Origin of the sequence: Aminobacterium mobile DSM 12262 (assembly GCF_000526395.1) — a bacterium.
In the GTDB taxonomy this organism is placed as follows: domain Bacteria; phylum Synergistota; class Synergistia; order Synergistales; family Aminobacteriaceae; genus Aminobacterium; species Aminobacterium mobile.
This window is the reverse complement of the sequence record NZ_JAFZ01000002.1, coordinates 2501-117843: the sequence shown is the minus strand read 5'-3', so window position 1 is coordinate 117843 and position 115343 is coordinate 2501. Positions and strand designations below refer to the sequence as shown.

Genomic DNA, 115343 nt, shown 5'->3' with positions numbered 1-115343 from the left:
ATGTAGCGTTGCCTGTTGTTTCCCCCCTTCTTATAGAGAAAAATTATGATCCGGCCCTGAGCAGCGAGGATTTAGAGGCTCTTGGCGGAGATGCACATAAATTGACTGTTATGGTTGTCGTTACTGTCCCTCCAGCAGCTCCGTGGGATATGACTGCGAACCTGCGTGCACCTATTGTTGTTAACCACGAAGAGCGCATGGCAAAACAGGTAATTTCGGGTAATGAAGCCTACGAGGTGAGAACGCCAGTGTTGCCTCAGAGCGTTCGGGATTTAATGAGGAAACAGGCTGTAGGGGGCGAGTCCTGATGCTCGTTCTCAGCCGAAAAGTTGGCGAAGCTCTTGTGATTGGCGATGCCATAGAAATATCTATTCTCGAAGTACGTGGCGACACTGTGCGTATTGGAATAGAAGCGCCTCGGAACGTGAGAGTCTGGAGAAAAGAGATCTGGATTGAGACGGCTCGGGAAAATATAAAGGCGGCAGCGCCCATGAGTATAGGAAAAGAAACAGAAGAGCTCCTTCGTAAAACATTGCGAGAGAGCAACAAGGATAACAAAAAATGCTAATGAGATCCCTTACGCCTAATTTCGAACTTTGGCAGCGAAACCTAAGGGCCTTGGAAAAAAGCAATCCTCAGGCTGCGGAATTGTTGTTGGGCTACTCAGAAGATGAAAAATACAGTACTTTTTCTCTGAACATAAATGAGCAATATGCAGAGCTCCGCGATACTGAAGGCATAACGCGTTTCCTGGAACTTCGAGGCAAATCTTTTCTTGAGATAGATGGAGGCCGAAAAGAAGACATTAACCTGTATGTAGGTTTTGGCCTGGGGTACAGTTTTGCCCATACAATAACTCAGGAGCGCATGAATCGGGCTGTAATAGTGGAAACCGACCCGGCCCTTCTTTACTGGTGTATGCATATTCATGAAATGGAAGGACTTTTGGCGAGCCCCGGTATTTCATGGGTGGTTGGGAAAACATCTATAGACCGAGAGAACCAGTGGCGGCAGGTATTCCAGAGGCATGGTGGTCTGTTGAATCAGGCCCCTTGTGTTTTTGTTCATAATACGAAAAATAGTAACAACCGTATTGATGAGGTTCGGGAAATTATCAGAGAGTTTAAAACAGCTTTAGGGGGAGAAATACAATCACAGTTTATTGATGCTGAACGGGCCTATCGTGAGATGGCCCATAATATTGTTAATGGCTGCACTGTACGGCATCGAGGCATGGTTCCCCTGACGCGTTTGAAGGAACTCTGGCATAGCAAACCGGCTATTATCGTGTCGGCAGGACCCTCCTTGGACAAACAGATTCCCCTTCTTAAAGAAGCCCAACATTTTGCGGTGATTATAGCCAATGACGTTATAGCGCAAGGACTTTTTGAGGCGGGTGTTATCCCCCACGCTATTGTGGCTCTCGATTCATCTCGAATTATCTACGAACGCATGAAGCCTATTATACGTGACTTTAGGGAAGAGGCTTCTCACGCCGTATTTGTAGCTGGAACCAAAGTTCACCCAGCTCTTGTGGCCACTTGGCCAGGGTCAGTATCCCTTACAAATTGTGATGCGTTGGGGTCGTACCTGGCTGGGGTCATGAAAATGCCAGATATACGAAGCGGTTTATGTGTCAGCCATTTGTGTTTTCACCTTGCTGAAGCCTTACAGCCCAGTGAAATTGTTTTTATAGGACAAGATTTGGCTTATGGACCAGATGGGCAGACTCATGCTTCGTCATTTGGGCATCATGAGTATGGCCAGAAAGGGTTCGCTGCTATTCAAAGCTGGGATAAAAGTACTACAGTAGAAACCAATGACCATTGGTATTCGTTTCTCGTCTATTTTGAGCGTTGTATAGCTTCTACGCAAACTCCTGTTTATAACTGTACAGAAGGGGGAGCCTGGATTGAAGGGGCAATACACCTTTCTTTTGCACAACGTATAGAGAATTGGAAAGAAAAGCATCTTGCCGTATCTTATGAAAAAAGTGAAGAAGAGACTCTTGAAAGTGGTGTAGATAGGGACCGGGCCGTATGTGTGGCTGAAGAAATTGAAATGTTACAGCACCGGTGCGCTGATCTTTTAGAAGAAATTCAGAGCATGTACCGTCAAGGGTTGAATTTGTCTTTAAAAAATCTACACCCTACATCTGTAACTCTTTTCCATCGGTGGCAACTTTTATGGTATGACGCACAAAAGGTGTCTGTCGGCTTGCAGTCTATTATGGTATTTTCCAAATCTGGTGAATTTTGGAATAGGCCGTTCCCAGATACGTGGAAACATAAGGATTTTACCTCTTTCTGGGCCCATGTCTACGAAGACGTAGCGGCAGTGGCTGCGTATCTTGAAAGAACACATTACTTATGGGTTGAGTTAGCTCTCAGCGAAGAAGAAGGGGATGCCCTTTCTTCTCGCGCTTTATGGCGTGAAATAAAAAAAGGCGAAGACGAGTGGTGGGAACCGTGGATTGAATCTTGTCTTGACGGTAATAAGCCTCTTATTGTGGGGCGACTTCTTTTAACGAGCTATCTCGCTGGCCTAGATAAGGATCTCAATATATTCATCGAATGGGTTTCGGCACACTTCCCCGGTTTTTTAGGTGAATGGTGTATGGCATGGAAGAAACTTATAGAGGGAGAGCTTAATGGATATATTGAAATAGCCCGGCTTATTTTTGCGGTGCGCCATAACGCATATCAGGTAACAGAGGCAGAGATTGACGGAGCTATGTCTTTAATGGCTCTTCTTCCTGCCCTTTTGCGAAGTTTTGCAGTGTATATAGAGCAGAAAAAGGGAGGGGAGAGTGCTTTTAACTCTCTTCTTGCCACACTTCTTGATGGCGAAGCCTCTTTCTGGGAAGGGGATCAAGAAACCTTTAATAGGGCTTGTTGTTGTATTTTAGACGCGCCAGAAAATGAACCATTCCACCAGTTTTTTAAGAAATCAGCTGGAGGAAATTGGGCAGCCTGGACTGCAGAACGCTTCTTATCGGGGCTATCAAAAGAGAGACAGGAAAAATATGCGCAAAAAATATCATTTTTTTGGGGTGTCTCCCTTAAGAAGGCAGAAGAAGCTGTCGATATATAAATGTGTGGTAAAGAAAACGTGAGGAGGTGGAAACGACATCTAAAGAAGAATATGGCTTTACAAATGGAATAATGGAATTTTCAAGGAAGAATTTTAATAACCCTCAAGGAGGAGGAAATAATAATGCGAGTGTATCATAATATTCCTGCACTTTTCGCTTACAATTCTGTAAGCCAGACAAATGGTTCCCTTCAGAAATCCATTAACAAACTTTCCACAGGTCTTCGTATTAACAGTGCTGCTGATGATGCGGCTGGACTTGCCATCAGTGAAAAAATGCGCGCTCAGTATAAGGGATTGGATCAGGCAGTGAACAACGCACAAGACGGCATTTCCATGATCCAGACTGCTGAAGGAGCTTTGAACGAAACTCATTCTATTCTTCAGAGAATGCGTGAACTGAGCGTACAAGGTGCAAACGATACTCTGACCTCTCAGGATCGTCAGTACATTCAGCTTGAAGTGGATCAGCTTCGAGATGAAATTGACCGTATTTCCGGAACAACCCAGTTCAACAAAAAGAAGCTTCTTGATGGTTCAGCTTCTGTGCTCTGGTCTACAGATCAGCTTGAGACCAAAGTTTTTGTACGTGGCGGACTTCGCACAATCGACCAGTATGGTCAGAAGATCGTAGCTGAAGGCAACTACAAGCTTTCTGTTGAAGCCAAGGCAGGACAGGCTCAAGTGCAAAAGAGCGATATCTTCAAGGTAAAGCATGACGATGTTATCGCTGATGTTTCTGGCAAAGAAGCTCTTGGTATTAAAACTCTTTCTGGAGAAGGACTTGTCCATGCGAGCGCCAATGCTACTTCTGTGAAGATAAATGCAACTTTAACAGGGGCTACCACAACTAACGTGACCTTGAGCTATAGCTTTGGTGCGCAAAATAATGTCCCCTCTGGCTTTACGAGCTTTCTTGCAACTGCTGCAAAGACAATGTTCACTGGAAATACAGTGAATGGCTCGGTTTTGTGGGAAGTAAAAGCCATTAATGGAGATAAGGTAACATTTAACATTAAAGTGCAGACTATGGGTTCTACTGCTGGTAAGGTAATGCAGAGTGCGGAAAAAGACATTACTATTGATTTCGCTGCTGCAGATACTGAAACTGCTTTAGCTGCCACTTCTGCTGCGGGGCTTGCCTTTAAAGCTTTGACTGGTGGGAATGTCACAAGCACTATGATTACTGATGTCAAAGTAGGAGAGCAGTTTATAATTAATGTGGGACGTCAGGCAGCTGCTGCTTCAGAGGATGGGCTTAAATTTACAGTGACACCGGATAATGGTAAAGCACAGACCATGCAGTTCTATTTTGCTGATGATGCAATAAACGATACGCAGAAAGAATTGAAGTTCTGGGCTTTTGATGAGGATGGCACGGCTCAACTTTCTACTTACAAGTTTGGCATGGGAACACTAGCAGCTGGTGAAGCTACTTTCCGACAGCTTGACGCTGGAGATGAAGCCTACGCAGATGTGAGCCTTCGAGACCTCGACAAGTTCTGGGATGCTTCTTCTGGGCGTTTCCTTATCGACGATCCTCAAACTATTAAGCTCATTCAGGGAGACGGTAAAGATGCCAGTATTACTCTCTATAGTCAGGATACCCTTGGAGATCTGGCCTTAAAGCTTAACAACGCCATTTCTTCTGGCTTAGACCAAATAAAAGTATTGGATGCAGCAAATCGTGACGATAATAAAGCGAATTTCGCTAACTTTGTAGAGAAGGATACGGACAATACTCCCTATTCTGTGCGAGGAACCTTGGTTATTTCCAGCGCTATTACAGGAAAGGCTGGAAACTTGAACTTCATTGGCGATGAGGATGTAGTAAAAGCTCTGAGCCTGAATGAAGTTCAGAAGGCTACAGAAAACACATTCAATGTAAGAGTTACTAATGCCCATACTGGTACGAACGTGAATCAGGTAGAGGTAACTGGTAATCAGCTTGTAGGAGTTGTACATTCCAATATAGACGTTGAAATTGATGCAATGGCTGGTCTTGAAGCGAAGTGGGATGATGCGGCTAAGAAATGGACTGTTTCTGCTACTGCTCAGGCCTATGATACTACTGTTCACCTTGCGGATAACACAACGGTATTCCAGATCGGTGCCAACGAGAAGGAAGATATGGGAGTCTACATTGGTGATATGAGTGCTCGTTCTCTTGGACTCAATAAGGTTCTTGTAACCGATAGGGAGGCTGCGACTCGGTCTATCACGGTTATCGATAGCGCTATAGATCGTGTGTCCAGCCAGAGAGCGAACCTTGGTGCATACCAGAATCGTTTGGAGCATACTATCAATAACCTGACTACTGCCAGTACGAACCTGACCGCTGCTGAAAGCCGTATTCGTGACCTTGATATGGCCAAAGAGATGATGACCTTTACGAAGCTCAACATCCTTATGCAGGCTGGTAACTCCATGCTTGCTCAGGCTAACCAGTTGCCGAACGCTGTTATGCAGCTGCTTCGGTAGGTAAAAAAAGAGAGATATATCGTGTCGTAAGAGGGGCTTAAAGCCCCTCTTTTTATAAAAGAGGAATGGAGGAACTATAGTGGATATTTCATTTAAACAAGGGATCGCCTCCAGTCCTGTTGGTATGTCGCTCTCTCCTTTGCCTATTCAGCAGGTTGGGGTTAGTCGGGGTGCGAGTAATTCATCTCGCAAAGAGCTTCCTCTTGTGCAAAATAAGGAAGAACTAAAGAATGTGCTTTCCCAAGCGGAGGAAATAGTTCGGATTTTTGATCGTAATTTGAAGTTCAAATATGTGGAAGAAGCCGATCTTTTTCAGGTTGAGGTAATTGACACTGTGAAAGATCAGGTAGTACGGAAAATTCCACCCGATGAAGTCGTGAATCTTGTAAAACACGTACAAGATTTGCTTGGGATGATGTTAGATGTGAAAGCATAAATGCTCAAGCCGGCTTCAAAGCCGGCTTTTTATTATTTACTGTAAATGGTGTTCTTATACCTCAGGAACAAAATCCCTTAATTAGTTTAGGTTGAATGAGATTAATAGGGAGAGACAATAAATTGAACTATGGGGCGTTTAAGGAAATCAATAGGAAATATAGCAAAGATATAAATATGCAAAATCTTAACAGAGATTTGACTTGGAAGATTAAAAGTGCAGAAAAACATCGAGAACTAGCCTTAAACTACGGGCATAAAGGATGTATAGAAAAATGCCCTATATGTGGCCGGTCTAATCACGTGAAATTTGTAACAATTTATGGTTTCGATTACGAACAATGTCTAAATTGTGGTCATATTTATTTAAGGGATATAATAGGTAAGAAAGAAATGAAACAACTTTATCAAGGAGGTCAGAACAAAAGTCTGCAACATACGGTCTACTTAAGCGAAGAGCTTTTTGAAAAAAGAGTAGAACAAATAGCCTCTCCTAAAGTCGAATGGGTTTCTAGCGAAGTAAAAAAGAAAGGACTTTGGATCGATATAGGTTGTGGAACAGGGGAAATTTTATTCGCAGCTCAAGGTTTAGGATATAAAGTTTTAGGTATAGATGCGGATACAGAAGAAATTGAATTTGCTAGGTGTAAGGGAATCAATATTATATGTGATTATGTGAGTGATTTAAATGCTCATAATTATTTAGTGAATGGCAACATTATTTCTCTTTTCAATATATTAGAACATTTAGAGAATCCTGTTTCTATGTTAGAAAATGTGAGTGCTAACATAATGGAAGGTTCGTATATAGTTATGGAGATTCCAAGACATCCGTCGATCAGTAGCTTTAGTAACCTGATTTTTAATGAAATGGCATGTAGGCATATATACCCTCCTGATCATATCCATATATTTACAGAAAAATCTGCGGAAATTATGCTTAAAAAAGCGAAATTAAAACCAATAAATGTATGGACTTTTGGACAAGACATATCCGATTTTATTATGACTGCTTCGGCAAGTAAAAATATAACAAAAAGTAGTTTTATAGACGATTTAATGAGTGTGGCTCCTGTTTTGCAAAAAAGAGTTGATGAGCTAGGCTTTTCTGATACGATGATTATTATATGTAAAAAATAACCTTATTTATGTGTTTTGGGGTGATAAATGATGCCTTGCTTTAGAATAGGGAAACGCTACATTGGAGAGGGGTATAGCCCTTTAGTGATAGCTGAGGTTGGTATAAACCATGAGGGGAGTTTAAATAAAGCTTTCCAAATGGTGGATGATGCGGCCCTTGTCGGTTGTGAGTGTATAAAGTTTCAGTCTCATATTATAGAAGATGAAATGGTTCCTAGCGCTCAAAATATAATCCCTTCTAATGCAGAAGAGTCTATATGGAACATAATGAAAAGATGCTCTCTTTCAGAGGGAGAAGAGAGAGAATTAAAAAAGTATGTAGAGAGCAAGGGGCTTATTTTTTTAAGTACTCCTTTTTCTCGTGCAGCAGCTCTTCGTTTGGAGCGTTTGGGTGTTGAAGCTTATAAAATAGGGTCGGGAGAATGTAACAATTATCCTTTGGTAGAACTCATCGCTTCCTTTAAAAAACCTGTTATATTAAGTACTGGTATGAATGATATTGCATCAATAATGGTGTCTGTAAATATTTTACGAAAATATCAAGTTCCTTTCGCTCTTTTACACTGTACAAGTATGTACCCTACACCCTATGATAAGGTTCGCCTAGGAGCTTTACACCAGTTAAAAACGGCTTTCCCTGATGCAGTTCTAGGGCTTTCAGATCATTGCAAAACAATTTATCCGTGTTTGGGAGCAGTGGCTCTAGGTGCTTCTATATTAGAGAGACATTTTACTTCTGATAAAGCATGGCCGGGGCCAGATATCCCTATCTCTATGGATCCTAAAGAGCTAGGGGAACTTATATACGGAAGTAAAGCTATTTATAAGGCTCTAGGAGGGACAAAGGATATTCTTCCGGAAGAAAAACCAACTATAGATTTTGCGTATGCCTGTGTTGTTGCAGAAACAGATATAAAGCAGGGAGATATATTAACAGAAACGAATATATGGGTTAAGCGACCAGGGACGGGAGAAATTCCGGCAAGTGAATATTGTTCCATTTTAGGGCGTAAGGCGAAAAGTAATATTTTTGCAGGGAATCAGATACGATGGGAGGATCTATTGTAGTGGTTCAAAAGAAAGTGATTCTCTTTATTTCGGGAACAAGGGCAGATTATGGCAAGTTAAAACCTTTGATTCGTGGCGTTAAGCAAACGTCTTCCCTTGAATGCAAGGTTTTTGTTACGGGGATGCATACGTTGGCTAGATATGGCTATACCGTTAACGAATTTGAAAAAGATGGCTTATCTGAACATATTCACGTATTTATGAATCAGATATATGGAGAGCCTATGGATCTGGTTTTGTCTAATACAGTTGCTGGCTTATCTAGGTATGTTCACGAAGTGACGCCGGATATGATTGTTGTACATGGGGATAGAGTGGAAGCCTTGTCGGGGGCGATTGTTGGTTCATTGAATAATATTTTAGTTGCTCATATAGAGGGTGGAGAAATATCGGGAACAATTGATGAAACCATACGTCATTCCATAACTAAACTTGCCCATCTTCACTTTGTGGCTAATAATCAGTCAGCGCAAAGGTTAGTGCAGATGGGGGAACTTAAAAATTCTATTTATGTTATAGGTTCCCCTGATATCGATATAATGCTTTCTGAGAATTTGCCTTCTATAAAAGAGGCGAAACAACGTTATGACGTTCCTTTTGACAAATATGGGATTTTTATGTTTCACCCAGTTACAACAGAGCTTTCTTCTTTGAGAGAACAAATAGAAGAAATTTGTTTGGGAATAGATGAAAGTGGAAGGCAATTTATAGCTATATATCCTAACAATGATCCTGGCTGCGATATTATATTGGAAGCATATAAAACATTACAAAAATCTTCACGATTTCGTTTTTTTCCATCTCTTCGTTTTGAATTTTTTCTTACTTTTCTTAAAAATGCTGATTTCATAATAGGAAATTCCAGCTCGGGTATTCATGAAGCTCCAGTTTATGGAATTCCAACTATAAATATAGGTTCTCGTCAGAACGGTAGAACCAGTCTCCCTTCAGTCCTAAATACTCCTCCCCAGAGAACAGCCATTATTGATGCAATACATAAGGCTATTAACATGAAAGAGAGCGAAATAGCATCCTCTTTCCAATTTGGCGACGGAAAAAGCACAGAGCGTTTTTTGTCTGTCCTTCTTGGAAAACATGTTTGGGAGAGATCTCGTCAAAAACAGTTTCAGGATTTATTTTTAAGAAAAGAGGATGGTTATCTGTGAGATGTATTGCTATTATTCCAGCCAGAGGAGGGAGCAAGGGAATACGAAGAAAAAATATGCGTATTCTCGGCGGGCAACCTCTTTTAGGATGGACAATCCAGGCAGCATTGCAATCTAAATGTATTGATTATTGTTGGTTAACGACAGAAGATCTAGAAATTGCTGAATATGGACGTTCTTTAGGTATACAAGTAATATCCAGACCAGTGGATCTTGCTAGAGATGACACGCCTACAGCTCCAGTAGTTCTTCATGCCCTTGACGCTATGGGGATACATAGTTGTGGGAAGGAAGAGATAGTGTTGCTTCAACCGACATCTCCTTTAAGAAATTCTTTACAAATAGATGAGTGTATCAGATCTGCAAGAGAAGAACATTTCAATTGTGCTGTGAGCCTTGCAGAGGTTAATCATACACCTTATAAAATGTTTGTGGAGGAAGGTGGAAAGCTAACTCCGCTGATGGGGCAAGAGTATTTTGAAATGCCAAGACAAAATTTACCTAAGACATGGAGAATAAATGGAGCAATATATTATATCCATTCAGATGTTTTTTTAAAAAAACAGCGTTTCATCAATTTCCCTTTTTACCCCTATTTTATGGACGAGGAATCGAGTGTGGATATAGATAGCGAATCGGATCTTCTTTATGCAGAGTATCTTCTTAAAAAGAAACTGTAAAATTGGGCATGAGATATAGTTATGTTTTTATGGAATCAGTATTTCCCACCTAGACTTATAATTGTTTCAACGTTACAATTCCTGAAAGTGAGTAACTTTTCCGTTTTGGGGGAGGTCTTTGAATGATAGCGTCAAGAAGGTTGGTTTTTATTGTTTCTCTGGCTCTTTTAGCGATGTTTCTGCTCGCTGGCGCAGCTATGGCTGAGGAAAAAATAGGGGTTATTGATTCTCAGAAAATCGTGTTTCAGCACCCTAAGTTTGAAGGGGTAACCCAGCAGTTGAAGACCATTAGCCAGACCAAAGAAAACGAAATGAAAGCTGCTGTTGAAAAAGAGTCTGATCAGAACAAAAAGATGGAAATCTATCAAACGAAGCGGCATGAACTGGCTATGGAAGAGCAACGCCTGATGGAGCCTCTTTTCAAGGAAGCACAGATGGCTGTAAGAACTGTAGCTAAAATGAAGGGCATCACCGTGGTGATCGAAAAAAGCGCCGTATATTTCGGTGGCATTGACATCACTGATGATGTTGTTCAAGAACTGAAAAAGAGTGCTGCTACGAAGTAACGCATAGATTAGAGAAACAGATGAAGACCGTTCAGGGTTGTGCCCGTTTTGGCGCAACCCTCTTTTTGTATAGAGAAACGGAGGAAATATATGAAGAGGAAGATTCTTGTAACCGATATTGACGGAACCCTTTCCCATGGAGAAATTGTGCATCCTCATGTTATTGCAGCCTGTGATCGCTTGCGAAATCACGGATGGGAGATCATGGTGGCGACAGGGCGTATTTTAGCCACAGCTATTGACCATATTAAATCCATTGGTGCTTGGCTCCCGGCAGTAGTTTATGATGGAGCCCGGCTTATGGAACCCCTTTCGGGAAAAGTTTTGTGGGAGGCAACCCTCCCCACTGACGTTGTGGAAGAAGTTCTTCACATCGGTTGGCAGGTCCCTCTTGAGATGCAAATATTTACCGATGAATCTGCAATATGCCGTAAAACAGACGAAGAGACTCGAAGATTCCTCACTCGAGCCAATGTTTTAGTAGACGATACTCTGCAAACACCTCATGTAACAGAGCGAGTTTTTCGTATTATATTTTATGGAGACCCCAGAGAAATATTGCGTTTTGAAGAGCATATTGGGGCAGTTCTTGGAGACGTTGTCGATGTAATGCGTTCAGGCGACGACTTCCTTGATGTAGTGCCTATAGGGGTATCTAAAGGAGCAGCTCTTTCTTGGTATCTAGAGCGATTGCCTATTGCTCCAGAAGTTGTTGTAGCGGCTGGAGATCATTGTAATGACCTTGCTCTTTTTGATGAGGCTCATATTCGTGTAGCGCCAGAGGATGCCGTTCCTCAAATTCTTGAACGTGCCCATATCATTATGCCTTCTGTAAAAAAACAGGGATTTGTACATCTGGTCGATTACCTCCTTTCAGGCCGTTGGTCCGATGGCAGAGGAAGCAAACGTGTAGTATTATAAAAATATATAGATATTTAACTTTTACTACTATGAGAAGCAAGGAGGAGCTATAAATGCCAGAGATTCGTCGTTGGGTTCTTGAGCAGATGGAGTATCCTGAAGATTGTAATATTATTCTTGGGCAGAGCCATTTTATAAAAACCGTAGAGGATCTATATGAAGCCCTTATCACTTCGTCCCCTTCACTTCAGTTCGGAATTGCTTTTTGTGAGGCATCAGGTGATTGCCTTATTCGCTGCGATGGTAATGCCGAAGATCTTATAACAATAGCTGTCAATAACGCTAAAAAGCTGAGTTCAGGGCATACTTTTATCATAGTGCTTCGCAACGGATATCCCATTAATATTCTTGACCGCATTAAAAACTGCCAGGAAGTCTGCCGCATTTTTGCAGCGACAGCGAACCCCATTCAGGCTGTTATCTGTGAGTCCGAGCAAGGGCGAGGTGTTGTGGGGGTTATAGACGGATTTATTCCTAAAGGTGTTGAAAAAGAAGAAGACGTAATGGCGCGAAAAAAGCTGTTGCGGGATATTATTGGGTATAAACGGTAAGTAGAAATCGTGAAGGTTTTACGAAAGATCTCATTTGTTGCTTTTGTTGCGGGTGTAATTGTTTGTTTATTAATTGGGCCGAGCTGCGGGGCAGTCTTGTCTCAAGACCAGCAGACAGGCTTAAAGGAAGGGTGGATTTGGATCGTTTCTGTTCTGCCTCCAGCAGGGGGATGGGAGAGCGATGAGGGACAGTCCATCTCTCTTGCCCTCTCCATACTAGAAAAAGAGACGAATGAAAGTGCCCGGGGTCTTGCCGGATACGATGTTTTGTTTGTGAAAGAGTCTCCTCTGGAAGTGGGGAAAACAACTGAACGGTTAGGCGAGTGGAGCAATCGTGTGGCTCTTTTAAGTTTTTCTGGTGATCATGTAGATAAAGAGCTTATCCCCCAAGTGGGAGTGATGGGGCCTCTTTTTCTTTCTGCTTTTGGAGAAGGGGTTTCTCTACGTGATGCGACGGGGAAAGTGTACCCCTACGCTTTTGCCCTCGATTTGCCTCTATCGCACAGAGCAGGGGCTTTGGCTCAATATGGGGAGAAAACTCTTCCCAAAGGGGTGCCTGTAGCACAGTTTGTAGATGGCCTTGACCCTGTTTTATCTCTGTGTGCCGATTTGTATGCAGCTCTTGCCGACCAACATGGGCGCTCAACTTTGGCTTTTTGGAAGAGGGGGGCGGGCGATAATGGATACCAGATGGTATGTCAGGAGGCTACACAGGGAGGGGCGAAAGCTTTTATCCTCTGGCTGGATACTCTATCTGTTACAGATATCTATCGGCAGCGTCATCAAAGAGGAGAGGCTTTTGCTCTCTGGTATGGCGGAGAACCTATTGATAGAGAGCTGTTGAGGTGTACTGGCTTGATAGCGGTAAGCCAGAAAAGACCCTTGGAGGAAGATCCATATTTGGCTGTCCTCGAAAGGAAAATATGGCAGATTACGAGAAAACATATTCCAGATCGCGTGGCAGCGGCGCGGGCCTGGACAAGTGGCATGTGGCTTTTATCAGCCCTTCAGAGGGCTGGGATGTCTTCTCCAGATGTTATAGCTAAAGGGATGACAGATGTAGAAGGCATTACTTTAGGGAAGGAACCTTTGCGTTTTAACTCTTTAACACACCGTCCTGAAGAGCGGCAAGTTGCGATTATGAAAGTAGAAAACAATAGGTTTCAGACAGTAGCTGTGTTGAAAGTTCGAGGTGCAAACGCAGACTAAACAGAGAGGTGGGAGGTTGGGGGGATGAAACTTCGTGAAGTAGTAAGGCACATTCATGGCGAAATATTGTATGGTGAAAATTTGCTCGATACAATAGAGATTGAATATGCTTATGGAGCTGACCTTATGAGCGATGTTTTAGCTTTTGCACGACCTGGATCCTTGCTTCTTACAGGGCTCACAAATGTACAGATTATTCGTACGGCACAAATGCTTGATATTCCAGCGGTAGTATTTGTACGTGGGAAACGACCGCAGGAAGGGGCGGTGAAATTAGCTGCTCAGCTGGAAATGCCTGTAATTTTATGCCATAACAGTATGTTCGAGACGTGTGGAATTCTCTATAGAGAGGGAGTCCTGCCCTGCGATATTCCTGCCAGAGAGGTGTAGGTTTTGATACAGGAGCCGTACATAGAAGAATATACTGTGGCAGGACGGGATTTTATGGCTATAGGCGAAGCTTCTACCCAGTTCAAAGCTACGATGAAAATGTTGGGTATTGCCTCAGATATTATCCGCCGCGCCTCTGTTGTTGCTTATGAAGCAGAAATGAACCTTGTCCTTCATGCAGGTGGGGGGACTATTCGATTAGCTGTGTATACAGATCGTCTTGAAATATGGGCGATCGATACGGGGCCAGGCATTATCGACATAGATCTGGCTATGCAGGAAGGATATTCCACTGCTTCAGATGAGGTGCGAGAGTTGGGCTTTGGCGCGGGGATGGGGCTTCCTAACATTAAACGGCATTCAGATAAGATGAAGATTGACTCTGTGATAGGGAAGGGAACTGTTTTAAGCGCCACTATTTTTTTTCACAAGGGCTAGAGAGAAGGGGGTATTCTCATGGCTGGCGGAGTCAGGGTTCAGGAGGTACGGTGCCGAGGTTGTGCGAATTGCATTAAAACGTGTCCCACTGAAGCGATGCGGGTATTTACCGGCTGTGTCCATATAATTTCAGATCTCTGTATCGATTGTGGTGAGTGTATTCGTAAGTGTCGAGAAAAAGCCATAATTCTCAATGAAGACGAGTGGGAACTTCTCAGATCCCAGAAAAAGCTTGTTCTTATTGCAGATCCTTGCTTCTATGTGCAAATTGGTTCATATGAGTCTCCTTCCCTTGTTAAAGAGGCTTTGGAATCTGATGGAATGGAGGATATTTTAGAGTATGAAGCTTTGGCATTTGATGTAGCGGCATATGCCATTGCCCGCTCTATAGAATCTGAAAAAGTAGAGCGTCTCCCTTTGATTTCTACCTACTGTCCTGCAGTTATACGGTTGATCCAGATCAATTTCCCCGAACTTACCGGTCGTTTGGTGCCTGTAGAATCCCCTTTGGAGTCAAGTGTTGCTTTATGGCGAGATGCTACGGAACGAAAAGATGATATTACCCTCATTGCGCCTTGCCCTGCGAAAATGACTCTTGTTCGAAACCCTGTAGGACGAGAGTTGAGTACTATCGCTTATACTGTGTCGGTTCGACGGGTTGTCCACGACATTCTTGCTGGAAGCCCCAAAGTTTCTGGAGAGGTTCTTCATAAAACAAATGATCGGTGGTTGAAGTGGTCTATAACCGGTGGAGAGTCTTACCACGTGGCATCTTTTTCCCATCGCCCCTTACGCACTGTGGCAGTATCGGGGTTACGAAACACCATGGATCTTTTAACTGAGCTTGAGCTAGGGCGCCTGGGAGGGGTGGATTACGTGGAGTGTCGGGCATGTGATTTAGGGTGTATTGGAGGGGTAGGTACTCATGAGTCCCGGTTCCTTTCACGATTGCGTATAGACGACATGAAGATGGATTGGAGCATTTCTGAGGAAGAAATGGCTCGGATCATCAGTTGGTATGAAAAAGGGATTTGGCAGTTGGAACAGACAATTGAACCTAAACAGAGGCTTCCTCTTTCTAGCGACTTAAGTGAGGCGATGGCAAAGCTCAAAGATATGAATGCTATTTATGCAGAATTGCCCCATATTGATTGTGGCTCATGTGGTCGTCCATCCTGTCGAGCCATGGCTGAAGATATAGTGCGAGGGAAGGGTGAAATGACGGATTGCATTTTTAAGCTTCGTGAACGAATTCTTGACTTGAGTAAAGAGATTTCTAATTTGTCAGGGAGAGTGCCTCATGCTTTTGGCTCGTAAAGGAGGGGTGATTTTGAATACTCAGACTGTAGTAGAGAAACTTAGTCTTGAAGTTGTAGCAAAAGGTAGAGAGGATATAAATGTAGAGGGGGCTATTGCTGGCGATTTATTGAGTTTTGTCATGGCCACAGCAAAAGAAAGATGGGTATGGATCACTGTCCAGACTCATTTGAATATAGCGGCAGTTGCTGTTTTAAAAGATATCCCCTTAATTATCGTAGGCGCAGGACGTCGCCCAGCAGAAGATTTAATAGAGAGGTGCCGCGAGGAACAATTGACTCTGGCATGTTCTCCCTTGCCTGTTTTTGAAATATGCGGGCATTTATATGAAATGGGATTGCGGGCATCTGTATAAGATCTCCATGCCACTTAAACCTTTCCATGTGGATCTCCATATCCACACAGTTCTCTCTCCATGTGGCGAGCTGGAAATGGGTGCTCCAGACATCGTGCTGAAGGCCAGGAGAGAGGGGATAGAGATTATAGCTGTAACAGATCATAATTCTGCTTTGAATGTGCCTGCTGTGCTTAGGGCAGCACAAAGTAATCCTGTGGTTATTCCAGGTATAGAGGTCCAGACAATAGAAGATATTCATATCGTTACCCTCTTTAGAGATTATAAAACGGCGGAAATCTTTCAGAATTGGCTTTGGAAGCGTATGCCTTTTATCCACAATCGCCCCGAGATATTTGGAGATCAATTGGTTATTTCTGAGAAGAACGATATTCTTTACGAAGAGGAGATACTCTTAGTCCAAGGGGTTGGATATTCTGTAGATGAGGTAGCTCTTGAAGCGAAAAGACAGGGTGGCCTTGTTATTTTGGCTCATATTGATCGGCCTTCTTTTTCCTATCCTGCTGTTTTGGGACCAATCCCATCATCCTTTCCTGTCGATGCTCTTGAAATCTCCTGGCGATGTTTCCCTAATGAAGTAGAGGCACTTCAGGCTCAGTATCCGGGAAGGACTTTTTTACGATCCTCCGATTCTCACTGGCTGAAGAGCCTCATAGCAGAGAATGGTTCCGTACTCCTTTTAGCAGAGGCGTCTTTTGATGAAATTGTGTTGGCCCTCGGCAAAAAAAAAGGGCGATGTGTTCTTTCCCCATGGCCTAATTAAGCAGTTTTATGGCGTCTTTTTAGTTCCTCTATTACGTCCCAAAAAGAAACATGGGCAGAAAGCAATCCTACCATGAGGTGGTAGATTAAATCTGCAGCTTCATAGATGACCTCTTCCGTATCTCCAGCGGCAATAGCCAACGCTGTTTCCACCCCTTCTTCTCCTACTTTTTGGGCGGTTCTTTTCTTCCCAGATTGAATGAGTTGAGCTGTATAGCTTTTGGAAGGGTCGTGATGTTGGCGTTCAGTTAAATAAAACCAAAGCTTCTCCAAAAAATGGGCTGTGTATTTATGAGGAGCAGAGCATATTGTATTTTCAAGTAAGGATCGGAAAAAACAAGTTCGTGCCCCTGTATGACATGCAGGACCGGCTGGTTCCACTTCCGCTAGAATCGTATCGCCATCGCAATCGAGACTAAGACCTGCCACTCTCATCGTATTGCCGCTTGTTTCTCCTTTATGCCATAGTTTTTGTCTGGAGCGGCTCCAGAAATACATTTCTCCAGTCTTTTCCGTTTCTTCCAATGCCTGGCGATTGGCATAAGCCAGCATAAGAACTTCTTTGCTGGAACTATTTTGCACTATTACGGGTATAAGCCCTTGATCGTCAAAACATACTTTTGAAAAATCCATTTTTAATCCTCTTTCAGGCGAACTGAGGCATCATGAGCCTGTAGCCATTTTTTTAATTCCGGAATACGCACAGCCCCAAAGTGAAAGATGGAGGCTGCAAGAGCACCATCACATCCGATCTGGAGTCCTTCGAGTATGTGTTCTTTTGTTCCGGCTCCACCTGAAGCTATGATGGGGACAGGAAGATTTTGTGCTGCTGAAGAGAGGAGAGGAATATCGTATCCTTTCATGGTTCCGTCACGATCCATAGACGTAAGTAGTATTTCGCAACACCCCATTTCTACTCCCTGTTTCATCCACTGAAAAGCATTAAGTCCCGTAGGGGTTTGCCCTCCATTTATGAAGACCTCCCAAAATCCTTTTTGGGTCTCTTTAACATCTACCGCAAGTACGACCTTGTCCTCTCCTAGAAGATCAACGCAAAGACAAATAAGCTCTGGATTTTGTACGGCAGCAGTATTGAGAGAAATTTTAGTGGCTCCAAGAGATATGAGTTCTTGGGCAATAAGAGGAGAGCCTATCCCACCTCCTACTGTGAAAGGAATGGATAGGTTGTTGGACACATCTTTCACCCATTCTTTTTGAGTACTGCGACCCTCCTGTGTGGCGGATATATCGAGGAAAACCAATTCATCAGCTTGTTCTTTCTCATAGTGTTGGGCCATTTCAGCAGGATTTCCAGCATCTCTTAGGTTTACAAAGTTGATTCCTTTTACGACGTGTCCGTTTTTTACATCGAGACACGGAATAATGCGTTTTATTGACATAGAGCCACCTCATTTAAAATATCCTTTAGATGTATGATTCCATCATAAAGAGCTCGTCCTACTACAGCTCCTTCTAATCCCATGGCTTTGAGTTCTGCTATATCTACTAGAGAAGCGATACCCCCTGCAGCAATAAAATAGAGGCCTGGAAATTTTTGCTTAAGCTTGATGTAGAGATTTTTGTCTGGACCCTCTGCCGTACCGTCTTTTTGAACAGCTGTTACGAGCATGGTGGTGTAGCCAATGTAATACATATAGTCCAGGAGATGGGCGGGAGAATACTGAAGAGTTGTTGTCCATCCTTTGACTGTCACTTTCCCTCTTTTAATGTCTATAGCTGGAATAATGAGGTCTCCCCAACTTTTGTAGAGCTGCTCTGCTATGTCTTTGTATTGACAAATGAGGCTTCCGACATAGAGGCGACTAGCACCGGCCTGAAAAGCTTCTTTTACGTCTTTGATAGTTCGAAGCCCGCCTCCGTATTGAACAGAAAGTCCTAGTTCCCGCATAGGCTTTATTATGTGTAAATGGGCAGGATGCCCCTCTTGGGCTCCTTCTAGATCTATAATATGAACCCACGATGCTCCAGCTTCTACAAAAGATTTGGCAGCAGTCAGAGGTGAGAGAGGATAATACACCGGTTGGCTAAAATCTCCCTGTCGAAGTCGAACAACCTTGTTTTTGTAAAGATCAATAGCGGGATAAATAATCATGAAAAACCTCTCCAATTTCTATAAAATATATTTGAGTGTCGATCATAATAGTATTCCTTTTGTGGATTGAAGACTGTCTGTAGATGTTACGGCGTCTTTCATTGCCCGCCCTATACCTTTAAAAAGAGCCTCCGTGCCATGATGACTATTATCTACAGCCAACAAACGTCCATGGATTGTCATGCGGCTTTCCCTGCAAAATGCCTTCCAAAATTCAGGAACTAACTCAAGATCAAAATCTCCACATGTGGCTGTAGGGAAAGTTCCATCCCAAAAGAATTGTCCCCGCCCACTAATGTCTACTGCTACAAGAGCAAGGGAGCCATCCATAGGCATAGCGCACCAGCCGTAACGATGTATAGTTTGTCCTTCCAGCTCTTTCAGAAAAGCCCTGCCGAGAAGAATTCCTATATCCTCCGTAAGATGGTGGGCATCTACTTTGAGGTCTCCAGTGGCTTTGATAATAGCCCCAATGTTGCTATGAAAGAGAAAAAGATGGATCATATGACGAAGGAAGCCGCAGGGTATATCTAGAGTCCACGTATCTCCTGGGATAGATATACATAGAGAAACGGATGTTTCTCTGCTTTGCCGCTCTAGTTCAGTGCTCATATGACGTTTCTCCTTTCGGTGTTGTTATGGTCTTAAGAAGAGCCATTGTTTGTTGCCACTTTAAAGAGACACTTTGCCGGCTTGCTATAAGCCGAAGAGAGACGGGCGCTATTTCCTTAAGTACTACTAGTTTATTGGCTATAAGCGTGTCTCCTGTCTGAACAATGTCGAGAATACAGTCGCTCATGCCGAGAGTTGGCGCAAGTTCTATGGATCCGTGAAGGTGAATTATTTCTACCTGGACGCCCATTTCTGAAAAGTAAGAGTCAGCTATATGGGGATATTTTGTAGCAACTTTGAGCCACATTAGCTCTGATGGGTGTCCAGAAAAGAGAACTCTTAATTTTTGAGGTCCGGCTATAACGATCCGACACTGTCCACGCCCTGTGTCTGCTAGTTCTACGTAATCCACAGTACATTCTCTGAGTACATCGCTTCCCGCAAGAGCAATATCAGCAACCCCGTGGCTTACATAAAGAGGAACATCTGAAGGTTTAGACAGTATGTAACGGAAATCCCCTTCTTGAACAACTAATTGACGTCCAGTTTCTCTCAATTTTGCTACTGGGAGCCCCATCTCTTCACAAAAATCTATAGCATTTCTCATGACGCGGCCTGTTGGTAAAGCTATTGTGAGCATGGTATCTCCCCCCTCTTCCATAGTGTAAGGGGCGTTTTTTTGTGTGTTTTCAGGTTCGTTACCTCTTCTGTTGCCAGATTGATCCACCATTCATAGCCTCTTTCTTTAGCTGAATCATAAGATTGCTTCTCATTATTATTCCAGCTTATTTCTCCTCTTATGCCACGTTTGAATATGGCTGAAGCACGCTTTAATGCAGACTCTGGCGGAAGAAGTGCGCTCCATATCATGGCGGAACGGGGCGTTGAGAAATGATGAGATAGAGTGGCTATTTCTTCCAGGTCAACGGCGAAGCCAATTGCTTGGCCCCCTAGCCCATATTCTGCAAGGAGCCCATCATAGCGACCGCCTCCACCTATCAGAGGACCAGATGGGCAGGCATAGATATGAAAGACTGGACCGCTATAATAATGAAGCTCTCGAATTAGACTCAGATCTAATGTAATTCTCTCGGCATATCCAAGATCATCAAGAGTGTGAAATATTTTCCGTAGAGGAGCCAAATGTTGCGACGAACCGATGAGACTGTCTCCTCTATTTAGAATGCCTTCCCCCCCTTTCAGATGGGGAAGATGTTTCAGAATGTTATAGCTATATTCTGGAATGTCATATGTAGAGAGAGCCTTTTCATACGCTACGAGATTCCCCTCCTGAAGGTATGTTGAAAGGCGCTCTGCCACCGTAGCCTTTACGTTGGTCAGAGCGTACTGAAGAAAGGTTACATCGCCAATAACAAGAACACTCTGATCAAGTCCTATCCCGTCGAGCCATTGCAATAAGAGCCAGAGTATCTCTATGTCGGCGCCCTCTCCCTCCCACCCCAAAAGCTCGGCGCCTATCTGGAAGCTTTCTATACGGTTCTCATGCCTTTCGGGTCTCTTAAAAATACGATCAGCATAACAAAGGCGTAAAGGTTGCTGTCCGGGGGCATAGTGAGAAGCGAAATAAGCGACTGCCGCTAAAGTTAAATCGGCTTTTAGGCAGCATGGTTCCCCGTAGGGTGTGTTGAGAGCAATAAGTCGACGACGAAAAGGGAGCGGAAGATGTGGCCAAGCCGATTCCAGAAGTTGTAGAACTGATGGCCAGAAAGGTTCATACCCAAAAGGAGCAAAGAGGTCCATAAAAACTTTTCTGCAGCGATCCATAGAAATAGCTACAGAGCCCCCTACATTGATACAGCCTCGTGGTAGACGATTCATGGACGGTTCCTCCGTAAAGCCATAGACAGACTATGGGCGGCGAGTCCCTCAATATGGGCCAGGTTCATGCCGTCTTCCGCTAAAAGTTCTGCCCCGTTCCTATCAATATGTAGTGAGGTCATGGGGCGTAAGAAGGTACCGGTCCAGAGCCCTCCTGCATAACGGGCCCTGTTGCTGGTTGGGAGAGTATGATTTGTCCCGGCAATATAGTCTCCAAAGGGAACAGGTGTCCAGTTTCCTAGAAAAGCAGCACCATAGGATGTGCATGCCCCTAAAACATTCTCTGGAGTATCTACACAAAGCTGAAGATGTTCGGGGGCGAGTTTATTACATTCGATAATAGCTTCTTTTAAAGAGCATACAGCGATGGTTCCATTTGTTTCCCAAGCCTGTTTTGCAATATTTGCCGTAGGAAGGGTTTCTAATAATTTATTCAATTTTTTAAGTGTTTGTATTGCGATATCTTCATCGGTACAGAGAAGAGTGCTAGTGGCCATAGGATCGTGTTCAGACTGAGCGGCAATATCGGCAGCTAGCCAGAGAGGGTGCGCTGTATTATCAGCAATAATAAGAACCTCACTTGGGCCAGCCAGTCCATCTATTCCTACAATGCCAGATAGAATTCGCTTAGCTTCAGTAACATAGGCATTTCCAGGGCCAACGATCATGTCGACTTTTTTGATAGGGCCTGCTCCTGTAGCCATAGCAGCAACACCATGAGCTCCACCAAGAGCCCATACTTCTTTTATGCCCAGCAAGGCGGCAGTAGCCGCAATTACTGGAGCCAGTTTTCCCTCTTTTGTAGGTGGGGAAAACAAGACCACTTCCTGGACCCCTGCTTCCTGAGCGGGAACAATACCCATAATAGCAGTGCTCGGGAGAGGGTATCGTCCAGCTGGGGTATATATGGCGGCCCGTCGGACTGGCAAAAAACGTAAGCTTGCCGTGACCCCTTTTTCGATTGGGCACAATATGGGTTGGAACATTTCTTTTTGTCGTTTATGAAAAATCCTCACATTTGTGATAGCTCGTTCCAGGGCGCTGCGAATAGAGGAGGGAAGAGAGGATAGGGCCTGGTTCGTTTCTTCTTGGGAGACGTAAAAAGACCCTTTATAATTATCGAAATCGCGGGCATATTCTTTCACAGCAGGCCAACCTTCCTCTTGCACCCGCATAACAATATTTTGTGTAACGTGCTGAAAGGTGTTGTTCCCATCGCAAGAAACTACTTGAGGTTGTTTTATATAGCGCATGTATGCCATCCTTTATCGTGATAAAATGATAATGTGATAATTAATTTGAATGGCATGTTATCATGATCTTCTATATCTGTAAAGTATCGACATGTAAAAAAAATAAGGATACAATTTAGTCACTTCTATGAGAGGGACGATGAAATGGCGAAAAAAGATGGTGGAGCACGATATGTATGTTCCAATTGCGGGAATGTAAGTCTTACATGGGTAGGACGGTGTTCTGCTTGTGGCATGTGGGGAACGTACGTTAAAGAGGAGATGGAGGGGCTAGGGAAGGGGAGTTCTCGTACGTCACCTGCAGCGGCAATGAATATTATTGACGTGCAACCGCCAGCCCGTATTCCTTCAGGAATTTTAGAGCTTGATCGTGTTCTAGGAGGAGGATGGGTGCCAGGAGGGGTGGCGCTTCTTGGCGGACAGCCGGGAATAGGTAAATCTACTTTGCTTTTGCAGGTGTGCGGAGCTATGGCTGACCAGGGGAAACGCGTGCTTTATATCTCAGGGGAGGAATCTGCTTCTCAAGTGGCTCTTAGAGCCAAACGTCTTCATGCTGTGAATAAAAATGTGGATCTTTTTTGTGATAGTGATGTGGAAACGGCTCTTTCCCACATAGAAGACCATCAATTAATAGTACTTGATAGTGTACAGGCCATGAAAGATCCAGAAGAGTCTGGCTGGCCGGGCACACCCTCTCAGGTCCGAACTGTGGCGCAACGGTGCATAGATTGCGCTAAAGGAGTACATGTTCCTTTTGTGATGGTAGGGCATATTACGAAAGAAGGGCGTATTGCCGGTCCTATGTTATTGGAGCATATGGTAGATGTAGTTCTCCTTTTTTCTGGTGATGATGTGTCGGCGTATCGTATGCTTCGAGGAACAAAGAATAGATACGGGAATACCGATGAGCTTGGAATTTTTGAAATGACGGAGCAAGGCCTCGTGGCTGTAGATGACCCCAGCGGGTTGTATTGGAATAAGGCAGATGTTTCTGTGCCTGGAGTAGCGATGACGGTGGTTATGGAAGGATCAGTTCCTTTTGTGGCGGAAATTCAGGGATTGGCGAACGCTACGAGTTTCCCATACCCAAGACGAACGGCGAGGGGCATAGATATTAATAAGGTTCATCTTCTTGTAGCTGTGCTCGAAAGACGAGGTGGTATTCCCAGCAGTTCTTTTGATATATATATGAATGTAACTGGTGGTTTGGTTATAAAGGATCCCGGAGCTGATCTAGCAGTAGCAGTAGCATTGGCATCCTCTGTTTGTGACAGATCATTGCCAGCGGATTGTTGTTTTCTGGGTGAGGTTGGATTGGCAGGTGAAATTCGTCCCGTAGGTCGCATTGGAACAAGGTTGCGAGAGGCTGCGCGACTTGGATTTAAAAGAGCGATAGTAAGCGCACAGCAGAAGGGAGAATATCCTCACGAAATGGATATTTGTGCGGTGAGAACTTTGCGAGATGTTCTGAAGGAGGTTATGCCGTGAGACTCTGGAAGCAGTGGCAGTTGGCAAAGGGAGTTGGAACGTGGCTGCGGGCCTTGTTTTTGTTCGTTTTTATGACCACTGTTTTAAATGCTTCAACTGTCTCTGGCAGTATTGTTGTTATAGCTCCACTGGAAGGAACAGTAGGAATTTCCATGGAATCATATATGGGTCGTATTATGGAAGAATCACTGCAAAGTCAGGCCGAAGCGGTTGTTTTTACTCTTGATACGCCAGGTGGACTTGTCTCATCAATGAGAGCTATGACAGCTTCTCTTCTTGATGCTCCTCTTCCTGTAGTGATATGGGTTTCTCCTAAAGGGGCACGAGCTGCTTCGGCAGGGGCGTTCCTTTTAGAAGCTGCCCATATAGCAGCTATGGCGCCAGGGACTAATGTGGGGGCGGCTCATCCAGTAGTGGCTTCTGGCAAGGATGTTCCCGATGAAGAGATGAAGCGAAAAGTGACAAATGATTTAGCCGCTCATATGAGATCTTTAGCTCAAATGCGGAAGCGAAATTCCTCTATTGCTGAGAAAATGGTGACGGAAAGTCTCTCCTTTACGGCTCAAGAGGCTTTGAAGAGCAATATAATAGATGTCATTGCGAGTGACGAGGAAGAGTTATTACGCTTTATTGATGGACGTCCTGTGGTTGTTCAGGGGAGAGAGCGTTTGCTATCGGTCTCAGGAGCTACTATAGTAAAAATAGACATGACTCCTCGGGAAAAAATGCTTCAGTTCCTTTCTGACCCTAATGTGGCGTATATCCTTTTAACGGCAGGTATTTTTGCTATTGTTATGGAAGTTTTGACTCCGGGAGGATTTGTGTTGGGAACATCTGGAGCTGTAATGGCTCTTATGGGGGCTTATGGCCTTCGAATGCTTCCCTTTAATTGGGCAGGGCTTATTCTGCTACTAGCGGGAGTTATAGTGATTATTCTTGACCTTCTCGTAGGTGGGATCGGTATTTTGAGTTTGTTCGGAATGGCAGCTCTCGTGACGGGAGGGCTAATTCTTTTCCGTGCTCCAGGGGGTGAGCTATTGAATGTATCGCGAAGCGTTATTGTGGGAATGACAGTAGCCATCTCTTTTTTATTCTGTGTTGCCGTAGTATATATTTGGAAATCTATGAGGAGACAGCCCTATTCTGGCCAGGAAGGACTTGTTGGGTATAGGGCGGAAGTTCTTGAAGCATTGGAACCGGATGGATTGGTTAAGTGCCATGGGGAGCTTTGGAAGGCGCGAAGCGAATCTGGGGAAAGACTTTTGCCAGGTACGCCAGTTCGGGTTGTTGAAGTAGAGGGCTTGGTTCTTGTCGTGGCTGTAGAACGGGAAGAATCTGTTCTGAACGAAAGAGAGGGGAGTTAAATATGATGGATGGTCTTTTATATTTCCTTTTTAATCTAGGCAGCTCTTTTGGGTTTATCATTATTCTTCTTTTTTTCTTGGCATCGGCAATTAAGATAGTCCCAGAATTTCAGCGAGTTGTCGTCTTTCGTCTTGGTAGACTAGCGGGGGCAAAAGGGCCAGGTTTGGTTATAGTGATACCATTTGTCGATAAGATTATAAGAGTAGACCTTCGAGTGGTCACTCTTGATGTTCCAGTACAGGAAGTTATTACTCGAGATAATGTTCCTATCAAGGTGAATGCAGTTGTCTACTTCAGGGTTATGGATCCAACTAACTCTGTTATTGAAGTGGAAAATTACATGCTGGCTACGAGTCTTTTGTCTCAGACCACTCTTCGCTCGGTAATTGGTGCTGCGGAACTAGATGAGGTTCTTTCGTCCAGAGAGAAGATCAATAGCGCTCTCCAGAAAATTATTGATGAGAGGACAGATCCGTGGGGAATCAAAGTAAGCGCTGTGGAAGTGAAAGAACTTGAATTGCCTGAGGCCATGAAACGAGCGATGGCGAAACAAGCAGAAGCAGAGCGAGAGCGGCGGTCAAAGATTATTAATGCAGAGGGAGAATTGCAGGCAGCTACAACTTTGAGCGAAGCTGCTCGCCAGATGGAGGTCTCTCCCATAACATTACAACTCCGTTATTTGCAAACATTGAAAGAAATTGCCAGCGAGAGGAATTCTACGACGTTTTTCCCGCTCCCTATGGATTTGATAAAACCGTTCCTTAGACGTGCAAAAGAGGAAGATCCTTCGTAAGAATTTTTGCACATTTTAAGTCTGAGGGATATAATCCCTAAATACGATTTCATGTATTGAGTGCAAGGAGGCAGATGCATGGCTTATGATTTCCATTCTATTGAGCAAAAATGGCAAAAAATATGGGAGGAAGAAGGAACGTTTAACGTAGAAAACGATCCTTCCAAAAAGAAGTTTTATTGTCTTGAGATGTTCCCTTACCCTAGCGGTGCTCTTCATATGGGGCACCTCCGCAATTATTCCATTGGTGATATGATGGCTCGATTCCTATGGAAGAAAGGGTACAATGTTTTACATCCTATGGGGTTTGATGCCTTCGGCCTCCCTGCAGAAAACGCAGCCCTAAAATATGGCCTTCCACCGTATACGTGGACGAAGAACAATATTGAACACATGATCGATCAGTTGAAACGGATGGGCTGCAGCTATGACTGGCGACGATGTGTAGAGACATGCGAACCTGATTATTATCGCTGGACGCAATGGATTTTCCTTCAGTTTTTTAAGAAGGGGTTGGCGTACCGGAAGAAGGCACCGGTAAATTGGTGTAACAAATGTAATACAGTATTGGCGAATGAGCAGGTAGATAGCGAAGGACACTGTTGGCGTTGTAATACGAAAGTCGTGAAGAAAAATCTTGAGCAGTGGTTTTTCCGCATTACAGATTATGCGCAGGAACTTCTTGACGATCTGGACCATCTTCCTGGCTGGCCGGAACGAGTGCGTCTAATGCAGAAAAATTGGATTGGGCGTTCAGAGGGAGCTCGTCTTACTTTCCATGCGAAAGAACTTGACCAGCAAATCGAGACCTTTACTACTCGATTTGACACGATTTTTGGCGTTACGTTCCTGGCGTTGGCTCCTGAACATCCTCTTGTAGAAACTATTATAGAGAAAGCGTCTAATGGATCTGAGATTAGGGCTTTTGTAGACGAGTGTATTAGCCAGAGCGAAATAGACCGAACGGCTGTAGGTGGAGAGAAGAAGGGAATTTTTACAGGTTTCTATGCCACTAATCCGGTAACTGGCAAAGAAGCTCCCTTGTGGATTGCGAACTATATTTTGATGGATTACGGTACGGGAGCAATTATGGGAGTTCCGGCCCATGATCAGCGAGACTTCGAGTTCGCCAGAAAGTATAATATTCCAGTGACAGTCGTTATTCAGCCCTCTGATGGAGAGAAGCTAGACGGGGAAACAATGAAAGAGGCTTTCGAAGAGGACGGATTATCTTTTAACTCTGGCGAGTTTAGTGGCTTGCCTACTCAAGAAGCTATTGTTCGTATGCTCGACTGGGGCGAGGAGAAGAAGTTCTGCAAACGCGAGGTGAACTTCCGTATTCGAGATTGGCTTATCTCCCGTCAACGTTATTGGGGTGCTCCTATTCCTGTGGTGTATTGCGATCATTGTGGAGTTGTTCCTGTGCCGGAAAAAGACCTTCCAGTCTTGCTGCCTACAGATCTGACGGTTAAAGAAGGCGGTCAGTCTCCTTTGGTAGAAGCCGACGAGTGGCGTAATACGGTTTGCCCTATATGCGGAGGCCCTGCTCGTCGTGAGGTAGATACCATGGATACTTTTATATGTTCTTCATGGTATCAGCTTCGTTATACTGACCCATGGAATGATAAGAAACCCTTTTCTCGGGAAGCCGCTGATTATTGGTTGCCAGTGGATCAATATATTGGTGGTATAGAGCATGCCTGTATGCACCTCATCTATTCTCGATTCTTTATGAAGGTTTTTGCCGATCTTGGTTTGTGCACGGCACGGGAACCTTTTACCAACCTTCTTACTCAAGGGATGGTCATTAAAGATGGGGCAAAAATGTCGAAATCCATAGGGAATGTTGTAGATCCTGATGAAATTATTAAAAAATACGGTTCTGATACGGCTCGGCTCTTTATTCTCTTTGCGGCTCCTCCTGGAAATGATCTGGAGTGGTCTGAGCAAGGCGTAGAAGGAAACCACCGATTCCTCAACAGAGTTTGGCGTTATGTAGAAGAAAACCTCGAAGGGTTAAAAAATGCTTCTAAAGAGCCAGTGGCTATGGAGAGTTTAACCCAGCAGGATCGTCGCGATTTCAAAAGGAAAATTCATACGACTATTGCTGGTGTAACGCGAGACATAGAAGAGGAACGACAGTTTAATACAGCTGTTGCTCGGCTCATGGAACTTTTAAATACTACTTCGTCATGTAAACCAGAAGACGCTAAAGATTGGGCTCTTATCAGAGAAGGAGTAGAGGCATTGCTGGTTTGCCTTAACCCTTTCTGCCCTCATATTAGTGAAGAACTCTGGCAGCTTGTCGGCAATGATGTACAGCTGTCCATGCTCCCCTGGCCCCAAGCTGATCCTTCTGCCCTTGTTCTGGATTCAGTCACCATAGTAGTCCAGATAAATGGCAAAGTTCGCCATAGATTAGATTTGCCTGCTGGCCTTTCAAAAGAAGAATTGCAAAACAAGGTTATGGGCGAAGAGGCGGTACGAAGTCGAATAGAGGGAAAGGGCGTAGTGAAGATTATTGTTGTTCCAGATAAGCTTGTTAATGTGGTGGTGAAGGGCTAGTGCCCCATATGGTGATAATTAGCGCCTCTGAGGCTTCTCAGAGGCGCCTTCTTTCCGAAACAATAGAAAGGTATCAAAAAAAAGGATTCATGCTTTCTGGCAGAAAAGAAGGAGGCTTTTGGCAAGATGTCCTAGCCGTAGGACAAAATCAAAGCCTTTTTGTTGATCGACAACTGCTGGTCGTAGAGTCTGCTGAGGATCTGGGTCCCCTCCCTAAAGAAATGATCCCTTTCTTTCAAGGAGATGAGTCATCGACAGTTCTTCTTGTTTACGAAGGGAGCCCTTCTAAATATATTCCTCGAGAGGCTCTTCGATATGCCGCTGTTTTGAAAGCAGATGAAATTCCATTCTGGCCGTCAGCTCGGTTGAACTGGCTTTTGGGGCTTTGTAAGAATGAGGGAATAAAAATAGATCGTGAAGCTGCTTCTTTATTGGTGGAATGGATCGAAGACGGAGAAGAGCTTCGCAGCGAAATAATGAAACTTGGCTTTTTTGCGAAGGGACAGGTTATATCGTCAGAGATTGTCAAAGCTCTTTCTTTCGATGAGGGGCGTAATAGCCTTCTTCGTCTCCTTGATGGATTATGTCAGGGGGATAGAGAAGAGATACTAAAAGCCTTTCCCCACCTGAGAGATAGTATGCCTTTTTTACCTCTAGTGGCAGCCATTTACAACCGATTTCGGCCTGTACTTTATCAAGCCTTTTTCCCATCTTTACCAGAGAAGCAGCTTACGAGCTTTTTGAACATTCGAAATTACGCGTGGAAAATGGCAGCCGAGGCGAAAAAAAATTATTCTAAAGAAGATCTTTCCAGATTTTTGGTGGAACTAATAGCTTTTTCTTACGGGGAAAAAACAGGGTTAGGTAAAGGATGGTTGGGCTTGGAGACGTCCATATTAAGGCTTTTGTCTCAAAAGAGGACCTCTCATAAAAAAAGCTGAGTCTAGGACGTTGATCCCTTACTCAGCTAAAAAACAAAATTTTTATGGGTGGAAGCCTCTTATTCCTGGCTGACTTCAACAACTTCTCCGGCGAGAGTTTTAACCTTGTTGGTTAAAAGCGATTTCCGGCGGGCGCCTGTATTTCGATGCATAACGCCCTTCACTATAGCCTTATCAATAACACTCTGGGCTTCCTGAAGTCGTTTTTCGGCCAGCTCAGTGTCCTGGTCATCAACAGCTTCAAGAACCTTTTTGACTGCGGTTTTGCAGCGGCTTGACCAATAGCGATTGTAAAGCCGGTTCTTTTCGCTGGTTCTCATCCTTTTTTCTGCGGACTTCTTGTTGGGCATTTCCTTCACCTCCTCCCCATAAAACGCACCACATTTTAACACGCTCTTTGATATATTAGCAATAGACTTGTGGTTTCGCCATAGAGAAGAGAGGTTATTCCGATGATTATAGAGAGCCCTATGAATCAGATATTTGCTCCAGGGGGGGTCTTGGAGAAGCATTTTAATAATTATGAATATAGGGAACCGCAATTATTATTAGCCCAAAAAGTCTGGGAAGTATTGGAATCAAGAGAAGAAAGCATTGTAGCGGCAGAGGCTCCTACTGGGGTAGGAAAAACATTTGCACTTCTTATCCCAGCTCTTTTAGCGGCTATCCCTGCTGAGGAGAAGATTTTGGTTCTCACTGCTGGAATTACCTTGCAAGAACAGCTGATTCGAAAAGACCTACCTCGTTTAGGGGAAGTGTTAGGTCTTCATTTTTCTTATGGGCTTCTCAAAGGGAGAAACAATTATGTGTGTCTTCGCCGGGCGTTAGAGATGGAGCATGAAGGGTTCCTTTCTTTCGGAGATAGTGGCGCGGCTTCTATGTACCTTTCCGAGTGGTTACAGAGAACGGAGACTGGCGATCTTTCAGAGCTCAAGCTCCCCTCAGACTCTCCCATTTTCCCCAGGGTATCAGCCCAGATGAGAGGGTGCCTAGGCCATCGATGTCCTTATAGGGAACAGTGTTTTGTCCAAAAGGCTCTTAAAAAGGCCCAAGACTGGAATGTTGTTGTTTCTAATTATCATATGTACTTTGCGTATGTTCTTGGAGTGGGAAAGGCTTTCCCCGTAGATTTCCACATTTTAATCTGTGATGAAGCTCATCGTATGGTAGATGCTGCCCGATCTGTAACTTCTGTAAGCGTTGCTTGGGAAGATCTGGTTCGTTTATTGCGGAGCAAGGGAGCATCGATAGCGGAATCTTATTTACAAACGAGAGAAGAGAATGTAATAACTTTACGAGATCAACTCTCATTAGCCAGAGAGGAGGGGAATCGTCTTTTTGAACTATTGGAAGTATCAACTCCAGATGGCGTGTTAATCCCCTCTAAAAATGACGAGCTTTTTCGTAGTGGGCAACTTGTGGTTTCCCATATAGAAGAGGCTTTGAAAATCTTAGATCAGGTGGACGAATTTAGAGCCGATGAGGGGTTTAACAGAGATGAAGATCAGTTGGCTATAGCTTTAGCTTGGGTAGAAGAGTTGAGGCTTTTTTCTGCTTCTCTTCTTTGGTGCTTGGCTGTTGAGCACTTCCCTGAGTGGGCATACTGGCGTGAAAAACGGACACTCGTAAGTGAGCCGACGGTTTGTTCTGCTAGTGTTTCTGAAGGCCTTCATTCTCAAAACCCGAAAAAAATATTTGCTGTGTCTGCAACGATGACAGTGGGCGGTTCTTTTGAATTCTGGCAGAGAGAAACAGGCATAAAACCAACTGAAACGTGTGTTTTGGATTCTCCTTTCGATTTGCCCCATCAAATGGAAGTTTTAATTGTAGATTTAGGGCTTCGAGTGATTGATGAAGGATATGATGAACGTGTGTGTCGTGTGGTGGGGCATCTTTGTGACGAGAACAGAGGGAGCTCTCTTGTTCTTTTAAGCTCTATGCGTCTCGTCAAAAAAGTAGGGGAGTGGATGAAGCGAGTTAAAAGAGACTACGATGTTTTTGTCCAGAACGATTTGCCTCGTACAGAACTATTGGAACGTTTTAGGGAAGATGTCTCCAGTGTTCTTGTCGGCAGCGTTTCTTTTAGAGAAGGTGTTGATGTTCCGGGAGAAGGGTTAACGCAAGTCATTATCGATCGCATCCCGTTCCCCCATCCCAAAGATCCCATAGTGCAGGCCAGGAACGAATTAGAGGGGAAAAAAGCATTTCTTTCTGTAACTCTTCCTCAAGCTCGTATGCTCCTTCGCCAAGCTATAGGTCGTCTCATTCGTTCCAGTCATGATCGTGGTAGAGCCGTTATTCTCGATGGTCGTGTAATAGATAGGCAGAGCTGGCATATACGTAGAGATTTGCCACCAGTACCTATAAGACGATTATCTGTTAAAACCAATTCTGTTGCTCATGGGAAAACGGTGTGATATAGTATCAAAGCTGATTGATTTTCAGTCTTTTTGCGTCTGTGTGTGACTTTGTTTCTGGGAGGTGTAGTCGTGAATAAAGGTACTTTTCAGCCCCATAATAGACCGCGAAAGAGAAAAATGGGTTTTCTTGCCCGTTCCAGCTCTCCCAGCGGATTGAGAATTCTTCGCAACCGGAGACGCAAGGGGCGTAAACGCCTGACTGTGTAGCTTTGAAACTCGGGTATTCACGCTCTGTGCGACTCAAAAAAGGTTGGGAATATGATCATGTTTTCCGCACCGGCAGTCGCTCCAAAGGCGAGCTGGTGCGGTTGCTGTTTGTTCAGGCGCCAGATAGCTGTACCAGAGTCGGTTTTGCAGTGGGGAAGCGCCAAGGGAAAGCATATGTTCGCAACAGGGGAAGACGTATTTTAAGGGAAGGGGTCCGTCGGCTTCTCCCTTGGATGAAGGGGCCATATTGGTATGTTTTCTCTCTTCGTACAGCAGGGCTTTCTGCAGGAAGCCGAGAAGTATATTATGATATGGCCAAGTTGTTGAAAGGGTTAGGGCTTCTTAACGATGTGTGGCCAGGAGAAAAGTGGGACCTCGAGAAGGATCGAAGTGATAATTGAATGAAAATAGGAACGCAATGTGCTGTAGCGGCGATTCGTTTCTATCAAAAATGTATCTCTCCTATGTTGGGCAAAAATTGCCGATTTTATCCTACTTGTTCTCAATATACTCTTGAGGCCATAGAGAAATATGGGGTATTGACAGGTATACGTCTCGGGGTGATGCGTATTTTAAAATGCGGTCCTTGGCACCCTGGAGGATATGATCCTGTGCCTAATAACCCTAAATTGCATAATTCTGATTGAGGATGGTGAATAGAGTGGGTGCTCTCTGGAAAGCAGCAGGGGATTTTATGCTTCTTATCTTGGAAACACTTCATAATTTGACAGGATCGTGGGGTCTGGCCATTATTTTGCTGACTCTAGCGGTGAGGGTTTTGCTTCACCCTCTAACGCATAAACAGATGGTAAGCATGCAGAAAATGCAGGTGCTGCAACCCCGTATGAAAATGCTGCAAGAGAAATATAAGGATGACAAGGAGACTCTTAACAGAGAGATTATGAATTTGTACAAGGAAAATAAGGTGAATCCTGCTGCTGGATGTTTACCTCTTCTCGTACAACTTCCGATCTTGATCCTTCTTTTCCGGTTGCTTATGAATTACAATTTTGGCAGTGAACCCTTTTTAGGATTTATCAGCCTTGAAGGGTCGGTTTTAACGACCTTGGCAAAGGCGGTATCTCTTCCTGCTGAAACGAAAATTGGAGCCATGACTGTCCTCTCTGGAATCCTTTCAAATCCTGCTGGATTGGTACATGTTTCTGTATATGGCGGCAACCTTCTTCTCCTTGTGGTGGTGGGATTTCTTACGTGGGCTCAGCAACAACTGAGTTCTTCTGGGAATCCGCAAGCGGCAATGATGAGCTGGTTTATGCCTCTTTTCCTGACCTTCATCTGTCTTAGTTTGCCGGGAGGCGTTTTGCTTTATTGGGGGGTTTCTTCTTTTCTGGGAGTTGCTCAACAGTGGTGGATTACCAAAAAAACTGCTGTGGAGTTACAGAATAAGCCCGTACTTCATAAAAATAGGCCCTCTGGAAAAGGAGAAGAGTAGCATATCCTGCGCAGGGTTTTGTGTTGAAGGAGGACTATAAATGACAGAGCAGGACAAAATGGTGTTCGAAGTAAGTTCTGTTGAAGAAGCTAAAAAACAGGCTGCGGCTCGGTTTGGTTTGAACCCTGACGATTTCTTTGTCAAAATTATAGAAGAGGAAAAAAGCTTTTTTGGTTTGCTGGGAAGAAAACTTCGAGTAGAAGTATGGCCAGTAGCTCCTCTTTGTGTGTTGAAAGGGGAAGAGGTGGCCGCGGATCTTTTATCTTTCATGAATTTGTCTGTTACAGTAGAAGGTTCCGAAGAAGGAGTTTTGAATCTTTCTGGAGAAGATGCAGGTATTGTTATTGGCAAATACGGGGAGACATTGAAAGCCATGGAATATCTGCTGAACCTAATGCTTCGTGATGAAAATAGAGAGGGGCGTCTCCATCTAGATAGCGATGGGTACCGTGATAGAAGAGAGGCAAGTCTTCAACGTTTAGCTCTTGCTGCTGCCAGAAAGGCTGTGCGAAGAGGGAAACCTGCCTATCTTGAGCCCATGACGAGTTGGGAGCGACGGATTATCCATTTGGCACTGAAGGATAGAGAAGATGTAACCACTCGATCTGTGGGGGAAGAGCCGTCTCGAAAAGTTATAATTTGCCCTACGCTATCCCAGCGAGGAAAGCGGCGCTATTAAAAGATGCATCAGGTCTTGTTCCATCTTGGTCCTTTTACGGTCTACAGCTATTATATGCTGTGGACCGTTGCTTTATTTGTAGGCTTTTTATGGACATACTCTCGTTCAGTGATTCGCTATGGGTTGCTTCCACATGATGTAATATTTTTATTGTCAGGAGCAGGTTTAGGTATTATAGCGGGAATGAGTGTCAGCATATATCTTAAGCATCCTGGCATTATTTGGGAAAATCCCCTGCGCTTATTTTATTTTGGAGAGGGAGGTCTTTCTTCCTTCCATGCTTTTATAGGAGGAGTTTTGGGCACCCTTATCATTTTATGGGTACGGAAGATCCCATTATGGCGAGTTACAGAGGCTTCTGCTTTGCCTGCTTCCGTAGTTTTTGCTATAGGAAGATGGGGGTGCTTTTTGAACGGATGTTGCGCCGGAGTGGAGACTTCTTTTCCTTGGGGGATACGTTTTCCCATTGACCCAAATCGGCTTCTTCGTCATCCTACAGAGCTTTATTATGCTTTTAGTGCCCTTGCAATACTCTGGATTCTTCAAGAAGTAGAGGGACGAATAGGTGCATTAGAAAGAAAACATCACCAAGCGATTCTTTGGCCTCTTTTTTGCTTTTTATATGGTTGTTCCCGCTTCCTTATCGATCCTTTGCGTATCGATTGGTTTGCCCAAAGGCGTTCATTTTTTATGAGCAGTTCCTTTCTTGTAATCACAGGTGCAGTATGGGGTGTCTTTTCCATTGTTCAAATGCGTCGACCATAGTTTTAGTAGCAGCACCGAGACCAGGAAAGTTCATTATTATGAGATAGGTAAAACCTACGATGCCTTTTCCTTTAATCCTTATACAATAAGAGTGTAATGAACAAGAGATATTTTAGCGGAGGTGAAGTATGGTGAAAAGAACGTGTAATGTGATTGCTTTTATCGCCGTTTTGGCGGTTCTTTTCGGGGTCATGAGCACGACTCCTATATTGGCGCAGGATGTTTTTACGGGGAATCCGGTGGCTAAGATAGCAAAAGAAACGTCTCCAGCAGTAGTGAATATTGACGTGGAAACCATGGTTACTCGGTCAGTAATGCCTTTCCCTGATGACCCTATCTTCAGGCAGTTCTTTGGCGATGAGTTTCAACGATTTTCTCGCACTATTCCAATGAAGGGTCGTGGCTCTGGTTTTGTTGTAACAGAAGAGGGACAGATTTTGACAAATAACCACGTAGTAGAGGGTGCTGATAAAATTACAGTGACTCTTTCGGATGGCCGGACGTTTCCGGCGAAGGTTCTTGGTACAGATCCCACTTTTGATTTGGCTGTCATTAAGATCGAAGCAAAGAAACTTCCTGTATTAAACTTGGGTGATTCTGATCGTTTGGAAGTAGGGGAGTGGGTCGTAGCCATAGGGAACCCCTTTGGACTTGAACACACTGTAACGGTGGGAGTTGTTTCTGCTAAAAACAGAAGTATCCACGCAGGGGATGTTAATTTTGAAGGCTTTTTACAAACTGATGCGGCCATTAACCCTGGGAATAGTGGTGGCCCCCTCATCAATCTTTCTGGGGAAGTAGTGGGCATTAATAGCGCTATTGTCCCGTATGCTCAAGGGATAGGTTTTGCTATTCCTATAAACATGGCGAAGCAGGTTATGAATGACTTGGTAAAATATGGCAAAGTTAAACGAGGATGGTTAGGAGTGTATGTCCAGCCTCTTACTAAGGAATTTGCCTCAGCTTACGGCGTAAAAGAAGAGGAAGGAGCTGTTATTAGCGATGTGGTTCCGGGCTCTCCTGCGGCAAAGGCTGGGCTTCAGCGTGGAGATGTAGTAACAGCTGTAAATGGGAATAAAATTAAAAACCATCAAGATTTTGTCTATAAAATTCGGCAGTCTATGGCTGGAGACAAAGTAGAGATTGACATCGTCAGGAAAAGAGATGTGCAAAAAGTAACGGTGAAGTTGACAGAAGTATCTTCTTCTCCAGATGGGGCAGAGGATACAACTCAGGCTCCTAAGACTTCAGAGCTTTTAAGTACCATCGGTTTGCGGGTGAGTGATGTTACAAGTCAGCTGCGTTCGAAGTATGGACTTAAGAGAGAAGATGGTATTGTTATAGTTGGGGTTGAAGCTGGCTCTTTTGCTATGAGGTCGGGCATTCGAGAGGGAGATATGATTTTAGAAGCTAACGGGCGAAAAATAGTCAAAGTAAGCGACTTGGATAGGGCTGTTGGTGAGAAAGACCGTTCTGTAGTGCTTCTTCTTGCGCGTGATGGACGAACGTTCTTTGTGTCTATGAGTTTTTAGTGAGTTTGTTTTAACTCATAATCAAATAAAATAATACCCGAGAGCTTCTGGGGGAGTTACATCCCAGAAGCTCTCGGGTTGTTTAGTAGGTGTCATAATCGGAAAGTGCGTTACTGTCTAACTTAAAAGCAAGGGTGAACGAAGACCCCTTCCCAATTGTTGATTGTATATCCATTTGAGCTCGATGGAGTTCTGCTATACGTTGTACCAAAGAGAGGCCAAGTCCATAGCCGCCGCCAGTTCGAGCAGTATCGGCACGCCAAAAGAGATCTCGGCACTTTTGAATGGCATATTCATCCATACCTTGTCCTGTATCCCATACCCTCAGATAAGCTTTTTGCTTTTTTATATCGCTCCATGTTTCCACTCCGATGGTTCCTCCTTCGGGAGTGTATTTGCTAGCGTTATCTAAAAGGTTTGAGACGACCCGAGTAAGCAAATCCAGGCTCCCAAAAACTGGAGCAAAAGAAAGCTTCTGCTTCAGGATTTGGTGTCTTGATTTCTTTATGAGAGGAGCCATGTTTTCACAGGCTTCATCGGCGGCCATAAGAAGGTCTATTGGCTCCATCCATTCGGGACCTGCAAATTTTGAGAAACGGGATAGCTCCAAAATGGCCTCGACTATTTGCTGCATATTATCTACATGCATTCGAATTTCTTCAAACTTTTGTTGGTAATAGAGAGGCTCTCTTGGGGTCATAAGGGCTATCTCTATTTTCCCTTTTATAACGGAAAGAGGCGTTCTCAGTTCGTGACTTGTATCGGCAGAAAGCTGCTTAAGCTGAGCCATGGATTCATCATACTGGTTCAGAAGGTCGTTTACATTATTGCGCAGTTCCACTAGCACTGGTTGCTTCCCGAGAAAAGGGATTCGAACATGGTCTTCTTTTTTTCGCTGTTTATGTAAACTGATAGCTACCTTTCGGAGGGGGATCATAAAACGAAGCTCCATATGCCAATAACAAAAAAGAAAAGTAAGAATTACAATTGTTACGGCCCAGAACAAGTGCGCAATGACAATTTTTCCGGCCTTATAGGACCAGATGCCAGCTACAATAGAGACAAAAATAACAAGCATGGCAAAAAGGGACAACCTGACTAACTTCAGATTGCCCCCTCGTCTTGTTATAACATTATAAGAGAATCTCTTCAGTAGTTTGAGTAGTTTGCGAGGTCGCAAAGCTTATCACTGGCGCATTGTTGGCGCCCGTTTAACTGCACTCGGGGCAACTAACTTTATACCCTACTCCTCGTACGGTTACTACAATTGTGTCCAAACCGTATTCGCGAAGCTTGTCTCGCAAATATTTAATATGGACATCCACTACGTTGCTCGTTCCATCATATTCTTTTTGCCAAACTTGAGAAATAATCTTTTCCCTGGTAAAAACCTGATTTTCATGACGCAAAAGAAGATCCAAGATATCGAACTCTCTTCTTCTCAGTGGTAAAACATCATTTTCTACTCGGCATTCCCGAGCAACAGGATCCATTGTGAGAGGTCCACAGTGAAGTAAATGATGTTGTAGGTCTACATTCCGTCTTAACAACGTTCTAACACGTGCAAGTAGCTCGCGGAAATCAAAAGGTTTCACAAGAAAATCATCTGCACCTTTATTGAGGCCTTCCACTTTATCGTCTACGCTGTCTTTGGCTGTCAAAATAATGATAGGTGTAACTGCTCCGTCGGCCCGAAGTCTGTCAAGCACTTCTAGACCGCTAATTCCTGGCAACATAAGATCCAGAATAATACATTCACATTCTGGATTCTTTGCCTTCTCCAGGCCCTCTTCTCCTGTATAAGCTCGCTCCACAGAGTACCCACTCTCTGCAAAGCCTTCGGCGAGAACCTGGACAAGATCCTTATTATCTTCGATAATAAGCAACGACATGTCTATCCCCCCCCCGCTCCTAGATTTTTGCAATTTACGTTAACTCTTTATTATTTAACCATATCTTTAAAACCATGTCGAGTGCAGAATTAGATATTCTATAAAATTCTGTATTTTTGCCGAGGGTATTTTTCTACGGAATGGGCAATTGTCAGAATCTTATCATCGTGATAATATTGCTAAGACCCTTTACTAGGATATACAGGTAGATGTATTTCTTGGTTTCGGGATTTTAGTCTATGAGGTGAGTTATATGTTAGAGAAAGAGCAGAAACAGCAGATCATTGAGGAATTTCGTACACACAGTGCTGATACTGGGTCTCCTGAGGTTCAGGTTGCAATGTTAACCACTCGCATTAGAGAACTGACGGAACACATGAAAAAGCATACGAATGACTTCCATTCAAGACGGGGGCTTCTTAAGATGGTTGGTAAGCGGCGCAAGCTTCTTCGCTATCTGAGAGACAAAGATTTTAACAGATACAAAGAGCTGATTGAGCGACTTGGGCTTCGTCACTAATCGAGTGAAGGTTAGATCTTTTTTCTTAAAAAAGAATGAGAGTTTTGTGCGAGAGCGGCTGTTGGCTCTCGCACTTTTTTTGCTCAATGTGTTATTCTTATCCAGTGAATTTCGAAGAGGTAGAAAATAGAGGAGGAACAACGTATGGAAAAGAAATTTTCAATCGAGATCGGAGGTCAGCTTATGACCTTTGAGATGGGGAAAGTGGCTAAACAAGCGAATGGAGCTGTTGTAGCCCAAGTTGGAGATACGGTAGTTTTAACAACTGCCTGTATCAACGATACCCCGAGAACGGGAATAGATTTTTTCCCATTAGTGGTGGATTTTGAGGAACGTTATTATTCGGCCGGGAAAATTCCAGGTGGGTTTATTAAAAGAGAAGGACGTCCTACTGAAACGGCTATATTGAGTGCTAGAGTTGTGGATAGGTCCATCCGATCCCTCTTTGATGAAAATCTGAGATACGAAGTTCAGGTTGTGGCTACGGTTCTATCTGTAGATCAGTTGAACCCGCCGAGTGTGTTGGCCATTAACGCAGCTTCTGCAGCCCTTATGATTTCTGAGATCCCTTGGGGAGGCCCTATTGGCGCGGTGCGAATCGGGTATATAGATGATCAGCTTGTAGTGAATCCGACAGAAGAAATGATGGCAAATTCTAAACTGGATTTGCTTGTTTCTGGTCATAAAGATGGTATTACAATGGTGGAGGCTGGAGCTAATGAAGTATCGGAAGAACTTCTTGTAGATGCTTTGGATCTGGCCCATGCGGAGATAAAAAAGATAGTGGCGCTGCAGGAAGAGATGTGGAAAGAGATGGGGAAAGAAAAGGTAGAAATACCAGCCCCAGAGGTATTGCCAGAGATAGATCAATGGCTCCATGAATCAATGCAGCAAAGTGTCTATGAAGCGGTGTGTATTCATAAGAAGAAACCCCGGGCAGATAGGATTCAGTCTATTAAAGATACAGCAATAGACCGTTTTGCAGAAGCCTATCCTGAATCTGAAGGGTACATTAGCGCTGCGGTTGATGAGATGGTTAAAAAGACTATGCGAGCCCGTATTCTAGACGAACATGTACGAGTCGATGGTCGAGCAATGAACCAAATTCGTCCCATCACATGTGAAGTGGACGTATTGCCACGGGTACACGGCTCAGCTTTATTTACTCGAGGTGAGACTCAAGCGCTTGTTGTTGCCACTCTTGGTATGATGGGTGTTGATGATCAGATTTTGGACGGCCTTAAACAGGATGAGCCAAATAAACGCTTCATTCTTCACTATAATTTCCCTCCTTACTCTGTTGGTGAAGTTCGCCCCATGAGGGGGCCGGGACGAAGAGAGATTGGTCATGGAGCGTTGGCAGAACGAGCGTTGCGCCCCATGATTCCAGATGAAGTAGATTTCCCTTATGTCGTTAGAATAGTATCTGATATTCTCGAATCCAATGGTTCCAGCTCTCAGGCCTCGATTTGTGGTGGAAGTCTGGCCCTTATGGCAGCCGGAGTTCCAATAAAAAAGCACGTGGCTGGAATAGCTATGGGGCTTATCAAAGAGGGAGAAAAAGTAGAAATCCTTACGGATATTCAAGGTCTGGAAGATCATTATGGAGATATGGATTTTAAAGTTGCTGGAACTCGAGACGGTGTTACTGCCCTGCAAATGGATAATAAGGCTGGAGGTATTACGCGAGATATCCTTAAGAAAGCTTTGAATCAGGCCCAAGAAGGTCGAATGACTATCCTCAATATTATGGGATCGGCCATTTCCCAGCCTACGGAACTTTCTCCGTATGCTCCTCGAATTTACGTTACTCATATTGATCCTGAAAAGATACGAGATGTTATTGGGCCAGGTGGTAAGATGATTCGCAGCATTACGCAAGAATCTGGTGCGAAAATTAATATAGAAGATTCAGGGGAAGTTTATATAGCGAGTACGACCAGCGAAGGGGTAGAAAAAGCTCTTGCTATGATCAGGGGGCTAACGAAGGAGTTAGAGCCAGGAGAGATATATCTCGGGAAGGTAACCAGAATAATGAATTTTGGTGCTTTCGTAGAGTGCCTCCCTGGAAAAGAGGGGCTTTTGCATATAAGCGAGATAAGCCCTCATCGTGTAGGGAAAGTAGAGGATGTCTTCTCTGTGGGGGATGCTGTTCTTGTCATGGTAAAGGAAATAGATGATATGGGACGGACGAATTTGACTCGTAAAAAACTTTTTGACCAAGAAGATCGGGTGGTAAAAGAAGGATTCGCCTCCTCTTTAAACGAAGAAAAAACACGAGAAACTCTTATTGCTTCTCAGGTGGCGGCTGCCGCTGCCACTCGTCCCACAAGCACTGGGCGCCGTACCGGTGGGTATGATCGCAGTGGAAAAGAAAGAGGGGGGCAGGATCGCCGCTCTCAGGGAGGCCCTCGCCGATGAGACGAGTTTCGGTAAAAATTGTCCGGCAAAGTAAGGACATCCCTTTACCGGAATACGGGACCCCTTATTCATCAGGAGTGGATCTTAGGGCTTCAGAAGAGTTGGTGCTACAGCCAGGAGGATGGGGAAGCGTAGGGACTGGACTGTACATAGAGTTACCTGAAGGCTATGAGGCTCAGGTGAGACCTCGTAGTGGTTTAGCTTTACGCTCGGGCGTCACTGTGCTTAATGCTCCAGGCACTATTGATAGCGATTATCGTGGAGAGATACGGGTTATTTTGATTAACCACGGTGAGTCTCCTTACCACGTAAAACCAGGAGATAGAATAGCTCAGATGGTTCTAGCTTCCGTAGTGCAGCTAGAATGGGAAGAAGTTTCCAATCTCTCTCTTTCACAGCGGGGAGAGGGCGGTTTTGGAAGTACTGGAATGAATTGATGCTGGTTGACATTCTGGCGCAGAGGTAGTATAAATCTCGCCAAATAGGCATATCTGAATATCTACGGCAATGAAGGGAAGAGTAGTTTAAGTTCAAGCTGAACAGAGAGGAGAGGTTATAGGCTGAAAGCCTCTTCCAGCGGACTTTTACGAAAACCATCCTGGAGTCGGCATCGAAGCCTTTAAAGGATAAGGTGCAGGGGAGTGCCCCTTATAGCGCAAAGAGGGCCAACTTTTAATAAAAAGTTGGAACTGGAGTGGAACCGCGATCAAGCCCACATCGTCTCCAGAAAGAGCGATGTGGGCTTAATTATTTTCAGCAGGGAGGTATTCAGATGTTTGAATTGAAAGGGCCAGATGCCAAGGAATTGTCTCTGGAAGAAGGAAAGGTTCTAGACGTTTTAAAGAAGTGGGGTGCCCATAAAGGGGCAGTGGCGGCCAAGCTGAATGGTCAGCTTCTAGATCTATCGGCAGATATTCATGAGAGCGGAACGCTTGAAGTTGTTGATGAAAAGAGCGAGGAAGGGTTAGAAATTCTTCGCCACTCAACAGCGCACTTAATGGCACAGGCCTTCCAGACTCTTTATCCTGAGAGTCGTTTTGGGATAGGGCCTTCTATTAAAGATGGCTTTTATTACGATATGGAACTGCCGGAAACTATATCGGAAGAAGATCTTCCAAAAGTAGAAAAGGAGATGCATCGCTTAGCGAAGCGAGCTTTTCCTCTTGAAAGGGTTGAGCTTTCTAAAGAAGAGGCTATAGAGTTTTTTAAGAAGCGCAATGAGATCTATAAGGTAGAGCTTATAGAAGAGATAGATGCTCCTACAGTAAGTCTCTATAAGCAGGGAGATTATGTAGACTTATGTCGTGGCCCTCATATCCCCAATACATCCTGGATAAAACACTTTAAACTTCTTTCAGTGGCAGGGGCATATTGGAGGGGCGACGAGAAAAACATAATGTTAACTCGTGTCTACGGAACTGCGTTTGCTGATGAAGAGTCGTTGGAAGCGTATATTACAAAAATTGAAGAAGCTAAAAACAGGGATCATCGGAAAATAGGGAAGGAACTTGATCTGTTTAGTATTCAGCCTGAAGGGCCTGGCTTTCCCTTTTTCCACCCCAAGGGTATGGTGATTCTCAATAAATTGACGGAATTCTGGCGGCAGGTGCACGAAAGAAACGGATATTGCGAGATCAGAACGCCCCTTATACTTGACCGCAGCCTTTGGATCCGCTCTGGGCACTGGGATCACTATCGAGATAATATGTATTTCACAGAGATTGATGAGATGCCTTTTGCTATTAAACCTATGAATTGTCCTGGTGGAATTCTTATTTATAAAAACCAGATCCGAAGCTATAGGGATCTCCCGTTGCGTATGGCGGAGCTTGGCACAGTACATAGACATGAGCGATCAGGAGTGTTGCATGGGTTAATGAGGGTTCGATGCTTTACCCAAGATGATGCTCATCTTTACTGTACGCCAGATCAAGTTAAAGATGAAATAAAGGGCATTATGAGATTATGTCAGTATATTTACAGAGACGTTTTTGGTTTTAAGTATACAATGGAACTTTCCACCCGGCCGGAGAATTCCATGGGATCAGAGGAACAGTGGCGTGTAGCAGAAGGGGCGTTGCAAGAGGCGCTAGAGGAAACTAATATGGACTATCATATAAACCCTGGAGATGGGGCTTTTTATGGGCCGAAGATAGATTTTCATCTTGAGGATTGTATTGGTCGGACCTGGCAATGTGGAACGATTCAGCTTGACTTCCAGATGCCTGAGAAATTCGACCTATCTTACGTAGGCGCTGATGGAAAAGAGCACCGTCCGGTAATGCTTCATCGGACTATTTTAGGAAGTTTGGAGAGATTCTTTGGCATACTTATAGAACAATATGCCGGCGCTTTCCCCTATTGGTTGGCCCCAGTGCAGGTGAAATTACTTTCTATTTCTGAAGATTTCTTGGGATATGCCAAGGAAGTGCAGGAGCAATTAGCAAATAAAGGTATTCGAGTGGAAGTAGATAGCCGAGATGAGAAGTTAGGAAAGAAAATTCGTGACGCTCAAATGCAGAAGATTCCCTATATGGTAGTCCTTGGGGAAAAGGAGATGTCAAATAGAGAAGTGGCTCCTCGAGAGAGGAGTAAAGGAGATCTCGGTGCCATGTCTATAGAAAAGTTCTTAAATATATTACTTAAAGAGGAGTTTAACCCTCTTGTTTGTAGGTAATTGCTATATTTAGAAGACTGTGATATAGTTCTCTCTATCAAAGTAGAGGCCACCCTCTCACCTGGTGACGCGAATAGCTGTTGCCTGGTTAGACTGTAAAAGATTTGTGTGCGTACAGTATGAGGGCCGGTGGTTTTCCATCGGCCCTTTTTTATATTTATCACGGAGGTGAAAGGTTATAGCCAAGAGAGAAGAAGGGGAACCCCGCGTCAATGAGGAAATTACCGCGAGGGAAGTTCTGCTGATCGATGAAAACGGAGTAAAAATAGGTGTAACTGCTGTAGAAGAAGCTTTACGAATGGCTGAAGAAAGAGGGCTGGACCTTGTAGAGGTTGCTCCTCAGGCTAAAGTGCCTGTATGTCGCATTCTTGACTACGGTAAATATCGTTATCAGCAGCAGAAAAAAGAAAAGGATGCAAGAAAAAAACAAAAGGGCCAGACCTTGAAAGAGATGAAGATGCGCCCGAAAATTGATGAGCACGATTATGATTTTAAGGTTCGGGCTGTGCAGAATTTCTTGAAGAATGGGCATCGAGTAAAGGTCTCTGTCTTCTTCCGTGGTCGTGAGATGGCTTTCCTTGACAAGGGGCGGGAGGTTTTGGAGAGAGTGATTCGCGATTGCGAAGGCTTGGGGAAACATGAAGGTGAACCTCGAATGGAAGGCCGTTATATGAGGATAATGATTACTCCTGCAGGGCCGGTAAAGCCCAAGGAAGGGAGTAATAAACAGCCGAAAAAAGACCAGAACAATCAAAACACCGACAATCCGAACCAGGGTTCTTCCTCTGGAAAAACTGAATAAACGTTGGAGGATTATATTTCTTTATTGGAAGGGGGTATTTATTATGCCTAAATTGAAATCCCATTCTGGTGCGAAAAAAAGATTTACAGCTACAGGTACTGGAAAGTTTGCTTATAGGAAAAATGGAAGAGGGCACCTTTTGACAGGGAAGAGCAGAAGCAGAATTCGTCGTCTTCGTAAGGCTGGATATGTTTCTGATGCGTTGGCTACAGATATGAAACGGCTGCTTCCTTATAGCTAGGGGCAAGATGCATTCATAGATTTTAAAACTTTTAATAGATAGATTGAAAGAGGTGACATGCTATGCCTCGTGTTAAGGGTGGTAGCACAAGCAATAAGAAAAGAAAGAAACTTTTTGCCATTACAAAAGGATATTGGGGCAGAAAGAAAAATGTTTACAGAAGAGCACGAGAAGCTTTCCTTCATTCCCTTTCAAGGGCTTATGATGATCGTAAGATTAAGAAAAGAGAGTTTCGTCGTTTGTGGATTACTCGTATTAATGCTGCGGCACGTGCTCAGGGGATGTCATATAGCACCCTGATGAATGGGCTTAAGAAAGCCGGCATCTCTATCAATAGGAAGATGCTTTCTGAGTTGGCTATTAACGACATGCCAGCCTTTGTAAGATTGGTGGAGCAGGCTAGAGACGCTTTGGGGCTGTAATTTTGAAAACCTATAGTTCTCTCAGAGTAGAGAGGACCATTGTTGGAGGGTTCCTATCGCTAGTCGTGGTAGGAACCTTCCTTATATGGACCCTCAATATGGCGTGGGGGAAGCCTATAGCTTTTGTTGATGCTCTTTTTACGGCGACATCTGCTTTGTGTGTTACTGGGCTTTCTGTTGTGAATACTGGGCAGGACCTTTGTTTAGCCTCTCAGTGGGTTGTTTTGGCTCTGATACAACTTGGGGGGTTAGGGGTTATGACTGCCGCTACAGCTCTTCTTTTGCTGCTGCGGCAAAAGATAGGGATCCGTCAACGGCTCCTTTTTGCTGGAGGATTAGGTTTGGATACTCCCGCCGGAGCAGTTCGCCTTTTGATGAAAATACTTAAAATGACAATTCTCATAGAGGGGCTGTGCTGCATCCCTCTCTTTATTGCTTTTGTTAAAGACTATTCTCCAGTCCGAGCACTGTACCTCGCTATTTTTCACAGTATAAGTGCTTTCTGTAACGCAGGCTTTTCTCTTTTCTCCAACAGTTTGGAGGGGTATGCCAATACGTTTTGGGTTCCGGCGACTATTATGTTTCTTATTGTTTCTGGTGGTGCAGGTTTCCTTGTGTTATCTGGAGTTTGGCGATACACCACTCGGGGTGAAAGTTTAGCTCCTCATTGCCGTTTTGTTTTGGTTGTTACGGCAGGATTGATAACTGTTGGCACGACTCTTTTCCTTATTTCAGACTGGGATGGTGCGTTTCAAGGGCTGTCTCCTATTTTGAAAATTTGGAACGCTCTTTTCCAAAGTATTACTCCTCGTACAGCGGGATTTGATACAATTAATCAAGCGCAATTTTCTTCTTTGGGGTTATTTATAACGTGTTTGCTGATGATTATAGGAGCATCTCCTGGATCTACTGGTGGTGGCATAAAAACGACAACGTTTGGCTTGCTTGTGGTATCCACCTTTACAGAGTTGCGAGGAAAAAAACATGTTGTTCTGTGGAATAGGGCTGTTCCTATGGACAATATACGGCGGGCACTAACGCTTACGGTCCTTTATTTCGGTACAGTTTTGATGAGTTTAATTGCTCTATCTATAACAGAATCAGTTTCTTTCCATACCCTTATTTTTGAAGCTTTTTCCGCTATGGGGACAGTGGGCCTTTCGTTGGGTATCACTTCTTCCCTTTCTTCTATAGGTAAAATGATCCTTGTCTTGTTGATGTTCTGGGGACGGGTTGGTATCCTTACATTCATGTATGGCATAGTGAGTCATGAGACAAGAGATAATGTAAACTATGCTACAACGAATATACCGATAGGCTAGGAGGCTTGTTATGGCCGAAGAGCGAAAAATGATATTAGTAGTTGGTTTGGGGCGTTTTGGATTTTCTCTCTGCGAGAAACTGGCAGCATTGAATCAATATGTTGTAGGTGTTGATGCAAACCCTCTAAAGGTAGAAGAAGTGGCGGATATTATAGATTTAGCAGCTCAGTTGGATGCTACCGATGAAGACGCTCTCATAAAAGTAGGTGCTAAAGAGGCGGATATAGCAGTGATTACTATTGGAGAGAATGTGGAGGCTAGTATTTTGGCTACTACAATTATTAAAGGTTTTAATATCCCTCTCGTTGTAGCACGAGCCCAGACGGCTCTCCATGCAAGGGTGCTTTCCCGTGTTGGAGCCCATAGAGTCATATTCCCCGAGAGAGATATGGGGCAACGGGTAGCGGAACAGTTTGTTCATCCTTGGTTGACGAGTTTTTCTCAACTTCCCGGTGGGGACTATCTTGTGGGTGAAATTACTCCGCTTGCTGAGATGATAGGTAAGACCTTGGCAGAACAAGAATTTAGAAAAAAATATAATGCAATGGTGTTGCTTTTTGATAGGAAGGGGTCAAGATTCCTTCCTTCTGCCGATACAGTTGTTGAAAAGGATGACCGACTTTTGATAGCCGGTAAAAAGAAAGACCTGGATATACTGCTTGAAATTATTCAGGAAGAACGAAAAAGGGAGGGTAATGGGGCGTGAGTGAAATATACGATGACATTCAAAAGTGTAGAAAAGATTTCCTCGACCAGCTTAGACAGGCTCGAACGGCAGATGAGATACAGCAGATAAAGGTTCACTTCCTCGGTAAAAAAGGGAAAGTCACTGCTCTGTTGAAGACTCTTGGTTCGTTGCCTCCCGAGAAAAGGCCAGAAGTAGGACAGCTCGTTAATAAACTTAGAGATGAGTTGGAAGAAAATCTGGAATCGAGTAAGGTCTCTCTGGAAAAACGAGAAGCAGAGATTGCTGAAATGCAAGATCAGATAGATGTAACACTTCCTTCTCGAGGACGTTTATGGGGAAGCTTCCATCCAGTAGTTCAGGTTACTATGGATGTAATTAACATTCTTTCTGGTTTAGGGTTTTCAGTGGCTCTTGGTCCAGAGATAGAAGATGATTTTCATAATTTCGAGGCTCTGAACATTCCTTCTTATCACCCCGCTCGAGATATGCAGGATACGTTTTATTTTGATGACAAACACTTGCTTCGTACCCATACGTCTCCTGTGCAGGTTCGTTCCATGCTGAAATATGGAGCTCCACTGCGGATTATTTGCCCGGGGAAAGTATATCGTCGCGATAGTGACCCGACCCATTCTCCTATGTTCCATCAAGTAGAAGGACTTTTAGTAGACCGCGATGTCTCTATTGCAGACTTGAAAGGATGTCTAGAAGTTCTCATACGTAGTATTTTCGGCAGACCGTTGGCTGCTCGTTACCGGGCAAGTTATTTTCCCTTTACCGAGCCTTCTCTTGAACTAGACATAGAATGTATAGAGTGTTCTGGGAAAAATCCTCATTGTCGAATTTGTAAGGGAACTGGGTGGTTGGAAATTGGCGGACTTGGAATGATTCATCCTAACGTATTGAAAGCTGGCGGAATAGATCCATCAGTTTATAGTGGATTTGCTTGGGGAATGGGGCTTGATCGTATAGCTTTATTGAAGTACAAATTAACGGACCTCCGCGTACTTTTTGAAGGGAATGTTCCCTATCTTCTTTCCGGGAGGAATAAATCATGTTAATGTCCTGGAATTGGTTAAATAGTCTTGTTTCTATTCCTGCTTCATTAAAAGATGTAGCAGAAAAACTTACGGTAACTGGCTGTGAGATAGAAGGTATTACCTATCCCTGTGAAGAATTATCTGGAGTATGGGTTGCGAAAATTATATCCCTTAAACCTCATCCTAATAAAAGCTCTCTTTTTGTAGTTCAGTTGGATTATGGAAAAGGTGGAGCCTATTGTGTAACGGCTGCTACCAATCTTAAGGAGGGAGATTTGATTCCTTATGCTCCTCCGCAGGCAGTACTTGCCGACGGGACAGTGTTGTCTGAGCGAGATTTTGATGGGGTAGTGAGCCAGGGAATGATGCTTTCTGCCGAAGAAATTGGATTACCTGATATTGCTGATGAATTTGGCATTTTACGTTTGCCAGACGATGCTCCTGTAGGCGCAGACCTGAAAAAATATCTTCGATTAGACGATGCGGTCTTAGATGTTTCTGTAACGCCTAATCGAGGAGATTTACTCAGTGCACTTGGTATAGCTAGAGAAATTTATGCTCTTTTCCCCGATGCCGTAGGAAGGAAAAATATGAAAAATCGTCCCGATGAAGGACAACTTTGGCCGATGGATTTTCGTACACCTACTCTTAAAGACGGAGGGTGTCGCCGCTATCTTCTGGGGCTCGCTACAGATGTGAAAATAGGGCCGTCTCCACTGCCTATACGGATCCTTCTCTCTCTCATGGGGATGCGTCCGATTTCGAATGTTGTGGATGCGACTAATTTAGTAATGCTTCTTATGGGGCAACCTCTCCATGCTTTTGATTTAGACCGTTTGCCTGAACGGGAAATAACGGTGCGATCAGCGAAGGACGGAGAGTATATGACAACTCTTGATGGGAAAAAGCGTATGCTTGACTCGTTAGATCTCCTCATTACGAGTAACGGTGCTCCTATCGCTCTTGCTGGAGTCATGGGAGGGGAGAGCGCTGAAATTTGTGATACTACCAAAAACGTGGTTATAGAAAGTGCCAGTTTTGATCCTGTTCGAGTCAGTCGAACGTCTCGCCGCTTAGGGTTGAATAGCGAAGCGTCGTTCCGGTATGCTAGAGGAGTAGATCCAGAGCTTGTCTACCCAGCTATGGCTTGTGTTTTGTCTCTTCTAAAGAAGTGGGGGGCTGCTCATACAGAATGGAATGTGCTGGCGGCAACCAACGATATTCCAGCAAGCAGGGATGTCGCTTTAACGAGAGAGAAACTGCAAAGAATTTTGCTCTGGGATGATTTGGAAGAATCTTCTCGCATTCTTAATCGTTTGGGTTTTATAGAGAAAGAGAAGAAGGATAATATAAGAAAGTTTCAGGTCCCTTCGTATCGGCCTGATGTCTCCATAGAGGAAGATCTTGTGGAGGAAGTAGCTCGAATTCGGGGCTACAATGATATGCCAAGTCGTCTCCCTCGCAATATGAGTAGCCGGGGTGATCGTGGCGCTTTAATGGAACTTCGGTCTCATCTACGACAGATAGCTTTAGCTCGTGGGTATGTGGAAGTCATAACATATAGTTTCCTTCCTCCGTCCTATACCAAGTTTTTCTGTCTTTCAGAAGACGATAGAAGGGCTCATCTTTCTGCGCTCTCTAATCCTTTGAGCACAGAATTATCTGTTATGAGAACTTTTATGATACCTGGGCTCTTAAATGCGCTTGCTTCATCGTTACGTACCGGCTGGAGAGAGGCAGTGCGTATTTTTGAACAAGGACGGGTCTTCTTGCAAGATGCTGAAGCTGAGAGTGGCATAAAAGAAGAAGAACACATTGCCGGCCTCGTTTACCCTGGTCGAGATATAAGAAAAATTCACAAAGATAGTGATTTGGAAGATTTCCTTTCAGTTAAGGGAGATGTGGAGGCCATTATATCTAGTCGGGGGTACGCATGCCGTTTTATTCCTGGAACAGAGCCTTTTGGCCATTGTGGTCAGACGGCTCATGTTCTCGTTAACGGAAACAGAGTGGGATATTTGCTACGTCTTAAGCCTTCTCTGGAAAGAGAGCTCGATTTGGGATCTCCCATCTATGTTTTTGAGTTGGCGTTAGAGCCTCTTTTAACGGAACGCCAGCCTGTTTTTGTTGAAAACCCGCCTTATCCAGCGGTACATCGCGATATTTCTCTTATTGTCTCTCAGGAGAAATTAGCGGGTGATGTGGAGATGGAGATACGCAAGGCGGCAGGGGAACTATTATGGAACCTTCGACTCTTTGATGTTTATGTAGGGAAGGGTATCCCGGAAGGGACACGAAGTTTGGCTTTTTCTTTAGCCTACCGTAATCCAGCTCGTACCCTCAGTGATGAAGAAGTGGATGCTGTACATAATAAAGTTAGAGAAGAAATGGTTGTACAAGGCTATACCCTTCGATAATTTTGCAGAGAGAGGAATGGGGGTTATAGAATGGTAACGCTTAATTCCATAGAACAATTGGCTGGAAAGTTAGCAGAGTTTATTATTAAGCTTAAAGATGAGAATGAGCAGCTGAAAAAAGAAGCATCTCTGCTTCGAAATAAGGTTTCTGAAAAAGAATTAGAGCATATTAGGGAAACGAAAGAATTTCAGCGTAACATAGAATTGCTGGAACGAGAAAAAATGGCTCTTCAAAAAGATAAAGCGCAACTGGACAGTCAGGTCAAGAGCGTTTACGATAAGCTCAACGCTCTTCTTCCAGAAGAGTTGGAATCAGGGCGTAATTCTTAGTGGAGGAGTTGGATCCTTTGTCTATCCCTTTACGGGACGTAACTCTCAAAATAGGGAAACGGCAATATAATCTAAAGACAGCGCTTGATGAAGAAACGTATCGTCGGGTTCTCTCCTTGCTGAATGAAGCTGCCAATACTATAGGAACGGAGGTTGCCCAGGAGCATCTTTTGCTTCTGGTCAGCCTTCATCTTGCTTATTGTCTCGACCGCGTGGGAGTGTCTTTGCAGGAAGTTCTTCGAGAGGCTGAAGGAGACTCGGTTTCGTCATGAGCTTTGCTTTAGGTGTAGACGTCGCTGTTGCCATATTAATAGTGTTCTTTTGTCTTCGCGGGTTGTTTCGAGGTCTTTCAGGAGAGTTTTTTTCTCTTCTCGGGACAGTAGGCGGAGTTGTTTTGGCTTGGCGTTTTGCCCCAAGCGTAGCTACATGGTATCTGACTAAATGGCCTGGAAATCATTCTATAGTAATGATTCTTGCCATGGTGTTGTTTTTTCTTGTAGCAGTAGTGGCTAGTACTGTCCTTTGCCGTATTGTTCAGGCTTTCCTCCGCTGGACGGCCCTTTCTTTTGTGGATCGTATATTAGGCTCTATTGCCGGAGCTTTAAAAGCCATAGTTTTGGTCATGTTTCTCTATGCTATCCTTCTAGCTTTGTCCCCGTTCTTTTCTCTCCAATGGATGGAAAAAAGTATTTCTATGCGAGTTGCTTCTTCTGCTTGGCCGTATATCTATTCATTTTTTGAAGGAAGGAGCAACATGGAATATCATATGCAATATATTACAGGAGGGGAAAAACTCCCACATGAAAGTTCATAAGGACGTATGGCGCCTTCTCGAAATGGATAAGGTCCTTTCAAATTTTGCCTCAAATGTACGAAGTAATTTAGGACTCCAGACTCTAGCTCATTTGGCTCCTAGCGAGAATCTTGAAAATCTTTACCAACGACAAGAGCTCTTACGAGCGTATAGAGATTATGTAGACCGTAACGGGGATTTCCCTTGGACACAAAATGTAGATAGCGTTGAAGATCTTCTCTTATCGGCACGAAAAACGGGGCTTCTTTTGGGGAGAGAGCTTCTTTCCGTTCGTACTCTTTTGCTTCTTGCAGAAAAAATAAAGACAGCTCTTAGTTCTATTAAAGAAGAAGTTCCACCGTTTGGGGTGCTTTTGCGTAAAATTCGTGACTTTTCGCAGGAAATGAAGGCTCTTTCTGTTTTAGATGAGGATGGTAACCTTTTTGATTCAGCCTCACCGGATCTGTCTAGAATTAGGAAGAGTGAAGATTCTGTGCGGCAAACTATCCGCGCCCGCGCTCAGTCGATATTTTCAAACCCTCGGTTTAATTCTATGTTGCAGGAAAAGATTTTATCCTATCGTCAAAACCGCTTTACGGTTCTTGTTCGACAGGAGTTTGCTTCCCGATTCCCTGGAACTATTGTTGATCGTTCAGGATCAGGTAATTCAGTGTACATGGAACCTCGAAGTATGGCGGATCTGAACAGCCGCCTCGTTCTTCTTCTTCGAGACGAAGAAGAAGAGAAGCGAAGAATTCTTAGCGAGATCACAGCCCAGGTTCTTTCACGTGAGCGGGCTATTTTAGATGCAGAGAAGGTTCTTGGCCAAATAGATTTACTTTATGCTGTAACAACTGTTATGGACAAAAAAAAATGGAAGTTACCCTTATTGGCCGAGAAACCTCTTTTTGCTTTCCATTCATTGCTCCACCCCCTTTTAGGCGAGCATGGCGTTCCTCTTTCTATAGAATGCGGTCGGGATTTTCGCATATTAGTAGTTACTGGCCCTAATACAGGTGGGAAAACAGTGACTTTAAAGGCTGTAGGCGTTGGTACTATTCTTGCATGGTGCGGGTTGCCCATACCTGCCGAGGAAGGTTCTTTTGTGGGGAACCTCAATGCCGTATATGCTGATATTGGCGATGAACAGAGTATTGAACAAAACTTATCGACCTTTAGTTCCCATTTAAAAAATATAATCCATATTATCGAGGAAGCTGATAGTCATTCTCTTGTGTTGCTTGATGAGTTGGGGGCTGGGACTGATCCTCAGGAAGGGGCAGCTTTAGGAGTAGCATTACTTGACACAATGCGAGAAAAGAAGTGTGTAACCCTGGCGACGACTCACCACAACCCTATTAAAAGATATGCTTTAACGACGCAATATGTAGAAACGGCTAGTATGGAGTTTGATGCTGAGACTCTCGCTCCCACCTACCGCTTGTTAATGGGTATTCCCGGTCGAAGTAACGCCTTATATATTGCTGAACGGTATGGTATGCCTGTCGATGTCCTTGCGAAAGCTCGATTGGCTCTTAAAGAACAAGAAGTTTCGGTGGAAGATATTATAACAGATCTACAAGAACGAAAAGCTCATTTGGACACCGAACAGAAACAGATAGAGAAAGCCCGACAGGAGCTTGCGGTACGACGGGAAAAATTTCAGGAAAAAGAAGCTTGTTTTGAGCGACAGAAGGAACAAATTCTTTCGCAGGCTGAACAAAAGGCTACTTCTATATTGGTCGCAGCTGAAGAAGAGTCGCGACGTATGCTTCGGGCTCTTGATGAATCGGCCAAGTCTGCTGTGCAACGAGCATTGCACCCTAAACGAGAAAAAATTAGGGAGAAGAGAAAAGAGCTGGAGAAAAGAGAGGAGAAGAGGGCGCTTTTAAAGATGAAAAGTGAAGGGTTTCATCCCGAAGTTGGGGATACAGTAAAAATATCAGGAACAGATATTACTGGTACAATTGTTACTCTAAAAGGGAAAAAAGCTGAGGTTTTGGCAGGGGCCATTCGCATGGAAGTTCCTATAAGCACTTTAACTCGTGCCTCTAAACCAGCGAGGGAAGCCATGTTGCCTCCTTCCCCGAAGATAGTAAGGCCGGAAGGAGTACCAAACTCCCTTATGGTTCGTGGCATGACTGTAGATGAAGCAATGCCCCTCGTGGAAAAGTATTTGGACCAGGCCATGAGAGCGGGGTACGGGAGCGTGGAAATTATCCATGGCCGAGGAGAAGGAATTTTACGTCGGGAAGTACATACCCTTTGTGCCCATCTTAGTTATGTAGAAAATTATCGACTGGGGGGACCTGGCGAAGGCGGGTATGGGGTAACCATTATCACCTTTAAAAAATAGATATGTATTTGCATACAATAAAGAACGATCTGATACGTGGAAGTTGCGCGATTACCTGGTACGTGGTAATATTCTCGGCGTTCATTATGTGCCTGTAGCTCAGCGGATAGAGTATTGGCCTCCGGAGCCAAGGGTCTGGGGTTCGAATCCCCACAGGCACGCCATTGTAAATATAGAGCCGGGTTGTCGAGAAGGCAACTCGGCTCTTTTTATTGTATGTTATTGAAAGGATCTGATGATTTGAACGTCTTAACTTTTTCTGCTGCATTGCTGGTCTTTTCTGTTTTAGGTCTTGGGATTGCAGTTTCTAAAAAAGTAGGGAATGTTTCAGATTATACAGTGGCTGGGAAAAAAGCGGGTGTTTCAGGAGTTGTAGGGGTGATTATGGGGGCCTTAATGGGAGGAGCTTCTACTGTAGGTACAGTTCAAATGGCCTACAAATATGGTCTTTCTGCTTGGTGGTTTACACTTGGAGGCGGTGTAGGATGTATTATCCTTGGTCTAGGCTTCGCTTCCCGCCTGCGTGAGGCAAATGTAACGACAATCCCAGGTTTTTTGAAGAAAAACTACGGAATGTCTGTAAGCATTGTTTCCATGATTGCATCTTCCTTAGGCACTTATATTGCTATTGTTGCCCAGTTTCTTTCTGGAGTCGCCTTGCTGCAGAGTATCCTCCCTTTATCTCCATTTGTTTCATCGATGATAGTGGTATTTTTTGTTTTAGGCTTTCTCTATCTCGGGGGATTAAAGAGCTATAGCCTTATTGGCAAGGTGAAGATCATAATGCTTTTTCTTACTTTGGGATCGTCAGCAGCTTTGATTTTTATTCAAGGTGCTACGCCTCTTTGCCTGATAAAGAGCATGCCTTCGTCTCCCTTTTTCAATTTTTTCGGCGCAGGGATTTCGAAGGGGATTGGTGCCTTTTTTTCCACGATTGTCGGTGTTTTTTGCACGCAAATTTATCTCCAGGGAATTTTTGCTGCATCTGATCCTCAAGTAGCTCGTAGAGGGGCATTGCTTGCCGGCGTATTAATTCCACCTTTAGGTTTGATGGGGGTTTACATTGGCCTCTATATGCGAAGTATTGGAGGTAGTATAGACCCAGCTCACGCGTTGCCCATCTTTATTCGTCTTCATTTCCCACCTGTTGTTGGAGGCGTTTTTTTAGCTGGGATTTTTATTACAGTTGTCGGAGCTGCAGCAGGTCTCTCTTTTGGCGTCGCCACTAATTTAGTACAAGATTTCCTTAACAATATATCGTATATTTCACAAAGGATGAAGGGAGCGAAGGGACTCCTTTTAAGTCGTGCAACAGTTGCTGTTATTGTCGTTAGTGCAGCCTGTCTGGGAATTGTTTTTAGAGGCGACCTCATTTTAAATTGGAGCTATTTGAGCATGAGTTTACGGGGAGTAGGTACTTTTTTGCCTCTCATTGTGGCTCTCCTTTACCCTGGAGCGTTGTCTCCTTTCTGGGCTTTTCTATCTGCCATTGCTGGGTTAGGTGCTGCCCTTATGACCCCTCTTTTTTCCCATTCAGTAGAGCCGCTTTTTGTAGGACTTTTACTTTCAGGAATACTGACATTTGTAGGGCTATTTGTCGGGAGGTGAACTTTTTGAAACAGCACGTTTTCTTAAAGAAAATTGTAAGCTATGCTAAAAAGGAAGCAAAAGTTGTAATAGAGCCAAATCCTTTTCATATAGCGGGTGGGGGACAGCCTGGAGATACTGGACATCTTTATGGCGAAAATAATTTTGAAGCCACTGTCCTTGATTGTGTAAAAGATGGGAAAGAAATGATACTGCTTATTAAAGTCCGGCATGGCGAGCTGAAAGAGGGTGTCCCTGTAGACGTGGAGGTAGATATGGAGCGTCAGTGGCTTTTTTCTCGCATGCACTCTGGGGAGCACGTGCTTTCCCGGGCTTTGGAACGGGCATGGCCTGATTTGCATATTTACAAAGTGGCTATTGGGGCGGAGTTCTCAACAGTGTATCTTCGCTACCCCGGTGAACTTTCTTGGGAGATGCTTTTCCGAGCGGAGGACGAGGCAAACCTTGTCATCAAACAGAATCTCCCTGTAAATATTTCTTTCCTATCCCCTCAAGAGGCCATGAATATGAAAGAATTAAAGGCAAATTGGGAAAGAATCTCAGATGAGGAAACTATCAGAATTGTGACAATTCCAGATTTTGACACGATTGCATGTTCTGGCACTCACGTTACAAAAACATCTGAAATAGGGGGAGTTGTGATAGAGGGGTTCAGAGGTCACTCTCCTGAATGGGAATTTCGATTTTCTGTTCATGTAGAGGATGTTTTAAAAAGAGAAAGCCGAGCTGCGAGAATGTTGTTACGAGAAATTGGCTGTCCTTTAGATAAATTACAGGACGTATATAGACATCTGCAAGAGGAGAATAAAGCTTTTGTTAAGAAGATGGACAGACTAAGAGATTTTGTGGCTTTCCCATGGAAGGAAGAGAGGGTAGGAGGAGTGTCACTTTTTTGGTATGACGTATCTGGAATTCCAGAAGAGGTTGCTTCTTCAGCAGTAAGTCGCCTGTTAAAAGAACGGCCCGATATCACGTGTTTATTTCTCCTTTATGACCACGGGAAAGGGGGCAGCCAGTTTTTCTTAGGGGCAGGTGAAAAAGTAGAGGTAGATTTCCGCCTTTTCCTGCGGGATACCTCTGAATTAAAGGTACGGGGTGGAGGCCAGAAGAGTTGGGTCCGTGGCTACACTCTTTGCGAAGATCCATCTGTCTGGGTAGGTAAAATTATTGATTATATGATGTCACTTTAAATACATATAAAAAGAGAAGAAATGGAGACTGTCCTTCAACGAGACAGTCTCCATTTCTTTTATATTGGAGCTATTTTTAGTTAAAAGGTGGGCAGTTTCATCCCTACTTCTTTGTAATACTTTGCTGCGCCAGGATGTAGAGGGACAGAAACGCCATCAAGAGCAGTGTCCAGGGTGATCAACTGAGCTTTTGCGTGTACGGGACGTAACTCGTCAATATTATCCCAGAGAGCTTTAGTAACGCGGTAGATTAATTCCTCAGGAAGGTCTGCATCACAGACTAAAAGGGCCATAACAGCTGGAGTTTTAATATCTCTGTCTATTCCCTGGTAGGTACCAGCTGGAATAACACTTTTCACAAAGTACGGGAATTCCTTAACGAGTTTATCTGTAAAATTATCATTGAATTCTACAAGGTCTACATCATGTGTGGTAGCCAAATCCATTATTGAGGTTGTGGGATAACCGGCAACGACAAAACCTACGTCAAGCTGTCCATCTTTAAATCGTTGAGTTGTAATGTTGAAATCTAGAAAATCAGTTTGCATGTCGCTATATTTTATATCAGCTACATTCAGGATAGCAGAAACGTCGCCCTGTACACCAGAGCCAGGGGCGCCAACAGAAACTCTTTTCCCTTTCAGGTCCATAATATCTTTTACTCCGCTGCCTTTCAGGGTAATGCAGTGTACATGTTCGGGATAGAGAGAGGCCACGACTCGAATATTGTCATATGCACCTTTTTTGAAAGGGCCCATTCCCTTTGCAGCCCAATAAGCGATATCGTTTTGAGCGAAGACCATCTCAATTTGATGAGTGCCAAGAAGGTTAATATTAGCCACAGATGCGTTTCCTGTTTCGGATGTTACCTGAACATCACCAAGATGCCGAGTGAGAATATCCGCTATACCACCGCCTAAAGGATAATAAGTACCGCCTGTTCCACCAGTAGCGATGGAAACAAAGGTCTTCGCTGAAGCGGCGCCAGCGAAGACTGTCAACAAAAGACAAAATACAGTTACCAATATTAGTGTTCTTCTTGTCATTTTACACATTCCCCCTCAAAGAGTTTTTTCGGCTCCTTCCGCTTTGAATCTGATAAGGATAAACGCTTTAAAGAAAGTTTTGAATAACACCTCCTTTTACATTTTTCCTTACAAGTATACGGCTCTTCTGAAAGAGTATCAAGAATTGACTGCTTTTTATATCTAAAACTGAATTAATTCTTGCCAAACATAGATTTAGACGAAGAGCGTACCAAATATGCTATAGTAATAAAAGTACCTGAGAGGGGAGATGTTGGGGATGTTGTGGAAAAAGATATTTAATAATCAGGAAGAATTAATGACAGGAGAGGGAGGGGTTGCGGGGGGAAATATGGTAGGGGGGGATGTTACGGAAATGGATATTTGTACTCCTGTTGAGAATATCGATTTGGAATTGAATATTCACGTACATCTGAACGATGAGAATCAGGTTGGCCGTGCGGCTTTATTACTAGCTTCTACTACTACTCCGGAATCAGAAAACAGTCTCAAGAAAGAGCTGGCACAATATGGTTGGCGATCTGTTGCTACAGAAGTGGGGGGATTGGCAGGGGATTTGCCACAAAAAGTTACAAGGGCTTTAGTCGGAGCGTCATTAAATGCAGGGGTGGTTGAAAAATCCAGAAACGAAATGCATGCTCTTATGCACGCAGCAGTGGAAGCTCTGGAGGGCTTTATTACTGTAGGGATGCTTGAAGCCAGTGTGGGAGCGAAGATCGCGATAGTTCGTAACGATCGATGGATTGCTGTTGCAGTTATGGGAGATACTGCTTATCATGCAGTGGCTCATCATGAACGATGTGGGCTTGGAGTGATGCATATTTAAATCTCTGCTTGCATGTCTTTATTTCCTATGGTAAAGTTCGTATTTGTTCATGTAGAGAAATGTTTTTGGAGGTGCAACATAGATGAAAAAAGATATTCACCCTGAATATAAGGAATGTAAGGTTACCTGCGCTTGTGGAAATACCTTTGAAACTAGATCTACAGCTTCTGAAATCAGAGTTGGGGTATGTTCTGAGTGTCATCCTTTTTACACAGGTAAAAGAGGAAGCCGTGTTGCTTCCGAAGCTGGTCGTCTTGAGAGGTTCCGCAGGAAGTACGAAGGAATTAATTACGGTCAGCGAGAAGAAGGAAACGAGGAGTAGTAAGGGGGAGCACTGCTCCCCTTTTTTACATGACAGGAGTTGATGAATGTATGGCGTGTCAGGTAATTTTGCTCGGGCACACTCCTGATCCTGATCGTATTGTGGCAGCAGCGGCCCGTCTCTGTTATAGCGCTGTTCCAGCCTCTTCCATAATGGAGGAGCAAAATTCAGATTCTGTAGTATCTCTTATTACACATCTTCGAAAAAGCGGACATCTCTCGCCCTTGGAGCATGCTTCTTTTACATTCTCTTTAGACGGAATAAGTCGAGTGACGAGCCATCAGCTGGTTCGCCATCGCATTGCTAGTTACAGCCAAAGAAGTCAGCGTTATGTCTCTATGGTTGAACCTGATGTGGTCCTTCCACCAACTGTAGCAGCAGATAAAGAAGCGACCGATCTGTTTGTCCATCAGGTAGAAAGTGCGCATAATACCTATTTGGCACTTCTAAAGCGGGGTGTGCCGAAAGAAGATGCGCGATATATTTTACCCCATGGGTGGACTACCAGTTTGGTAATGACTATGAATGCCAGAGAGCTTTTACATTTCTTCTCTCTGCGACTTTGCCGTCGTGCCCAGTGGGAAATCCAAGAGCTGGCAAGGAAAATGCTTATAGAGGTTCGTCAAGTATCTCCCGTTATTTTTGCTCTTGCTGGACCTTCCTGTGTTGTCAATGGGGTGTGCGGAGAAGCACGCCCATGTGGAAAACCTTTCCGTTCCGTGGAGGAACTTCTCGAGGAGGAATAAACAGTTGCATTCTGAAAAGGATTCCCGCCCGTCTCTTTCCGGGAAAGATTCTCGAATGCCAGTAGGGGGACAGGCGGTTATAGAGGGAGTCCTCATGCGTGGCCCCAAAATGTGGGGGCTTGCTGTTCGTCAGCATGATGGCTCTATTGCGAGAGAGCATTGGGACGCTGTGGCGCGATCAGCACTCTTCCCTTGGAAATTGCCTATTCTTCGAGGGCTCGTTGTTATGTTTGAGATGTTGAAGATAGGGATACGAGCTTTAAATCGATCAGCTCAAATAGCGTTAGGCGAAGATGATACTATTACCCCGTTGGAATTTGCTGGGTCGATTTTAGTAGCCCTGGCTGCAGTGATTGTTTTTTTCGTTGCCCTTCCTGTGTGGTTTGCTCATTGGACGAGCGAGGCGTGGAATTTATCTTCAGTCGTGCGCAATATTATTGAGGGGTTTGTTCGGGGGGGATTTTTTGTAGCCTATGTAGCGGCGATTGGGATGTGGGAGGACATCCGGCAAGTTTTTCGTTATCATGGGGCTGAACATAAAACTATTAATGCTTTCGAATCTGGGTTTCCCATGACGCCGGATAATGTTATGTCCTGTTCCAGAATTCACCCTCGGTGTGGCACATCTTTTCTCTTGATTGTAGTGATAGTGAGTATTATAGTTTTTTCAATAGCAGGGCATGGAAGTCTTTTCTGGAAGATTTTCATGAGAATTTTGTTGTTACCAGTAGTTGTGGGGCTTTCTTATGAGATCATTCGGGCAGCTTCTTCTGTAAAAACGTTTGGGAAGATCATCTTGTGGCCTGCTTTGTCTTTTCAGTATCTCACGACACGGGAGCCGTCTCGCGAACAGGTAGAAGTAGCGATAGCAGCGCTTGAAGAGGCTCTTGGCAGGGTGTTTGATGATTATTCCGGAGGTGAAAGAAATAATGAATTTGGAGAATAAACTTGAAGAGTTAGAGCAAGCATATGTAGAACTAGAACGCCAGATGGCAATTCCGGCGATAGCCGCTAATCTTAAAGAGATACAGCAGTTAGCCCGAAAACATGCTCATTTGGAGCCATCTGTTTTGAAGTATCGAGAGTATAAGAAGGTTCAAGAGGATATAGAAGGGGCTAAGTCACTGCTTCATTCAGGTGATGCGGAGATGGAGGACTTGGCTAAAGAAGAAATAAAAGAGAAAGAAGCTCTTCTTGAAGAAATACAGAAAGAGCTTCATGTGTTGTTATTGCCTGTGGATCCTAACGATGAGAAGAGCGTTATTATGGAAATACGGGGAGGAGCAGGGGGAGAAGAAGCAGCCCTTTTTGCGGCAGATCTTTTCCGAATGTACAGCCGTTTCTGTGAGCGAGAGGGATGGAAAATAGAGGTTATCCAATCGAATGAAACGGGTATTGGTGGCCTTAAAGAAATTATATTTAGAATAGATGGACATGGCGCTTATAGTAAATTGAAATTTGATAGAGGCGTTCATCGAGTACAGAGAGTGCCGGTTACAGAGGCTGGGGGGCGCATTCATACTTCAACAGCTACCGTAGCCGTGTTGCCGGAAGTTGAGGCTGTAGATGTAGAGATTCGCACAGAAGATTTGAAGATAGATACATATCGTTCAAGTGGAGCGGGTGGTCAGCATGTTAATATGACAGATTCAGCTGTTCGTATCACTCACCTGCCTACGGGAATTGTTGTGACATGCCAGGATGAGCGCTCTCAAATTAAAAACAGAGCTAAAGCCATGGCATATCTGCGAGCCAAATTGTATGATATGGAAGAAGAGAAACAGTCGGAAGAGCTTGCGGAAGAGCGTCGCGACCAGATTGGATCGGGAGATCGATCAGAACGGATTAGAACATATAACTTTCCGCAAAACCGTATTACAGATCATAGAATTGGTTTAACTTTATACAAGCTGGATCAGTATCTTGATGGGGATATATACGAAATGATTGATGCTCTCACAATGGCGGATCAAACGGAGAAGCTGAAAAGACTTGAAAGTGCATAAATCTTTCATAGGTTGCTCTCTTGAACAAACAAAAGAGAGTATTGTTGCGATTTTACAAGAAGCAGGCTTCCCCAATCCGCTTAACGAGGCAGAATGGATTCTTTGTTCTTTGAAAAAAATAACCAGAGGAGAGCTCCTTGCCTGTGAACGGGAGATATTTATTTCAGAAGAAGAGGGGTTCCTATTAGAATCTATGGTGGATAGGAGACTCCAACATGAGCCATTGCAGTATATAATGGGATATGAGGGGTTTTGGGGGCGGAATTTTTTAGTAGGTGCGGGATGTCTTATTCCACGGCCAGAAACAGAGCTTCTTGTGGAAGAAGCTTTGAGTCTTTTTTCTGGAGGTTGCTTTTTAGATTGGGGGACAGGGAGTGGCTGTATTGCCGCTACTATCCTTCTGGAACGCCCCGATTCTCGGGGGATAGCTGCAGATGTAAGCCCGCAAGCCCTCTTTTGGGCTTGGAGAAATTTACGTAATTATCACGTCCTTCATCGATGTCTTTTATGGCATACTCAAATACCAGAAGATATTCCTATCTCTGAAGGGAGTTTGGATATAGTTATTAGTAATCCACCTTATATCCCAACTGCCATAATAGGTAATCTTATGGAAGAAGTGTCCCGATATGAGCCGAGAAATGCTCTGGATGGCGGTATTGACGGACTTTCTTTCTATTATATGTTGTTAGCCATAGCGCCTCAATGGCTTAAACGTGGAGGATTTGTAATTGTAGAGGTAGGGGATGATCAACAAGCAGAACATTTGGCCTCTTTGTCGGTAGATCATCTCCGTTTTTCTCACTTAAAGAAGGACCATAATGGTCTCTATCGCATCGCTGTTTGGTGTCGTGTATAATGACCCAGGTGATCTATGGGGATCATATATTATTTATTCCATTTCAGGATAGAGCTGAGGAGGAGATGTTGGTATGGAAAAAAGAGAGCTCGTGATCATCGGAGCTGGCCCTGCTGGTTTGACTTCCGCTATTTATGGTCGTAGGGCTGGGCTTGATGTGCTTCTTATCGAAAAAGGAGTTGCCGGTGGTCAGATTAATATCACAGCGGAAATTGAGAACTGGCCAGGAGTTGTTCATGCTTCCGGGCAGGAGCTTGGAAATATGTTCCGTGAACATGCTGAGAAATTTAACACAGAGTTCCGAGATGCCGAAGTTCAGAAGATCGAGGTTCGCGATGGAGCTAAAGTGGTAGTAACAGATAAAGGAGAAATAGAAGCCGAGGCGGTTATTTTTGCTACAGGTGCTTATTTCCGTCGGCTGGGCTGTGAGGGGGAGGCAGAGCGCATTGGGGCTGGTGTCAGCTATTGTGCCGTTTGCGACGGAGCCTTCTTTGAAGATCAGGTTATAGCTGTTGTAGGTGGTGGAAATACGGCGGTAGAGGAAGCAAATTATCTTACCACTTTTGCGTCTAAGGTTTACATTATCCATCGCCGTGACGAGTTCAGAGCGGATAGAGCTGCTATTGCCAGAACCTTGGCTAATCCTAAAATAGAGCCTATTTGGAACAGTGTTGTTGAAAAAATCGAAGGCGATGGCATGGTTGAAAATCTAGTGCTGAAGAACGTGAAGACAGGTAAAATTTCTGATCTTCCCGTAGCAGGGGTTTTCGTTTTTGTAGGCCAGGCTCCTCACGATGAGTGTATTCGTGGACTCGTAGAGGCCAAAAAAGGCGGTTGGATTGTAACCAACGACAACATGGAGACTTCTGTAGAGGGTATCTTTGCTGCCGGAGACGTTCGAGATAAGGGGCTCCGACAGGTAGTTACTGCTGCTGCTGATGGTGCTGTTGCGGCCATGACTGCATCTGCATATATTAATGAGCAGGTTCACCTTCGATCTACTCTTTTGGACCCTGAAAGAGTGGTGGCTTTCTTCTATTCGAGCATTGATGAAACACAGGTCCGGCTCTCCAATGAAGTGGAAGAAATGAGTAAAAAGACAGGGAAAAAGGTTGCCCTGATAGACGGATACCGCAATGCCAGAATGGTAGGGAAACTAGCATTGGAGAAGATGCCCGTAGTCGTAGAACTGAAAAAAGGAGTCGTTGCTTCTAAGAAGGTTGTTTCTTCCGTTTCTGAAATCTCTGAACTCCTGAAATAGCCTCTTGTCCTTAGTAAAGGGAAGGTGGGTCTATCTGCCTTCCCTTTTATCTCATGGGGGGAGAAAAGAATGATAGTTACGGTTACGCTGAATCCCGCTGTAGATGAGGAGTTTGTCGTTTCGGAGTTTCGACCTGGCGGATGGTTCCGTTCCCGAAATGCTATTAGAACCCCCGGCGGCAAGGGGATTAACGTTTCCATGATGTTAGGACAACTTGGATACGAGTCAGCCGCTATGGGATTCCTTGCTGGTTTTAATGGTGCTTATATACGAGATGCATTGCGACGAGAGAGGCTCACTACGAATTTTGTGCACGTCAAGGGTGAGACTCGTACAAATGTTTATATTATTGATGAAACGGGACATGTAGAAACAGGCTTATCCGAACCCGGCCCTTATATTCCTGAAGAAGCTTATGATCGTTTCCTTCGAAATTTCGAGAGGATGCTTCAACGGACTCGACTCCTCGTTTTAGGGGGATCCTTACCTCCTGGTATTCCTCAAGACGTTTATGGGGTTCTCATCCGCATGGCGAAAGAGTTTAATATCCCAACCATAGTAGATGCCGCTGGTCCTTCCCTACAGTCAGCCCTTGAGGCTGGACCTACAATAGCAAAAATTGATCATCGTTTTATGTCAAGAATGTCGGGAATATCCCTTACCTCTCTAGACAATATAATAGAGGTTGTTTCGAAACTTCATGACCAAGGGGTGGAATGGGCAGTTACATCGTATCATGTCTATGGAGACGTGTTTTTTACACCTCAGGGTATATATTTAGCAGTGTCCGATCGTCGTTCTATTCTCTCTCTCTTTGCGACAGCTGATGCTCTTATAACAGGTCTTATAGTTGGAGGGGAAGAAAGGATGGCTGTAGAGGATCGCATTCGATTCGCCATGGCATGTGCATGGGAAGATGCTATGCATGTAGAAAAAGGTTTTACAAGTCGAGAGGCTATTGAGGCATTGATGCCACGCGTTCAACTAGAGCGTCTTGAATAGGGAGGCAAATGCTATGCGAATCGGGGAACTTATGGATAGAGATCTTACCTCTGTAACTGAAAATACTACATTGCGAGAGGCCATTGAAGTTCTGTCTCAACACAATCTCACAGGTTTGCCAGTTGTTGACGAGACAGGAATTCTGGTTGGATTTATTAGTGAGAAAGATATTATTAAAGCTTCTTTGCCAGGGTATTGTGATTATTTGTCAGGAGCAGCTTTTATTCCGGATTTTAACCAATTGAGCGAAAAACTCCGTCAAAAAGGGAACGAATTTGTAGGGAAATATATGACTCGAAAGGTCATCGCTTTTTCTGAAGATGATTCAGATCTTCATGTCGCCCTTTCTCTTATACAAAAAGGACTTAAAATGGCTCCAGTAGTGAGGAAGGATGGGTCTCTCTTAGGTTTTGTAAGTAGGGCTCATCTCATAGAATACATCATGAGAGAAGAACCTCAAGAATAAATCAAGAGTAAAAAGGATAAACCCTTTCCTCCAAACAGCCGACAAATATAAAATGAGGGGAGGAGTTTATAATGGTCATGAATAACAGCCGAAACGCTCAGATTAATCAATATCTAGTAACGCAAATTCAAACTGCCTCTAAAGAGCAGCTTCTCCTTATTACATATGATATTGGGATCAAAAACTGTAGAGCGGCAGAGTTAGCGTTGAGCAAAGGGGAACTAGAGGAAGCAAATTCTTGTGTTCTCAGGGCTCAAGAGGTTGTGAGGGAGCTTACTATAACGTTAGATGTAGATAAAGGCGGAGAAATAGCGGAGAATTTGCTGTCTTTATATGACTTTATGTATCGTCAATTAATAGAGGGTAATATGAAAAAAGCCCCCGATATTATCTCCCTCGTTCGGGGAATGTTAGAAGAGCTGCGAGATACATGGGAGCAGGCGATTGAGAAGATAGTGACTGAACGCAGTGAAGCAGCTTCTGTTGAAAACAAGCCCAGTCCAGGGCTTACAGCTGGGGGGTTTAATGTTGCCGGATAATCTCGAATCCAGACTTGTCGAGTTGCTGTCGTCAGAAATCTCCCTTTATCGTCAACTAGAAGAATATGTTGATGAAGAGTTGGATTGTGTTCAAAAAGGAGATATGGCGAAGCTTCTGGAGATTCTTCAGCAGAAACAAGGTGTGATTTCTAAGCAACAACTTCTTCAGGAACAATGGGAGCAGGTTGCGTTAGGGTTAGGCGTGACGGAAGGGCGTGAAGGGCCTGTTTTTTGGTCTGCTGTAGAGCACCATATGGAGTCGCAAGGCTTCCTTTCTCTTTCACATCTCATCGTTCAAATTCGAGAGCTAGTAACTTCTGTCTTAGCAAAAGAAGAGCATGTGCAAGCGCTATTGGAGGAACACATTTCAGAATTGCGAAAGGAAATGGGGCGCCTGAACAAGGGGAAAGCAGCTTTTCATGGCTACATGAAATCTGGCGGAGCTTTGTGAGGAAAGGCAATGTATGAAAAATAGGATTGGAATTCTTAGTGCGGCTCTGTTTTTAATCTTTTCTCTCTCTGTAAGAACGTTTGCAGCGGAAAATATGGAGAAAGAGATTAAATTGGGGCAGAAGGTAGCAGTTGAAGTGGAGAAGCGTTGGGAAAGGATTTCAGATCCTGCTAAAACTGCTCGTTTGTCCATGATTTTAGAAAAGCTTAAATTTCATATGACCCGTTCTCTTCCCTATGATGTTCGCATTATCCAGGAAAATTCGGTGAATGCCTTTAGTCTCCCTGGCGGAACTATTTATATGACTACCGGTATTCTTGATTTTTTACATAGCGATGCCGAAATTGCAGCTATTCTTGCCCATGAAATGATACATGCGGACCGTAGCCATGTTATGGTGCAAATGGCTCGTTCTCAACGTATCTCTGTTATTGCTCTTGCCCTTATTATTGCCACTGGCGGTCAAGCCGCACCTTCTCTTTTAGCGAGCATGGCCCAGATAGCTATAACAAACTCTTATAGCCGAGATTTAGAGCGCGAAGCAGATGTAGAAGGATTGCAAGCTCTCGTAAAGGCAGGATATCCGTCAGCAGCCATGTTAACAGTTATGGAAGGATTGGCGGAAGAGCAATTACGCCATCCATATGTAGATCCAGGGATTTTTATGGATCACCCTTACGTTGAAGAACGAGTTGCATATCTTACGCAGGAAATTCGAAAGAATGGTTGGCCTCTTGAACGTAAGAAGGCTCTTCATAAGCTTGTCGTCACTACTCAGGAGCAACGTGGAAGGATGGCGTTGCTTGTCGATGAATTCCAAGTATGGAGTGGCCCAGCTTGCCCGGAAGTAAAAGATTTTTTCCTGGAAGCAAAGCAAAAACTTGATATATCGTTTCAAATGGAATTGCCACCTTATGAATTGCAAGTTATTGAGTTGCCAGAGACGCATAACAAGGGATTGCGAATTGGGAATATGATCATTGCGTCTGAACCGTTACCAGAGGGAGTAGAATCTTTGGAGCTTTTTCGTTCTAATTTAGTTGAAATTCTATTAAAAGCAAAAAACGCTCACCCTATCGCAGATTACCTGCATTAAATTTTTGCGATTCTGTTGTTTTTCCCCCGAATCCTTTAGGTGATAGAATAACATAGATAGTTTTATATCCTCGAAAGGGGAGCTTTATATGTCCGTGTCACTTTATCGTCGTTACAGGCCAACACAATTTAATCAGATAGTTGGTCAGGTAGCTGCTGTTCATGTTATAACTCGAGCATTAGAGGAAAGGGTTGTAAGTCATGCATACCTTTTCTCGGGACCAAGAGGATGTGGTAAAACCACTTTAGCGCGTCTTCTTGCCAAATCCCTTAATTGTACTTCGCGAGGAGAAGGAGCAGAACCTTGCAATAGCTGCTCCAGTTGTGAGGCTATAAATAGAGGCGAAAGCTTAGATGTGATAGAAATTGATGGCGCCTCTAATAATAGCGTAGATGAAATCCGAGAGCTTAAAACTCATGTTTCCTTGTCCCCTTTTGCATCTTCTTACAAAGTGTATATCATTGACGAAGTTCATATGCTCTCTCTCTCGGCTTTTAATGCGTTGTTGAAAACGTTAGAGGAACCCCCTTCCCATGTGGTTTTTATTCTAGCTACAACGGAGCCTTACAAAGTCCCTATTACTATTCGTTCTCGATGCCAGCATATTCCTTTTAGAAAAATTGCCACAGGGGATATTGAGAAGCATCTTAAAGAAGTTGCGGTTAAAGAAGGTCGTCTAGCAGAGGAAGAAGCTCTTTGGGAAATAGCACGACAATCTGATGGGGCCTTGCGAGATGCGCTTTCTCTACTTGAACAAGTCATGGCTTTGACAGGGGAAGAAATGACAATGGAAGCTGTAGATCATCTCCTGGGAGGAGGAAGTCGCCCTGAATTAGAGAGGTGGATTTCTCGTCTTCATGACGGTGGCCCTGATGTCTTGGCGGATCTACAAAATATGTTCAGGAGAGGGGCTTCTCCATTTAAAGTGGTGGAAGATCTTTTCGTTGTTTTTCGAGATTTATGGATTACTGCAATGTGGGGAAAAGGAGCTTTAAAAATAATAGAGGGAGCTTCTGCTGAAACAGAGTTTCTCCAAAAAGAAGCTCGTTGTTGGAGCCCGGAAGAGCTGCTGTCTCTCATGGATTTTTGTGTGGGGGTTCTTCCGCAAGTACGGATGGGGATGCGGACCGATGTGTTGTCTGGGCTTTTCTTGAATAAGTTAATGTCTCTAGGCACTATCTCCCATAATACAACTATGGTGTCGGAAGAGAAAAAAACAACAAAAAACGACATTTTAAAGGGATTAAACGAGGAAGCTCCTCTCCCTTCAGCTTCTTTTACAATGTCAGTAGCTCCCAATATTCCAGCAAAAGAGGAAGCATTAGTTGTTTCTCTTGTAGAAGAAACCTCTGTAGCAAAGGTTTCGCCAGAAGTTCCGTGCGATTGCGAGTTGGAAAATAAATGGGAAGAAGTACTGACAAGACTCTTAGATAGCGAGATCCACCTTCATAGTGCATTGATACCTGCATCTGTTGCTTTTATGAATGAGGAGATACATATCTCTTTGCCGGAACAGTGCACTTATCTTTTTGAGTTGCTCACAATAGAGAGAAATTCTTTCCTATTGCAACGATTGATAGATGAAATCTTCAATGGGCATTTGTCTTTATCTTTTATATGTGGGGAAAAAATTATAAAACGTGAAGGGACAAACGAAGAAAAAATCGATAATGTACCAATAGGTCCTTTTTTTGATGGAAGAGAGTCCATTCCCCAACTCCCTTTTGACGATGTTCCAATGCCTCCTTCGCCTTCTCAGGAACTACCTGAGCAGGATGACGATCCGTTAGAGGAACAAACAGTTTTTTCGGGATTAGTGGAGGCGGTTCTTCGATTAGGAGGAGGAGAGGTTCTTTGGGTAAGGAAGGAAGAAGCAGATGAGTTGGATGGAGGATTGACAGAGGAATGACACGCCCCTTTGTACATTTACATGTTCATAGCGAGTATAGCCTTCTTGACGGTGCCATTCGTTGCGGAGAACTAGCAGAAAAGGTTGCTTCCTGGGGCATGCCAGCAGTAGCTCTCACTGACCATGGAACGATGTATGGTGCCGTTGAATTTTATGATAAGTGTTTAGCTGCTGGAATAAAACCTATTATTGGCTGCGAAGTGTACGTAGATCCTGATGGACATACGTCCAGAGAGAGGAAGGGCAAGAATTTCCACCTCCTCCTCTTGGCAGAAAACCAGCAGGGGTACGATAATTTAGTTAAATTGGTTTCCATCGCCAATACAGATGGATTTTACTACAAGCCAAGAATCGACCACGATCTTCTCTCCCGTTACAGTAGCGGAATTATAGCGTCTTCGGCTTGTATTGCAGGTGAAATTCCTCAACTGATCTTGGAAGGGAAAGAAAAAGAAGCGCTAAGTCGAGCAGAAATGTATCGAGATATTATGGGAGCTGACAATTTCTTTCTTGAGATTATGTATAACCGAATTCCTGAGCAGGCCGTCATAAATAGAGCTTTAGTAGAGATGGCGCGGAAAAATGGCTTTAATTTAGTGGCTACTAATGATGCTCACTATTTAAATGAGGAAGATTATGATTGGCATGAGATTCTCTTATGTGTTCAGACGAACGCAACTATAAACGATCAAGATCGGATGAGTTTCTCCACTAATGATTTCTATCTTCGCTCGCCAGAAGAGATGGAGAGGCTGCTCGGTGGAGATCTTCCTGACGCACTGGATAACACGGTAGCTATTGCAGAGCGATGTTCTGTACGTTTTGAATTAGGAACTCGAGATTACAAACTGCCAAGCTTTGACCTTCCTGAGGGTGAAACCCTTGAATCTAACTTGGAAAAAGAAGCATGGGCCGGTTTAAAAGAGCGCCTTAGCACGAACCTAGTTCCCGAAGAATATAGTGAACGACTTAAATACGAGCTTTCAATCATTAAAAAAATGGGATTTGCAGGATATTTTCTTATTGTTGCTGGAATTATAAGGGCAGCAAAGAATCTTGCCATTCCTATAGGCCCAGGCCGAGGGTCTGCTGCTGGTTCTCTTGTAGCTTATTGCTTGAGGATTACGGAATTGGATCCTTTAAAATATAACCTCCTCTTCGAACGCTTTTTAAACCCCGAACGAATCAGTATGCCCGATATTGATACTGACGTATCTGATAAAGGCCGAGAAGAATTGCTGCACTACATTGTGCAAAAATATGGAGCGGACAGAGTTTCACAGATCATTACATTTGACCGAATGAAAAGCAAGGCGGCTGTTCGAGACGTTGGAAGAGCGCTTGGCATGCCTTATGGCGATGTAGATAAAATAGCCAAACTTATACCGGAAGGCGTTAAATCCATACCAGAAGCCCTGGAACAGAGTTCAGATCTTCAAGAAGTTGTTCATAGCGATTTAGCGGTGAAGAGGTTACTTGATAGTGCCTCTAAAATAGAAGGACTTGCTCGCCACTGCTCACAACATGCCGCTGGAGTTGTTATTACGCCAATGCCTATTACTGATCTTGTCCCAGTTCGCAAAATTGGTGATGATCAGATAGTTACCCAATATCCCATGGAGCCCATAGAAAAGCTGGGGCTTGTAAAGATGGATTTTTTAGGATTGAAAACCCTGTCTGTTCTTGAGGAAGCAGTGGAAAATATCCGCCTCAATGGGAAACCAGCGCCAGATCTGAACCGTATCCCTCTCAATGATTCCGAGACATATTCCATGTTGCAAAGAGGCGACACTCTTGGGGTCTTTCAGCTTGAATCTACAGGAATGCGTCAGCTTCTTCGAAAGATGAAGCCGGACTGTTTTGAAGACCTGATAGCAGTATTGGCGCTCTATCGTCCGGGCCCGTTAGGTAGTGGCATGGTAGACCAATATGTAGAACGAAAGCATGGCCGGGCTTCTGTAGAGTATCTTCACCCAGCCTTATCTGAGGTGCTAAAAGAAACATATGGAGTTATCCTTTACCAGGAGCAGGTTATGCAGTGTGCAGCTAAGTTAGCAGGATACACTCTCGGTGAGGCCGACCTTTTAAGGCGCGCTATGGGGAAGAAAAAAGTAGAGGTTATGGAGCAGCAACGGATAAAATTTGTGGAGGGCTGTGCCCAACATGGAGTGGCCAAGAAAAAATCCGAAGAAATTTTCGATATTATTCAAGAGTTTGCCGGGTATGGTTTTAATAAATCTCATAGCGCTGCCTATGCTTTGATCAGCTACCAAACGGCGTATTTAAAATGTAACTATCGGTCTGAGTTTATGGCCGCCTATCTATCAAGCCAGATTGGTTCAAAGAAAGATGTTATGGCAAGCTACGTCCGTGAAGTTCGCAATTCGGGCATAGAAGTCCTTCCCCCAGACGTTAATTCGTCCATGGAATCATTTACCGCTGTAGGAGAAGTGGTCCGTTTTGGTCTGGGAGCTGTGGCTAAAGCGGGTCATACTGCGGTAGAGGCTATATTAAAAGCACGAGATAGCGGTAAGGCTTTTTCCTCTTTATGGGATTTTGTCTGTCGTGTGGATTTAAGAACGGTCAATAAGTCAGTTATTGAGAACCTCATTAAAGCCGGAGCTTTTGATGATCTTTCTCAGAATAGACATCAGTTGCTGGAAGCTTTGCCTGATTTCATTTCTTTGGCTCAAAGACAAAATGAAGAAAAGAATCAGTGTTCCCTTCTCAGTCTCTTTGACGATTGTGAGGATGGAGTAGAAGTCGAGCCAGAACTTCCGGATATAGAAGAATTCAGCATCTATGAACGGCTAGATATGGAAAAAGAAGTTGTGGGACTCTATATATCAGGGCATCCTTTTGCTCAATATGAACCTTTAGTTTCCCGATACTGTACGTGTCGGATCAGCGATTTGAAATATTGGAGAGGGAGGAATCAGTGTCCACAGATAGGTGGGATGATCCTCTCTGTTCAGGAAAAATATACCCGAAAGGGAGATCCTATGGGAATCTTGGAATTAGAAGATGCAGAGTCAAAGGTGGAGGTTATTTGTTTTCCTAAAACATGGGCTTCCATAAAAGGGAATATAGAGGCTGGAAATATTTGCATTATTCGTGGAACTCTTAACGAGCGGGGAGAAAACAGTGTTATAGCTCGAGATGTTGTTTCTCTTCAGGAAGCTCAGCAGAACGTGTCTCCCTATGTTCGTATTGTTCTTGAAGCATCTCTTTTCCCCATGGATGCGTTAAAAGGTTTCTTCCGGTCCCTCAAAAGTTTTCCGGGTCACTCTCCAGTACTTCTTGAAGTCCGGAATGGGGTTGGTAGTGCTGTAATTCTTTTAGATGGAGTAAAAGTGGACGGTCCTAGTGTAAAAGAAAAGGGCTTTGCTCCCCTTCTGTCGGAAGAAGCTTATAAAGTGTGCTGTTAAAATTGGAAGAGAAGCGCTGTATTGTGAAAGGGGTCTGAAGGATGAAAAAAGTTAAAATTGTCTGTACTATTGGACCGGCTTGCTCTAGTTATGAAATGCTTTACGCTATGGCGGAAGCGGGTATGAATGTCGCTCGATTTAACTTCAGCCATGGCTCTTATGAAGAGCATAAAGCACGACTTGATCTTATCCGGAAAGTGGAAAGAGACAGGGGACGCCCTATAGCAACGCTTCTAGATACGAAAGGACCGGAGATTAGGACCGGAACTCTTCGTGGGGGTTCTGCCTTTTTGAAAAAAGGTCAAGATATAATCCTGACCACCAGAGAGGTAGACGGTAATGAAAACGAAGTAACCGTTTATTATCCAGCTTTGTCAGAAGAAGTTACTCCAGGTCAAGATATTTTTATAGATGATGGAACTCTTCATCTCAGGGTTCAGAGAATCTCTGGGCTTGATGTCCATTGCAAGGTTATTGTAGGTGGAGAGCTTGGAGAAAGGAAAGGGGTTAATATTCCTGGAGCTAAGATATCTCTACCTGCTCTATCGGATAAGGATAAGGCCGATATACATTGGGGATTAGAGAATAAATTAGAATATATTGCAGTTTCCTTTGTTAAAAACCAGAAGGATATTATGGATGTTCGGCGGGTTATAGAAGAAGCTGGCGGCGTGATGAAAATCATTGCTAAGATAGAGACCCGCCAGGCTGTAGACTCTATTCACGAAATTTTAGATGTAGTAGATGGAGTTATGATAGCTAGGGGAGATCTTGGAGTCGAAATTCCTACAGAAGAAGTTCCTTTAGTTCAGAAGGAGATTATAGATCTCTGTCAATCTCGCGGGAAAGCTGTCATTGTGGCTACGCAAATGCTTGATTCTATGATTAGAAACCCACGCCCTACTCGAGCAGAAGCCAGCGATGTTGCAAATGCAGTTCTAGATGGGGCAGATGCTGTTATGTTGTCGGGGGAGACTGCGAAAGGGGCATATCCTCTCCCTTCTGTGGAAACCATGTATCGTATTGTATCCAGAGTAGAAAAAGATTTGGATTTATGGCAACACCCTTTACATCGAGAGCAGCTTAGCGCAGGAGTTCCTGATGCTGTGAGCGGAGCCTCTGTAGAAGTGGCTCGGGAGATGAGGGCCGCCGCTATTCTCTCTTTGACCCGAAGTGGAAGTTCTGCTCAAATGGTGAGCAAGCACCGTCCTCCCTGTATTATTGTGGGAGCGACTCCCGTTTTGCGAACATGGCGTGAGCTTTCTTTATATTGGGGAGTGGAACCTCTTTTGGTAGGGGAAATCAATGATCAGGGGCAAGCTGTGGATAATGCTCTGTCTGCTGCTCTTGAAGGGGGATTTGTCAAGGAAGGAGACTTGGTTGTAGTTACAGCTGGAGTCCCCATGGGCATTCCTGGCACTACCAATATGTTACAGGTCCATACAGTGGGCCACATTTTGGTGAAGGGGCTCTCTCTTCTTAAGAAAGAAGCGTATGGATTTGTCCGGACAGCCCGCTCGGCGGAAGAAGCGAATCAAAAAATGCGACAAGGGGATATTCTTGTGGTAGAGCAAACAGATAAAGATTTTGTTCCAGCTATGGGGAAAGCCGCTGCTATTATAACGGAACAGGGAGGGCTTACCAGTCATGCAGCTATCGTAGCTCTTGAACTTGGCATACCTTGTGTGGTGAGTGCAGCAGATGCCCTTGCCACCCTTCATGACGGTATGGCTGTAACAGTAGATGGGGTGCGAGGCGTTGTATATGCTGGCAGCGTTCGATTGAGAGCATAAGGAAAATATCTTAATGAAAAGTACAGAGGGAAATAGAGCATATAGCTTTATGGCGGCTTCTTTCCCGAGATGGGAGGAATTTCCCCTGCATAAAGATCGTTTGAGTGCTGTACTCGTTCCTCTCTTTAAGAAAGGGAAAGATGTGCAGGTGTTGTTCTTGGAACGCCCTCTTTTCTTGAAAGATCATGGAGGAGAAATGTGTTTCCCGGGGGGAGAACGAGAGGTTAATGATAGAGGTCCTTTAGAGACAGCTCTTCGGGAAACAGAGGAAGAGATAGGGCTCTCCCCTCAATTTGTTCAACCAGTATGTATAATGAGCCCTCAACACACCGTGAAAAGTGGATTTACCATTTATCCTGTTGCGGGAGTTATTCGGGGTCGATCACCATTGAGCGACTTGCGTTTTTCTCCTGGAGAAGTGGCGGACTTTGCTTTGTGGTCTCTTGATTCTATCCCAGATAATTCTCAGACTTATCGGGTCCTTCACGATAATGGCAAAATTTTTGAGACACCTCAATATACCCTCCCAGATGGGAGGATCATTTGGGGAGCAACAGCCTTTATCCTTAGGCGATTTATATATTTTATACGCAAGGGAGATATGTATTCATGCCTTTAATTGGTGCTCATGTTTCCATTGCTGGGGGGCTAGAACATGCCATAGAAAGAGGAGAAGCTTTAGAATGTGAAGCGATCCAGATTTTTTCAAAGAATCAACTCCAATGGCATAGTGCTCCGATTTCAATTTCTCGGGCAGAGAGATTCCTCCATGCGTGGAAAAATAGTTCCATCCAATCAGTAGTTGTCCACGCATCATATCTTATCAATCTAGCCTCTCCGGATGAGACCAGGGCTAAGAGTGTTGTTGCTTTAATAGAAGAGGTGGAACGTTGCGATATGCTCGGAGTGGAAGAACTGGTGGTGCATCCAGGCTCTTCGCGGGGAACACCCAAAGAAGATGGTTTGGAACGCCTGGCAAAAAGTCTTAAAGAAGTTATTCATGCTACGTCTATGATGAGAGTTAGAATTTTGCTTGAAACTATGGCGGGGCAAGGAAGTATACTTGGAAGCTCTCTTGATGAATTACAGTTTGTTTTAGATAGAATAGGGTATACTGAAAAACTGGGGGTATGTCTTGATACGTGTCATCTCTTTGCAGCGGGACACGAACTCAGAACAGAAGAGGCATATGGGCGGTTTGTCGCAACTCTTATGGGCAAAATAGGACTTGAACGTATTGGTTGCTGGCATTTAAATGATAGTGAACATGTAAAGGGAAGCCACTTAGATCGGCACCAGCATATAGGAGACGGAGAGTTAGGGCTCTCCCCTTTTTCTTTTATAGTGAACGATCCTCGCTGGGACCATGTTCCGGCTCTTCTTGAGACGCCCCAAAATGGAATAGGAAATGAGGGGAATTTAACAATCTTACGTAAATTAAGGGGAAGGTAGGGATTCCTATGAGCCTCTGGCCCCGCCTTATGGTATATCACGATAAAATAGCTCATAATGCGGCAAGGATAGTTTCCTTGTGTCGCCAATGGAATATTGGCATTTATGGGGTTACGAAAGGGATATGCGCACAGAAGGACATTGTACGAATCCTTCTGGAAAATGGGTGTGAAGGCGTGGCAGATAGCCGTATAGAGAATGTCTATCGTATGAAAAAAGAAATGGGTGTTACTATCCCAATTATGATGCTCCGGACCCCGATGTTAAATGAAGTTAGCGAGGTTGTGGAATATTGCGATAGTTCCGTTGTATCTGAGGTTGAGACAATTAGAGCCTTGGACCAGGAATGTAGTTTTCATGGGAAGCAAGATTATAAAGTCCTTCTGATGATTGATCTAGGGGATCTACGGGAGGGCATTTGGCCGGATGAATTAGAGAATATAGCCGCTGCTTTTAAAAAATGTCGATATGTACACTGTATGGGAGTGGGAGCAAACTTTGCCTGTTTTGGAGGGATCTTACCCTCTTCGGATAAGCTACGGGAATTAGGGCGCCTCTCCCAGCAGTTGGAAGGCCTATTGGGTTATCCTATGAAGCTTTGTTCTGGTGGAGCAACTTCATCCTTGTCTTTGCTGGAGGATGGGACGATGCCTCGATGTGTTAATTCGCTCCGTATTGGCGAAGGTATATTTTTAGGGACAGATTCCTCAGGGATGAGAGTAATTCCTTATTTGCATCAGGGAACAATGGTTCTTGAGACAGAGATAATAGAAATAAAACGCAAACCTAGTTTGCCACAGGGCAGGGCGATGGCCAATGCTTTCGGTGAGATCCCTGCTTTTACAGATAGAGGATGGCGGTTGCGAGCAATAACTGCGGTAGGAAGACAAGATGTTAAAATCGAGGGATTAGCTCCTCTGGAAAAGGGGATAGAGATTCTTGGAGCTACCAGTGACCATATGGTGCTTGATGTAGAAGAATCTGAACGACAGCTGCATGTTGGAGACAGGCTCCATTTTTCTGTCGATTATAGTGCTATGTTAGCTCTTACCACGTCTCCCTATGTTTCTGTACATATGATAAGGTAATTTTGTTTGCCATCTCAGGTTGAGAGTGGAGGAAAAAGGATGCTCGATTTTTTTCGTTGGCACGATCTTTTAGACATAATTATTATAGCGGTGATTATTCATCGCCTTTTATTGCTTCTGGTCGGCACCCGCGCAATGCAGCTTGTGAAGGGGTTGCTTATATTAGGAGTCGTAGCTTCTCTGGCCAGGTTTTTTGAACTGAAAACGTTGTCGTGGTTTTTGGGGAAAGTTTTAGGAGTATTGATCATAGCTATCCCGATCGTGTTTCAACCGGAACTTCGTAAAATGTTGGAAGAATTGGGACGAGGCAATATATGGAGACGCAAAAGGGCTCAAAAGAGAGCTGAGGCTTTGAGTCAGGAAATCACTCGTGCATTAGGGTATCTTAAAGGACAGAAAATCGGAGCACTTATGGTGCTTCAGAGAGAAACAGGGCTGAAAGATTTCTGGAGTACGGCTGTTAAATTGAATGCTGAAATTTCGCAGGAACTTCTTATAGCTATTTTTTGGCCGGATAACCCCCTCCATGATGGGGCTGTTATTGTGGATCGAGACATGATTATATCTGCAGGGACCTACCTCCCTTTAACTGAAAATACAGATCTTTCTCGTTGGATAGGGACTCGTCATAGAGCTGCTCTTGGAGTGTCGGAGGTATCTGATGCTATAGCTTTGGTGGTTTCAGAAGAGCGAGGAGAGATATCTCTAGCTATTAATGGGCATCTCTCCAGAAATTTAAAAGAGAATCAAGTGTATAAACTTCTTCTCCACTACTTTGGCGCAGAAGAGAAAGAGAAACGATCTATCCTTGATCGGGTACAAGAAGATATTCGTTCTTTGTGGCAATAGGGATGGGAATAAGGAGGTCGTTGTATGTTGGCGCCAGAATCAAAAAAAATTGATGTTCTCTTAACTTCTCCTCATTTCCTGAGGATTATTTCTGTGGTTATAGCTATACTTCTCTGGTTCTATGTAGCAGGAGATCGGGGAGGAGAAGTTGTTAGAACCTTCCGTTGCCCGGTGGATTTTTCTAATGTTCCTCAACAAACTATATTGAGAGCAGAAACTCGGGAAGTGGAAGTAAGTGTGTCCGGTAGCCGAACTATGCTTGATGGGCTTAAGCAAGGAGCAATTCTTTGTGAGGTAGACACAAAAGGGCTTTCCCTTGGAAAATATCGACTTGCTGTTCGTGCTATAGTTCCTAAAGATGTTAAAGTCGTGGGTATTAATCCAGCACAAATAGCTATAGAGATGGTACGATATATCGATCGTATGATCCCAGTAGATGTTGTCGTAAAAGATGGATTGCCTCCAGGTCTTTATCTTGAATCGGTCCACATCTCACCTAAGGATGTAACAGTACGAGGGGTGGAAAAAGATTTAGCGCGAATTAAGGGTGTTCGTATTACCCCTACTCTTGATCAATTAAAGAGTGGTGAGGATGTTGTTTTGCCGGTGGAAGTAAACAAATCTGAAGTTTTTGAAGACCAGATTGATATAGATCCCAAGGAAGTTCACTTGACAGCTGTACTAGCCAAAGGGCTTCCGAAGAAAAAAGTTCCAGTTAATGTCCAAGTTATAGGAGAGCCGAATTCGGACTTCTCAGTAAAGGCCATAATAGTAGAGCCTTCGGAAGTGGAGGTTGAAGGGCCCTATAATAAATTAGAAGCTTTGCCGAAGGTTGAGACCGAGACCATTGATATCACAGGGTTGTCTCAGGAACAAAGTATGATTGTGCCGCTCAAGCCTATTGACGATGGAACTTTAAAATATGCGGGTGCATCTTCTGTACGGGTAAATATATTACTTAAGCCTTTTACGGTCTCAAAACTTTTGACAAATGTAGCTGTAGAGGTGGAAGGGAATAGTATCTATCCAGGGTGGAAAGTGGATCCTTCTGCTGTGAATATTACTATTGAGGGGACGCCGTCGGAAGTGGAAAAAATAGACGAATCGAATTTCCCTATTCAGCCCTATGTGAATGTAACGAATATTGTGTCAAGAAAATTAATGGTTCCTGTACAGGTTAGAAATACTTCACGGAGCATTCATGTTGTCAAGGTTGAACCTTCTCGCGTAACAGTGCGGGCGGACGTGGAGTAAGAAAAGAGGAGCGGGGAAGGTGAACAGGTTTGGAAGAGAGTGAAAAAAAGGTTCGCTGCCTTTTCGGTACAGACGGTGTTAGGGATGTAGCCAACAGAGGGGTCATGACTCCAGAAATGGCATTGCGTCTAGGAAGATCTTACGTGCTGTATTTAACGGAAAGGGGTGTTCCTCGTCCCCGGATTGTTATTGGACGGGATACCCGTAGGTCAGGGAATATGCTTGTGAATGCTCTTGTGGCAGGAATGCTTTCTGCGGGAGCGCAGGTTTTGTCCCTAGGTGTTATACCTACGCCTGGAGTGAGTTTTGCAATAAAACAGGTAAAAGCGCAAGGCGGTGTGGTTGTGAGCGCATCTCATAATCCAGCAGAATATAACGGCATTAAGTTTTTAAACAGTGATGGGCACAAGTTATGCGATGATGCTGAAGCTTCCATTGAGGAATACCTTGGCGATAATCTTATAGATGACTGGCGTCCTACAGGAGCTTCTATTGGGGAGGTTGTAGAGCGTCCTGATATCGCGCAATCGTATGCACGGTGGCTCGCTTCTCTTGCCTCGTCTATTCCCCTCCTGGATAGTCGGATCGCCTTTGATTGTGCTCATGGTGCGGCTTCCGACATTTTACATGTTATCAATAAAAATAGAGGCGTTTCCTCTTGGATGCTTACTGGCGATGCTCCAGACGGGTTAAACATTAATGAAGGAGTGGGCGTTATGAATATGGCCCATATTGCTTCAGTAGTGAAAGAGGAAAATGCTCAGGTAGGAATAGCGTATGATGGTGATGCCGACCGAGTTTTGCTTACCGATTCTTTAGAGCGAGTTTTGGATGGAGACATTATCCTTTGGGTTTTAGCTCGCTGGCTTGCTTCTCAAAGGAAATTGGGTAGTGGCGTTGTTGCTACAGTTATGAGCAACCTCTCTCTTGAAGAGCATTTGAAGAAGGATGGGATTCAGGTTTTCCGTTGTCCGGTAGGGGATCGTTATGTACTTGAAATGATGAAACATAGGGATTCTTGCCTTGGAGGCGAACAGTCTGGGCACGTTATAATTAGCGAGTTTACATCTACAGGAGATGGAATTTGTACAGGCTTTATTTTCCTGAGGGCATGTAGCGAATTAGGAGAAAACATAGATTCACTTGTTGATACGTTTGATCGCTATCCCCAACTCCTTCGTAATGTAGAAATTTCTAGGAGTCGTTCGGTAGATCCAGCTTTTATATCCCATATATCTCAGGAAGCAAATCAGAAGCTGATGGGGCAGGGCAGAGTCCTCATTCGACCGTCAGGGACTGAGCCTCTCATGAGGGTTCTTGTGGAGGCTAAAGATCCTCAATTAATGCGAGAAGTTTCAAAGGATCTAGTGGATCAGATACAGTTGAAGTGCTGTTAGCATTTCTTGTCTGATAGAGGCTGGAAGGAGAAATTTTTTCTTATGGGTGAATTCCAAACAGTTAGAAAATGTCTTTTCCCAGTTGCGGGATTGGGGACACGATTTTTACCCGCAACAAAAGATATTCCTAAAGAAATGTTACCGCTTGTAGACCGGCCGATTATTTCTTTTGGGGTAGAGGAAGCAGTAGCTGCTGGGTGTACAGACGTTGTCCTTATAACCAGCCGGTCAAAAAGATCTCTTGAAGATTATTTTGATCGAACTTGGGAATTAGAAAAGATATTGGAAGAACGAGGAAAGATGGATATGCTCCGTCTTGTGCGAAAAATACCTGAAATGGCTAGGGTCGTATATACGAGGCAACCTGAACCGTTAGGGTTAGGGCATGCGGTTCTGTGTGGGGAACCTTTCTGTGGCAGGGAGTATTTCGGAGTCATACTTCCTGATGATGTGATGGTAGCCCAGCCTTCAGTTCTTTCCCAGTTGATTGCTGTCCATGAAAAATGGGGTGGAAGTGTTATAGCCTTGGAAGAAGTTCCTTCTGAGGAGACAGCTCGCTATGGAGTTGTTCAGGCAGAAAAAGTGTCAGAAGGCCTCTTCAAAATTCACGATCTTGTGGAGAAACCCTCGCCTGAAAAAGCGCCGAGCAATTTGGCGATTATGGGGCGTTATATTCTTGCTCCAGAAATTTTCTCCATTCTTAAGAATACAAAACCTGGTGCAGGAGGTGAAATTCAACTTACAGATGCATTAAGACAGCTAGCAAAAGAACAACAGTTATGGGGTGTCGTGTATAAAGGGCAACGGCTTGATTGTGGAACACAAAAGGGCTGGCTCAAGGCTAACGTGGAGATGGCTCTCAAAGACCCAGACCTGCGGAAAATAGTGTTAGAAAGTGTGGAAAACTATGAAAGGGGTGAGAAATGTACAAATAGCGAAAACAAATAAACGTGCTGAGGCAATAAAAAATTATTGCGGGAGAAGGTAGCGCCAGGACTGGTTTTTATGGCCAGTTGACGAGGTTGGGGGATTATCGAATATTCGGCGGATGCCCCCATGGCTCTGAAAGCCAAGCCAATAAACTGTTCTACAAAACCGGGGAGCGATCTCCGGGACAATAAGAACAGATGGTTTTCGTGTGCCTGTACGAAAGGCGGTGCACTGTTCAGTGTGTGGGATTGTTGGATATGTAGGGCAGCGTAATGCGCCAGATATTCTTATAGATGGCATGAAGCGCTTGGAGTATCGAGGGTATGATTCGGCTGGAATTGCTGTAAACAACGGTAAAGATATTCAGGTGCTCAAAGAGGTGGGAAAGGTTTCTGAGCTTGAAAAGGCTATCTCTACCCGTAGTATCGGTGGGCATCTTGGCATTGGCCATACTCGTTGGGCTACCCACGGTGGTGTAACTCAGGTCAATGCTCATCCTCATAGCGACTGCAAAAGGCAGATTGTTTTAGTACATAATGGAATTGTCGAAAACTATATTGAAATAAGAAAAGCACTTGAATCAGAGGGCGTTTCTTTCTTAACTGAAACAGATACGGAAGTAGTTGCCCAGCTTCTTGCTAAAATTTATGGAAGTAAAAAAGATATGGTTCAGGCTTTGGTGGAGCTAGGAGCTCAGTTAAGGGGTTCTTTTGCGCTAGCTATTCTCGTTAAGGACATGCCAGATACGATCTATTGTGTTAGAAAGGGTTCTCCTCTCGTTGTGGGTAACGGTGAGGGAGAGGCTTTTTGTGCTTCCGATGTCCCTGCTCTCCTGCCATATACTCAAAATGTGTACTATATGAACGACGGGGATATTGCCTGTCTCTCCCCAAAGGGAGTGTCCTTTTGGGATGAGTCTGGTTCAATTATAAAAAAAGAATTCCATCGTATAGAATGGGATCTTTCCATGGTAGATAAATGTGGCTATCCGCACTTTATGCTTAAAGAAATCAATGAGCAGGGTGCTGTTTTAAGGAGTTCTCTAGAGGGGCGTATCTGCAATTCAAAAGTGGATCTTTCCAAGGAGCTCCATGTTCCCGCTTCTTCGGTTCAAAAGTGGAGGCGCCTCCATATCGTGGCATGTGGTACTTCGTTTTATGCGGCACTGGTAGCGGAAAGGCTTCTTGAGGAGATTACGGACCTAGATATTCGTGTGGATGTGGCTTCTGAGTATCGATACAGACCTCTTTCTATAGGAGAAGATACGTTGGCGATTTTTGTATCTCAATCTGGAGAGACAGCGGATACTCTTGCTGCAGAGCGGATGGCTAAAAGTCGAGGAGCCCGATGTTTGGCGGTGACGAATGCTCAAGGATCATCTTTGGCTCGAGAAGTAGACGATGTCCTCTTGCTGAAAGCAGGCCCTGAAATAGGAGTAGCAGCTACGAAAACGTTTACCGGGCAGCTTGCGGTGCTATACGTGCTCGCTATCTATATTGCTAAACTGCGTGGGACTCTCTCTTCAGTTGAGGAGAAAAGGCTTGTAGATGGTCTTCAGAAATTGCCATATCAGATAGAGGGGATACTGGAACGACAGGAAGAGCTTCGACGTATAGCTGAGAGATATGCAACATCTCGGGATCTTCTCTATCTCGGTCGTGGCCGTTCTTTCCCCATAGCGTTAGAAGGGGCGTTGAAGTTAAAAGAAATATCATATGTGCATGCTGAAGCTTACGCTGCCGGCGAGATGAAACATGGTCCTATAGCTCTGCTTGAAAAGGATGTACCAGTGGTAGTGATTGCTCCACGGGATAAACTTTATGAAAAAGCTTTTTCGAATATTTTAGAAGCGAAAGCCAGAAAGGCTCCAATTTTTACTATAGGTACTTTGGGGGATAAAAACGTAGATGAAATATCAGATCATGTTTTTTCTGTGCCTCAAACAGAAGAGGAGCTAACTCCTTTTATGACGGTTATTCCGTTGCAGATTTTTGCATATTATATGGCTCGTGTACGGGGATGCGACATCGATCAACCTCGTAATTTGGCCAAAAGCGTTACAGTCGAGTAATAAAGCTCTTTTGCAGTAAAGTAAAGGCTTCTGCCTCGTGTATTTAGGTAGAAGCCTTTTTGTTATATACCTATCTTTTCTTTGTGGAGACTACTTTTGTAGAGGCTCTTTGGTAGCAGGGTAATATATTCTAATGTGAGTCATATTGTAAAGAGCCTTATCTTGCCGACCAGAAACAGAAGGGAAAAATTGCCATGGGGCACCATCTAAACGGCAGAGAATGAGAGGCCGGCGTTCATAGGTGGACCATATATCCCAAAGCTTGTCTTGAAGTTGCGTGCCAGGGACTAGACCGTCTGAGAAGAGAGGTGTCGTACCCACTAGGGTATTATGACTCGTAGAAGCAATAATCATCCATTGGGTCAATTGCCAAGCAGAAGCCATTTCAGAAGAGGCACCGTGAAGGAGAGGCATGATCTGAAACCCTCCAATTTCTCCCCGAGGTGATGTGCTTATATCGATGACTCCTGTATGGTTAGCTCGTATGCGACTTCCTCGTTGGAAGAGGGTTCCTTCAAAACGGCCGGTCCCGTAAATTGGACGAATGACTCTAGCTACGATTTGAGGTCCTTGAGAGTACCAAGCGATAATACGACCACCTGGACGATTTTCTATATCCACGATGTACGGAAGAGAGGCTGTTTCTTCCACAGGAATAACAAGAATATCGCCCTCTACGGGCATATTCTCACAAGAGAGAAGAGCCTGTCTATCGTCTGGGCGGCGGACATAAACCTTTGTACCTACAGGTGGTGCCCATCCGCCGAAAATTCCTGTACCGGCATCAGAACGTACAGTAAAAAAAGTTTTTTTCCCTGCCGCTGGAGCTACAGTAGTCTGAGGTAAAATGCTGATGGTCCGGCCTTTCTCATCTTCGATGGAGCAGAGTAAATGTATAGCATTAACAGCTGAAGCACATACTGTCCCTGGCTTACCCCACCCGCTGGCTGTGTAACTGGGCCATCGGGTGGTTTCTGGTATGGACGAAATGGTTCCCAAGTCTGTTTTGGAGCCGTCAGGTCTTATAGCATATGCAGAAGCGCCAATTTTGCAGGGTATGTAAAGTGTGTATAGTAACGTTTCTGCTGCAACACAGGAGGAGAGGGTAGCTAATAGATAGAGAGAAAAAGTCATAACGAATATTTTTTTGAGATGACGCATATATTCTATCCCTTCTTTCACCGTTAACGTTGTTATAGTCTATTATAAGGAAATATCAAAAGATAAACAGCTTTTTAGAAGACTATTTGAGAGGTGATTTTTAAAATGAACATTCAAAAGATGCTTTCGGCGGCACGAGGAGAGCTTCCATGCGACCTTGTAATCAAAAATAGCCGCATCGCTAATGTGTTCAGCTTAGATTATGAACAAGCCGATGTAGCTATATATGATGGTACCATAGTGGGGGTAGGTAAGGGGTATAAAGGTTTAATGGAAGTCGATGCAGAGGGGGCCGTTTTAGCTCCGGGCTTTATTGAAGGGCATTGCCATATAGAAAGCACGATGCTTACTCCAGCTGGATTTGCCGAGATGGTGTTGCCTTGCGGCACAACAACGGTAGTGGCTGATCCTCATGAAATAGCTAATACCTGCGGTATGAAGGGATTAGAATACATGTACCTTGAATCTCGTGACCTTCCTATCGATATTTATTTTGCGGCGCCTTCTTGTGTGCCTGCATCTCCTTTTGAAACCCCCAAAGAGCCATTGGACGCACTCGCTATTAAAAACTCTTATGAGGAAGGCTGGTGCAAGTCATTAGGCGAAGTGATGAATTATCCAGGAGTTATTCATGGAGAAGAGAGCGTTTGGGGGAAAATTTTGGTATCATGGAATGAGGTACGAAGTGGACATGCTCCCGGTGTGACAGGAAAGGATTTGTGTGCATATCTGTTAAGTGGATGCGCTAGTGATCACGAAAGTTCTACTTGTAAAGAGGGCGTAGAGAAGTTGCGAAGGGGAATGTGGCTTATGATTCGTCAAGGAGCGACTGAGCATAACCTTCAAGAACTTCTACCTATTATCAAAGAGAACGAAGCTCGATCCTCTCATGCCATGTTTGTAAGTGATGATCTTACAGCGAACCACATAGAAACATGTGGTCACTTGGATCAAAAGGTCCGCCTTGCGATAGAAGCAGGGCTTTCTCCTCTCACAGCTCTTCGTATGGTTACCTTATCACCAGCGCAATATTTTAGGCTATGGGATCGAGGCGCAATTGCACCAGGCTATAAAGCAGATATGGTATTACTAGATAGTTTGGAAAATTGTCAGCCTATACATGTTTGGAAAAATGGAGAGTTTGTTGTGCGTAACTCCGCCCTGTTGAATGTGCCATTTCCCAGACGTCATTCGTATCCGTTAGCGTCAAGAGCTTTACACATCCCATCTCTTGAAGAAATTCGCGTAAAATCGTCTTTATCCTCTCAAATACGGGTATTGGGACTCAAAGCAGGACAAGTAGTTACAGATCATCGTATAGAGACCCCTACTGTTCACAAAGGGCAGATTGTAGCTGATGCAAATAGAGATCTGGCGAAGATAGTGGTTGTAGATAAAAATAGTGGGAGCAATCGCTTTTTTGTAGGGTTTGTTATGGGACTTGGTATTAAAGAGGGGGCTATTGCATCTTCTGTCGCGCATGACGCTCATAACTATATTGCTGCTGGTATGGATGATATATCCATACGCTATGCCCTTAACGAGTTATCCTATCTGGGGGGAGGGTTGCTAGCCGTTCGTGGACAAAAGACGATAGCAGATCTCCCTCTTCCAGTAGGAGGTCTGATGAGCGATGGTTCTGCCAGAGATGTTATTAATGGTTTGAATGAAGTGGAGAAAGGGGCTCTTTCTCTTGGAACAAAGCTGCCCCATCCTTTTATGGCCATGAGTTTTTTATCGCTTAGTGTCATTCCTGAATTAAAAATTACTGACCAGGGATATGTGGATCTTAATAGAGGAGGGGCAATGTCACTTTTTGCGGAGGATAAGTAGAAGAAGCAAACCTGGGATGAGGGGAGCCCAGGCAATCCATTTTGCTACGTAGATGAATAAATAAAAAGAAGTGGTAGCAAGCCCCGCAAAAAAGAGGAAAAGGGCTATGGAAATAAGCATTTTCCCTTTACCTTTAGATCGATAACCTATAGTTGCGAGAATAAGTGATAGAATAAAAAAAGCAACATTGCAAATAAGCAATGTTTTTGCAGGCATTAAAAAAGAGTTGAAAGCTCTAAACATAATTGTCCCCCCAGGTAAGAGCAGAATTCTCTTTTAGTATATAGCTAACTTTGTGTATTGACATTCAAGAAAGATAATGTTTTTCTTATAAAAAAAGAGAAACTTTTGAAACCAGTTCTTGACATGACAGAAACCTCTGCTAGTATATTTACCGGCGTTCATACTGGGGTGTAGCCAAGACGGCAAGGCGGCGGACTTTGGATCCGTGATCGCTGGTTCGAATCCAGCCACCCCAGCCATTTTAGGATTTCAGCAAGGGGGACCGTTGGTTCCCCTCTTTTGTGCTTTTTAACCGACAGAAAAGGGGATGGGGACGTGTCTAATCATCGCTCTATAGGGGTATTAATTCTCGCTGCGGGGAAAGGAACGAGAATGAAAAGTGATTTACCCAAAGTGCTGCAACCAATTTTAGGAGAGCCCCTTCTTTTTTATCCTCTTCGGGCAGTGCATAACGCAGGTCTTTCTGACGTAGCAGTAGTTATTGGACATGGTGGTACGAACGTGGAGTCGTATCTCTCTGTAGCATGTCCAAACGTTTGTTCCATTTGGCAACATGAGCAGTTAGGAACTGGGCATGCTGTTCAAGTAGCTAGAGAGTGGTGGAGTTCTTTTTCAGACGTACTGGTTATACCTGGCGATGCCCCTCTGTTACAGCCTGATTCCTTATCCCTTTTAGTTCGTACCCATCTTGAGTCTTCTTCTCTGTGCACTTTTGCCAGTTTTCACGCTAAAAATCCTGCCGGATATGGAAGAGTTACCCGTACTAACGGTGCTATTTCGATCATAGAAGAAAAAGATGCAACTCCAGAGATAAGAAAAATAACTGAAGTCAATAGCGGGATATACCTCTTTAATACTTTGGCTTTGGCTTCTCATATAGACTCTTTGGCAAATGAGAATGCGCAAAAAGAATATTACCTTCCTGATGTGGTAGGACTTCTATCAGATCAAAAACAGCATGTAGAGGCTGTTTGTTTCGACAATGAAGAAGATTTTCAAGGAGTCAACAGCCCTGTACAATTAGCAGCGGTTACTGCTATTGTAAGAAAACGCATAGTGCACTATTGGATGGAGTTAGGGGTAAAATGTCCCAGTCCGGATACTGTTTTTATCGGACCGCGGGTTTCTTTTAAAGGGGACGTTTGGATAGATCCCTTTGTTCAACTTTATGGTTCCACTGAAGTAGGAGAAGGGAGCTACATTGGCAGCCACACAATTCTTCGCGATACGAAAATAGGTCAATTTGTAGATATTATTCACTTTGTTTCAATTCAGTCTAGCTGTGTAGAAGATCATGCTACAATTGGCCCGTTTGCTTTTATTCGAGATAATGCTTGTGTTGGTGAAAAAGCTTTTGTAGGTAAGTTTGTTGAGATAAAGAAAAGCACCATTGGTTCTGGGAGCAAGGTTCCGCACCTTTCTTATATTGGCGATGCTCAAATTGGTTGCGATACTAATATTGGGGCAGGAACTATAACATGTAATTATGACGGAACCAACAAAAACCCGACGCATATAGGAAATAGATGCTTTGTAGGTAGCGATACAATGCTTGTAGCCCCTGTCTCTCTTGGCGACAACTCCTTCACGGCAGCAGGATCTGTTATTACACAAGATGTGCCCGAGGGGGCTTTGGCTGTTGCTAGAGCTAGACAGAAAAACGTAGAGGACTGGGTTGTACGCCGTCAAGGCAACAGAAAAGAAGGGGGTAAGGAGTGATGGGTTCCAGTTCCAGGGATCTAAAAATCTTTTCGGGAACCGCCCATCCGGAGTTCGCCAGAAGAATCTGCGCGGAGCTGGGGGTAGAGCTTTCCCGGGCCAAACATTACTGCTTTTCAGATGGAGAAATAGGGCTATCGATTGAAGAAAGTGTTCGAGGAGCAGATGTTTTTGTAGTTCAACCTACGTGTGAACCGGTGAATGATAATCTTATGCAACTCTTTATTATGTTAGATGCTTTGAAGAGAGCATCTGCTTATCGTATTAACGTGGTAACTCCTTATTTTGGATACGCTCGTCAAGATCGTAAGACAAAGGCTCGTGATCCTATATCTGCCAAACTCGTGGCTAACCTGATGGAGCATAGCGGTGCTTGTCGGTTAATCACGGCTGATTTACATGCAGGGCAGATCCAGGGCTTTTTTGATATTCCTGTGGATCATCTTACTGGCGTTCCCCTTCTGGCTAACTATTTTAAAGAGAAGTTCCCCAGCGAGATAAAGAGGGAAGAAGTAGTAGTTGTAGCTCCAGACGTTGGAGGAGTGGTTCGTGCACGTCGTTTTGCAGTGACTCTCAATGCTGACTTGGCTATTGTGGATAAACGACGATCCCATGATGTGGCCAACCTTTGTGAAGTGATGGAGATCATAGGAGATGTAACGGGAAAAGTAGCTATCCTTATTGACGATATTATCGATACTGCTGGTACTATTTGCAATGCTGCGGCTGCCTTGAAAGAGCGAGGAGCAGATAAAGTGTATGCGTGTGCTACCCATGGCGTTTTGTCAGGGCCTGCTATTGAAAGATTGGAAAAAGCTGATATCGATAAGGTTATTCTTACAGATACAATCCCGTTGCCTGAAAGCAAAAAGTTAGATAAAATTACACAGTTGTCCATTGCTCCATTGTTTGCAGAAGCTATAGCCCGAGTGCATAGTGACCGCTCTGTGAGCAGTTTGTTCAGCTAATTATTTGTTCGCAGCAGCGATTTGTTTTGTAGAAGGAGGATGTTTGTAGATGGCTGACATGGTCAAGTTAGTTCTCGAGGCGAGAAATGAGAAAGGGAAAGAAGCCGTAAAGAAACTTCGGCCGACAGGATACATTCCGGCTGTTTTTTATGGCCCCGAATATAAGGAGTCTGTTCCTGTTAAGGTAAAAGCTTTGGATATTGCGGCAATCGTCCGTTCGGGACATTGGGAAACTGTTCGTTTTAATGTAACTCTTCCTGATGGCAAAGAGGAAATGTGCTTAATGAGAGATGTGCAGAAGAACTTCCTGAATGACGATATTCTTCATGTGGATTTCTTCCAGCTCATGAGAGGCCGCAAGGTTAGTATTAATGTTCCTATCGTTCTTGAGGGACGAGAGGTTTGTGTTGGCTTGAAATCTGGCGGAGTAGTAGAGCAGCTGTTATATGAGGTGGAGATAGATGTTTTGCCTCAGGAAATTCCTGATTCTATCGTTATAAACGTGAAAAATCTTGATTTGAACGAGGGTGTTTACTTAAAAGAGCTTCCTCTTCCGGAAAGTGCTGAGTTGCTTGTAGACCCTGAAGATATGGTAGTTACCGTAGGCTTACCCAAGATAGAAGAAGAGCCCGAAGTCGAGGAAGAAGTGGCTCCCGGTGAAGTTGAAGTGGTGGCTAAGGGTAAGGCCAAGGAAGCGGAGGAAGAAGAGGAGTAGAATCCTTTGCGTCTCGTCGTTGGTTTAGGTAATCCAGGGCCAGAATATGCTTGGACACGTCATAATATAGGGTGGCTTGCGCTTGACCAGGTCATTCAACGTTTTTCTCTTGGCAAGTCTTCTTTGAAGTATGATGGTATGTTTTGGGGGCCGCGAAAAGTAGGGGTGACGGATTGTTTGTTCTTAAAACCCCTTACCTATATGAATTTAAGTGGCAGAGCGGTTTCTCAGGTATGTCGTTATTATCACATCGAACCTGAATTTGTTTTGGTGGTTAGTGATGACGTAGCCTTGCCTTTTGGCCGTTTGCGGTTGAGAATAAAAGGCTCGGCTGGGGGGCATAATGGCCTTGCCTCGGTGCTTGGTGCGCTTGGAACTCTTGACGTACCACGTCTTCGTCTAGGTGTTGGAGCTGTTCCGATGGGACGTGATATGGTCTCGTGGGTTTTGGGAACATTCCCTTCACATGAGCGAGAACAGTTGCCAGAATTTCTTCATAAAGCTGCGAATGCAGTGGAACTCTGGCTGACAGAAGAGAGTCAATTGGCCATGAGCCAAATCAATTCTAGAGATAACATAAACCCCATCAAGGGGCTGGAAGAGAAGTAGCGAAGTGGCGGGGCCTTGGTCTCGCCACTTCTTTGTTTTTGTTTGGAAAAAGGATGAGATTGAATAATGATGTTCTCCTCTACCTATAGTCATCAAAGTGGGTATTTATGGAGTCTCAATGAAGGGGTATGGAAAAGAGGTGCCCAGGTACATTTGCCGCTAGAAGGCGGAGCTCGTCCCTGGGTTCTCGGTGGTGCGGAGGTCCCTCTGCTTGTTGTATGTCCTGATCAGCGCCAAGCGGAAGATTTTGTAGCGGATTGGGACTGTTTGTGGGGGGGAGAAAAGAGCCATCTTCTTTATGAGCTTCCCCTCAGTGTAGAGGGGGTACGAAGCCAATCTCTTCGCCTTCAGCGAGGAGAAGTGTTGTTGCAATGGAAGAAAGAAGGAGGAGTCCTGGTAGCTTCTCCTGGGAGTTTGCTGTGCCCCTTCCTGACAGGAAGAGATTTTTTCCCCATTAATGTCAAGAGTGATCAGATACGAAGTACTCTTATCCGATGGCTTGAAGGGGCTGGCTATGAGAGAGTGGATTTGGTATGGGCCCCCGGTCAATTTGTTGTTCGAGGTTTTATTGTAGATATTTATGATCCGTCGTATGTTCTCCCCATACGCATCGAGTTTTTTGATGAAGCTGTCGAAAGTTTGCGTTCCTTTCATCCGCAGAGCCAGATAAGCGCAGCGAGGCTCGAGAGTGTTAGCATTCATAGTATACGTACTGCTCGAGAAATTCCTATAGATGCCATTCTTCCAGAAGAATGTCATGTTGTTCTTTTTGAACCAATGCAACTCGAAAACCAAGCTGAATCCTATCGTTGGTTGTGGGAGGATCTAAGGGAAGAGGCGCGCACAATGCCCCTTCCAGAGTGGACTGATTTGCTTGTATCCCTTTCGAAATGGCCTAAGATAAGAGTAAGTTCAGCTGTAGCTTTGTCAGAGGTGCCTATACCTGTTCAAGAGTGCCCTCATTTTAGAGGAGATGCAGAGAAATTTCGATGGAATTGTCAATATTGGGAGACTGAAGGTTTTTCTATTTATGTCTTTTCTACCGGCACTGTCTTGAAAAATGATCCTCAAATTCAATCTATAGCTCATTTTGAAGACGGCGCTCTCTCAAGAGGTTTTATAGATTCTGGAAAAAAGATAGTGGTTGTGTCCGATTTTGAGATAGCTGGCATGACTGTTACTAGAAGCAGTAAACCTTGGAGGTCTATCCCCTCTGAATGGAAAGAACGGCTCACTGAGAACCAGCTAGTAGTCCATGAAGACTATGGAGTAGCCATTTATAGGGGGGTAGAGGAAATTACGTCTGGGGGGGAATCCTTAGACTCTCTCGTGCTTGAATTTGCCAATGATCAAAGGCTTCTTGTTCCCTTTATGCAAGTCTATAAAATATCGCCGCTTCCAGAAGATGCCACTTCTGACGTAGTTCTTGATTCTCTGCGAGGAACAAGGTGGAAAAAAGCTGTAGAGAGAACGAAGGAGAGAGTTCGAGAGGAAGTTCGAGCCCTTATTCGGCTTTATGCAAAAAGAGAAATGATAAAAGGTTTTGCTTTCCCTCCATCTACTGATATGTATCGTCAATTTGTAGAAGCTTTTTCTTACATAGAAACGGCAGATCAACTTAAGGCAGAAGAAGATATTATAGAAGACATGGAGAGCCCCTATCCTATGGATAGACTTTTAGTAGGGGATGTGGGATTCGGCAAAACCGAAGTGGCTATGCGAGCTGCTTTTAAAGCGGCAGAAGCCGGGAAGCAAGTGGTAGTACTTGTTCCTACAACAATTTTAGCTCAACAACACTACTATACTTTTCGTAGTCGTATGAGTGGGTTCCCCATTCGAGTGGAGGTTTTATCCCGCTTTATTTCTTTATCAAAGCAGAAAAAGATTTTGGAGGATACTCGAAAGGGAGTTGTAGATATATTAATTGGGACGCAACGTCTTCTTCAAAAGGATATAGAATTTGCGAATCTTGGCTTGTTGATTATAGATGAAGAACATCGGTTTGGTGTTATGCACAAAGAAAAGCTAAAAAATACGAGGGAAGGAATAGATGTTCTCACTCTTTCAGCAACCCCTATCCCACGCACACTTTCTCTCTCGTTGCGAGGATTACGAAGCTTCTCTGTTATAGCGACTCCTCCCCATAATCGTTTGCCTGTAGTAACGATGGTGGGGCCAAGACGGCGGGAAACAGTGAGACGTGCTATTTTACGAGAGTTGAATAGAGGGGGACAAATTTTTTATGTCTCTAATCGTATCTATCGTCTTTCAGAAAAATTCTCTGAACTAAAAAGCATGTTTCCTGATGCTTCCATAGCATTGGCTCATGGCCAAATGGCGGAAAAAGAGTTGGAAAAGACAATGCTCGATTTTTATAATGGGAAAATAAATATCCTGCTTTGTACTACTATTGTAGAAAGTGGTTTGGATATTCCTCGAGCAAATACACTTATAGTTGATGACGCGCAAGAATTAGGATTAGCCCAGATGTATCAGCTTAGGGGAAGAGTAGGTAGGCGGGAAGAAGGAGCTTTTGCATACTTTTTCTATCCAGAGCATCTCGCATTGCAAAAGGAGACGAGGGAACGATTTGATGCTATCTCAACCTTTTCTGATGTAGGTTCAGGGTACTCGTTAGCTCTACAGGATCTGCAGATACGTGGTGGAGGCGATTTAGTAGGGACCTCTCAACATGGGCAGGAGGAGAGGACTGGGTATTGTTTTTATTATAAGATGCTTGAAGAAGAAATAACGAGGGTCAGGGGAGAAATTTTCCCTGAGGTTTCTTTGGAAAGCGAGCTTACAGGGGCAATCCCTTCAGCGTATATTCCGCAAGAAAATATTCGCATCACTCTTTATAGAAGATTGTTGAAAGAAAATGATTGGCTAGAATTGGAACACATCCGGCAAGAAGTACGTGACCGTTTTGGTCCTTTACCAGATCCACTCTCCTTCCTTATAGATATGACAATGGTCAGAATTGCCGGAAGCCGAGCAGGTATTTCTTCAGTCATATCGGATTTGGAGCAGACAATCGTTATCTTGAAGGCTGAAAGACTTCGTAAATTTCTGAAGAGTTGTAAGGGATGGGCTCTTTTCGCACAGCGTCTTATTGGACCAGGTGGGTATAGAGGAATGGCAGATGTATCAAAAGCCGTAAAAGCTCTCTTGTCTGAACGTAGAGAGGATATGGAGGTACAAGCATGAACACTTCTGTTGACGCAGCATTTGATCGATTGGTACATATTATGGCACAGCTTCGCTCTCCTGAAGGCTGCCCTTGGGATCGAGAGCAATCTTTTGAGAGTCTGAGGAGCCATATAGTAGAGGAAGCGTATGAGTTAGTTGATGCTATCACGAATAAAAATGTGGACGATATAAAAGAAGAGTCAGGTGACTTACTCCTTCAAATAGTTTTCATTTCTCAGCTCGCCCAGGAGGAAGGATTTTTTGATATAAAAGATGTAATATCCGAAATTTGTGATAAGCTCATACGCAGGCACCCCCATGTTTTTGGAAAAACAAAAGTGGAAGGGAGTGCCGATGTTTTAGCTAACTGGGAGAAGATAAAAGCGACAGAGAAGAATATTCAGAAACGAGAGGACACGTCGATTTTAGCAGGTATCCCAGAGAGTTTACCTCCTTTACTTAAAGCATATCGTATGCAGGCTAAGGTCGCCCATGTGGGGTTTGATTGGGAGCAGGGAAATGTGCTTCCCTTACAAGAAAAGGTGGAAGAAGAACTTCAAGAAGTGAGAGATGCCCTATCTTTTAAGGAAAGTCAAGAGAGTGTGGAAGAAGAAATCGGAGATCTTTTCTTCGCCGTAGTGAATCTCTCGAGGCATCTAGGGGTAAACCCCGATGTAGCCTTGCAGCGAGCTAATAAAAAGTTCGAATCTCGATTCCGTCAAGTAGAGAATATGGTTCATGAGGCAGGGAAAGAGTGGAACGATTATAATTTAGAAGAACTGGATCGATTTTGGCGTGAGGTAAAAGGTTCCAATTCCGCTACGGATAAGAACAAAGAGGCAAGCGACTCATCATTACTGTAATGGAGGCTGTGTGGAGTCATGAAAGATGGAAATGGAAAAAATACTGTCAAGAACGGCAAAAGTACGAAGAACCCCACGGTTCAAGGGCTTGAAGTATTAAATGCTCAGAAGGTGGGAATTACTGAGACCGCCTTGCGTGATGCTCACCAATCCCTTATGGCTACCCGAATGCGGATTGAAGATATGCTTCCTATTGCTGAACAGATGGATGAAATCGGGTACCATTCTTTGGAAGTCTGGGGAGGAGCTACCTTTGATACATGTATGCGCTTCCTAGACGAAGATCCGTGGGAAAGATTGCGAATGCTTCGGAAGAGATTCAAAAAAACGAAGTTGCAGATGCTGCTTCGAGGTCAAAATGTTGTGGGATACCGCCATTATGCAGATGATACAGTGAGGGAGTTTGTTAAACGAGCTGTAGGAAATGGCCTTGATATCATTCGTGTTTTTGACGCTTTAAATGACTTGCGGAATATGGAGATAGCTGCTGATCAGGTCAAAAAAGAGGGGGCTCATCTCCAATTATCCATGTCTTTTACGTTATCTCCAGTTCATACCCTTTCTGCCTTTGCTGAGTTAGCTTCTCAAATGAAAGAGATGGGCGCAGACTCTATTTGTATTAAAGATATGGCTGGTTTATTGAGTCCTGTTGACGCTTCGAGACTTGTGAAAGCCATAAAGAAGAAGACGGGACTTCCCATTCAGATTCACTCTCACTATACGAGCGGCATGGCTTCCATGGCGTATCTGGCTGCCATCGAAGCTGGAGCAGATGTAGTGGATTGTGCCATATCTCCCTTCTCGATGGGGACAAGCCAACCCCCTACAGAATCTGTTGCCGCAGCTTTGGCTGGCGGGGAATATGATACAGGATTAAGTTTGGACAAATTAGTGCCGGTGGCAAACCACTTTAAGTCTATTAAGGAAAAGTATAAAGATATTTTTGTGGGATTATCCGGCGTAGATATAAATGTCTTGATTTATCAGATTCCTGGCGGAATGTACTCGAATTTGGTAAGTCAGCTTAAAGAACAAAATGCGTTGGGGCGTTTACAAGAGGTGTTGCGGGAAGTTCCGAAAGTGAGGAAAGAAATGGGATATCCTCCTCTCGTTACTCCGACGAGTCAGATAGTAGGAACTCAGGCTACTCTCAATGTATTAGTGGGGGAGCGCTGGAAAATCATCCCTAAAGAGGTTCGGAACTACTTCCTCGGCTATTACGGGCGCCCTCCAGCAGATGTTGACCTTGAGATACAAAAGAAAGCCATTGGCGATGAGGTTCCTATTACGTGTCGTCCCGGAGAAAAAATCGCTCCAGAGATGGAGGAAGCAAGGGAAGCTGTGGCTCCTTGGGCGCTTCAGCCGGAAGATGCTGTCTCTTACGTGATGTTTCCAGCTGTAGCGAAGGATTTCCTTATGAAGAAATATGCAAAGAAAACGAAGAGGGATATAGGTCTTGAGACTTTTGTCGATGGAGCTGGATATCCCGTGTAGAGGGATCAAAAAACTATATGAGTGAAAATCATTTGAAAGCATCAGAACCAAAATCTTTTTCAGAAACAATAATCGTGTCGGATCAGGACATATTAGCGCGCTTTGCTGGTAATAACGATGAAAATTTTAAAACGATAGAAGAACGATTCCCTGTAAGAATTTTAGTACGGGGAGAGAAGGTGACTGTTCAGGGGCCAGATAACGATGTAGTAGAAACGGTATATCATTACATGGAAGAGTTGCTTAAAGTTGCTAAAAAAGGTCACCAAATTCTTGCTGCTGATGTTCGTTATGGGATGGATATGATTTCCATAGAAGGGCGGGTTGACCTTACCTCTCTTTACAATGATGTTATCTGTACTACGAATCGCGGCAAACCTGTGCGTCCTAAAACGGCAGGACAAAAGCTTTATATTGAAGCCATGAGAACTCACGATATTGTCTTTGCTATAGGTCCGGCAGGAACGGGAAAAACCTATCTGGCGGTGTGTCACGCCGTGTCCCTGCTCAAAGCAGGAGCTATTAGTCGTATCGTTCTGGTCCGTCCAGCAGTGGAAGCAGGAGAGAGTCTCGGCTATTTGCCAGGTGATTTGCGAGAAAAAGTGGAGCCCTATGTTCGACCTCTTTACGATGCGTTTTATGATCTTTTTTCTCCAGAGCGTTTCCTAAGATATGTTGACAAAAATGTTATAGAAATAGCTCCTTTAGCCTATATGAGGGGGCGGACTTTAAATGATAGTTTTATTATTTTGGATGAGGCGCAGAATACAACTCCCGAACAGATGAAAATGTTTTTGACCCGTTTAGGTTTTGGGTCTAAAGCAGTAGTGACTGGAGATATAACTCAGATTGATCTTCCCTCGGGGAAAAAATCCGGGTTAATCGAAGTCCGAGACATTTTGGAGGGGATTGAAGGCATAGCATTTCTTGAACTGACAAATAAAGACGTTGTGCGCCATGAAATTGTGCAACGGGTAGTCAAAGCTTATGAAGAATATGAACAACGTCGTCAACAACCTTAAACTTTCTCGCAAGTTTAAAAAAACGAAGGCGAAACTACTGGTGGGAAATGGATTCTATCGTTTTACATCAGTAGTTTTGCTTGTTTGTTTTGCTTGCTTTCTGCTTTTTGTTCGATGGTTTTTTGACACAGGACGATCCGGTTTTCTCTTAGGCAAGCCGTCGCCTCGTACATATTTTGCCATAGCTCCTATGGGATATATTGACGAAGAGAAAACACAGTTGCTTCGCTCCAAAGTGGAAGATACCATAGCTGGAGTTTTTGTGAAGGATTCCTCTGTAGTCAGGGGGATGAAGAGTCGTTTAGAGGCCTTGGAACAAGGAGACCTTCAAATGGCCATGATCCCTGCTGCTCTTAAGGACCTTTTAGCACAACTTTCAGAGCGAAAAAAAACTATAGTGTTGCGATCCACTTTTAAAATAGGCCAGGAGCTTTTGGCAGAAGGGGACTGGGCCCGTGGTGTTGCTGCACCGACGGCAGAGTTGATTTGGGAAAAAATAGAAGCTTTAGATTTGCCTATGGCTGAAAATAATCTTATCTATCAACTTCTGGAGGAAATACTCAAACCAGCGGTGCGGCTTGATAAAGATTTAACTCAGAGCTTAAGAAAAGATTTTACAGCAGGGCTCAAACCGGTGGAGCAATTTATAAAAGTTGGCGATGTGATTGTGGAAAAAGGGAATGTTATTACTCCGCAGCTTGCGCGTATATTGCTCTCACAAGGATATCTTCAACAACGGTTCCCATGGAAAATATTAATACTGTCTCTCTTGCTGATTTTTTGTTGGCCTTTCTGGGTGCATCTTCCAGATTTTGCTTCTGGGAGTAGACGATCTTTTGACCTAAATGAAGTTTTTGTGGCCTGTATAGTGGGAGGATATTGGTTTGCAGAGTATATCTCAAGTCTTTTAGGGGCTCGAGGTGTAGCTATTGTTGTTTTGACTGGATGGATTTATCTTGTATTACCCTTTATCCCTGCTTTCCAAGTCGTTTTCGGAGCTTCTATCGTTGCTTCTGTGCTTACTGCAGCTTTTTCGACGTCTGAAATTTTGCTAGTAGCCTCTATGGGACTTGTTGCGGCTGTAACAGGGCGCTTCTTTTTTAGAGATGTTCATTCTCGAAGCCATCTTTGGCGTCAGCTTGTCGTTGCCGGTTTTTTCCCAGTGTTGGGAGGAATGGTAGTTCGATGGGGCATGGCTATGGATCTTTCATGGCAGGTTTTTTTATATGCTTGTTTAGGCGAAGCTTTTTGGGGCGTTGTTGTCATTGCCTTTTTACCTGTGTGGGAAAATTTCTTTGATATTATGTCCCCTCTCCGGCTCATGGAGCTCTCATACCCAACCCAGCCTCTTTTAAAAAAACTACAAATAGAGGCGCCGGGAACGTATCATCACTCTCTTATGGTGGGAACTCTTGCAGAAGCAGCTGCGGATCGTCTTGGTATGAATACCTATTTGATACGTGCTGGAGCATATTACCATGATATAGGGAAGTTGCGTCGTCCTCACTTTTTTGTGGAAAATCAGATGGAGGGAGAAAATGTTCATGATGAATTGACCCCTTCTCTTTCTGCTCTTGTTATCATCGCGCATGTTCGAGAAGGGTTGGAGATTGCTCAAGAGTATCATTTACCGGCGAAGCTGCGTCAGTTTATAGCCGAACATCATGGAACTACCTGTCTAGCTTATTTCCATAGGAAGTCCATCGCTTTGGGTGAGACACTTCCCCGAGAGCAGTTTTGCTATCCTGGCCCCCGTCCCTCTTGTCGAGAAACGGGACTATTGATGTTAGCCGACTCGGTGGAGGCGGCTGTTCGTGCTGATCGGAAGAATATTACGGGGATACAAGATTTAGAAAAAGTAATTTCTGGTGTTGTAGAGGCGAAAGTTTCGGAAGGGCAGCTTGATGATGTAGACTTTACTATGAAAGAATTGGCTACAATTAGAGAAGCCCTTGTCTACGCTCTACAATCTATGTATCATGGCCGAAAAGTAAAAGAGATCAAAGAAGAGCCATCCTCTGAAGAAGAGGGGGCAACTTTAAAAAAACAGGAGGAGTAACACGTGAAGGTTCATTTATCTTTTGAGAGTCTCGATGATGGAGAGTCTGAAAGTACCAACGCCCTCAATAAATTAGAGGGCAGGGAAGATGTGTTAGGGGTAATTGTTGAACGTTTGTTTCCAGGCAAATTTACCGATCAGGAAGCGGAAGTGTCTATAGCTTTTGTTTCAGCTCCAGATATGAAGGAGAAAAATTATACATATCGAGGGATTGATGAGCCTACAGATGTCCTTTCTTTTCCTATGTGGGAGGATCAGGATGGAGTTTTTCTTCCCCCTAGCGATTGGGATGTTTTGCCTTTGGGCGATATTTTGATTTGTGAAGATGTAGTGAGGGAAAACGCTCATCAGAATGGAACGTCTTACGTAGAAGAACTCTACCTTATGGTTGCTCATGGTTTCCTCCACTTATTGGGAATGGACCACGATACGGAGGAGAAGCAGCAGAAAATGTGGCTTTTCCAGTCTGCGATTTGCAAAGAATGGCTTTTAGATGAGAAAAAGTCACATCAATCCCCCTCGCTTGGTGGAGAGGTGACTCGATAGTGGATATTCCTGTCTCTGTAATACGGATATTTATGTTTCTTTTTTTCCTATTGCTGCTCTCTGCTTTTTTTAGTAGCGCGGAGACGGCCATAACATCATCAGGAAGAGGAAAGTTACTAGCTTTACAGGAACGTCATCCCTATCAACGGAGGTTTTTACAGTGGCTTGTTGGCGATGTTCAACGAGCCCTTACTATTACTCTTGTTTCAAATAATTTGGTTAACATAGCTGCGAGCGCAGTAGCTACATCTCTTGCCATTCTTCTCTTCGGGCATAAGAGTGTCTTTTGGGCCGTTATTATTATGACAATTGTGATTGTTGTATTCGGGGAGATATTACCTAAAAGCATTGCTATAGTCAGGTCTGAGCCAATCTTGATTATAACCCTGCCCATCCTTCGTTTTTTAGGTTTCCTTTTTGCCCCTTTTATCTGGACAATGAACCAATTTGTTCGTTTTCTCGGAATCCTTGTCGGAGTAGATCTTAAGGCGCAGCATACCTTTGTGACCAGAGAGGAAATTGAGCAAATGGTTAACATCGGAGAGGCTTCGGGGGCTCTTGAAGCTGTTGAGCGGAAAATGATCCACGGGATTATTTCCTTTGAAGAGACACGAGTTTATGAAATTATGATTCCGAGAACGGATATGAATGCTATAGCCAGCGATGCAACTATTAGAGATTCAGTTACGATTTTTCAGGAGCACGGACACTCCAGAGTCCCTGTATATGACGAAAGTCTTGATGATATAGTGGGGATACTCTATGTGAAAGATACAATACCTTATCTCGCGTCAGGTGACGTGGAGGTCGTTGTTTCTAAACTTCAGCGAGAAGCTCTTTTTGTGCCAGAGACCATGCGCATAGTGGAAGTTTTCAACATTATGAAAAGCAGACATGTCCACATGGCTATCGTTGTTGATGAATATGGTGGTACAGCAGGTCTCGTAACACTTGAAGACCTTTTGGAAGAAATCGTAGGAGAAATACAAGACGAATATGACTCTGAAACATCACCGGTTCTCAGCGAAACTGGTGGGAACTATTTGGTACAAGGTAATGTAAGTTTAGAGGATTTAAGCGAGATTATCGGTGACACTTTCGAGTCGGAAGATGCAGAAAGTGTAGCGGGTCTGGTTCTCTCTCTCTCTGGAGGCTTTCCTGAAAAAGGAACTATTTTCCAGTATGGGAAATGGGAGATAGAAGTTCTCGATGTGGAGGATCATCGAATTAAACTTTTACGATTTCATGAGGTGCTTCGAGATGAAGAAGATGAAGAATAATGATTTTGCGATCCCGTGGCCTTCTCATAATGTGACCCCTGAATTTTTGCTACAGGCGGCTCGCAATGCTCAGCTTCGATCCTATAGTCCCTATTCCCACTTTCCTGTGGGTGCAGCACTTCTCAGTGTAGATGATGAAGTGGTAACAGGTTGTAATGTAGAGAATGCATCTCTTGGCCTTACTGTGTGTGCCGAGCGAAATACTATAGGGAATATGGTAGTTTCTGGGTTAAAAGATCCTTTGGTTATTGCCATAGTGGGAAAAGAGGGAGAACCTTGTTACCCCTGTGGTGCATGCCGACAGGTTTTATGGGAATTTAATCCAGATCTACTCGTTTTGGTGGAAGATGGGGAAAAAGGTTGGGAGATTCTTCCTCTTCGTATGTTGCTTCCACATGCTTTCAGCAGGAAGGAATTTAAAGATAAATGATAGATGAGTTTAAGGATTTTAAATTTGGGATTGTCCCACTGGTGGGGCGTCCTAATGTGGGGAAATCTTCCTTAATGAATGCGCTGCTTTCTTTTAAGGTCTCCATTGTTTCTCAAAAGCCCCAGACTACGAGGAACCAAGTACGAGGTTTTTACAATGCTCCTGGATTGCAGGTTATTTTTACAGATACGCCGGGGATCCATAAGCCTAGACATAAACTAGGTGAAGCTATAGTTGCCGCAGCAGAACGAGCGTTGGAAAATGCGGATCTAATCCTTTACGTAGTGGAGGCCAGTGATAGCAATATTTCTGTGGAGGACGAAAGAATTATAAATATTCTTCAATCCACGTCTACTCCTATCATTTTAGTGGTCAATAAAATAGATGGAATACGAGGAGGAAAGGATCGTGTTCCACAGGTTATTTCCCTTTACAGCCAATACCTATCTTTTGTTGCAACTATAGGAGTTTCAGCGAAGACGGGCTACAACTTGGAGAGGTTGATAGCATCTTTAAAAGAGAAGCTCCCAGAAGGTTGCCCTTGGTATGATGAAGAATCTATAACGGATCAACCTGAGCGTTTTTTGGCGGGTGAAATTATTAGAGAGAAAGTTTTGCGCCTCACTCAGGAAGAAGTTCCTCACTCGGTGGCGGTAGAGATTGAAGAATATAAAAGCCCAGATGAGTATCCTGATCGAAAGACTCTCTATATACGAGCAAATCTTGTAGTAGAACGCGAAGGGCAGAAAGCTATCCTTATTGGTGAAAAAGGGCGTAAAATAAAAGAAATTGGACGGCGAGCCCGTATTGATATAGAGAATATGCTGGGCCATAAAGTTTTTTTGGATTTGTGGGTAAAAGTCAGGCCGGGGTGGCGTCAGTCCGAAAGTGAACTCCGGAGAATGGGATATATTGGAAGGTGATAGAATCATCGTGGATTTTTTGTCTCAAGGGCCAGTCCGCAGTTCTGGAGTTGTTCTTCGACGCAATCTAGATGCCGAAGGGAATATGTCTTTGTACCTTCTGCTTAAAGGGATCGGCCCAATATGGATTCAGGCGCCAGGTTCAGCTCGGGGCAGGGTTCGTTTTGGCGGAGGTACAGAACCTCTTTGCTGGAGTGTGTTTGATCTCTATAAGGGGCCTAAAAGGCTATATCTCAAGTCCATAGACATTAAAGATGACATGTGGAAACTTCGTTTAGACCCTCATCTCCTTTTAGTAGCCCTTGAATGGGATAAGCTTATTATTCGTTATACATGCTTAGGCATAGCAGAAGACAATGTTTTAGCTCTTTTTTACTGGTCTATGCGTACCTTGTGCGAAGGAGGGGATCCTCTCCCCCTTTCTTGGCGTTTTTTATGGCGCTGGCTTCATTCTCGAGGGGAGGCTCCAGATCTTCATAGTTGTGAGAAGTGTGGCACCCCTTTGACTTCTGAGGTGCAATGGTCAGAAACAGGGTTCTTGTGTTCGTCTTGTTATAATGACCTTCACGGTCTTATCCTGTCAAAACAGGAACGGCTTATGTTGGAAGCGGCGGCTCTAATGGATCGTCGTCGTTTCATTCTTTTTTTTTCTCAAATAACTGGTCGTACTGGCTTTGATGCCGAGTTTTGGCGAGCTCAATCCGACCGTTTAAAACTGATTCTCGATAGGAGTCGTTAAATCGAAACGAGGGAGGGCTTTTTAGTGAATTTTCAAGAGATTATTTTTCGTCTTGAACGATTTTGGGCGGAACAAGGATGCATTATCCAACAGCCTTACGATATAGAAGTAGGTGCCGGAACCATGAATCCCGCAACGGCATTGCGTGTTTTAGGACCGGAGCCTTGGCGTGTGGCATATGTAGAACCTTCAAGAAGGCCAGCAGATGGTAGATATGGGGAGAACCCTAACCGTCTCCAGCATTATTATCAATATCAGGTTATACTTCAACCGGCGCCGGCAAGTATACAGGAAATATATTTAGATAGTCTTGCGGCCATAGGCATTGACCCTCAAGATCATGATATTCGATTTGTGGAAGATGATTGGGAATCTCCCACAGTGGGGGCCTGGGGTTTGGGATGGGAAGTTTGGCTTGATGGTATGGAAGTAACACAGTTTACTTATTTTCAGCAAGTAGGCGGAATTGATATGGAACTTGTTCCTTCTGAGATTACTTATGGTATTGAACGAATTGCCATGTTTGTTCAGAAAGTAGAAAATGTTTATGATTTATCTTGGAACAATGATGTATCTTACGGGAATGTTCACCACCAAGGTGAGGTGGAGTACTCTCACTACAACTTTGAAATAGCTGACACGGATATGCTCTTCACCCTTTTTAATATGTACGAAGCAGAGGCTCTCCATATCCTTGAAACGGGATATGCGTTACCAGCATATGATTATGTCTTGAAATGTTCTCATACATTTAATCTCCTTGATGCCAGAAATGCCATTAGTGTTACCGAGCGAACTGGTTATATCTCGAGAATTCGCAACTTAGCGAGTCGTTGTTGTGCAAGTTACGTGGAACGAAGGAAAGAAATGGGCTATCCTTTTATGGATAAATTTCCCAGATAGCCCAGGAAGAGGTGACGTTGTCCATGGCGTATAAAAATTTATTGCTTGAAATAGGAACAGAGGAGATCCCGTCTCGTTTTCTTCCAGAGGCTTTATCGAATATTGTTCGTTATGCAGAAGAAGAAATGGTAGCTGCCAGAATTATACATGGCAGAGTCGCGGCTTATGGAACGCCGAGAAGGATTGCCCTCGTCATACGGGATGTGGAAGAGAAACAGGAAGATAAAGTTATGACATATAAAGGTCCCACATGGGATTCTGCTTTTGATGCGAATGGAAACCCCACAAAAGCTGCTTTGGGGTTTGCTAAAAGCAAAGGCGTTGGCTATGAAAATCTTGTCCCTAAAGAAGTGGATGGAGTTCGTTATGCCTTTGCTGTCGTATCTGAAGTGGGCAATCCTGTGCGAGATCTTTTTCCTGAGATACTCCCGGCTATAATTCGTAAATTGGTTTTCCCTAAAAACATGTATTGGGTGGATTCATCTATTAAGTTTGCAAGGCCAATTCGTTGGATTGTCGCACTCCTAGACGTAGAAGTGGTCCCTTTTGTTTATGGGGATATAGAAAGTGGTAGGACAACGCGAGGTCATCGCTTTATGGGGGCCCGAAATCTCGATATAGATGATGCTGCCGAGTTTATGGAGAGGCTTTATGATAACTACGTTATTGTGGATCAGGAGAAACGCCGACAGAAAATGATCTCTGGCATCACAGCTCTAGAGAAGGAAATGGGCGGGAAAGTAGAATTAGATCCTGAACTTGTTGAAGAGAATCTTTACTTGGTCGAGTACCCTGTCCCGTTCTATGGAACCTTCGATAAGAAATATCTCGAAATCCCTGAAGAAGTGTTGACCACTAGCATGAAGAAACATCAGAAATATTTCCCGGTACGAAGCGAATCTGGGAAACTTATGCCTTGCTTTGTAGGAGTGAGCAACAACAGAGCGACGAATATGGGGGTTGTTCGAGAGGGAAATGAACGAGTTTTAAGGGCTCGTTTAGAAGATGCGGCTTTTTTCTGGAAAGAAGATTTAAAGAAGCCTCTTGCTGCTCGAATAGATGAACTTAAGAACATCCTTTACCAAGAGAAAATTGGTTCCTTATACGATAAAGTGAAAGCAACCCAAAAATTGGCTGTGAATCTCTGTCATGTCTTAGGCCTTTCAGATATTGAAAAATTAGTGGAACGTGCGGCTTCTCTCTCCAAAAGCGATCTTCTTACAAATATGGTTTACGAATTTCCTGAGCTTCAGGGGGTTATGGGAAGAGAATATGCCCTTCGGAATGGCGAACCACAGCGAGTAGCTCTGGGAATTTATGAGCAATATCTTCCTGGCTTTGCCGGAGATAAAGTTCCTTCCGATAGCGTAGGAGCTATTCTGGGTCTTGCAGAGCGAGGATACATCATTGTAAGCTGTCATAAGGCAGGTTTGCAACCTACAGGTTCCCAGGATCCCTATGCTTTACGGCGAGCGGCTCGATGTATTAATGAAATTATATGGGGAACTGAGTTAGATGTGGATATGCAGGATCTTTTCCGTAAGGCTGGAGAAGTGGCAGATGTATCTTCGGACATTTTGGATCAAGTCTGGAGTTTTTACGAGCAGCGCCTCCATGTGCAGCTTAAAGAAAAAGGTTTCGATCATGATATTGTTTCACTAGCTATATCAGTTATTGGGAAGCAACCTCTGCAAGTGTTGCGTCTTTTAGGTGCTCTCGACAAAGTTAAGGCGGAGTCGTGGTTTGAAGAGCTCATAACAGCCGCAGTAAGGGTAAGAAATATTCTCTCAAAAGCTGAAGTGGCGGATATTTCCACAGAAGTTTCTCCAGCGTTCTTCCAGAAAGAGGCAGAAGGAAGACTTTTCGACGAAATAAGGGAAACGACGGAACATGTGGAAAAAACCTTGTCTCGATATGATTGGGATGAGCTTATGGTTCTTCTTGCAAAGCTGTCGCCCTGCATTACTTCTTTCTTCGATGACGTATTGATTATGGATGAAGACATATCCGTACGCCGAAATCGTCTTGCGCTTCTTTCCTGTTGCAATAAGCTTTTCAGAAAAGTAGGCGATTTGGGGACCCTCAAATGCTAGGAGGTAGGAAGTGAGTTCTTTGTCTCTTTTTATTGTTTCGGATTCTACAGGGGAGACTGCTGAGCATGTTGCTCATGCGGCGATGAGTCAGTTTGAATCTGCTTTTAGTCAAGTTACGCGGTTTCGAGACGTGGATTCGGAAGAAAAAGCAAAAGACATATTACAAAAGGCAGCGTTAGCTCGTCCGGTCATTGTTTGTACTCTAGTAAATAGAGAGCTTCGAAGATATATGGCCCTTAGAGCTCAAAAGCTGGGGGTCCCTTTTGTTGATCTGCTCGGCCCTATTTTAGAGCTGCTCGAGATTAGATTGGAAGAATCTCCAGTGGGATATCCCGGCCTTAATCGTCGCATGGATGAAGAATATTTTCGACGCGTTAAAGCTGTAGAATTTGCTATTCAATGTGACGATGGGCGAAATCCTTCCGCTCTTCCTCTAGCGGAACTTGTAATTCTAGGAGTGTCACGTACGGGGAAAACTCCTTTATCTATGTATATTGCAAATCGGGGGTATAGGGTGGCGAATGTCCCTTTGATACCGGAAGTTGACCCACCGGAGGAACTGTACTCTGTCCCCCGAGAACGTCTAGTTGGGCTTGTCATAGACCCTGAAAAACTGATCCAGATTCGAGAAGAGCGTCTGAAACTTCTCGGTCTAGATCCAGCCATGTCAGCTTATGCTAATAAAGAGCGGGTTAAGCGGGAATTGGAGTACGCTCAACAAATTATGAATAAGCTTGGGTGCAAAGTTTTTGATGTAACGGGTAGAGCTGTGGAAGAAAATGCTCAAGAGATCATGGATTTGTTGCGGGGTTAGGATATGACGACAGAAAAAAAACTTATTAACGTATTTGTCGTTTCAGACTTTACAGGGGAGACAGTGGAAGCTGTTGCTCGGGCTGCTTCGAGTCAGTTCAACCCGGAAAGTGTTAATATCCGGCGTTTCCGATATGTGAATAATATCGATAAGGCACAGATGATAATGAATGAAGCGGTTGAAAATCAAGCTATTGTTATTTGTACCCTTGTGGATACATCTGTTCGCCATTGGCTTATAGAGAATGCGAATGCTATGGATATCGATGTTATTGATATTTTTGGGCCGCTACTCAATGTGCTTTCTGGGATTTTGAACAAAAAACCCTTAGAAAAGCCAGGCTTGTCCCATGTTATGGACGAAGAGTATTTTAAAAGAGTGAAAGCTGTAGAGTTTACTATAAATTGCGATGATGGCAGCAATACGAATCTTCTTCCAGAGGCAGATATCGTGTTAATTGGTGTTTCCAGAACATGTAAAACGCCTCTTTCTATGTATTTGGCCCACAAGGGATTAAAAACAGCGAACATCCCTCTTATACCAAGTCTTGCTCCTCCCGAGGAGCTGTTTAAAATAGATTCATCTCGGATCATTGGTTTGACTATAGATGCAGAGAATCTTGTTGATATTCGAGTAAAGCGTTTGTCCATGTTGGGGCTTGATCCTGGAGAGTCAGACTATACAGAAAAAAGTAAAGTTTACGATGAGCTTCAATACGCTCAAACCATCATGTCTTCTCTCGGAGTGCGAGTTTTTAATGTCACCGATCGCGCTCTCGAAGAAACGGCTCAAGAAATTCTGGCTTATTTCAGACGTTGAGCTCCTTCCAGAAATTAAGAGGAGGGGTGAGCCATGAGAGACGAAGTTAAAAGGAAGTTTGTGTACGACTTCGAAGAAGGCGATGCGGCCATGACAAATCTCCTGGGGGGGAAGGGAGCGAACCTTGCTCAAATGGTTCGAAACGGTCTTCGTGTCCCCCCAGGATTTATTATTACTACTCAAGCGTGTCTTTCCTATCTCCAAGAGGGTGAAAAACTTTTAGAAGACATTTGGCCCTCAATTCGCGAAGCACTTTCTCGCTTGGAAGTAAAAACCGGTAAAAAATGGGGGAAAGGCCCTTTCCCCCTCCTTGTCTCTGTTCGATCTGGGGCCCCTGTATCTATGCCAGGAATGATGGATACGATCCTCAATTTGGGGCTTAACAGTGAAACCTTGCCTCTTTTAAGTCATGCTTCTCAAAATGAACGATTTGCCTTTGATAGTTACCGTCGTTTTATCCAGATGTATGCAGAAGTTGTTAAAGGCCTTGCTTCTGCCTCTTTTGAAGAGATTCTCGCAGAAGTTAAGGCAAGAGAAAAAATTCAATTTGATTATGAAATTTCAACGGACGGCATGAGAAGTGTTGTTTCTGCTTTTCTTGCTATTTATGAAGCGAAGGTGGGTGAACCTTTCCCTCAAGATCCGTGGGAGCAGTTGCGGCAGGCTATAGCTGCTGTCTTTAGAAGTTGGAACTCTTCTCGAGCTATTACATATCGGGAATTGAATAGCATTCCTCATACTCTCGGTACAGCTGTGAATGTGGTTTCGATGGTATTCGGCAATTTAGGGGAACAGTGTGGGACAGGCGTTTGTTTTACGCGAAACCCTTCTAATGGTTGCCCTGACCTTTATGGAGAATTTCTTATCAATGCACAGGGAGAAGATGTTGTTGCTGGTGTTAGAACCCCCCTTCCTATTTCTGAGCTCCGCTATGTAATGCCTGACATGCATGAAGAGTTGCTAGGTGTTGCCCATTCCCTTGAAAATTACTATAAAGACATGCAAGACGTGGAATTTACGATTGAGAATCGCAGGCTTTATATCCTCCAAACACGGGAAGGTAAAAGATCTGCTGCGGCAGCTGTGAAGATAGCCCATGATATGGTAAGGGAACAGATAATTAACCGACAGGAAGCCCTTAAAAGGGTAACTCCTCGAGATGCAGAACTCCTATTGCATAAACAAGTTCCTTCAGATGTTCATGTTTCTTTATTGGCAGAAGGTCTCCCGGCTTCTCCAGGGGCTGGGAAGGGGATTATAACCTTTACTCCAGACGAAGCTGTTCGTTTGACGTCAGAGGGGCAAAAAGTTGTTTTAGTCCGGCCAGAAACGAGCCCAGACGATATTCATGGACTTGCAGTAGCCGAGGCAGTTGTTACAAGTAGGGGAGGTATGACAAGCCATGCTGCTGTAGTTGCTCGTGGTATGGGTAAGCCGTGTGTAACTGGCTGCGAGTCTCTATCTATAAATATAGAGCAGGGGATTCTTCAAAAAGGTGATATTGTTTTGTCGGCAGGAGATTTTATTACTGTTGATGGTAGTTACGGAAGAGTTCTTTTAGGCGATGTCCCTCTTGTGGATGCTCAGATAACCGCAGAATTTTCGGAGATGCTGCAATGGGCCGATAATGTGGCTTCTCTTCAGGTATGGGCAAATGCCGATACCCCTCTTGATGCAAAGCGAGCGAGAGAATTTGGAGCTAAGGGCATTGGCTTATGCAGAACGGAACATATGTTTATGTCTCAAGAACGTTTGCCTATTATGGAACGTATGATCGTAGCTGAAAGCAAGGAAAAACGTTTATCAGACTTGGAGCTTTTGAAGGCTATGCAGAAGGAAGATTTCCGTGCTATTTTTACAGAAATGGACGGTTACCCAGTTATTATTCGCCTCCTTGACCCCCCTCTTCACGAATTCCTCCCCAAGGAAGGAGATATAAAAAAAAGAATTTTGGAACTTCCAACGGATATGGAAGAGAAAGAGAGGCTATTTCGGGAGGAAGAGCTTATCGATATGTTAAAAAAGATCGAATCCCTTAAAGAAGTGAACCCCATGATGGGGTTTCGTGGTTGTCGTGTAGGGATTATCTACCCAGAAATTTATGAAATGCAGATACGAGCTATTCTGGAGGCTGCCATAGAAGCACAAAAAAACGGTGTTACAGTTATTCCTGAAATCATGATACCTTTAGTAGGGATATCTGGAGAAATGGAATTTTTCCGACATACGGTAGACAGAATAGCTCAAGAGTACTATAAGAGTACAGGTGCTTCCATTGACTACAAAGTAGGGAGTATGATAGAAGTTCCTCGTGCTATTCTTATTACCGAAAAAATAGCGCTTTATGCAGATTTCTTCAGCTTTGGAACAAATGATTTAACGCAGGCAGTATTTGCCTACTCCAGAGATGACGCAGAATCTAAGTTTTTAGGAGCATATCTAGAGAAGGAGTTGCTTACTGAAAATCCCTTCCATATTCTTGATCGGGAAGGGGTCGGTGAAATGATGCATTTTTGTGTGGATAAAGCCAGAAAAACTCGGCAAAATATATCTTTGGGCATTTGTGGCGAACATGGCGGAAACCCAGAAAGTATTGCTTTTTGTCATGCTCTTGGTCTTGACTATGTAAGTTGTTCGCCTTTTAGAATACCAGTCGCTAGGCTGGCAGCTGCTCAAGCCGCACTGGGCTTCACTAATTAACGAGGAGGCAGTGAGATATGGGAACGTATAGGTATATCAAGTGGTTTTCCGAGATTAATCGAAACGATATACCACTGGTAGGAGGAAAAGGGGCTAATTTAGGTGAGTTAACCCAGAACGGAGTGGCTGTACCCCCAGGGTTCTGTGTAACTGCCGGGGCGTACCGGGATTTTATAAAAATCTCTGGGCTGGGAGCGGCAATCGAAAAGACGATCCATGGGATTAATTATGAAGACACAGATGAGCTAGCGAACAAATGTGCCCTCGTTAGAGACATGATTATGGATGCATCTGTGCCTGACGAGATCAGCAAAGAAGTTCAGGATGCATATCTTCTTTTATGTAAAAAACTGGGCACTGAGAACATTCGTGTTGCTGTAAGAAGTTCTGCTACGGCGGAAGATCTTCCCGATGCATCTTTTGCTGGGCAACAGGATACGTATCTTCATATTCGAGGTGCTGAAGAAGTTTTAAAACACGTGCAGATGTGCTGGGCTTCTCTATGGACAGCCCGAGCTACGTACTATCGAGAGAAACAAGATTTCAACCATTTTGAAGTGGCGCTGAGCGCTGTTGTACAAAAAATGGTACAGAGTCAGAAATCAGGAGTTATGTTCACAGCCAATCCCGTGACGAACGATCGAAGCCAACTTATGATTAATGCAAGTTGGGGGTTAGGAGAGGCGGTGGTTTCTGGTATTGTGACTCCCGATGAATTTATTCTCGATAAAGATCATTTGGATGTTGTAGAGAAAAATATTGCGGAGAAAAACACCATGATAGTGGAGAAAAAAAATGGGATAGGGACTGTCAAGGTGGCGGTAAAAGAGTATTTAGGGCCAGACAAGGTCAAGATACAATGTCTCTCTGATATGGAAATTATTACTTTAGGTAAAGCCGGTAAAAAAATTGAAGAAATATATCAAAGCCCTCAGGATATAGAATGGGCGCTCGATAAGGATACAGGAGAGCTATATATCCTTCAGGCTCGTCCTGTTACTACATTAAAAGAGGGAGCGACTGTTATGGAAGAAAAAACCTCTTCGAAAGAAACAAAGCTTAATGTCCTTGCTCGAGGTCTTGCGGCATCTCCTGGTATCGCTGCGGGTAAAGTTATTTCGATTAAAGATATTAATGAAATTTCTCGAGTTAAAGATGGAGATATTCTTGTTACTGGCATGACAAACCCTGATATGGTTCCGGCTATGAGAAAGGCTGCAGCCGTTGTCACCGATGAAGGCGGAAGAACATGTCACGCTGCTATTGTTTCCCGCGAGTTGGGAATTCCATGCATTGTGGGAACAAAAAATGGGACAGAAACGTTAACAGATAATATGGTTGTTACAGTAGATGCTACCCGTGGCGTTGTTTTCGAGGGCGATGTTGTTCCAGAGAAGAAAGAAGAAACTGTGAGTGCTCAAGTTACCCAGGCTTCATTGCCAATAGAGGATTTAGTTTACCAGATGGCTCCTATTACAGGTACGAAGATATATATGAACTTGGGAGAACCATCTATTATCGATCGCTATAAGAAATTGCCTTTCGATGGCATTGGGTTAATGCGCACAGAGTTTATCTTTACGAATATGGTGGGTATCCATCCTATGTATTTGGTAAAGACTGGCCAGGGAAAACTATTGGTAGATAAGATGTCAGAGGGCATTACGACTGTCGCACAGGCTATTTATCCTCGCCCTATCGTCGTTCGTATGAGCGATTTTAGAACGAATGAGTTTAGAGGACTTAAAGGCGGCGATGAAGTAGAGCCGGTGGAGAATAACCCTATGATTGGCTGGAGAGGGGTTTCCAGGTATATTTCTCCTGAATATGAGGCTGGCTTTAGACTTGAATGTCAAGCCATTCGAAAAGTCCGAGAAGAATACGGTCTCATTAACGTGTGGATGATGCTTCCCTTTGTACGTACCACATGGGAGCTTGAGCGAGTGATGGACATTCTTGAGTCAGAAGGCCTTAAACGGAGTTCTTCTTTCAAGCTATGGATTATGGCAGAAGTACCGTCTGTTGTCTTTGCTGCGGAAGAGTTTGCTCAAATGGTGGATGGATTCAGTATTGGAAGCAACGATCTTACTCAGCTTGTTATGGGAGTCGACAGAGACTCTGGTATTTTAAATAATATGGGATACTTTGATGAACGGAATATTGCGGTACAACGTGCTATTCGGATATTAATTCAAGCAGCGCATAAATATGGTAAAACATGCTCTATCTGTGGGCAAGGACCTTCTCTCTATCCAGATTTTGCAGAGTTTTTGGTGCGGGAAGGCATAGATAGCATGAGCGTCAATCCTGACACAGTGGCATATACTCGTAAACTTGTTGCTGGAGTGGAGCAACGCATTATATTGCACAGCATTCGCGAGAGGGACTAAAGAAGATAGAAAATCTTTTATCTGAATAAAAAGCAAGAAAGAAGGGGCGACATATTTCTCTATGTCGCCCCTTCTTTCTTGCTTGAATATTTAGTTGTTAGAAATCCCATATTGTTTTAAGAGCTGTTGATATCGATCTTCTATAGTCTGTGCCGGACTTGGATCGTTCGCGTATGGTTTAACTGGTTCTACAGGAACATCCGACTCACTGGCCGCTTTATGATGTTGTTGAGGCTGAATTTTTACAGGAGAGGATGTCTCCCCACTTTCCAGTCCTGGTATGGAAGGCAAGGATGTTCCGTGGGGGAAACTGGCATAATCGTAATAATGCCCTTCATCTTGTGGAAGAAGGTAGAGCTTAGGAGATTGAGGATCATCTTGGCCCGCAAATAAATCTCCTCCATGGAGAGGACATGTACTCGTAGGTGCTGTCCCTCTAGGCATAAATATAGTAGCGACGGAGGTACAGTTAGGAGTCGCAATGAAGCCAGACTGTCTACAAACTTGTACTCTATCTACAGGAAGATCTTCAGGAACCTCAAAGGCTTGAGGCAGATGAAGGGCTTGAGCAGCTGTTATCATAAATTCTTTCCATATGGGGGCTGCAATAACTCCACCTGTGGCATTCCGCCCTAGAGGTTTATGATCATCATTCCCAGCATATACTACTGCTACAAGGCCAGGAATTCCTCCGGTGAACCACGCATCGCTATATTCGTTAGTAGTACCAGTCTTGCCAAAAGTCTCCCATCCAGGGACCGCTGCTCTGCGCCCTGTCCCTGCACGTACAGCATCCATCATCAAAGAACGAATGACAACAGATGTAACTGGAGAAATGCCGTCTCGAATCTCAGGAGTATGATGCTCTAAAATTTCTCCGTTGCTCGAGCGAATTTCCCGAATCATAAGAGGGGAGACGACTTTCCCACCATTTTCAAAGGTGGAATATGCTACTGCCATTTCCATAGGAGTAACGCTCGCTGTTCCCAATGCTACGGAAAGGTCTCGAGGTAGATAAGGAGTAACGATTCCCATACTACGAGCGGTTGTTATTACCGAGTTAACCCCTATAATGTCAGCCGCACGGACAACGACAGTATTATATGAATGGTTCAAAGCATCAATTACTGTTACTTCTCCGCTAAATTTTTTGCTATAATTCCCTGGTTCCCATGTTTTGGGTTCTTCTCCCGGAATATCATATGAGAGGGGAGCGTCCAAAAAGTGGTCTGTAGGTAAAATTCCCCTTTCTAAAGCTGCTGCATATACTATAGGTTTGAAGGAAGACCCTGGTTGCCGATATGCTTGAGTTACCCTATTGAATTTACTTTCAGCAAAATCTTTTCCCCCAGTCATAGCTAGAATTTCTCCAGTAAAGGGATCAATAGCTACCAAAGCTCCTTGACTCTTCAGCTTTTTCACAGCTATATCGGCTTTTTCTTGGAGGTCCAAATCGAGAGTTGTATGAATTGCCATGCCACCACTATAGACAAGATCCGCTCCGTATTTAGGAAGGAGATAGTTGAAGAGTAGATGAGCAATAAAGTAAGGAGCTTTGTTGTATTCTGTAACCTTATTAGGGACATGTTTTAATGTAATTTCTTCTTTAAAAGCAGTTTGTTTAGTCTCTTCGTTGATCCAACCTAAAGAAACAAGACGGTCAAGAACATACCCTTGGCGAACCTTCGCATTTCCCATGTTATTTAAGGGGCTATACCGTTCAG

Annotated in this window: 106 protein-coding genes, 2 tRNA genes and 1 other annotated feature (2 of these 109 running past the window's edge); of the genes, 94 read left to right on the top strand and 14 right to left on the bottom strand. The window is 44.0% G+C overall.

What is annotated here, in order from left to right:
• The 18 genes from fliW to K360_RS0107265 all read left to right on the top strand — a co-directional run.
• Positions 1–308: the 3' portion of a flagellar assembly protein FliW gene (gene fliW / locus K360_RS0107350; RefSeq protein WP_024822520.1), read on the top strand. 166 nt of this gene lie to the left of the window's left edge; only the last 308 of its 474 coding nucleotides appear in the window; its start codon lies off the left edge, out of view; it ends in the stop codon at positions 306–308.
• The gene (gene csrA / locus K360_RS11495) at positions 308–568 is read left to right on the top strand and encodes a carbon storage regulator CsrA (RefSeq protein ID WP_024822519.1); all 261 of its coding nucleotides are present in this window, start codon (positions 308–310) and stop codon (positions 566–568) included. Before fliW ends, csrA begins: the two co-directional genes overlap by 1 nt.
• The gene (locus K360_RS0107340; RefSeq protein ID WP_024822518.1) at positions 562–3093 is read left to right on the top strand and encodes a motility associated factor glycosyltransferase family protein; all 2532 of its coding nucleotides are present in this window, start codon (positions 562–564) and stop codon (positions 3091–3093) included. Before csrA ends, K360_RS0107340 begins: the two co-directional genes overlap by 7 nt.
• A gap of 123 nt (positions 3094–3216) precedes the next feature.
• Complete coding sequence (locus K360_RS0107335) at positions 3217–5574, top strand: flagellin N-terminal helical domain-containing protein (RefSeq protein ID WP_024822517.1); 2358 nt, start codon at positions 3217–3219, stop codon at positions 5572–5574.
• A gap of 79 nt (positions 5575–5653) precedes the next feature.
• Positions 5654–6010, top strand: coding sequence for a flagellar protein FlaG (locus tag K360_RS11050; RefSeq protein ID WP_024822516.1), 357 nt, complete (start codon positions 5654–5656; stop codon positions 6008–6010).
• A gap of 122 nt (positions 6011–6132) precedes the next feature.
• Positions 6133–7149 carry a class I SAM-dependent methyltransferase gene (locus tag K360_RS0107325; protein WP_024822515.1) on the top strand — a complete coding sequence of 339 codons (1017 nt, stop codon included), beginning with the start codon at positions 6133–6135 and terminating at the stop codon, positions 7147–7149.
• Between the two features lie 27 nt (positions 7150–7176).
• Complete coding sequence (locus K360_RS0107320) at positions 7177–8217, top strand: N-acetylneuraminate synthase family protein (RefSeq protein WP_024822514.1); 1041 nt, start codon at positions 7177–7179, stop codon at positions 8215–8217.
• The gene (gene neuC, locus K360_RS0107315; protein WP_024822513.1) at positions 8217–9383 is read left to right on the top strand and encodes a UDP-N-acetylglucosamine 2-epimerase; all 1167 of its coding nucleotides are present in this window, start codon (positions 8217–8219) and stop codon (positions 9381–9383) included. The genes K360_RS0107320 and neuC overlap by 1 nt, the downstream gene beginning before the upstream one ends.
• Positions 9380–10063, top strand: a complete 684-nt coding sequence (locus K360_RS0107310; RefSeq protein WP_024822512.1) for an acylneuraminate cytidylyltransferase family protein — start codon at positions 9380–9382, stop codon at positions 10061–10063. Before neuC ends, K360_RS0107310 begins: the two co-directional genes overlap by 4 nt.
• A 122-nt stretch (positions 10064–10185) precedes the next feature.
• Positions 10186–10629, top strand: coding sequence for an OmpH/Skp family outer membrane protein (locus K360_RS0107305; RefSeq protein WP_024822511.1), 444 nt, complete (start codon positions 10186–10188; stop codon positions 10627–10629).
• A gap of 90 nt (positions 10630–10719) precedes the next feature.
• Positions 10720–11550: an HAD-IIB family hydrolase gene (locus K360_RS0107300; protein ID WP_024822510.1), complete on the top strand. Its 831-nt coding sequence runs from the start codon at positions 10720–10722 to the stop codon at positions 11548–11550.
• 53 nt (positions 11551–11603) lie between these two features.
• Positions 11604–12101 (top strand): adenosine-specific kinase, encoded by a 498-nt coding sequence (locus tag K360_RS0107295; RefSeq protein WP_024822509.1) that lies wholly within the window; start codon positions 11604–11606, stop codon positions 12099–12101.
• 9 nt (positions 12102–12110) lie between these two features.
• Positions 12111–13310, top strand: coding sequence for a hypothetical protein (locus tag K360_RS10710; protein ID WP_024822508.1), 1200 nt, complete (start codon positions 12111–12113; stop codon positions 13308–13310).
• A 24-nt stretch (positions 13311–13334) separates the two neighbouring features.
• Positions 13335–13700, top strand: coding sequence for a DRTGG domain-containing protein (locus K360_RS0107285; RefSeq protein ID WP_024822507.1), 366 nt, complete (start codon positions 13335–13337; stop codon positions 13698–13700).
• Between the two features lie 6 nt (positions 13701–13706).
• A complete protein-coding gene (locus K360_RS0107280; protein ID WP_024822506.1) occupies positions 13707–14138 on the top strand; it encodes an ATP-binding protein in 432 nt (143 codons plus the stop codon).
• 18 nt (positions 14139–14156) lie between these two features.
• The gene (locus K360_RS0107275) at positions 14157–15455 is read left to right on the top strand and encodes a [Fe-Fe] hydrogenase large subunit C-terminal domain-containing protein (RefSeq protein WP_024822505.1); all 1299 of its coding nucleotides are present in this window, start codon (positions 14157–14159) and stop codon (positions 15453–15455) included.
• Positions 15456–15468: 13 nt separating this feature from the next.
• On the top strand, positions 15469–15810 hold the full coding sequence (locus K360_RS0107270; RefSeq protein ID WP_024822504.1) for a serine kinase: 342 nt from the start codon (positions 15469–15471) through the stop codon (positions 15808–15810).
• Entirely contained in the window at positions 15782–16573 is a 792-nt protein-coding gene (locus K360_RS0107265; RefSeq protein ID WP_051461143.1) for a PHP domain-containing protein, read from the top strand. Before K360_RS0107270 ends, K360_RS0107265 begins: the two co-directional genes overlap by 29 nt.
• Here the strand turns inward: K360_RS0107265 and hisIE are convergent.
• The 7 genes from hisIE to hisD are packed head-to-tail and all read right to left on the bottom strand — an operon-like array spanning position 16570 to position 22389.
• Positions 16570–17205: a bifunctional phosphoribosyl-AMP cyclohydrolase/phosphoribosyl-ATP diphosphatase HisIE gene (hisIE, locus tag K360_RS0107260; protein WP_024822502.1), complete on the bottom strand. Its 636-nt coding sequence runs from the start codon at positions 17203–17205 to the stop codon at positions 16570–16572. The two genes, K360_RS0107265 and hisIE, sit on opposite strands and share 4 nt — an antisense overlap.
• Before the next feature lie 2 nt (positions 17206–17207).
• A complete protein-coding gene (gene hisF, locus K360_RS0107255; protein ID WP_024822501.1) occupies positions 17208–17972 on the bottom strand; it encodes an imidazole glycerol phosphate synthase subunit HisF in 765 nt (254 codons plus the stop codon).
• The gene (locus K360_RS0107250) at positions 17963–18685 is read right to left on the bottom strand and encodes a 1-(5-phosphoribosyl)-5-[(5-phosphoribosylamino)methylideneamino]imidazole-4-carboxamide isomerase (RefSeq protein WP_024822500.1); all 723 of its coding nucleotides are present in this window, start codon (positions 18683–18685) and stop codon (positions 17963–17965) included. Before K360_RS0107250 ends, hisF begins: the two co-directional genes overlap by 10 nt.
• Positions 18686–18727: 42 nt before the next feature.
• The gene (locus tag K360_RS0107245; protein WP_024822499.1) at positions 18728–19297 is read right to left on the bottom strand and encodes an imidazoleglycerol-phosphate dehydratase; all 570 of its coding nucleotides are present in this window, start codon (positions 19295–19297) and stop codon (positions 18728–18730) included.
• Positions 19287–19937, bottom strand: a complete 651-nt coding sequence (gene hisG, locus K360_RS0107240) for an ATP phosphoribosyltransferase (RefSeq protein ID WP_024822498.1) — start codon at positions 19935–19937, stop codon at positions 19287–19289. The genes K360_RS0107245 and hisG overlap by 11 nt, the downstream gene beginning before the upstream one ends.
• A complete protein-coding gene (locus K360_RS0107235) occupies positions 19925–21136 on the bottom strand; it encodes an ATP phosphoribosyltransferase regulatory subunit (RefSeq protein WP_024822497.1) in 1212 nt (403 codons plus the stop codon). The genes hisG and K360_RS0107235 overlap by 13 nt, the downstream gene beginning before the upstream one ends.
• On the bottom strand, positions 21133–22389 hold the full coding sequence (gene hisD / locus K360_RS0107230; RefSeq protein ID WP_024822496.1) for a histidinol dehydrogenase: 1257 nt from the start codon (positions 22387–22389) through the stop codon (positions 21133–21135). The genes K360_RS0107235 and hisD overlap by 4 nt, the downstream gene beginning before the upstream one ends.
• Positions 22390–22533: 144 nt before the next feature.
• On the opposite strand from hisD, the gene radA reads away from it, so the two are divergent.
• The 5 genes from radA (at position 22534) to holA (ending at position 29541) form a co-directional block, all read left to right on the top strand.
• The gene (gene radA / locus K360_RS0107225) at positions 22534–23877 is read left to right on the top strand and encodes a DNA repair protein RadA (RefSeq protein WP_024822495.1); all 1344 of its coding nucleotides are present in this window, start codon (positions 22534–22536) and stop codon (positions 23875–23877) included.
• On the top strand, positions 23874–25241 hold the full coding sequence (locus K360_RS0107220) for an NfeD family protein (protein WP_024822494.1): 1368 nt from the start codon (positions 23874–23876) through the stop codon (positions 25239–25241). The genes radA and K360_RS0107220 overlap by 4 nt, the downstream gene beginning before the upstream one ends.
• A 2-nt stretch (positions 25242–25243) precedes the next feature.
• Positions 25244–26035, top strand: a complete 792-nt coding sequence (locus tag K360_RS0107215) for a slipin family protein (RefSeq protein ID WP_024822493.1) — start codon at positions 25244–25246, stop codon at positions 26033–26035.
• 78 nt (positions 26036–26113) lie between these two features.
• Positions 26114–28600, top strand: coding sequence for a leucine--tRNA ligase (gene leuS, locus K360_RS0107210; protein ID WP_024822492.1), 2487 nt, complete (start codon positions 26114–26116; stop codon positions 28598–28600).
• Positions 28601–28608: 8 nt separating this feature from the next.
• Positions 28609–29541, top strand: a complete 933-nt coding sequence (gene holA / locus K360_RS0107205) for a DNA polymerase III subunit delta (RefSeq protein ID WP_156923379.1) — start codon at positions 28609–28611, stop codon at positions 29539–29541.
• A 59-nt stretch (positions 29542–29600) separates the two neighbouring features.
• Here holA and rpsT read toward each other — a convergent pair whose 3' ends face one another.
• Positions 29601–29891 carry a 30S ribosomal protein S20 gene (gene rpsT, locus K360_RS0107200; RefSeq protein WP_024822490.1) on the bottom strand — a complete coding sequence of 97 codons (291 nt, stop codon included), beginning with the start codon at positions 29889–29891 and terminating at the stop codon, positions 29601–29603.
• Between the two features lie 102 nt (positions 29892–29993).
• Here rpsT and K360_RS0107195 point away from each other — a divergent pair, with 102 nt between their 5' ends.
• The 8 genes from K360_RS0107195 to K360_RS0107165 all read left to right on the top strand — a co-directional run bounded on the left by K360_RS0107195 (position 29994) and on the right by K360_RS0107165 (position 36597).
• Positions 29994–31958, top strand: coding sequence for an ATP-dependent DNA helicase (locus K360_RS0107195; RefSeq protein ID WP_024822489.1), 1965 nt, complete (start codon positions 29994–29996; stop codon positions 31956–31958).
• Between the two features lie 45 nt (positions 31959–32003).
• On the top strand, positions 32004–32168 hold the full coding sequence (rpmH, locus tag K360_RS10705) for a 50S ribosomal protein L34 (RefSeq protein WP_414630720.1): 165 nt from the start codon (positions 32004–32006) through the stop codon (positions 32166–32168).
• Positions 32169–32194: 26 nt separating this feature from the next.
• Positions 32195–32569, top strand: coding sequence for a ribonuclease P protein component (locus tag K360_RS0107190; protein ID WP_024822488.1), 375 nt, complete (start codon positions 32195–32197; stop codon positions 32567–32569).
• Complete coding sequence (yidD, locus tag K360_RS0107185; protein WP_024822487.1) at positions 32570–32815, top strand: membrane protein insertion efficiency factor YidD; 246 nt, start codon at positions 32570–32572, stop codon at positions 32813–32815. It abuts the gene before it with no gap.
• A 14-nt stretch (positions 32816–32829) separates the two neighbouring features.
• The gene (locus K360_RS0107180) at positions 32830–33621 is read left to right on the top strand and encodes a YidC/Oxa1 family membrane protein insertase (protein WP_024822486.1); all 792 of its coding nucleotides are present in this window, start codon (positions 32830–32832) and stop codon (positions 33619–33621) included.
• 40 nt (positions 33622–33661) lie between these two features.
• On the top strand, positions 33662–34300 hold the full coding sequence (gene jag / locus K360_RS0107175; protein WP_024822485.1) for an RNA-binding cell elongation regulator Jag/EloR: 639 nt from the start codon (positions 33662–33664) through the stop codon (positions 34298–34300).
• 3 nt (positions 34301–34303) lie between these two features.
• Positions 34304–35065 carry a prolipoprotein diacylglyceryl transferase gene (locus K360_RS0107170; protein ID WP_024822484.1) on the top strand — a complete coding sequence of 254 codons (762 nt, stop codon included), beginning with the start codon at positions 34304–34306 and terminating at the stop codon, positions 35063–35065.
• A gap of 128 nt (positions 35066–35193) precedes the next feature.
• Positions 35194–36597, top strand: coding sequence for a Do family serine endopeptidase (locus K360_RS0107165; RefSeq protein WP_024822483.1), 1404 nt, complete (start codon positions 35194–35196; stop codon positions 36595–36597).
• An 82-nt stretch (positions 36598–36679) separates the two neighbouring features.
• On the opposite strand, the gene K360_RS11045 is transcribed toward K360_RS0107165, so the two are convergent.
• Together K360_RS11045 and K360_RS0107155 are read right to left on the bottom strand one after the other, a co-directional pair.
• Positions 36680–37675 (bottom strand): sensor histidine kinase, encoded by a 996-nt coding sequence (locus K360_RS11045; protein ID WP_169728669.1) that lies wholly within the window; start codon positions 37673–37675, stop codon positions 36680–36682.
• A 133-nt stretch (positions 37676–37808) separates the two neighbouring features.
• Positions 37809–38489 carry a response regulator transcription factor gene (locus K360_RS0107155; RefSeq protein ID WP_024822481.1) on the bottom strand — a complete coding sequence of 227 codons (681 nt, stop codon included), beginning with the start codon at positions 38487–38489 and terminating at the stop codon, positions 37809–37811.
• Positions 38490–38742: 253 nt separating this feature from the next.
• On the opposite strand from K360_RS0107155, the gene rpsO reads away from it, so the two are divergent.
• The 18 genes from rpsO (at position 38743) to K360_RS10695 (ending at position 57316) form a co-directional block, all read left to right on the top strand.
• On the top strand, positions 38743–39009 hold the full coding sequence (gene rpsO, locus K360_RS0107150; protein WP_024822480.1) for a 30S ribosomal protein S15: 267 nt from the start codon (positions 38743–38745) through the stop codon (positions 39007–39009).
• A gap of 144 nt (positions 39010–39153) precedes the next feature.
• On the top strand, positions 39154–41430 hold the full coding sequence (locus tag K360_RS0107145) for a polyribonucleotide nucleotidyltransferase (protein ID WP_024822479.1): 2277 nt from the start codon (positions 39154–39156) through the stop codon (positions 41428–41430).
• The gene (gene dut, locus K360_RS0107140) at positions 41427–41867 is read left to right on the top strand and encodes a dUTP diphosphatase (protein ID WP_024822478.1); all 441 of its coding nucleotides are present in this window, start codon (positions 41427–41429) and stop codon (positions 41865–41867) included. Before K360_RS0107145 ends, dut begins: the two co-directional genes overlap by 4 nt.
• A gap of 61 nt (positions 41868–41928) precedes the next feature.
• Positions 41929–42158, top strand: a binding site (T-box leader).
• 44 nt (positions 42159–42202) lie between these two features.
• Entirely contained in the window at positions 42203–44107 is a 1905-nt protein-coding gene (thrS, locus tag K360_RS0107135; protein ID WP_024822477.1) for a threonine--tRNA ligase, read from the top strand.
• 178 nt (positions 44108–44285) lie between these two features.
• Positions 44286–44909 carry a translation initiation factor IF-3 gene (gene infC, locus K360_RS0107130; protein ID WP_024822476.1) on the top strand — a complete coding sequence of 208 codons (624 nt, stop codon included), beginning with the start codon at positions 44286–44288 and terminating at the stop codon, positions 44907–44909.
• A 43-nt stretch (positions 44910–44952) separates the two neighbouring features.
• A complete protein-coding gene (gene rpmI / locus K360_RS0107125) occupies positions 44953–45150 on the top strand; it encodes a 50S ribosomal protein L35 (protein ID WP_024822475.1) in 198 nt (65 codons plus the stop codon).
• A gap of 62 nt (positions 45151–45212) precedes the next feature.
• Positions 45213–45572 carry a 50S ribosomal protein L20 gene (rplT, locus tag K360_RS0107120; RefSeq protein WP_024822474.1) on the top strand — a complete coding sequence of 120 codons (360 nt, stop codon included), beginning with the start codon at positions 45213–45215 and terminating at the stop codon, positions 45570–45572.
• Positions 45573–45574: 2 nt separating this feature from the next.
• Complete coding sequence (locus K360_RS0107115; protein WP_024822473.1) at positions 45575–46894, top strand: TrkH family potassium uptake protein; 1320 nt, start codon at positions 45575–45577, stop codon at positions 46892–46894.
• A 10-nt stretch (positions 46895–46904) separates the two neighbouring features.
• A complete protein-coding gene (locus tag K360_RS0107110) occupies positions 46905–47600 on the top strand; it encodes a potassium channel family protein (protein ID WP_024822472.1) in 696 nt (231 codons plus the stop codon).
• Positions 47597–48643 (top strand): phenylalanine--tRNA ligase subunit alpha, encoded by a 1047-nt coding sequence (pheS, locus tag K360_RS0107105; protein WP_024822471.1) that lies wholly within the window; start codon positions 47597–47599, stop codon positions 48641–48643. The genes K360_RS0107110 and pheS overlap by 4 nt, the downstream gene beginning before the upstream one ends.
• Positions 48637–51039, top strand: coding sequence for a phenylalanine--tRNA ligase subunit beta (gene pheT, locus K360_RS0107100; protein ID WP_024822470.1), 2403 nt, complete (start codon positions 48637–48639; stop codon positions 51037–51039). Before pheS ends, pheT begins: the two co-directional genes overlap by 7 nt.
• A 30-nt stretch (positions 51040–51069) precedes the next feature.
• Positions 51070–51369, top strand: a complete 300-nt coding sequence (locus K360_RS0107095; RefSeq protein ID WP_024822469.1) for a hypothetical protein — start codon at positions 51070–51072, stop codon at positions 51367–51369.
• A gap of 17 nt (positions 51370–51386) precedes the next feature.
• Positions 51387–51641 (top strand): cell division protein ZapA, encoded by a 255-nt coding sequence (gene zapA / locus K360_RS0107090; RefSeq protein ID WP_024822468.1) that lies wholly within the window; start codon positions 51387–51389, stop codon positions 51639–51641.
• The gene (locus tag K360_RS0107085) at positions 51638–52183 is read left to right on the top strand and encodes a CvpA family protein (protein ID WP_024822467.1); all 546 of its coding nucleotides are present in this window, start codon (positions 51638–51640) and stop codon (positions 52181–52183) included. The genes zapA and K360_RS0107085 overlap by 4 nt, the downstream gene beginning before the upstream one ends.
• Entirely contained in the window at positions 52170–54518 is a 2349-nt protein-coding gene (locus K360_RS0107080; protein ID WP_024822466.1) for an endonuclease MutS2, read from the top strand. Before K360_RS0107085 ends, K360_RS0107080 begins: the two co-directional genes overlap by 14 nt.
• 88 nt (positions 54519–54606) lie before the next feature.
• Positions 54607–54682 (top strand) — tRNA-Arg (locus tag K360_RS0107075).
• 76 nt (positions 54683–54758) lie between these two features.
• Entirely contained in the window at positions 54759–56126 is a 1368-nt protein-coding gene (locus K360_RS0107070) for a sodium:solute symporter family protein (RefSeq protein ID WP_034326918.1), read from the top strand.
• Positions 56127–56131: 5 nt separating this feature from the next.
• A complete protein-coding gene (locus K360_RS10695) occupies positions 56132–57316 on the top strand; it encodes an alanyl-tRNA editing protein (RefSeq protein ID WP_024822464.1) in 1185 nt (394 codons plus the stop codon).
• A gap of 80 nt (positions 57317–57396) precedes the next feature.
• Here the strand turns inward: K360_RS10695 and K360_RS0107060 are convergent, their stop codons facing one another.
• Complete coding sequence (locus tag K360_RS0107060; RefSeq protein ID WP_024822463.1) at positions 57397–58362, bottom strand: TAXI family TRAP transporter solute-binding subunit; 966 nt, start codon at positions 58360–58362, stop codon at positions 57397–57399.
• A gap of 259 nt (positions 58363–58621) precedes the next feature.
• Between K360_RS0107060 and K360_RS0107055 the strand changes: the two genes are divergently transcribed.
• The 23 genes from K360_RS0107055 to glmS all read left to right on the top strand — a co-directional run bounded on the left by K360_RS0107055 (position 58622) and on the right by glmS (position 84107).
• The gene (locus K360_RS0107055; protein ID WP_024822462.1) at positions 58622–59188 is read left to right on the top strand and encodes a HutP family protein; all 567 of its coding nucleotides are present in this window, start codon (positions 58622–58624) and stop codon (positions 59186–59188) included.
• An 82-nt stretch (positions 59189–59270) separates the two neighbouring features.
• On the top strand, positions 59271–59510 hold the full coding sequence (rpmE, locus tag K360_RS0107050; protein WP_024822461.1) for a 50S ribosomal protein L31: 240 nt from the start codon (positions 59271–59273) through the stop codon (positions 59508–59510).
• A gap of 50 nt (positions 59511–59560) precedes the next feature.
• The gene (gene thyX / locus K360_RS0107045) at positions 59561–60256 is read left to right on the top strand and encodes an FAD-dependent thymidylate synthase (protein ID WP_024822460.1); all 696 of its coding nucleotides are present in this window, start codon (positions 59561–59563) and stop codon (positions 60254–60256) included.
• A gap of 4 nt (positions 60257–60260) precedes the next feature.
• Positions 60261–61202 carry a DUF1385 domain-containing protein gene (locus K360_RS0107040; protein WP_024822459.1) on the top strand — a complete coding sequence of 314 codons (942 nt, stop codon included), beginning with the start codon at positions 60261–60263 and terminating at the stop codon, positions 61200–61202.
• Positions 61186–62262, top strand: a complete 1077-nt coding sequence (gene prfA / locus K360_RS0107035) for a peptide chain release factor 1 (RefSeq protein WP_024822458.1) — start codon at positions 61186–61188, stop codon at positions 62260–62262. The genes K360_RS0107040 and prfA overlap by 17 nt, the downstream gene beginning before the upstream one ends.
• Positions 62255–63121, top strand: coding sequence for a peptide chain release factor N(5)-glutamine methyltransferase (gene prmC / locus K360_RS0107030; RefSeq protein ID WP_245587105.1), 867 nt, complete (start codon positions 62255–62257; stop codon positions 63119–63121). The genes prfA and prmC overlap by 8 nt, the downstream gene beginning before the upstream one ends.
• A gap of 73 nt (positions 63122–63194) precedes the next feature.
• Positions 63195–64382, top strand: a complete 1188-nt coding sequence (trxB, locus tag K360_RS0107025; RefSeq protein ID WP_024822456.1) for a thioredoxin-disulfide reductase — start codon at positions 63195–63197, stop codon at positions 64380–64382.
• Positions 64383–64451: 69 nt separating this feature from the next.
• Positions 64452–65384, top strand: a complete 933-nt coding sequence (locus K360_RS0107020) for a 1-phosphofructokinase family hexose kinase (RefSeq protein WP_024822455.1) — start codon at positions 64452–64454, stop codon at positions 65382–65384.
• A 13-nt stretch (positions 65385–65397) separates the two neighbouring features.
• Positions 65398–65850, top strand: a complete 453-nt coding sequence (locus K360_RS0107015; protein ID WP_024822454.1) for a CBS domain-containing protein — start codon at positions 65398–65400, stop codon at positions 65848–65850.
• Between the two features lie 71 nt (positions 65851–65921).
• Positions 65922–66389, top strand: coding sequence for a flagellar export chaperone FliS (fliS, locus tag K360_RS0107010; protein WP_024822453.1), 468 nt, complete (start codon positions 65922–65924; stop codon positions 66387–66389).
• Positions 66376–66840: a flagellar export chaperone FlgN gene (gene flgN, locus K360_RS0107005; RefSeq protein WP_084043916.1), complete on the top strand. Its 465-nt coding sequence runs from the start codon at positions 66376–66378 to the stop codon at positions 66838–66840. The genes fliS and flgN overlap by 14 nt, the downstream gene beginning before the upstream one ends.
• A gap of 13 nt (positions 66841–66853) precedes the next feature.
• The gene (locus tag K360_RS0107000; protein WP_024822451.1) at positions 66854–67936 is read left to right on the top strand and encodes a M48 family metalloprotease; all 1083 of its coding nucleotides are present in this window, start codon (positions 66854–66856) and stop codon (positions 67934–67936) included.
• Between the two features lie 88 nt (positions 67937–68024).
• A complete protein-coding gene (gene dnaX, locus K360_RS11040) occupies positions 68025–69845 on the top strand; it encodes a DNA polymerase III subunit gamma/tau (RefSeq protein ID WP_024822450.1) in 1821 nt (606 codons plus the stop codon).
• Positions 69842–73273: a DNA polymerase III subunit alpha gene (gene dnaE, locus K360_RS0106990; protein ID WP_024822449.1), complete on the top strand. Its 3432-nt coding sequence runs from the start codon at positions 69842–69844 to the stop codon at positions 73271–73273. The genes dnaX and dnaE overlap by 4 nt, the downstream gene beginning before the upstream one ends.
• A gap of 41 nt (positions 73274–73314) precedes the next feature.
• Positions 73315–75066, top strand: a complete 1752-nt coding sequence (gene pyk, locus K360_RS0106985) for a pyruvate kinase (RefSeq protein WP_024822448.1) — start codon at positions 73315–73317, stop codon at positions 75064–75066.
• A 13-nt stretch (positions 75067–75079) separates the two neighbouring features.
• Positions 75080–75685: an NUDIX hydrolase gene (locus K360_RS10685; protein ID WP_024822447.1), complete on the top strand. Its 606-nt coding sequence runs from the start codon at positions 75080–75082 to the stop codon at positions 75683–75685.
• Positions 75676–76518, top strand: a complete 843-nt coding sequence (locus K360_RS0106975; protein ID WP_024822446.1) for a deoxyribonuclease IV — start codon at positions 75676–75678, stop codon at positions 76516–76518. Before K360_RS10685 ends, K360_RS0106975 begins: the two co-directional genes overlap by 10 nt.
• Positions 76519–76526: 8 nt before the next feature.
• The gene (locus K360_RS0106970; RefSeq protein WP_024822445.1) at positions 76527–77606 is read left to right on the top strand and encodes an alanine racemase; all 1080 of its coding nucleotides are present in this window, start codon (positions 76527–76529) and stop codon (positions 77604–77606) included.
• A 39-nt stretch (positions 77607–77645) separates the two neighbouring features.
• Positions 77646–78455 carry a diadenylate cyclase CdaA gene (cdaA, locus tag K360_RS0106965; protein WP_024822444.1) on the top strand — a complete coding sequence of 270 codons (810 nt, stop codon included), beginning with the start codon at positions 77646–77648 and terminating at the stop codon, positions 78453–78455.
• A gap of 24 nt (positions 78456–78479) precedes the next feature.
• Positions 78480–79709: a CdaR family protein gene (locus tag K360_RS0106960; protein WP_024822443.1), complete on the top strand. Its 1230-nt coding sequence runs from the start codon at positions 78480–78482 to the stop codon at positions 79707–79709.
• A 29-nt stretch (positions 79710–79738) separates the two neighbouring features.
• A complete protein-coding gene (glmM, locus tag K360_RS0106955; protein WP_024822442.1) occupies positions 79739–81106 on the top strand; it encodes a phosphoglucosamine mutase in 1368 nt (455 codons plus the stop codon).
• 42 nt (positions 81107–81148) lie between these two features.
• Positions 81149–82054, top strand: a complete 906-nt coding sequence (gene galU, locus K360_RS0106950) for a UTP--glucose-1-phosphate uridylyltransferase GalU (RefSeq protein ID WP_024822441.1) — start codon at positions 81149–81151, stop codon at positions 82052–82054.
• A gap of 220 nt (positions 82055–82274) precedes the next feature.
• Positions 82275–84107: a glutamine--fructose-6-phosphate transaminase (isomerizing) gene (glmS, locus tag K360_RS0106945; RefSeq protein WP_024822440.1), complete on the top strand. Its 1833-nt coding sequence runs from the start codon at positions 82275–82277 to the stop codon at positions 84105–84107.
• A 90-nt stretch (positions 84108–84197) separates the two neighbouring features.
• Here the strand turns inward: glmS and K360_RS0106940 are convergent, their stop codons facing one another.
• On the bottom strand, positions 84198–85268 hold the full coding sequence (locus K360_RS0106940; RefSeq protein WP_024822439.1) for a hypothetical protein: 1071 nt from the start codon (positions 85266–85268) through the stop codon (positions 84198–84200).
• A gap of 105 nt (positions 85269–85373) precedes the next feature.
• Between K360_RS0106940 and ade the strand changes: the two genes are divergently transcribed.
• On the top strand, positions 85374–87101 hold the full coding sequence (ade, locus tag K360_RS0106935; RefSeq protein WP_024822438.1) for an adenine deaminase: 1728 nt from the start codon (positions 85374–85376) through the stop codon (positions 87099–87101).
• Here the strand turns inward: ade and K360_RS0106930 are convergent.
• Complete coding sequence (locus K360_RS0106930) at positions 87078–87344, bottom strand: hypothetical protein (protein WP_024822437.1); 267 nt, start codon at positions 87342–87344, stop codon at positions 87078–87080. The two genes, ade and K360_RS0106930, sit on opposite strands and share 24 nt — an antisense overlap.
• A gap of 164 nt (positions 87345–87508) precedes the next feature.
• Here K360_RS0106930 and K360_RS0106925 point away from each other — a divergent pair.
• The 21 genes from K360_RS0106925 to ppsA all read left to right on the top strand — a co-directional run bounded on the left by K360_RS0106925 (position 87509) and on the right by ppsA (position 113619).
• A tRNA-Gln gene (locus K360_RS0106925) sits at positions 87509–87583 on the top strand.
• A 76-nt stretch (positions 87584–87659) separates the two neighbouring features.
• Complete coding sequence (gene glmU, locus K360_RS0106920) at positions 87660–89063, top strand: bifunctional UDP-N-acetylglucosamine diphosphorylase/glucosamine-1-phosphate N-acetyltransferase GlmU (RefSeq protein WP_024822436.1); 1404 nt, start codon at positions 87660–87662, stop codon at positions 89061–89063.
• On the top strand, positions 89063–90031 hold the full coding sequence (locus tag K360_RS0106915; protein WP_024822435.1) for a ribose-phosphate diphosphokinase: 969 nt from the start codon (positions 89063–89065) through the stop codon (positions 90029–90031). Before glmU ends, K360_RS0106915 begins: the two co-directional genes overlap by 1 nt.
• Before the next feature lie 49 nt (positions 90032–90080).
• Positions 90081–90746, top strand: coding sequence for a 50S ribosomal protein L25 (locus K360_RS0106910; protein ID WP_024822434.1), 666 nt, complete (start codon positions 90081–90083; stop codon positions 90744–90746).
• A gap of 6 nt (positions 90747–90752) precedes the next feature.
• The gene (gene pth / locus K360_RS0106905; protein WP_024822433.1) at positions 90753–91355 is read left to right on the top strand and encodes an aminoacyl-tRNA hydrolase; all 603 of its coding nucleotides are present in this window, start codon (positions 90753–90755) and stop codon (positions 91353–91355) included.
• Between the two features lie 66 nt (positions 91356–91421).
• Positions 91422–94562 (top strand): transcription-repair coupling factor, encoded by a 3141-nt coding sequence (gene mfd, locus K360_RS0106900; RefSeq protein ID WP_024822432.1) that lies wholly within the window; start codon positions 91422–91424, stop codon positions 94560–94562.
• The gene (gene mazG / locus K360_RS0106895; RefSeq protein WP_024822431.1) at positions 94559–95407 is read left to right on the top strand and encodes a nucleoside triphosphate pyrophosphohydrolase; all 849 of its coding nucleotides are present in this window, start codon (positions 94559–94561) and stop codon (positions 95405–95407) included. Before mfd ends, mazG begins: the two co-directional genes overlap by 4 nt.
• 18 nt (positions 95408–95425) lie before the next feature.
• A complete protein-coding gene (locus K360_RS0106890; protein WP_024822430.1) occupies positions 95426–96901 on the top strand; it encodes a pyruvate carboxylase subunit B in 1476 nt (491 codons plus the stop codon).
• 17 nt (positions 96902–96918) lie between these two features.
• A complete protein-coding gene (locus tag K360_RS0106885; protein WP_024822429.1) occupies positions 96919–97923 on the top strand; it encodes a PhoH family protein in 1005 nt (334 codons plus the stop codon).
• Positions 97889–99982: an HD family phosphohydrolase gene (locus K360_RS10680; protein ID WP_084043915.1), complete on the top strand. Its 2094-nt coding sequence runs from the start codon at positions 97889–97891 to the stop codon at positions 99980–99982. Before K360_RS0106885 ends, K360_RS10680 begins: the two co-directional genes overlap by 35 nt.
• 3 nt (positions 99983–99985) lie before the next feature.
• Entirely contained in the window at positions 99986–100528 is a 543-nt protein-coding gene (gene ybeY, locus K360_RS0106875; protein WP_024822427.1) for an rRNA maturation RNase YbeY, read from the top strand.
• Positions 100528–101808: a hemolysin family protein gene (locus K360_RS0106870; protein WP_024822426.1), complete on the top strand. Its 1281-nt coding sequence runs from the start codon at positions 100528–100530 to the stop codon at positions 101806–101808. Before ybeY ends, K360_RS0106870 begins: the two co-directional genes overlap by 1 nt.
• Complete coding sequence (locus K360_RS0106865; protein WP_084043914.1) at positions 101789–102238, top strand: cytidine deaminase; 450 nt, start codon at positions 101789–101791, stop codon at positions 102236–102238. The genes K360_RS0106870 and K360_RS0106865 overlap by 20 nt, the downstream gene beginning before the upstream one ends.
• Positions 102235–103161 carry a GTPase Era gene (gene era, locus K360_RS0106860; RefSeq protein WP_034326837.1) on the top strand — a complete coding sequence of 309 codons (927 nt, stop codon included), beginning with the start codon at positions 102235–102237 and terminating at the stop codon, positions 103159–103161. The genes K360_RS0106865 and era overlap by 4 nt, the downstream gene beginning before the upstream one ends.
• Positions 103127–103900, top strand: a complete 774-nt coding sequence (gene recO / locus K360_RS10675; protein WP_156923376.1) for a DNA repair protein RecO — start codon at positions 103127–103129, stop codon at positions 103898–103900. Before era ends, recO begins: the two co-directional genes overlap by 35 nt.
• A 24-nt stretch (positions 103901–103924) precedes the next feature.
• On the top strand, positions 103925–104803 hold the full coding sequence (locus K360_RS0106850) for a glycine--tRNA ligase subunit alpha (RefSeq protein ID WP_024822422.1): 879 nt from the start codon (positions 103925–103927) through the stop codon (positions 104801–104803).
• Positions 104804–104826: 23 nt separating this feature from the next.
• On the top strand, positions 104827–106896 hold the full coding sequence (gene glyS, locus K360_RS0106845) for a glycine--tRNA ligase subunit beta (protein WP_024822421.1): 2070 nt from the start codon (positions 104827–104829) through the stop codon (positions 106894–106896).
• A gap of 10 nt (positions 106897–106906) precedes the next feature.
• Positions 106907–107710 (top strand): pyruvate, water dikinase regulatory protein, encoded by an 804-nt coding sequence (locus tag K360_RS0106840; RefSeq protein ID WP_024822420.1) that lies wholly within the window; start codon positions 106907–106909, stop codon positions 107708–107710.
• A gap of 3 nt (positions 107711–107713) precedes the next feature.
• Positions 107714–108529: a pyruvate, water dikinase regulatory protein gene (locus K360_RS0106835; protein WP_024822419.1), complete on the top strand. Its 816-nt coding sequence runs from the start codon at positions 107714–107716 to the stop codon at positions 108527–108529.
• 33 nt (positions 108530–108562) lie between these two features.
• On the top strand, positions 108563–111229 hold the full coding sequence (gene ppdK, locus K360_RS0106830) for a pyruvate, phosphate dikinase (protein ID WP_024822418.1): 2667 nt from the start codon (positions 108563–108565) through the stop codon (positions 111227–111229).
• 17 nt (positions 111230–111246) lie between these two features.
• Positions 111247–113619 carry a phosphoenolpyruvate synthase gene (ppsA, locus tag K360_RS0106825; RefSeq protein WP_024822417.1) on the top strand — a complete coding sequence of 791 codons (2373 nt, stop codon included), beginning with the start codon at positions 111247–111249 and terminating at the stop codon, positions 113617–113619.
• A 90-nt stretch (positions 113620–113709) separates the two neighbouring features.
• On the opposite strand, the gene K360_RS0106820 is transcribed toward ppsA, so the two are convergent.
• Positions 113710–115343, bottom strand: the 3' portion of a protein-coding gene (locus K360_RS0106820; RefSeq protein WP_024822416.1) for a transglycosylase domain-containing protein. The gene runs 685 nt beyond the window's last position; only the last 1634 of its 2319 coding nucleotides appear in the window; its start codon lies beyond the right edge, outside the window; the stop codon is at positions 113710–113712.

What these genes read in the sequence shown, in the direction of transcription:
- csrA (WP_024822519.1), top strand. Translation starts at nt 308, where the DNA reads ATGCTCGTTCTCAGCCGAAAAGTTGGCGAAGCTCTTGTGATTGGCGAT.
- K360_RS0107340 (WP_024822518.1), top strand. Translation starts at nt 562, where the DNA reads ATGCTAATGAGATCCCTTACGCCTAATTTCGAACTTTGGCAGCGAAAC.
- K360_RS0107335 (WP_024822517.1), top strand. Translation starts at nt 3,217, where the DNA reads ATGCGAGTGTATCATAATATTCCTGCACTTTTCGCTTACAATTCTGTA.
- K360_RS0107320 (WP_024822514.1), top strand. Translation starts at nt 7,177, where the DNA reads ATGATGCCTTGCTTTAGAATAGGGAAACGCTACATTGGAGAGGGGTAT.
- K360_RS0107305 (WP_024822511.1), top strand. Translation starts at nt 10,186, where the DNA reads ATGATAGCGTCAAGAAGGTTGGTTTTTATTGTTTCTCTGGCTCTTTTA.
- K360_RS0107300 (WP_024822510.1), top strand. Translation starts at nt 10,720, where the DNA reads ATGAAGAGGAAGATTCTTGTAACCGATATTGACGGAACCCTTTCCCAT.
- K360_RS0107295 (WP_024822509.1), top strand. Translation starts at nt 11,604, where the DNA reads ATGCCAGAGATTCGTCGTTGGGTTCTTGAGCAGATGGAGTATCCTGAA.
- K360_RS0107285 (WP_024822507.1), top strand. Translation starts at nt 13,335, where the DNA reads ATGAAACTTCGTGAAGTAGTAAGGCACATTCATGGCGAAATATTGTAT.
- K360_RS0107275 (WP_024822505.1), top strand. Translation starts at nt 14,157, where the DNA reads ATGGCTGGCGGAGTCAGGGTTCAGGAGGTACGGTGCCGAGGTTGTGCG.
- K360_RS0107265 (WP_051461143.1), top strand. Translation starts at nt 15,782, where the DNA reads ATGAAATGGGATTGCGGGCATCTGTATAAGATCTCCATGCCACTTAAA.
- hisIE (WP_024822502.1), bottom strand. Translation starts at nt 17,205, where the DNA reads ATGGATTTTTCAAAAGTATGTTTTGACGATCAAGGGCTTATACCCGTA.
- hisF (WP_024822501.1), bottom strand. Translation starts at nt 17,972, where the DNA reads ATGTCAATAAAACGCATTATTCCGTGTCTCGATGTAAAAAACGGACAC.
- K360_RS0107250 (WP_024822500.1), bottom strand. Translation starts at nt 18,685, where the DNA reads ATGATTATTTATCCCGCTATTGATCTTTACAAAAACAAGGTTGTTCGA.
- K360_RS0107245 (WP_024822499.1), bottom strand. Translation starts at nt 19,297, where the DNA reads ATGAGCACTGAACTAGAGCGGCAAAGCAGAGAAACATCCGTTTCTCTA.
- hisG (WP_024822498.1), bottom strand. Translation starts at nt 19,937, where the DNA reads ATGCTCACAATAGCTTTACCAACAGGCCGCGTCATGAGAAATGCTATA.
- K360_RS0107235 (WP_024822497.1), bottom strand. Translation starts at nt 21,136, where the DNA reads ATGAATCGTCTACCACGAGGCTGTATCAATGTAGGGGGCTCTGTAGCT.
- hisD (WP_024822496.1), bottom strand. Translation starts at nt 22,389, where the DNA reads ATGCGCTATATAAAACAACCTCAAGTAGTTTCTTGCGATGGGAACAAC.
- radA (WP_024822495.1), top strand. Translation starts at nt 22,534, where the DNA reads ATGGCGAAAAAAGATGGTGGAGCACGATATGTATGTTCCAATTGCGGG.
- K360_RS0107215 (WP_024822493.1), top strand. Translation starts at nt 25,244, where the DNA reads ATGATGGATGGTCTTTTATATTTCCTTTTTAATCTAGGCAGCTCTTTT.
- leuS (WP_024822492.1), top strand. Translation starts at nt 26,114, where the DNA reads ATGGCTTATGATTTCCATTCTATTGAGCAAAAATGGCAAAAAATATGG.
- holA (WP_156923379.1), top strand. Translation starts at nt 28,609, where the DNA reads ATGGTGATAATTAGCGCCTCTGAGGCTTCTCAGAGGCGCCTTCTTTCC.
- rpsT (WP_024822490.1), bottom strand. Translation starts at nt 29,891, where the DNA reads ATGCCCAACAAGAAGTCCGCAGAAAAAAGGATGAGAACCAGCGAAAAG.
- K360_RS0107195 (WP_024822489.1), top strand. Translation starts at nt 29,994, where the DNA reads ATGATTATAGAGAGCCCTATGAATCAGATATTTGCTCCAGGGGGGGTC.
- yidD (WP_024822487.1), top strand. Translation starts at nt 32,570, where the DNA reads ATGAAAATAGGAACGCAATGTGCTGTAGCGGCGATTCGTTTCTATCAA.
- jag (WP_024822485.1), top strand. Translation starts at nt 33,662, where the DNA reads ATGACAGAGCAGGACAAAATGGTGTTCGAAGTAAGTTCTGTTGAAGAA.
- K360_RS0107170 (WP_024822484.1), top strand. Translation starts at nt 34,304, where the DNA reads ATGCATCAGGTCTTGTTCCATCTTGGTCCTTTTACGGTCTACAGCTAT.
- K360_RS0107165 (WP_024822483.1), top strand. Translation starts at nt 35,194, where the DNA reads ATGGTGAAAAGAACGTGTAATGTGATTGCTTTTATCGCCGTTTTGGCG.
- K360_RS11045 (WP_169728669.1), bottom strand. Translation starts at nt 37,675, where the DNA reads ATGCTTGTTATTTTTGTCTCTATTGTAGCTGGCATCTGGTCCTATAAG.
- K360_RS0107155 (WP_024822481.1), bottom strand. Translation starts at nt 38,489, where the DNA reads ATGTCGTTGCTTATTATCGAAGATAATAAGGATCTTGTCCAGGTTCTC.
- rpsO (WP_024822480.1), top strand. Translation starts at nt 38,743, where the DNA reads ATGTTAGAGAAAGAGCAGAAACAGCAGATCATTGAGGAATTTCGTACA.
- K360_RS0107145 (WP_024822479.1), top strand. Translation starts at nt 39,154, where the DNA reads ATGGAAAAGAAATTTTCAATCGAGATCGGAGGTCAGCTTATGACCTTT.
- dut (WP_024822478.1), top strand. Translation starts at nt 41,427, where the DNA reads ATGAGACGAGTTTCGGTAAAAATTGTCCGGCAAAGTAAGGACATCCCT.
- thrS (WP_024822477.1), top strand. Translation starts at nt 42,203, where the DNA reads ATGTTTGAATTGAAAGGGCCAGATGCCAAGGAATTGTCTCTGGAAGAA.
- rpmI (WP_024822475.1), top strand. Translation starts at nt 44,953, where the DNA reads ATGCCTAAATTGAAATCCCATTCTGGTGCGAAAAAAAGATTTACAGCT.
- rplT (WP_024822474.1), top strand. Translation starts at nt 45,213, where the DNA reads ATGCCTCGTGTTAAGGGTGGTAGCACAAGCAATAAGAAAAGAAAGAAA.
- K360_RS0107110 (WP_024822472.1), top strand. Translation starts at nt 46,905, where the DNA reads ATGGCCGAAGAGCGAAAAATGATATTAGTAGTTGGTTTGGGGCGTTTT.
- pheT (WP_024822470.1), top strand. Translation starts at nt 48,637, where the DNA reads ATGTTAATGTCCTGGAATTGGTTAAATAGTCTTGTTTCTATTCCTGCT.
- K360_RS0107095 (WP_024822469.1), top strand. Translation starts at nt 51,070, where the DNA reads ATGGTAACGCTTAATTCCATAGAACAATTGGCTGGAAAGTTAGCAGAG.
- K360_RS0107085 (WP_024822467.1), top strand. Translation starts at nt 51,638, where the DNA reads ATGAGCTTTGCTTTAGGTGTAGACGTCGCTGTTGCCATATTAATAGTG.
- K360_RS0107080 (WP_024822466.1), top strand. Translation starts at nt 52,170, where the DNA reads ATGAAAGTTCATAAGGACGTATGGCGCCTTCTCGAAATGGATAAGGTC.
- K360_RS0107060 (WP_024822463.1), bottom strand. Translation starts at nt 58,362, where the DNA reads ATGACAAGAAGAACACTAATATTGGTAACTGTATTTTGTCTTTTGTTG.
- K360_RS0107055 (WP_024822462.1), top strand. Translation starts at nt 58,622, where the DNA reads ATGTTGTGGAAAAAGATATTTAATAATCAGGAAGAATTAATGACAGGA.
- rpmE (WP_024822461.1), top strand. Translation starts at nt 59,271, where the DNA reads ATGAAAAAAGATATTCACCCTGAATATAAGGAATGTAAGGTTACCTGC.
- thyX (WP_024822460.1), top strand. Translation starts at nt 59,561, where the DNA reads ATGGCGTGTCAGGTAATTTTGCTCGGGCACACTCCTGATCCTGATCGT.
- prfA (WP_024822458.1), top strand. Translation starts at nt 61,186, where the DNA reads ATGAATTTGGAGAATAAACTTGAAGAGTTAGAGCAAGCATATGTAGAA.
- trxB (WP_024822456.1), top strand. Translation starts at nt 63,195, where the DNA reads ATGGAAAAAAGAGAGCTCGTGATCATCGGAGCTGGCCCTGCTGGTTTG.
- K360_RS0107020 (WP_024822455.1), top strand. Translation starts at nt 64,452, where the DNA reads ATGATAGTTACGGTTACGCTGAATCCCGCTGTAGATGAGGAGTTTGTC.
- K360_RS0107015 (WP_024822454.1), top strand. Translation starts at nt 65,398, where the DNA reads ATGCGAATCGGGGAACTTATGGATAGAGATCTTACCTCTGTAACTGAA.
- fliS (WP_024822453.1), top strand. Translation starts at nt 65,922, where the DNA reads ATGGTCATGAATAACAGCCGAAACGCTCAGATTAATCAATATCTAGTA.
- flgN (WP_084043916.1), top strand. Translation starts at nt 66,376, where the DNA reads ATGTTGCCGGATAATCTCGAATCCAGACTTGTCGAGTTGCTGTCGTCA.
- K360_RS0107000 (WP_024822451.1), top strand. Translation starts at nt 66,854, where the DNA reads ATGAAAAATAGGATTGGAATTCTTAGTGCGGCTCTGTTTTTAATCTTT.
- dnaX (WP_024822450.1), top strand. Translation starts at nt 68,025, where the DNA reads ATGTCCGTGTCACTTTATCGTCGTTACAGGCCAACACAATTTAATCAG.
- dnaE (WP_024822449.1), top strand. Translation starts at nt 69,842, where the DNA reads ATGACACGCCCCTTTGTACATTTACATGTTCATAGCGAGTATAGCCTT.
- pyk (WP_024822448.1), top strand. Translation starts at nt 73,315, where the DNA reads ATGAAAAAAGTTAAAATTGTCTGTACTATTGGACCGGCTTGCTCTAGT.
- K360_RS10685 (WP_024822447.1), top strand. Translation starts at nt 75,080, where the DNA reads ATGAAAAGTACAGAGGGAAATAGAGCATATAGCTTTATGGCGGCTTCT.
- K360_RS0106975 (WP_024822446.1), top strand. Translation starts at nt 75,676, where the DNA reads ATGCCTTTAATTGGTGCTCATGTTTCCATTGCTGGGGGGCTAGAACAT.
- K360_RS0106970 (WP_024822445.1), top strand. Translation starts at nt 76,527, where the DNA reads ATGAGCCTCTGGCCCCGCCTTATGGTATATCACGATAAAATAGCTCAT.
- cdaA (WP_024822444.1), top strand. Translation starts at nt 77,646, where the DNA reads ATGCTCGATTTTTTTCGTTGGCACGATCTTTTAGACATAATTATTATA.
- K360_RS0106960 (WP_024822443.1), top strand. Translation starts at nt 78,480, where the DNA reads ATGTTGGCGCCAGAATCAAAAAAAATTGATGTTCTCTTAACTTCTCCT.
- galU (WP_024822441.1), top strand. Translation starts at nt 81,149, where the DNA reads ATGGGTGAATTCCAAACAGTTAGAAAATGTCTTTTCCCAGTTGCGGGA.
- K360_RS0106940 (WP_024822439.1), bottom strand. Translation starts at nt 85,268, where the DNA reads ATGCGTCATCTCAAAAAAATATTCGTTATGACTTTTTCTCTCTATCTA.
- ade (WP_024822438.1), top strand. Translation starts at nt 85,374, where the DNA reads ATGAACATTCAAAAGATGCTTTCGGCGGCACGAGGAGAGCTTCCATGC.
- K360_RS0106930 (WP_024822437.1), bottom strand. Translation starts at nt 87,344, where the DNA reads ATGTTTAGAGCTTTCAACTCTTTTTTAATGCCTGCAAAAACATTGCTT.
- K360_RS0106915 (WP_024822435.1), top strand. Translation starts at nt 89,063, where the DNA reads ATGGGTTCCAGTTCCAGGGATCTAAAAATCTTTTCGGGAACCGCCCAT.
- K360_RS0106910 (WP_024822434.1), top strand. Translation starts at nt 90,081, where the DNA reads ATGGCTGACATGGTCAAGTTAGTTCTCGAGGCGAGAAATGAGAAAGGG.
- mfd (WP_024822432.1), top strand. Translation starts at nt 91,422, where the DNA reads ATGATGTTCTCCTCTACCTATAGTCATCAAAGTGGGTATTTATGGAGT.
- mazG (WP_024822431.1), top strand. Translation starts at nt 94,559, where the DNA reads ATGAACACTTCTGTTGACGCAGCATTTGATCGATTGGTACATATTATG.
- K360_RS0106890 (WP_024822430.1), top strand. Translation starts at nt 95,426, where the DNA reads ATGAAAGATGGAAATGGAAAAAATACTGTCAAGAACGGCAAAAGTACG.
- K360_RS0106885 (WP_024822429.1), top strand. Translation starts at nt 96,919, where the DNA reads ATGAGTGAAAATCATTTGAAAGCATCAGAACCAAAATCTTTTTCAGAA.
- K360_RS10680 (WP_084043915.1), top strand. Translation starts at nt 97,889, where the DNA reads ATGAAGAATATGAACAACGTCGTCAACAACCTTAAACTTTCTCGCAAG.
- K360_RS0106865 (WP_084043914.1), top strand. Translation starts at nt 101,789, where the DNA reads ATGAAGAAGATGAAGAATAATGATTTTGCGATCCCGTGGCCTTCTCAT.
- era (WP_034326837.1), top strand. Translation starts at nt 102,235, where the DNA reads ATGATAGATGAGTTTAAGGATTTTAAATTTGGGATTGTCCCACTGGTG.
- glyS (WP_024822421.1), top strand. Translation starts at nt 104,827, where the DNA reads ATGGCGTATAAAAATTTATTGCTTGAAATAGGAACAGAGGAGATCCCG.
- K360_RS0106835 (WP_024822419.1), top strand. Translation starts at nt 107,714, where the DNA reads ATGACGACAGAAAAAAAACTTATTAACGTATTTGTCGTTTCAGACTTT.
- ppdK (WP_024822418.1), top strand. Translation starts at nt 108,563, where the DNA reads ATGAGAGACGAAGTTAAAAGGAAGTTTGTGTACGACTTCGAAGAAGGC.
- ppsA (WP_024822417.1), top strand. Translation starts at nt 111,247, where the DNA reads ATGGGAACGTATAGGTATATCAAGTGGTTTTCCGAGATTAATCGAAAC.